This window comes from Chitinimonas viridis (assembly GCF_030409555.1).
Classification (GTDB): domain Bacteria; phylum Pseudomonadota; class Gammaproteobacteria; order Burkholderiales; family Chitinimonadaceae; genus Chitinimonas; species Chitinimonas viridis.
Genome location: NZ_JAUFPU010000008.1, coordinates 447,706 through 548,459, shown reverse-complemented (window position 1 = coordinate 548,459; position 100,754 = coordinate 447,706). Strand labels below are relative to the sequence as shown.

Sequence of the window (100,754 nt, the reverse complement as noted above, 5' to 3'; positions counted from 1 at the left end):
AAGGGCGGCACTCTACCCGAGGCGGGTGAATGGTGGCAAGTCATTGTTATTGATAGATTTGCTGCAAAGCAGCAGGAATGAGGCTGGGGGCGGGTTTCGGGGGATAGCGGCCTATAAGGCAAGGGCCACTTTTTTCCTCCCTACAACCCAGCCTTGATCTCGAACTCCACCGTCTCCAGCCGGTCTCGCAACAAGGACTGCTGATGCGTCAGGTGTACATGGTGCAGCGCCGGTTGGGCAGACAAGGCCTCCAGATAGCTGGCCAGCGCTTTGCGATCTCGGGCTTCGCCACTCAGGACCACACGGCGGTTTTGCTTGTCGGGCACAAACTCCAATAGCTCCACATCGGCCTTGGCTGCACGCTCTATCGCCACCAGTACGTCAGGCCACGGAAACTCGCGTTCAACCCGCAGGGCCTCCCAGTGCTTGGCTTCTGCTGCGGCTGGCCGCGATACCTGGGTAGGTGCTACGGCTTGTGCTGCGCGCAACGTCTGGTTACGCAGCGCCAGCTTGTCTGCTGCCTGCCGTTGCACCTGGGCTTGCCATACCACTATCCCCGCCACAATCAGCAGGGCACAGGCCAATAACCCTAGCTGGGTGCCATAACGGCTGCGCGGTTCAAGGTATCCGGAAGTCGATTTCATGATTCAACACCAAGCCATTCTGGCGAAGGTTCGTATTTCGGCCGTCGGCCAACTGGCTGCAATATACCTAGCGGGGATGTCGGCTTCTGGGCCAAGTGGCGACCAGGTGTCCACCCGCGCAAAATCGCCGTGCTGAACGCTCAAGCGCCGCAGCAGACGGGTGCCCGCCTCTTGCTCGCTCCGCGTCACCGGTTCGACATCACAGGCTTGCAGCTTGCCCAGTACATAGACCAAGGCGGTGATACGTGTCGGTTCGCGCAATAGCAATAACGACAGGGTCTGCTTGACCGGGCAGGCATGCAGCGAATAGGCCGCCGCTGACACTGGCAACACGCCCTGTAGCCGTAAGCCGCGACGTTGCAGGCTGGCACCAAGCTGCTCCAACCACCCAGCCGGCAAGGCATAAGCCAGGCCCTGGGCGCCATAATGGCGGAAATAGGTTGCCAAGACCCAATCCGCCCCCACCTCGATACCCGCATTTTCAAAGCAGATGCGCGCATAAGCTTCGAGCTCTGCCGTTTCGGTCAGCTCTGCCTGCCAAGGCAAGGCGATACTGGCAGCGAGGCCGTCCGATACCGTTAGTGCCACCCGGCTACCGGGTGGTAATGCTTTTGATGGCTTATCCAGCAAGGCATCCAGCGCAAGCAGGTAGTCATCCGGCTGCGGGCAGGCGATTGGCGCTTCTGTGCTGGCCTTGCCTTGCTGCAACCAGCAATGCCCGGAGAACAAGCCCACATGCACGCGATCAGGCCACAAAAGTGACACGATTGACCTCCTGCAAAGTGGTATGGCCATCACGCACCAGTTCCAGCGCAACATCACGCAGGAATCGGGTGCCCTCCTTGCGCGCCTGTTCTTTCAGGGCACGGATGGACGCACGACCAATGATCATTTCACGTATCTCATCTGTCAGCCGCAGCACCTCTGCCACAGCGCGCCGGCCCTTGTACCCAGTGCCACGGCATACCGTGCAGCCCTTCCCTGCCCGGAACCGGTAGGCTTCGGGATCGCGGATGCCGGAGTCCGACAAGAACAGCTCGTCCAACACCACATCCTCGGTGCAGTTCGGGCAATTCTGCCGCACCAGTCGCTGAGCTATTACCCCCGTCAGCGATGAGACAAAGTTATAGGGATCGACCCCCATGTGCATAAAGCGGCCGATCACATCAAAAGTGTTGTTGGCGTGGACTGAGGTAAAAACCAAATGCCCCGTCAAGGCAGATTGCACGGCAATTTGCGCCGTTTCTGGGTCACGTATCTCGCCCACCAGTATCTTGTCTGGGTCGTGGCGCAGGATGGAGCGCAGGCCGACCGCAAAGGTCAGGCCCTTCTTTTCATTCACCGGTATCTGCAGCACACCGGGTAGCTGATACTCCACCGGGTCTTCAATGGTGATGAATTTGTCCTCGCCATGGTTGATCTCGGTCATCGCGGCATATAGCGTGGTGGTCTTGCCGCTACCGGTGGGGCCGGTCACCAGCATCATGCCATAGGGCTCTGATGCAAGACGGCGCAGCAGGCGTATGGTTTCCCCATCGAAGCCCAACGAGTCCAGCGTCAGGCGCTGCACCTGGTCGATCAGGGCCTGCTTGTCCAGGATACGCAGCACGGCATCCTCGCCATGGATACTGGGCATGATGGAAACGCGGATATCAATGTCGCGGCCCTTGGCCGCCACACGGAAACGACCATCCTGTGGGATGCGTTTCTCTGCAATATCCAACTCTGCCAAGACTTTGATACGGGCAATCGCCTGTTCTGCGAGGGCAGTGTTATTGACCGTCGCAATTCGGTTCAATACGCCGTCAATACGGAACTTGATCACCAAACCCTGCGGTACCGACTCCAAGTGGATATCACTGGCCTCAAAACGCAGCGCATCAAAAACGGTGGAATTGATCAGCCTGACCGCAGGGCTGGCCTCGCCCTGGATAGAGGTCAGTGTCAGGTCGGCGCTGTCGTCACGTGCCAACTCGATGGATTGATCCAAGCCAACCGCCTCGGCCACTGCGCTGAAGGCCGACTCGTGCTTCTCCAGCTCGCCACGTAAGGCATGCGGGTCGGCCAGGTAGATCTCGTGCAAAGGCAGGCCCAGATTGGCCAGCCAGGCACCCACTTTACTATCCAGCGGCCGTCCCAGTACCGCGCATAGCTGCCCATGCGTGTCTCTACCGACTACCAGCAAACGCTCGACCATGTCGGTATAGGGCACCAGCTCGAAATCCGGCACCACAGGCCAATCGGCCTGCACAGTCAAAGCCGGGTAGCCCGCCAGCTCTGCTGCCACAAGCAACAGCTCGTCGCGTGGCAGCTCATGCTGATCGGCCAGCAGGCTAAGCCAATCTGTCGTCATACCGGCAGACTGCTGGGCCAGGTTCAGTTCTTGTAGCGTCAACATCACATAGGCCGCCGGTTACAGTGCATTTGCCAGATCAAATATCGGGGTGTAGAGCATCATGACGATGGCGCCGATGACCAAGCCGATGCCAACCATCAGGATAGGCTCGACCAGTCTGCCGGCCATATCTATCCAGCCTGCGACCTCCTGATCGTAGAAATCGGCAATGCGCTCCATCATTTCATCAAGATTGCCGGACGATTCACCTGCCAGCAGCAATCTATGCGCCACTTCGGTACTCAGTTTGTTTTCCAGCATGACCAGGGAAATCGACTTGCCTTCGCTGACACCCTGGGCAGCAAGACGTAAGTCGCTTTGCATGGCGAGGGGTAATGAGGCTTCTGTCATCTTCATGGCGGAGAGCACACTCACCCCGCTACGCAGCAACATGCCCAAGGTGCGATAGAGCCGCGCCAACTGCAGTATCCACACCTTCTCGCCCAGCCAAGGGGTGGACAACATCCTGCGCCCAAGCCAGCCACGCAAACCTGGGTGGACAAGCAGCACGACCAGCCCAACAAACAGGCCCAGCACACCCAGCCAGGCCAGCGCCGTGTGCTCCCGTACAAAGCTGCCCCATATCTGCACGAACCCGGCGGTCGCATTCTTCCTGGCGGCCACATCGTCAAATACCGCGCTGAAGCGCGGCACAACGTACAGCATCAGAAAAGCGATCACCAGAAAGCCCACGCTCACCAGGATGCCGGGGTAAATGGCCGCCGAGATCAGCTTGCCGCGTATCTCGTCCAACTGCTTCTGGTAGTGCATGAAACGTCGTATTGACGCCCTGACCGTGCCTGTCGTTTCGCTGGCACGCACCATGGCCACATACAGCGGCGGAAAAACCGACGGCAGGCTGGCCATGGCTTCAGAGAGCTGCTTACCTTGCTGCAAGCCCTGCAACAGCGTGTCGTAAATGGCGCGGTGGCGCCCTGCCCTGTCGTTGCGCCCCAGTATCTCGATGGCATCGACGATGGGCTGGCCTGCCTCCAGCAAGGAGTGCAATTGCTGGTTGAACACCGTCATGTTGAAGGCTCTTGGCCGTCGAGCCAGGCCTGCGCTGATGGTGTTCAATGCCAGCAGACGCTCACCGCTCGATTCAATGAATCGGCGTGCCTCTTCCTCGCTGGCGGCATCCAGCTCACGCAACTCCACCGCCATGCTGGCGTTCAACACCTTGGCCCGAAAACGCATCGCTGCTGGTCCTGGCTCAGTAGCTGGTCACATCGGCATTGTCATCGGTGCCACCCGCTACCCCGTCCTTGCCGTACGAGATGATCTCGAATTCGCGGTCATTGGAACCGGGCGAGTTGTAGACATAGGCCTTGCCCCATGGGTCCACCGGTACCGCCTTCTTCAGGTAAGGGCCACGCCATTTGGCAGCATCTGCCGGTTTGGCAAACAATGCGGCCAAGCCCTCCGCAGTGGTCGGGTAGTTACCGGTATCCACACGGTATTGATCCAAGGCCTTGTCGAAGGCATCGATCTGGGCTTTGACCAGTTGCTGCTCAGAGCGGCCAATCTGGCCAAAATACTTGGGGCCGACAAAACCGGCCAACAAGCCAATGATCAACAGTACAACCAGCAACTCCAGCAAGGTAAAGCCCTGCTGGCGATATTGCGACTTACTCATGGTGCTTCTTCCTCTCCAGAGGTAAGGGTGATTCATCGGACTGCTTCATGCTCAGCCCGGGGTCGGTTCAAACACAAACTTCCAGTCCTGATAGCGCTTGGCACCTTCCAGTGCCTGCAAGGCCTCAGGAAAGCCGCCAGTCTTGATCGGTTGCTCCGTCGAGAGCGAATACACGCCCTTCACCAGACCATCCGGCGTCTTGACCAGCCCCCAATCGGCACTCCCTGTCATGGGGTCACGATATAGCCGACGCAAGGGCCGGCGGGTACGGGTTGCGCGATTATCCAGCAGCAACGCCTGCAAGTCCGGCGGGTACTGCTTGCTGGTGCCAGGCGAGAACTGGTAGTAATCCTTGATCGCCTGCTGGTAGGCCTGGCCGACAAACAGCAGCTCCGCCTCGCGCTCCCGCCTGCCTGCCGTCTTGCTGTGTTCCAGCGCCCGCAGGCTGACCACCAACAGTACTGCCACAGCAAACAAAGCAATCAGGTAGCTGTATCCACGCTGCCGATGCATGCCACTACCACTCGGAATACTTGGTGCCGCTCTTGCTATTGGGCGCCGTACTACGTACATCGTAAACGCCCCCCAAGGTCGTATCCTCAGGGGCTACTGACTTCCAGCTCGCCGCACTCTCGGTGAGTGGATCGATGGGAATAGCCCGCAGGTAGCGCTCCTTGACGAGGTCATCCAGCTCTTTCGGGTACTTACCCTTGTCGGTGTAGTACTTGTCTATGGCGTCTCGCATCAGGTACAGGTTCTCCCGCAGTACCGCCTCTCTGGTGCGCTCCAGGTTGTTGAAGTACTTGGGCGCAGCCAAGGACAGCAAGGTGGCGATAATGGCCATGGCGACCAGTAGCTCGATCATGGTGAAGCCTTGTTTACGCATGCTCACCACTCCTTGTAGGGCACGCCATTCAAGCCCTTTTTTTCTGATAGCGAGTACACATCGAAAACATCATCTCCACTGCGCGGTGCTTCGGGGGGTGACTCAAAACTACGCAGGCCCCAGCTAGCCTCGTTCGGGGCCTCGTCATCCGCAAAGAATGGGTCGCGCGGCAGACGGCGCAAGAAGTAGAGCTTGGCACCATCGGGGTTCTTCTTGTCTGTCACCCCATTGACGAGATCCAGCAAGGTCGGCGGATAACCCGACCCATCCAGGCCCACCTCAATACGCCCTGCCGTCGCCGCTGCCTTGTAGGCGTCGATGGCCTGTCGCATATCACGCAGCGATCGCCGGAGTTCATGCTCCTTGCTGCGCTGTACCGTTTTTTCGGCCAGCGGCATGGCTACAGCAGCCATCAAGGCCAATATGGCCAGTGAAGCAAGTAGCTCGATAAAGCTGAAACCCGCCTGGCGAGTACGTCGACGCGGCTTGGACATGCTCAGGGCGCAATGCTCAGTCGATGAACCAAGGGCAAGGCTGGACGACCCACATTGCCGCCACTGGCTATGGGCGTCATGCCGATGACACTGATCTCGGCCTCCTGCGCTGCTTGCAGGGGCTTGAGCACCACCATCAATAGCGCACCCTCGCCCTTGGCGCCCGCGGCTTCCGCGCTGGCCGTACCGACTGATACACGGCCACTGGCCTTGTCTATCAACTGGCTGAAATTGGATTTCCCAGCCTTGCTGAAGTATTCGCCCTCCTTGACTGACACCACTTCAAACAGCGTCTTGTCGTAAGCCAGTTGCAGCGGCGCCGCACGTAAGGCCTCAGCGCTATCCAGGTGCAACATTAGCGTCATCGGCTCGCCCACCTTGGCAGTGGCAGGTCCCTTCCACTGCAGCTTGACGCCCGGTACAACAGCCGGTGCGGGTTCGGCGCTCGGCGGCGCACCGGGTGTGGCCGGGGCTACGGTCGTCGGTTTCACTTCCTCGGGAGGCTTAGCGGGCAAAGAATTCGTCGTGGCGGTCTCCAGACTGCGCAGTTGCAAGGGCTTCAGCCGCAGATTGGCCTCGGTGCCCGACCAGAACGACTCTGCAGCCGGCTCCTTGCGCTGGGCATTGCGTATCAGCCTGGGCGTGATCGAGAGAATGATTTCGGTCTTGTTACCGCTATCGGACTGCGACGAGAACAAGCGCCCCAACAGTGGCACATCCCCGAGCAGCGGGATACGGCTGGCCGAAGACCGATCTTCATCGCGTATCAGCCCTGCCAGCACCTGTGTTTCACCATCCTTCAGGCGCAACACGCTATTGGCGGTACGGGTACCTATCTCATAGGCCAAGGCCCCTCGGGCCGTCTTGATCGAGTTCACGACATTGCTGACTTCCAGACCGACCTTGATGCCGATCTCGTCACGCATATGCACATCCGGCTCGACTTCCAGTTTCAGCCCCACATCCAGGTACTGGATATTTTCGGAGATGAAACCATCCGACGTAGAAGTCGTCGTCACCACGGGCACCTTGGAGCCAATCATGATCTTGGCTTTTTCCCTATCCTTGACCCGGATACGTGGATTGGCCAGTAGATTGGCATCACCATCGTTCTTTTCGAAACGGGCCGTCACACTGGGCAAGGTCACGCCCAGATTGCTGGAGTTCAGGTTTTTCAGCTCGCTCAACTTGTAGAGTATGGGCGACGATTCGGAGCCATCGCCGGTCGAGTTGCCGCTATTGGCAAAGGGCCGCACTGTGAGCGACTTGGGTAGGTCGATGCCCAGTTCCAGCATGCGAGTGCGGTTGACCTCCAGCACCTCGACCTCCAGCATCACCTCCGGCTCGTCCAGATCATGCAGGGCAATCAGCTTCTCGGCCAAAGCGATGGTGTCGGGCGTTTCGCGCAACATCAGCATGTTGAGCTTATCGTCGACAAACACTTCCTTGATCTTGAGCATGGACTTCAGCAAGCCTGCGGTCTGCTTGGCCTCGGCGGTAGACAGATAGAACGCCCGCACCACCAGATCCTGATACTCCTTAGTCTTGGCCGAGGTATTGGGGTAGACCAGCACGCTGGTGCTGTTCAGTATCTTCTTGTCCAACTGGTTGGTGGTCAGGATCACATCGATAGCGTCCTCCAGCGTGGTCTGCTTGAGGAACACCGTGGTGCGCTGGTCGCTTTTGACCTCTCGATCAAAGATGAAATTGATCCCTGTCGTGCGCGACAGGGCCTCGAACACCATCTTCAGGCTGGCATCGCGAAACTCCAGGTTGATGGGCTTCTTGTACAGATTGCTCAAGCTGGGGGAGGTGATCAGATCCTTGGCCTGGGCCGCATCCAGCTCGCGCTTCAATGCCAGCGCATCCGCATGACCAGGATGATTCTCCAGCGCCCTGCCCAGCAATTGCGCTGCCTGGCTGCTGTCGCCTTTTTTGAGGGCTTCGCGCGCCTGCAGCGCTTGCTCATCGGCCTGCTTGAGCCGCAGCAAGTTCTCCAGCCCAGCCGTGGCACGGGCGTGGTCCCGTTCATACTTCAAGATCAACCGGTAGTGCTGGGCAGCATCATCCAAGCGCCCCTCCGCGGTCGCCACCTCGGCCTGCGCTAGCAAGCGGCGCGTTGCCACTTCGCGGTTGCGCAGCCAGTCCTTGCGGTAGATCACGTCCTCGGGGTCCAGTTCGGCAGCCTTGCCCAGCTCTGTCACCGCCTCATCGTACTGACCCTTGTCCATCGCCTCCAGCCCGGAGCGATGATGGTAGTCCGCCGCACAACTGCTCAGCAGCAGCAATACCCCGGCAGCAACGGCTGGTGCAGGGTTGATTTGCGTTGCCGTGGGCATCGCAGTACGTACAGCGCTCAAGAAATCAGATAACAGCATGGCAATCGACTATTCCGATGCAGGCAGGGCAAGCTGCTGCTTGTCGCCCGTCGGCAAGTATTCAAATTCGATACGCTGGGCATCCAGGCCCAGCACCTTATATGTCGCACCCAGGGTTTCCCCCACTCGGGCGATCAGGGTTTGTTCGCCCTGGCTCAGATACACCACTTGCTCACCACCATCATGCAAGCGCCCCATGAATTTGAACGGCAACGGTGGCGGCCCGGCCGGCTCAACCTGCAAGGCCGGCGCCACCACAACGGGCGCGGGGGTGACCACGGGTAACGGTGGTGCCTGCCAGTTGCGAGGCGCAAACGGATTGGCCGCCATGGCCGGCATGGCTACCTGGCTATGTTGGCCGGCAGGGGCCACCGCCGTGCGCAGCGGTGGCGTGGCCGGCTGGCTGCTCACAGGCGCAGCAACGACTTCTACCGTCGACGACGGTGTCGCCACTTCTGCCACGGCAACATCTTCTACCGGGTAAACCATGGCAACCACTGTCCCCGCAAGCAAGGTCAGCCAAAGCGCCCAGCGCTTTTGCTCTGCCTTAATCACGGCGAACCTGACGGTAAAATGCCGATAGCGATACGTCGCAGCTCAGTTCCGCCACGCCGATATCCTCTCTGCTGCAGTGAATACCATCCAGTGTCACGTTCGCCATGCCGATGCGCAGGCCATCCACAAACCGCCGTATTGCAGGATAGTCCGCCGATACCGACAGGCTGGCGCGATAGCGCAGATAAGGTAGTTTGCCCTTGTCATCAAGAGTAAAGGTCACTTCATCCAACGGTAGCTTGGCTGCATCGGCAGCCTGCTGCAGATCACCCATCAGTTGCGCGCTGTTGAATACCGGGAAAACCGGCACCGAATAACCAGGCAAGGCAACCACAGGCGCTGCCTTGGGGGCGGTACTCAGCGCGCGACGCTCGTGCTCGGCCTTGTCCAGCATGTGGCTGCTGCGAGCGTAAAACGCGGCAGCAGCCCCCAGGCTAACCAATGCCAGCAGCAAGACGGCAGTAGTCCAAGGCTGCAGACGTAGCTGGCGGCGCAGGTAAAAAAGCCACTGAGCAGGGAGGTTAGACAGGGTCAAGCCGACGATCCGGAGGGAAGACAAAGGGCTGTATTATATACACAAGAAACTCTAAGTGTCTATAAAATAAGGGATTTTACGAAAATCCACCTAGCATCAATCTCCTCCGGGCCAACCGAGCGGCCGAACCTAGAGACTCCTTGCCCATACGGGCTGGTTTGTGGAGACGGATGACCATGTGGCAGTCGCCTGAAGGGTAGCAATCAGTTTGGCCATTCCTTCGTGGGCAATGCCTAGTTTCCAGAAGCGTTGGCTTAGGTGATCATCCGGGATGCGACAATTTCAGATAGCCAATGCCGGGACGGCTAATTTGCAGATCCACTTGCGTGCTATTGGGATCTAGTCTCCGGCACGTCCCTTTTCTTTCTTCGATAGCATCAATGGCTCTGGCGCTAGTAACATGCCTACTCTGGCCGCTTTTGTAGCCTGTTCTTCCGCATTGGAAATGCCAGCCAGATCGTAAAAAACGCTAGGCCAGTCGCCGCTAACATCACAGAATCGGCACCAAGAAAGGAAATCTAGAGGCATAACTTGCTTGGGGGCCTGCTCCTCTTTGTCCTCCCAGTACTCTTCCCAGTCCATCCACAAGCTACGTGCCTCGCGGAATCTTGGACTGTTCACGTGTAAGGGCTTGTTGTCCAGACCCACACCGCCTTCTGGTATGGTTTCGCATCCCAGCGATGCCTTGATGCCGGAAACGAGGAGTACACCCATGGCAGGTGTCCATTCAGGAAGCTTCAGATAGCTTGCAAGCTGACGACTCTGCTGTACGCCGTCTAGTATCAAGTCACCCAGTTGGGCTGTGCTATTGGCACTACTGGCGACCGCCCTAACGGTATCTGCCTGCTTGCCGATGTTATTACGCCTTGTTTTCTTGGAAGCCTGCCTAGTCGCTTGGCCGACAGCGCGACTAGCATCCGCGCATTGACTGATCCAAGCACTTACCTCTTCTTCATACCAAGCGACAGCACTCCCGCCCAATGAGAACTGCTTCGGAAAACTGGGGTCATGGCGCGGTGACTTCTCGTCCAGCCGATCATAGATCGCGGAGCGTGAGAGGCCAGTACGCTGCATGAGCTCCGGTAGGCGTATCAAAGGTCTGGGCTTTGCTGGTTCTGCCATCGTGCTCCCCCTGTATTCTCAATCTGTGCGGTGGCTTCAGATACCTTAGATTAGACGATGGTGCCGATCAGCATGAACGCCAGCAGGTGACAAAAAAGAAACCGTGGTTAAGGGGCCTACAGACTGCTGTCTGTAGGCCAGGGCGACACCAAGGTATCAGAGTATTGAGTAGGTTTGCCGCTGCCAAGCCGCGCTACGCTTTCCCTGCTTCGGCCAAGTCATGCGGTGAAACAAACAGTAGTCGATTTGCATCCAGCCAGTCTGCCCACCATTGCACCATCCGCCTACGTTGCGTCAGAAACTCAGCCTTATGTATGTAGGCTGCCCGAACCCCATTTCGCTCTTTGTGGCTCATCTGACGTTCGATGGCATCTTCACTCCAGAGGCCTGATTCAAGCAATGCGCTGCAGGCCATGGCCCGGAAGCCGTGCCCGCATACATCTTTCTTGGTGTCGTATCCCATGCGGCGTAGTGCGGTGTTCACGGTATTCTCACTCATGGGTTTGAATACATCGTGATCTCCCGCAAACACCAGATCAAATCGCCCAGTCAGCCTATGTATCTCATCTAGGACTGCCAAGGTTTGGCGGGATAGCGGGACGATGTGGGGCTCTCGCATCTTGGCGCCGCGATGGGAGTGCTTGACACCTTTGATGACTTCACGGCTAGCGGGAATGATCCACGTAGCCCTTGCCAGGTCGATCTCATCCCAGCGCATAAAGCGGAATTCGCTCGATCGGACAAAGGTCAACAGCGCAAACCTGAGGGCTAGTTTGGTTAACGGGCGTCCTTGATCTGCCTCGACGCGCTGAAGCAACTCGGGGATACGCTCCAACGGTAGTGCCGGACGGTGGACTGTCTTACGGACGGCCAAGGCGCCGGTCATGTCTCTGGCTGGATTGGTATCAATCAGGTCCGTCTGGACGGCGTAGCGCATGATGCCGTCGATGTGCTGACGTACGCGTGATGCTAGGTCCAGCGCCCCTCTCTCTTCGATCTTGCGCAAGGGCGCCAATAGATCTCGCGTTTTCAGTTCAGCGACAGGTCGAGCACCAAGGTGCGGGAAGAGTTCAACCTCTAGGCGCTGCAGAATACGCGCAGCATGGTCTACAGACCACTTGCCGGAACTGCGTTGATGCCACTCCCGCGCTACGCTCTCAAAGCTGTACTCAGTGGCTTGAATCGCTGCTGCTTTGCGATCCTTACGATCCTGGCTGGGGTCAATACCTGTACCAATCAATTGGCGTGCTTCGTCCCGTCTCTTGCGTGCTTCGCTGAGTGAGGTCTCAGGATAAACTCCAAGGGAGAGAAGTTTCTCCTTGCCAGCAATTCGGTACTTCAATCGCCAGTAGCGTGAGCCGTTTGGGTTAAGGAGCAGAAATAGTCCCTGACCATCTGCCAGCTTGATGGGCTTCTCACCTGGTACGGCCGCCCGAATTTGTCTGTCTGACAGAGCCATTTGGGGGTATCTTCAAAATCGAATCAAGACCTACCCCTAAAGCTACCCCCCTCTTACCGTAGGATTCAATAGGAATCCGTCGGACGGCGTAGGAAACAAAAAAACCCGCAACGCCAAGAGCGGTGCGGGTTTTTTTGTCCCCTAAGACTAGTTAGGAAGAGTATTTGGTGCCCGGGGTCGGACTCGAACCGACACGCCTCGCGGCGGGGGATTTTGAGTCCCCTGCGTCTACCATTTCACCACCCGGGCAGGTCATGAAGGCGCGGATTATGGCCGAGCCGGGCGCTGCGGTCAATCACCCTTTAGCTGCAAGGCCCGCTCGTACAGCGCGTTGCGATTGCCGCCGGTAATCTCGGCTGCCAGCTTCACCGCCTGCTTCATGGGCAACTCCCGCACCAGGGGTGCCAGCACGCTATCAAAGCTGGCGGCATCGTCTGCAGCCTGCTCAGGTGCAGCCTCCACCAACACCACCAGCTCACCGCGCTGCTGGTTGCTGTCTGCCGCCACCCAGCTTGCCAGTTCCGCCAATGGGGCGCGACGCAGGGTCTCGAAGGTCTTGGTGAGCTCACGGCACACCACGGCTACCCTGTCTGGGCCAAATACCTCGGCCATGTCGACCAGGCTTTCGGCGATACGGTGCGGTGCCTCAAAAAAGGCGATGGTGTGCGGCAAGGCCTTGAGGGTCTCGAATTCCTTACGGCGCGCACCTGATTTGGGCTCGGGGAAACCATGGAACTGGAACCGAGGCGATTGCATGCCAGCACCGGCCAACGCAGCCAGCAGGGCCGATGCGCCAGGTATGGGCACAACCTTGTAGCCAGCGGCATGCACGGCAGCCACCAGGCGGGCGCCGGGGTCGCTGACGGCGGGCGTGCCGGCGTCCGATACCTGGGCCACGGCCTGGCCCTCTGCCAGCCGGGCGATCAATTTCTCGGCGGCTTCGCGTTCATTATGTTCACGCAGCGACATCATGCGGGTATCGATGCCAAAGTGTTTCAACAGTTGCCCGGTCACCCGGGTGTCCTCGGCGGCGATCAGATCGGCACTGGCCAAAATGGCCTGCGCGCGCGGCGTTAGATCACGCAAGTTCCCGATGGGCGTAGCCACCACATATAATGCGGGACGATCTATCGGATACGGCTCCTCATGCACGGTATTGCTCACCTTGAAGTGAATAGCGCCCCAGTGGCGCTGCCTGCCACCCTTGCTATGTTGCAAGAGACCAGGCGGGATGAAAAACGCCCGCTAGGCTCGGGCAGCCACGGGCACAGGCTGCCCAGCCTGTATAGGCTGATAATGGCGACAGCGGCACTACTCTACCTTGCCACCCCGGCCCCTGCCAGCGCCGAGGAGCCTGCGCCTGCCCCGCCGGTAGCCGAGGCCGATGCACCCGGCCCCCATATTGCGCTGATATTGCCAACAGATTCAAAGCAGTTGGCGGCACCTGCCGATATTGTCCGGCAGGGTGTGATGGCGGCAGAAGCCCGTCTGGGCGATGACAACACCCCCAAGGTCAGGCTCTATCCCACCGGCGCGGGTGACGAGGAAGGCATACTGGCCTACCGCCAGGCGGCCATTCGGGGGGCCGTGGGTGTCATCGGCCCGCTTACCCGTGGCGCCATTGCCAAGCTGGCAGCCTTTGGCAAGCTGGATGTGCCGGTACTGGCACTCAACACCCTGGACGAGACGATTACCCCGCCGACCAATCTGTTTGCGCTGGGCTTATCCATTGAGGCGGAAACCCGCCAGATCGCCCGCAATATGCAGCGCGACGGCCGCAAGATGCCGGTGCTGATCGAGACGGAAGGCCTGCTGGCCAAGCGCATGCGCGAGGCGTTTACCGCCGAATGGCAGCTGCTTACCGGCAAGGCGCCCGATGTGATTGCCCTGGGTACGGACAAGGATGCGGTCTGGAAGCTCAAGGAAACCGTGGCAGCCCTGCGGGCCGACGCCCTGTTCATGGCGGCAGACCAAAAGAAAGCTCGCCTGATTCGCCCCTATATCGGAACAGAGCGCCCCATCTATGCCACCTCGCAGGTATGGAGCGGCAAGTTTGGCAAGCAGGCCGGCGCCAATGTCGATCTGCTGGGCGTGAAATTTGTGGACATGCCCTGGCTGCTGGAACCCTACCAGCCCGATGTGCTGGCTTACAAGCAGGCCGACAAGCCACTGGGCCCCGATATGCAGCGCCTGTATGCGCTGGGGATAGATGCCTACCGGCTCAGCCTGCTGCTGCTGGTTTCGGCCCCGGGTGCCGCCATCGAGGTGCAGGGTGTCAGCGGTGTGCTCAAGCTCTCGGCCAACCGCCAGTTCAGCCGCGAGCTGATGAGTGGCGAAGTAGGCGGCCAGCCGCGCACCCCTGCCCCACCCAAGCTGGAAGTACCACCCGAACCAGCCCCTTCGGCTGAAGAGGGCATCACGGCCACGACCCAGCCAGCAGAATAATGGCCGCGCCCACGCCGGCCCAGCACAAAGGCGCCGCCGCCGAAGCGCTGGCGGCGAACTTCCTGGCCGCTCGGCGGGTCAGCATCGTGGCGCGCAACTGGCGCTGCCGCATGGGCGAGATCGATTTGATCTGCCACGACGGCAGTACCCTGGTGTTTGTCGAGGTGCGCAGCCGTGCCAGCGGCCGTTTCGGCTCGGCGGCCGACAGCATCACTGCCCGCAAGCAGGCCCGGCTGGTGGCTGCTGCCCAGCACTATCTCGCCACCCTCAAGCGCGTTCCGCCCTGCCGCTTCGACGCCATACTGATCGATGGCGAAGCTGAGCCCCAATGGCTCAAGCACATCATCGAGCTCTAACCCCCGCAATACCGTAGCGAAAGATTCCCCGATATGGATTTGATAGACCGCGTCAACCAGCACTTCCTCGACAGCATCGCCACGCTGGAAGACGCTCGTGAGCTGCTCTCGGCCCCTGTGGCTGTAGCCGCCGAGCGCATGGTGGCGGCACTGATGGCCGATCACAAGATTCTGGCCTGCGGCAACGGTGGCTCGGCTGCCGACGCCCAGCACTTTGCGGCCGAAATGGTGGGCCGCTTCGAGAAGGAGCGCCCCGGTCTGGCTGCTTTCTCGCTCACCACCGATACCTCGGCCATCACCGCCATCGCCAATGATTACGATTACGACCTGGTGTTCTCCAAGCAGGTGCGCGCACTGGGCCAACCGGGCGATGTGCTGCTGGCCATCACCACCTCGGGTAATTCGGTCAATGTGATAGAAGCAGTGCACGCCGCGCACGAGCGGCAAATGACGGTGATTGCGCTGACTGGCAAGGATGGTGGCAAGATGACCGAACTGATGACCGGCGACGATATCCAACTCAACGTCCCCAGCATGCGTACTGCACGCGTGCAGGAAGTCCACGCCCTGCTGATCCACAGCCTGTGCGATGCCATAGACTGCATACTGCTAGACGGAGAATAAGCCCCATGACCAAGCGACTGACCGCCCTGACGATAGCCCTGCTGGCCACCAGCCAGCTGACCGCATGTTTCCCGCTGGTGGTAGCGGGCGCCGCCACCGGCGTGGCTGTCTCGCAGGATCGCCGCCCCACCTCGGTCATCTGGAACGACCAGCAGATACAAGGCCGGATTGCTGATCGCATCGCGGCCAAGTTCGGCACGCTCAGTCACGTCAACATCACCAGCTACAACCGCAGCGTGCTGTTGACCGGCGAAGTACCCGACGACACCACCCGCGCCGAGGTGGAAAAAATGGCCCGCGAGACCCAGGACGTCAAACAGGTCTACAACGAGATCGCCGTGATGCTGCCATCCAGCATCACCTCCCGTGGCTCGGATACCGCGCTGACCACCAAGGTCAAGGCTCGCATGATGGATGCCAAGCGCTTCTCGCCCATGCACGTCAAGGTCATCAGCGAGCGCAAGCAGGTGTTCCTGATGGGTTCGGTCAAGCAGCAGGAAGCCCGCGACGCAGCCGACATCGCCAGCCAGACTGCCGGGGTGGAGAAGGTTGTCACCCTGTTCGAGTACATCGATTAAGCGCCGCTAACCAAGCCCTTCTTGGGCTGATGTGCAAGCTCGCAGTACCCGCATACGGCTTGCAGCGCGCGCCTAGGCTTACGCACCACCAGAAACGCTCGCTGGCTATTGTTGGCAGCGCCAAGGTAGGCACCCGGGCTCCCGGGTGCTGCCGCAGCACCGATTCAGCCTATGCCACCCAGCCCTCAGGCTACGCGCCGCCGCTGCGCCAGCACGCCAACCTCCACCGCGGCTATGGCCTTGGCCTGATTCATATCGTCGACATATCCTATGCCATAAAGGCAGCAGGCCAGTTGATTCACAATGGGTGTGGGCACTGGCACGTCGCCCGCCAGCACGGCCTGTATCCAGCGCGCCGTTGCAGCGGCATCCAGGCTGGCAGGCAGCATGCCGGTGGGGCTGAACGAGCCATTTTCAGCGCGGAACAGTACTTCCTGCTCACCATCGCGCAGCAGGTCTATCTCAGGTCGGTGACGCGGGTCGGCAAAGGGCTCACCCTCTGTGCCCATCAGCACCAGGGCACGACGCCGGCGGCCCAGGCAGATCAGCCGAAAGCGTTCCAGCCGGTCAGCATGGGTGGCGCCTATCACGGTCAGCGCCCGTGCATCGTCAAATGGTTGCAACAACTTGGCCGCCTGATGCCCCAGGTGCCTTACGCCCAGGCGGGCGCGAAGGGCCAGGAGACCAGCCAGCCCCGGCGCCAGCGCCCCAACAGGCAAGAACACCAGTCCTTCGCGGGCCAACACCTCATCAGCACGCGCCAGGTTCGCCACTGGCATGATGCCCAGCTCACGCAACACATAGGCAGTAGCTACCCGGCCGTGGCCATCCAGTTCGCCGTGCAGCAGCACCGGTATTTCAAACCGTCGCAGCAGCAAGGCCAGCAGCGGGGTCAGGTTGGGAAAGCCGCGTGCACCACCATAAGTGGGCAGTACCACGGCCGGCTTCTCTACCCCCGTCAGCTTAGCCGTACGCGCCGCCAGGGCTTCGGCTGCGCCATCCAGCTCATCGATATGCTCGCCCTTTAGGCGCAGGGCCATCAGCAAGGCACCCAGCTCAAAATCGGGTATGCCGCCATCCAGCATGGCCGCAAACAGGCTGCGTGCTTCATCCTGATTCAGATCGCGCGGGTCGCTGCTTGTCATGGCCTTCAGCAGCCGGGTGTAGCTCATGCCTTGTCTCCTTATTGTGGATGGCAGCAACTACACAGCAATGGCCGTGCCATCTGAATAAGGCGGTTTTTGGGGAATGCCAGGGAGATTTGGCGCTGCCAAGGTGCATGGCCAGCCCGCTTACGCACCAGTACCGCACAGCGAACAGGCGCTAAGGTAGATAATCGACCAGCAGGCCGCTGGTGCGCCGTAGGCGTTGAGACAGCAAGCGGCCCAGGCGGCGCAGTATCTTGAGCGCAATGACGGGCCGCTCAACACACAAGCGGTCAAATGCCTCGCGAGACAACAGGGCAATCTGGGTATCCACCGGCGCCATCACCGTGGCCGAGCGCGGCTCCCCATCCAGTATGGCCATCTCGCCAAACACCTTGCCGGCCGACATGCTGTACAGCGGTTTGCCCGAGGCCTCATCGTTGCGCTTGGTCACGATCAAGCGGCCATCCAGCACCATGCCCATATAGCCGGCGGCTTCGCCCTCTTTGAACAGCACCGTACCTGCCGGCAGGGCAAAGGCTTTGAGCTGGGTGGCAAGATGGCCGATTTCGGCGCCATCCAACTCAGTCAGCGCCTCGCTCACATCAAGCTTGGCGCGCAGGCTGGGGGTGTTGAGCAGGTCGAAAGCATCCAGTTTCAGGGCTTTCAGGCTGGTATCGGCTTGTGACATGGTCGTTAGGTAAAGCGCTATAAGGTCGTTTCATTCTAGGCCCGACCAAGCCTGCGCCGCCATCAATACCCGTGCCTACTTTCACCGTCCGCTGCCCAAGGCCAGCCAGCCGCGCTACAGTAGCGGCATGCTCGATCTTATCGATACCCATTGCCACCTGGATGCCCCCGAGTTCGACGCTGACCGCGACGCCGTGGTGGCGCGGGCGCGTGATGGTGGCGTGCATACGCTGGTAGTGCCCGCCATCTCGCTGGATACCATCCCCGCCACACTCGCCATGCGGCAGCGCTATGGCTGCCCGGTTGCACTGGGCTTTCATCCCATCTACGAGCGCAGCCACCGGGATGCTCATCTGCCTGCGCTACAAGCCTTGATCGAAGCCGAGCGTCCAGTCGCCGTGGGCGAGATAGGCCTGGACTTTTTTGTACCGGGCCTGGATGCTAACCGCCAGACCGAGCTGTTTGCCGCCCAGCTCAAGCTGGCCCGCGACTTCGACTTGCCGGTGCTGCTGCATATACGTAAATCGCAGGATCAGGTTCTGAAGCAGTTACGGCGCTTTGGCATACGGCGCGGCATAGCGCATGCCTTCAACGGCAGCCCGCAACAGGCTGATGCCTATATAGCGCAGGGCATGAAACTGGGCTTTGGCGGCAACCTTACCTTCGAGCGCGCCCTCAATATCCGCCGGCTGGCTACCTCCCTGCCATTGGACAGCATCGTGCTGGAGACCGACGCCCCCGATATCTCGCCCGAGTGGGCCTATCAGCAACGCAATGAACCCGCCTACTTGCCGCGCATAGCCGGCCTGTTGGCCGAACTGCGGGGCATGGACCCCGCCAGCCTGGCCCAGGCCACCAGCAAAAATGCACGAGCGGTACTCGACCTGCCAGCTATGAAAGATTAGGCTAATATATAAATTCAAACATCTTAGAGAACGCCATGCCACTCTCACGCCTGCTGCTGCCTATCGTGTGCTGCCTGACCCTGTCTGGCGCCTCGGCGGCCGAGGCGACCTGGCGTTTCTGCCACGAGGATAACGAAACCTACCCGTGGATCATGAAAGACCGTGAAGGCCTCTACGCCACCATGGCCAAACTGGCAGCCAAGCGTGCCGATGCCCGTATCGAACTGGTGTGGCTACCCTGGAAGCGCTGCCTGGCCGACGTCAAAAACGGCATCATGGATGGGGTGGTGGGCGCAGGTTTTCTACAGGAGCGTTGCGAGATCGGCGTGTACCCAGGCGAGCCTTGCAAGCCTGACACAGCCCAGAGACTGTATATCGACCGCTTTCCGCTCTACCGCAACCGCGCCAGCACGCTAGGCTGGGACGGCCAGAAGGTGATCGGCCAGCGCAAGCCTATTGCCGTGCAGCCGGGCTTTGTCGCAGCTCGCATGCTTAAGCAGATGGGTGCTCAGGTAGACGAGACCGACAAGGAACCCTACCAGATACTGCGCAAGGTATCTGCCGGCATGGTCGATGGCGCGATACTGCAGGCACCTGTAGCCGACCCCCTGCTCAAGGAGGTTGCTGATTTCGGCGCCACCATCGAGCGGCTGCCCATCTCATTCCAGGAATACCCCACGTATCTGGTGGTATCGCACCAGCGCTACAAGGCCGATCCCAAGCGCGTCAAAGCCATCTGGCAGGCCTTTGTGCAGGCGCGCGACTCCAACGAATACCAGGCCGCCAAGGCCAGCTTGAATTACAACGAGGCCGACTGACCATCGTGCCGGCTCGGGGCGCGCAGCCGGTACAACCGGTCGGCGAGTTTGTTTAGATTCGCCAGCGCCTCGTACCCATACCCCATTGCGCGACTACCGCCTGCGCTTGACGTTAAATCGTAGCGCGGCTTGGCTAACCGCACGAAACATTGCAGACCGGGCACGCACTATCGCGCTTGAAGCGTAAGGTACGCCAGTTGTGGTTGCGCAAATCCAGCGTCACCAGCTTGCCGAGCGGGATATCGGGCATGCCTATCAACAGCTTCAGCGCCTCGGCCGCCTGCATGGCGCCAATAATGCCGACCAAGGGAGCAAATACGCCGAATGTGGCACACGGACCATCGCTGGCCTCGCCTTCCTCAGGGAACAGGCAGCGGTAGCAGGGACTATCCGCCACGCGCGTATCAAACACCGCAAACTGCCCATCAAAACGCACCGCCGCCCCTGACACCAAGGGCTTGCCTTGCGCCACACAAGCCCGGTTGACCGCGTGGCGGGTAGGGAAGTTGTCAGAGCAATCCAGCACCACATCAGCCCTGGCCACGGCTTCCATCAGGGCCTCGCCAGCCAGCCGCTGGGCCATGGGCTCTACCCGTACCTGGGGGTTGATGCCGGCCAGCGTCTGGCGGGCAGAATCCACCTTGCTCAGGCCCAGGCTGTCCTGGCGATGCACGATCTGCCGCTGCAGATTGGTCAGTTCCACCGTGTCCGCATCGGCCAGCATCAAATGGCCTACCCCGGCAGAAGCCAGATAGAGCGCGGCAGGCGAGCCCAGCCCACCCACCCCGATAATCAAGGCGGTGGCATCCGCCAACTTGCGCTGGCCCTCGATACCCACCTCATCCAGCAGGATATGGCGGCTGTAGCGCAGCAGTTCGTCATCAGAAAAATCGTGAGGCATAGCGTGCTCTGGCCAGCGGATAGTCGATACCGCAATCATACGCCGCTAGCCTGCCACCTTGCGCATCAGCATCTCCATGGGTCCACGCTCAAACCAGCGCGACCATAGATTGGCATAGAGTACGGCGCCAGTGCAGAACAGCAAGGATGCCAGCAGCACCAACTGCGGCGACTGGCTACCCAGCATGCCCAGGGCCTCCAGAGCGCCCATGCCCAACAGGATATGTGCGATATACAGGGTCAGCGTTTGTCTGCCAGCACGCGTGAACACGGCCAGGCAGTGGCGCGACATACCCGGCCGCCGCGCCAACTGCTGCCCCAGCCACAGGCACGCCCCCAGCACCAAACAAGCTGCCCCGCCACCGGCCAGCATATACAGCGGCACAGGGGGTATTGGTGCCGTACCTAGTAAGCCATACAAGCCTGGATGCGCCGCCAGTAGGGTACGCAAACCGACTGATAGTCCATGGGCCAGCAACATGGCCAGCGCACCACAGATCATCAATCGACGTTGTGTGGCCGCGTCGCCCAGTTGCAGGCGCCCCAGCCGTATGCCCAGCACGAAGAAGGCCAGCCAAGGCAGCAAGGGATGCCAGCCATTGAACAGCAGGTTGCGGGCAAACCCAGGAAAGCTCCAGAAGTCGGCATAGCCCAAGGTAGTCCAATCCCAGCCCTTGCCATAATCCAGCAGGCAGACCAGCACCACAAACCCCGCTACCAGCAGGCCAATCAGGATATGCAGGCTACGGTTGCGCCAGCCCAGGCAGCATACGCCCAGGGCAAAGTAGCAGGCGTAGTAATGCAGGATATCGGCCACGAACACACTGTAGTTAAGCAGCCCTAGCACCAGCAGGAAGGCAGCCCGACGCCAGGTGGCCCGGCGCAGTGTGTCAAACGCACCGCGTGCGGCGGCAACGCTCAGGCCCACTCCGGCCAAGGTGACAAAGGTGGCCGATGCACGCCCTTCCAGCAGGTCAAACCAGTGACTCCAGCCCTGATCTGCTACCGGGCCCATCATGGCCAGCCTGAAATTCACCAGCAGCATGCCGGCAAATGCCAGGAAGCGCGCCAGATCCAAGCCTTCCAGGCGTACTGACTCAGATCTATCACGCATGCCGGCTCCTTACTCCCAACAGCGCCTGCACGGTGCGCAACACCGTTTCCACCGTGGCAGGCGCGGCTGTGGCTGGCAGCAGCACCGTACGAAAAGCCGCACCCTCTATGATATCCAGCACTGCCTCGGCAGCCTCCGCCGCCTGCCAGATACCAGGCGCACTGCCCGTATCGGCGGCACGCTGCAGCACATGCGCCAGGGCGGCGGCCAGATAGCGGCGGTTTTCGGCAAAGTGCTGCGCCACCGGAGGATTACGCACGGCCTCGGCCATGACCTCTATGGTCAGCACCACGGTCTCTTGCTGCATGCTATTGGCAAGGTAACGCCGTACAAATACGTCCAGTGCGGCAATAGCGTCGGGCTCTGTTCTCAAGCCTTCGATCAACAGTTGCAACTCGGCGGCTTCCAGCGCCGCAATCTCAATGATCAAGGCCTCCTTGCCGCTGAAGTGGTTATACAGATTGCCCAGGCTGACCCCGGCTGCCATGGCGATGTCGCGCATGCTGGTCTGGTGAAAGCCCTGCTGGATAAAGCAGGTCAGTGCAGCGTCCAATATGTGCAAACGCCGTAGTTCGGTCTTGTCCGAGCGCGGCAGTTTTTGTTTTGTACTCATGCTTGATGGCCCCCTCATCAAATTATGAACGAACATTCGTTCATTTATCAAGTACGCTTGCGTCGCTAAAAACGGGGCCGGTGCCCGCTCAAGTCAGCGCAGGTACCGGCCCAGGGTTGATTGTCAGTCCAGGCTTACATAGCGGGCACAGTGATCGGACGGCGCCACCACAGAAGGATCACGCACTGCCAGAGGCTTGCCATCCAGTGTAAAGCCCATAGGCCGAACAATGCGCTCGCCATCGCCCAGGTCGGCCGCCAGTGCGCCGCTGATGACCACATGGTCTATGCCCTTGGTGTAACCACAGTGCCAACTACCCGCCACCAGCCCGTCGCCACCTTCACCCTCTTTGCGCAGGTGATCCAGCACCACGACGGTGCTGCCCTCAGGCTGGTTGTCGTTCCACTCCGGCAGCATGGCCGAGACAACCGCATTTTCACGCGCGCCAAACTGCGCCAGCGGCTTGGTGCCGTAGCTATCCCGCTCCCGCAACAGGCTACGGTTGAAGTCGCCCATCACCACAAAGCGCTTGCCCGCACGCTGGTCTATCCACTGTTCCAGCAAGGTGGTCTGCTCTGCAAGGGCGCTGCACGCCTGGTTTGGCGTTTGCCCGCGGGTCTGATCCATGGGCTGCGACCGGCAACCGGCCTTGAGGTGCACCAGCAGGAAACCCGTAGCCTTACCATTGAGCTTGGCGCTAAAAGTCAGGCCTGGCCGCAGCGGCCGCTCACCTTCAAGGGTCAATTCCAGCAACGGCTTGATCGATGCCACATCCAGCTTGATGCCGGCCGGTTTCCATGCCACCCCTATCTGCTGCGGCATGGCAGGCACGCCGGGCATGTCCGCCGTGGTCCGAACCTTCCAGCCCTCAGGCAGGATGGCTTGCACGGCAGCATCGTTGCTGACTTCCTGCAGCGCTACCAAGGTCACGCCGGCCTTGTCCAGTGCCGCAAATCCCTCGCGCAGGCCTTGCAGCTTGCGCTCGTACTGCTTCCAGTCCGCCAGGTCGGGCGCTACCCGGCAGGAAGAGGCCTGCTGGTTGGGACGCTGGTAGTACACCTCGCCCAGTTCCGCCTTGCACTTGGCTTCGCGGCCATATTCCAGGCCATTGTGTACATCGCAGTACGGCAGCCCCTGCAAGGATGCGGGCATGGCTTTACCCTCCTGTTCCAGCTCTCTGGCTGTACGCCATTGCACGCTGTTGCAGGCGGCAACCCAGCGGCTATGGCTGGCCTGATCCAGCAACCAGGCCAGGTTCCAGGTGGCAATACCCGCAGCCTGTGCGGGAGACAACAACAAGGCAGCCAGCAGGCCACCACCAAGGCGAGTGAGATTCTTTTGCATTAGCGAGGAAAACAGCGAGGTTAAGCAAGGCCGGCAGCACCGGCAAAACAAACGCCGCCCAGAGGCGGCGTAGCCAACAACAGGGGCGGAGCCTATCAGCCCAGCTTTTTAAGCGCCAGACTCACCATGGCCACCACCTGCTTGAGATACTGCACATCGGTCTGTGTCCATTCCTTGATCTCCACCGTCTGCTCGCAGCAGACGATGCCGATCTGGCTGCCATCCATCTCAATACCTACATCCAGTAGCGAATAGATATTCAAGGGCTCAAAATAGCCCTCGTTGAAGCAACTGGTTGCAGCATGCTGGCGTGCATCGCCAGCGACTATCATGCGCATATCGCGCATGGTCTCAAAATATGGCGCATAGTCGTCCTCGCTCAGGACCATGCCGTTGCTCCACTGGTTGTCGCTGGCGTCATACAGGCTCTCGCAGATGATCTTGTCCTGCAAAGCGCCATCATAGAACCAGAAACTACCACGGCTGCAGCCCACCTCCTGCACCACCACGCGCGCCAGCATCTGGAAGAACTTAGCTCTATCCAGCTTGCCTTCATTCAGCAACGTGTACAGGTTCTTGAGCAGATTGGTATCGTGCATTGCCACCCCCGTGCATTAGCCTGCATTCTTTATAGCCCGCCCAGCGCAAAAATGCGAAAGGCCCGCGCCAGGCTGGCCTCGCGTATATCCACCCCCTCCTCGCCCAAGTCCGAGGCAGCCCCAGGCTGACGTGCTGCTTCATCAGGCGTAACCCCAGGCATCCGCACAGATACCGCTTGCGGGTGGAGGCAAGGCACTGCAGCAGACGGACAACTTCACAGAACAGCTATTTCTTTTTGATTCAATGCACTACAAAAGAGTATTGCAGCGCTTTAGCAACAATATGACAAGCAGCTTGCTGAGCAAGCGCTCGGCTTGAGACAATCGAGAGTAAATATTCAAACTACCCTCAGTCTACTCTGATGAATTACGTGGAGAACACCATGCAACGCAGTCTGCTTGCACTCGCCCTTGCCAGCGCTTTTGCCGCTTCGGCACAAGCGGCAGAACCCGTTACCGTCTATGGCAAGATGACGCTAGGCGTCGAAAGCATTGCGGCAACCGGCGCCACCCTGGCCAACCAGAATATCGAGCGCCGCATGCGGGTTACCGACGGTGCCTCCACCCTTGGCTTCCGTGGCAGTGAGGAGATCAATGACGATCTGACCGCCTACTTCCAGATCGAAACCCAGATCAAGCCCGATGACGGCTGCGGCTTCGGTGGCTGCTCCACCGTGGGCAAGATCACCGCCCTGGGACCACAAGACAACCGCTATGCCGCGATCACGTCACCGCATACCGGTACGTCGCGCTTTGCCAACCGCCCGTCCTTTGTCGGTTTGCGGGGCTCCTGGGGCCAAATCCAGATGGGCCGGATGGACATGTACTACGAAAAGCATGTGCCGAACGAACTGCACCTGCTGCGTACTGGCCTCAACACCACCGCCCTGGCCGTACTGGGTAGCAACCAGCTGTCGCTGGCCGTAGGCGCCAACGATACCGTGGTGGCCCAGCGTACTTTCAGCACCACCCTGGCCCCTATCGTCGATGCTGCCATCGGCAAAAGCACGCCGGTCAACGCCACCATTGCCGCAACACTGGGCAATGGCATAGGCGCAGCCTATGCACAGGGCCTGACCCCGGCGCAAATCCTGGCTCAGGCTGGCGGTGGTGTTCAAGCACTGCTGAGCAACCCGCAGATCGCCAGCGCCCTGATTGCTTCCGGCGTCAACCCAGTTCAAGCCGGCGCTTCGCTGCAGGCCGCACTGGGCACGGCCGCGACCCAGGTATTTACCCCAGGTAGCGCACTCAACACCCAGGTGTTGAATCAAGCCCGTGCCTACACCGTGCAGAACGGCTTTTACTTCGTCGGCCACCGCTACAACAACGTGGTGCAGTACCGCAGCCCAGCCATGAACGGCCTGACCGTGCTGGGTGCCGTCCACACGCGTGAAAACAAGGACGAACTGGGTGTCGAGTACGCACTGGACAAGACCCTGACCAATTCGGCCGCCCAGCGCAAGCTCAACTCCTGGGGCGCAGAGCTGACCTTCCACTACATGAACAAGGGCGTTTTCGCCAGCTTGTCCATGATGCGCGACAACGACCCGTACTCCATGGGTGGCGCTCTCGATAGTGCGTACGGCATCAAGGCCGCCTACGGCATGTACTTCAGCCCAGAAACGCGCGCCGGTTTGGTGTTCGAGCGCCAGGTCAACAAATACAACGGCGCGCTGGGTTATGGCGACAATGTACGCGACGCCTGGGTACTGTCCGGTAGCCATAAGGTCACCCCCAAGATCGAGCTGATCGCCACCTACGCCCAGGCCCTGGATGCCGAAATGCACGGTGCCAAGCAGGCCAACTCGGGTGCCCGCTACGCCCAGCTGACCGGTATCGTGACACTGAGCCCCCGCACCAATCTGTTCGCCACAGCAGCCAAGGTCGCCAACGAAAGCGAAGCGGCCTACAACTTCTATGTTAGCGGTGCGGCTCACCCCAATGGTGATATCCAGAGCGCGCAGTACACCTCCCGCGGTGCCGATCCGACCAGCTTCCAGGTCGGCATCAACCACAACTTCTAAAGAGCCTGTCATCAACTCAAGTCTTGGATAGTTGATGACGTACTGCGCTGGCGCCAGGGCAACCCTGGCGCTAGACGTCAATGCATCCTGAATCAGTAGGCTCTTCCCTGATTGATTCCACTCCCCCCGCCCTCGCCGCCGCGAGGGAGCCTCGAAGGTGCTCGTTGTCGAGCCTGTTATTGATTCAAGTCTTGGATAGTTGATGACGTACTGCGCTGGCGCCAGGGCAACCCTGGCGCTAGACGTCAATGCATCCTGAATCAGTAGGCTCTTCCCTGATTGATTCCACTCCCCCCGCCCTCGCCGCAGCGAGGGAGCCTCGAGGGTGCTCGTTGTCGAGCCTGTTATTGATTCAAGTCTTGGATAGTTGATGACGTACTGCGCTGGCGCCTGGGCAACCCTGGCGCTAGACGCCAATGCAGCCTGAATCAGTAGGCTCTTCCCTGATTGATTCCACTCCCCCGCCCTCGCCGCCGCGACGAAAGTCCACGTTGCACGGTGCGTGGAGGGAGCCTCGCGGGCACTTGTTAGTTGTCTTGAATTGGCTTCAGAGCCGATGAACCTCAGCTTTCAACGAAAACAGCAAACAGGGTGCCTCGGCACCCTGTTTTCATTGCCGTGCCACAGCACGCCCGCACCAATCTTGCGTGCCGGTTAGTGGCGCTTAAGTACCCTATAACCCGGCCAGTTGCGGTAAGCTCAAACCCCTGTCCAGAACGCGACTCGCCATGCGCCGCCTCCTTACTGTTTCCTGCCTGATAGCCTTGCTGGCTGGCTGTGCCACCCAAGCGCCCGCACCAACCGTCACCGCCACACCGACCAAGTCTGTCGACTGCCAGTGCCCCGAGGCTACCAGCAAGCCCGCGCCCATCATCGCCCGCTATCAGCCTGCAGATTGGTCCGTTTTGCCCGGCTGGCCTGGCGACAGATTGCTGGAGAACTGGCCCGCCTGGCTCAATTCCTGCAAGCGGCTGGCCAACCGTACCGGCTGGAAAGAAATCTGCAGCGAGGCACAGACCCTCAATCCGCGTGATGATGCAACGGTACGGAGTTTCTATGAGCGGCACTTCCAGCCGTGGCGAGTGGAAAGCAGTGACGGTAGCCAGAGCGGCCTGATCACCGGTTACTACGAACCCCTGCTGGCGGGTAGCAGGCAAGCCAAGCCGGGCAGCGCCCCCATCCATGGCGTACCCGATGATCTCCTGACCATAGACATGGGCGAACTCTATCCCGAGCTGAAGGGCATGCGCCTGCGTGGCCGGCTGGATGGCCGCAAGGTCGTACCCTATTGGAGCCGTAGTGATATCGATGCCGGCAAGGCACCGACAGCCGGCCTGGCATTGGCCTGGGCAGATGATCCCATTGAAGCCTTCTTCCTGCAGATACAAGGCTCCGGCCGTATCAAACTGGAGGATGGCAGCATCATACGGGTGGGCTATGCCGATCAGAACGGACATCCCTATAAGTCGATAGGCCGCTGGCTGATAGACCAGGGAGAACTGAAATCGCACGAGGCTTCCATGCAGGGCATTCAAGCCTGGGCAAGGGCCAACCCGCTACGATTGAAGGAATTGCTCGATACCAATCCCAGCTTCGTTTTCTTCCGCCTCCTGGCCAACGCAGATGGCGGCCCCATTGGTGCGCTGAACGTCCCACTGACGGACGGCGGCAGCGTGGCGGTAGACCCCAAGTTCGTCCCGCTGGGCAGCCCCATCTATCTCGCCACCACCTGGCCCAACGACAGCAAGCCGCTTGCCCGACTGATGCAAGCCCAGGACACCGGTGGCGCCATACGCGGCCCCATACGTGCAGACTTCTTCTGGGGTTATGGCCATGATGCCGGCCAACTGGCAGGACGCATGAAACAGCAGGGACAAGTGTGGCTGCTGTGGCCCAAGGCGCTGGCTTTACCCGCCGGGGGATAGAGCGCAAGGGGCTGAATGCCAGGCTCAAGCCCTCGCCTCAAACCAAGCCGCTAAGAGCGGCTACCCAAACCCAGCGTAGCGGTTCTGGCTAGGCATGCGAGCGATGGCGCGCGCAGCAGGCGCGCGCAGCTGACAGTACGTGGATACGGCAAGCTCGCACACCACGCCAGAAGGGTTTTGTTAGCCGCTCTACAGGGATCGTCCCGTACGCCACGCCTTGGCCACAGCACCTATCTGGTCCAGGCTGGCCACGATACGAATGCTGCTGGCCAGCCCGTCGTCTGGGCGCACACCACTGCCCCCTGCCCAAATCTGCATGCCATCAGGCAGCCGGCCAGCCAGGCTATTCAGCATCTGGCGTGCCGCCTGCTCACCATAGGCAGCACTGAAGGACAAGGCCACCACATCCACTTTGTGGGCAATGGCCGCAGCGGCTATATCTGCCAGCGGCAGTTCGGTGCCCATGGCCAGTATGGTGCACCCCTCCAGCCAGAGCATGACCTCCGCCATCAGCATACCAAGCTGATGCGGCTCATCCGGCATCGTGGTCACCAAGACGCGAGGTGCCTGCCCCATCGGATACAGTTGCAGCAGCGCCTGGCGCAGCATCATCTGTACTTGCTCGGTGTAGAGGTGTTCAGCATGGATGGCCAACTCTCCTCGCTGCCATGCCGCACCAACAGCCTGGTTGGCATGCTGCAGGCTGACCGTCACAAACCTGCGCAAGCCATGGTCTATCAGCTGCTGGCTCAACCAGCGCCGCATCCCGTTCACATCGTTCTGCTGCAGCAGGGCAACCAACTCATCCCCCGGCCCCACGGGCAGGGACGTAGCCACCGGCACCCCCTGCCGTGGCGAACCTGCCTGCAAGTCTCGCAAGGCCGCCAGCTGCATATTCATCAAGCGGCCGGGGCGGTATCCCCGGTCTATCAACAGGCGTATCAGCTTGAGCTTCTCCACCGTCTCGCGGCTGTAGACCCGATCACCACTCTCATCGCGGTCGGGCAAAGGGAAGCCATAGCGCCGCTCCCACATCCGCAGCAGCTCCTTGGATACCCTGGTTTCCTTTTCGACCGCCCCAATCGGCATCTGCAAGCCGCGCTCCTCTTGACCAGATGCACTCATGTTGCCAGCCTTCGCTTGATCATGCGCAACACCGCACCCAGCACCGGCACATGCTCATAGAGCTGCTCGGCGGCATCCCAATAGTCGTGGTGCAATACGATCAAGCCCTGGCTATCCAGCTCCAGCTGCGAGCCACCACGTATCACCATGGCACGCCCACGCAAGCCAAACTCGAAGCGCCAGACAACAAAGGCGCGTTCCGCTTCGACAATACTGCTCTCCACCACAAAGCGGGGTTGCGCAAGCGTGTCGAACATATGCTGGTAAATACGTTCGATGGCGGGCAGGCCCCGCACATCATTGAACGGATCCTTGAACCGAGCCAGGGGGGCGTAATAGTGAGCAATGCCGGTCAGGCTGGCTGGCGTCAGCGATTCAAACCAGCGGATGATCTCTTCAAAACGGGGCTTCATAGTCCGGTAACCTTGTGCAGCAAGGGAAAGCGCCAGCTATAGGGCAGCCTGCTAAGCCACCACAGCATGCTGGTGAAACGACGGGGAAAACGAATCTCGAAGCGTCCGGCCGCCATGCCCGCCAGCATGGCTTGGGCAGCCGCTTGTGGCGTCATCAACTCAGGCATGCTGAAATCGTTGGCACGGGTCATGGGGGTGGCGACAAAGCCAGGATTGACCAGGTAGATGGCCAAGCCACGGGGTGCCAGGTCAAAGTACAGCGTCTCGGCCAGATTGATCAGCGCCGCCTTGGTAGCGCCATAGACCGAAGCCTTGGGCAAACCGGTATAGCCCGACACACTGGCAACCAGCGCGACACCGCCACAGCCGTTGGCCAGCATGGCGGGCAGTACCAGCGTCAAGCCTCGATACACACTCAGCACATTGAGCTCAAAGCTACGCGTCGCGGCAGCGGCATCCAGCTCCCAGGCACGCTGCGGCTCATAGCGCGCCGCCAGGAACACCACTAGGTCCAGGCCACCAAAGGCTGCCTCCGCCTTGGCATGGGCTGCCGGCCACTCTGCCTCGGCGGCAGCGTCAAAAGCCACGACTGCCGCCAGCGCATGCGCACCCGCCACTCGCCGCAGTTCGCTCTCCCGCCTGGCAGACAAGACCACTTTGGCCCCTGCGGCCAGCAAGGCTTGGGCAAAGGCCTCCCCTATCCCGCTGGAGGCACCTACCAGCCACACCCGCTGCGTGCGCCAGTCCTGTATCGGTCGGTTCATGCTGGCCATAATCACGACCGCTTGCGAAAGAACAGCGAGACCTCACCGAGGTTCACGCCGAACTTGGACATGGTAGAGCGGTTGAACATGGTCTGCTCGTCCAGCAGCCACATCCAGTCGTCGAAAGCCACCTCATAAACCGTCCCATCCACCGGCAGCTTGATGGTGTAGCGCCAGTGCAGGGCATTGCCGGCCACACGGCCCACCGCTACGCCCAACACATCGTCAGCACGGCCCTGCCAACTGCCATCAGCCTGCCGGGTAAGGGTCCAGACGCGCCGCTGCGTCTCGCCATCGTCATAGACAAAACGTTCATCCAGGGTGCCAGTATCGCCCACCCAGCTACAGCGCATCTCCACCTTGAATCGGCGGGCCACCTCTCCATTTCGCTTCTGAAACACACCCCAGGCATCAATGGTGCCATTGAAATAACTGGGCAGATCTAGGGTCGGCCCTTGGCGTGCGTAGTGGTTGACATCCACCCCGGCGCAGCCCAACAAGAAACAGGCAATCAGCATGACCAGCAAGCGCTTCATGGGGTAGGCTCCGGCAGAGGTTGAGGATTGAATGCGGTGCTCGACCCCAAGAGCAGCAAGCCGTTGAACAGCTTGAGCACGCAGGGCACGCCGGCATAGATCATGGCCAGCGCCCCGGCAGCCGCAGGACTGCCCGGCACATAGCCAAGGCCATGCAACAGCGGTAGCGCCAGGCCGGCAGCCAGGGCCAATGCCAGCTTGCCCAGCATGGCCCAGATGCCGAAGTAAAGCCCGGTATCCTGGCGCATCCCAGACGGAATCAGATCGGCCAGCAAGGCGGGCGGCAATGCCAGATCAGCGCCCAGTGCCATGCCCGACAGCAGGCAGACGAGGCCAAACTGCCAGACATCGCCGCTCCCCAGGCTAGCCGCCCAGAAAAATGCGCAACTGCCAAGCACCATGCCCACCAACCAGGCCCTGGCCTTGCCTATGCGGTCGGCCAGCATTACCCAGCAGGGCAAGGTAAGGGCACCGGCCAGAAAATAAACCAGCAGCAGGCCGCCGGCAGCAGCAGGTGCTTGCAACACATCGGCGATATAGAACAGCACCAGCGTGGCGGGCAGTGCCACAGCCAGGGAGTTGATCAGGTAAATCAGCATCAACCGTCGTATGGCCGGCGGTTGCAGCAGCAGGCGCCAATTGGAGCCTGCCCGCTTCGGTGGCAGCAATGGCGGCGGGGAGCAGCGCAGGGTGTAGGCCAGGGCCAGCAACAGCACGACCGCAAACACCAGCGCGTAGAAGCTGTAACCCAGTCGCGCACCATATTGCTGTACCAGCCAAACCGGGAGTACCGAGGCCAGCAGCACCCCCGCCAGACCCGCTGCCTCACGCCATGCGGTCACCCGCGAGCGCGCATCCACGTCGTCGGTCAGCCTGGCACCCCAGGCCAGGTAGCAGATATTGACCAGACTGTGGGCGGTGTACACCACTACTAGGCAGACAGCCAGCCAGGCGTGAAGACCCCAGCTGGCCAGTTGCGGCGGCGTGAACAAGGCAAACAGACTGGCCGCCAGCGTAGCGCCGCCCAGCAGCATCAGTCGCCGCCAGCCAGCAGGTTTGTGCTGCCAGGCGTCCACCAAGCGGCCCAGCCAGGGGTCCTGAACCGTATCAACCAGGCGCGCCAGAAACAGCACCAAGCCTAGGCTGGCCAGATTGAGCCCCAGCTCTGCGCCATAGAACTGAGGCGCAGTCACATAGACCGGCAAGGCCGCCATGGCCAGCGGCCACCCCAACGCAGCGTAGGCGAGCAGGCCAGTGGTTTTCATGGCGCGCCGCCCAGTAACTGCTTGCGCAGACCGGGCTCACTGGTACGCGCATCCAGCCAGATGGCAAAGAACCAACGGGCAAACTCCGGGTCATCAATATCGGCCGTCAGCCGCTCGCCCGCATAAAAGCGTATGCCTTTGCCCGGCTGCAGCACGCCCACCAGGGCATCGCCCTCGCTGACATCGACAAAACCGCGTCGCATATGCGCGGTCCAATCATCAAAGCGTGCCTGGGGCGCACCCAGCCTAGCCATCTGCTCCAGGCTGGCATCAATGATGCGATCCGCCTTGAAGCTGCGCGCATAAGTCAGCACCAGGGCATGGCCCTGCTGGGGATCGTATTTGCCACTGTGACTAAGCAGTTCGGCACGATAGAGCTTGAGGCCAAACCAGCGCATCTCCCCCTGCCCTACCGTCCGCGCACCAGGCAAGGCATCGCGCCAGCTTGCCTGGGCGGCAACCGACAGCAAGAGCACCAGCAGCAGTCGCATCAACCCAGTGTCCATTGCCTCACCCCGGTTCTACCTTCACGAAAGCCCGCCTCGCAGTAGATGAAGTACATGCGCCAAAGCCGGATGAACGCCTCGTCGTAACCCTGGGCACGTACCGTCTCCAGCGCCTCTTCAAAGCGCATGCGCCAAAGGCGCAGGGTTGCCGCGTAATCCAGGCCAAACTCCAGCTGATCCAGGACCAAAAGACCCGCTGCGCGGGCTTGCGCCTCAAAGCGCTGCGGGCTGGGCAGCATGCCGCCAGGAAAGATGTACTGCTGGATGAAGTCTGTGCCGCTACGGTAGCTCTCGAAACGCTCGTCCACGATATCGATGGACTGTATGACCACGCGCCCACCGGGCTTGCGTAAACTGGCCAGCTTGCCAAAGTAGGTCGGCCACCAGCGCTCTCCAACCGCCTCCACCATCTCGATGGAGACGATGTGGTCGAATTGCCCCTCGATATCGCGATAGTCGGTCAACGTCAGGCTGACCTGCTCGCTCAGCCCCAGGCGTGCCATACGTGCCTGGGCCCAGGCCAATTGCTCGGTCGACAGGGTCACCCCATGCACCTTCAGGCCACGCTGGGCAGCACGTTCGGCGAAGCCTCCCCAGCCGCACCCAATCTCCAGCACCGTTTGCCCCGGCGCAGCATTCAGTTGATCCAGGATGCGGTCGTACTTGGCCCATTGAGCCGCTTCCAGCGTCTGCTCTGCGCCAGGCTGGAACAGCGCGGCCGAATAAGACATCGAGGGATCTAGCCACAGCTGGTAGAAGGGATTGCCCAGATCATAATGGGCCGAGATATTGCGGCGGCTACCGCGACGATTGTTGTCACGCAAGACCAGATGCGCCAGACGCTTGAGCAGCAGTGCCCACCAGCGACCGTTCACGGCCTGGCTCATGGCAGCCTCATTGCGCAGGGCTAGCGTAAACAAGGCCAGCATATCGCTGCTGTCCACCCAGCCCTGCTTGTAGCTCTCGGCAAAACCGATATCGCCTTGCCGCAGTATGGCGGTGGCAGCACGCCAGTCATGCACCTGTAGCTCGGCATGGGGGCAGGCGCCCAGCATGCCGAAATGGGCTACCTGGCCCTGGGGGTCCACCAGTGTCAGAGAGCCCGTTGACAGCTTTTGCAGCATGCCCACAAAAAGTCGGGCACCCAGTGGCAGCCCTTCAGTCCGGTATGGCAGTGCCAGATCATTGCGGTTCATCGTATTACCTCGATGTTATGGGTGACTTCTCGCTCAGGCGCAGCGGGTTTGCGGAAGAAAGGCACACCCTTCCCCCACAGGCGCAGCGCCTGCCAATGTATCCTTGCCACCACGCCCAGGGTCATGAAGGGCATGGCTAGCACGGCGGCCAGCACGCGGCCAGCGCGCAAGGGCTCGGCCCTGCCCCATAACGCCGTCTTGAGCAGGGGCCGTGCTTGATCCTGGCCGTCGTAGTAGTCGATGCCAGCGCTATGCAGATCGCCGTGCCGGCGAATCCGAAACCGATAACTGCCCTTGACCTCACAGAAGGGCGAGACATGGAACACCTTGCTGCAGCTCAGCGAAGTATCGTTATCGATCACCCCGCCATTGGGCGGGATAAGCACATACTGGTGTCGCTCGCCGAAGGTGTTGTTTACCTCGGCCAGCAGCAATGTCAGGGCACCGCTGCGGTCATGGCAAAACCAGAAGCTGACCGGCTTGAAGGCATAGCCCATCAGGCGGGGAAAAGTCTGCAGCCAGACGTCGCCATCAGGCCGCTGCATTCCCGCAGCCGCAAGACGGCCGTCCAGCCAGGCCAACAGATCGCCACCATCGCGCCCACCATGGTCGCGATCATGAAAGCTCAACAGACCTGCCCGCTGGTAGCCAAACCAGGGGCCACTGGCAGCCCGCAAACCTGCCGGGTCGGTCAGCCGCAAGCGCAGAAAGAACACCGGGTAGACAAAGCGATTGAGGCGCGGGCGGCTGCGTGCATGCAGTACCCTGCCCCGGCAAAACTGTACCGCCCCTTGTTCCGCCGGCTTAGTCATAGACCGCCTCCCAAGGCGGCGTAACACCCAGGTCGCGAGCAACCCGCAGAGCAGACTTCAAGCCATCTTCATGAAAGCCATAGCCAGCCCAGGCACCGCAGAACCAGGTACGGCGGCGCCCCTGTATCTGTGGCAATCGCGCCTGCGCCGCTACCGCAGCTTGATTCATGACGGGATGCTCATAGTCGAAGCTAGCAATCAAGGATTCCGGCGCAGGTTCGGTATGCGGGTTCAGCGTGACCACCACGGGGGTCTTGAACGGCAGGGGTTGCAGCTGGTTGAGCAGATAGCTCACAGCCACCGGCCGCGACTGTGCATCACCCGCTGCGGCCAGGTAGTTCCAGGCAGACCAGACCTTCTCCCGGCGGGGAAGCAAGCGACGATCGGTATGCAGCAAGGCGCGGTTGGGCTGGTAGCTGAAACCCGCCAGCACCTGACGCTCGGCGTCGTCTGCATCCAGCATGGCCAGGCTGGTCGGTGCATGGCATGCCAACACCACTGCATCGAACCGCTCCTTGCCAGCGGGCAAGGTGAGGCTTACGCCGGATTCGTCCCGCTGTATCTTGCTGACCGGGCTGGCCAGGCGTGCATCCTGTACGCCTTCCAGCAGCTTCTTTACATACTCCCGCGCCCCCCCCAGCACAGTACGCCACTGCGGCCGACCAGCCACTTGCAGCAGGCGATGGTTCAGGCAGAAGCGGAGGAAGGTTTCTGCAGGAAAACCCAGAATGTCCTGTACGGATGAAGACCAGATGGCCGCCGCCATAGGCAGCAGATACCAATCCCGCATGGGCTTGCCATAGCCGTGTGCGGCCAGTAGCTCACCCAGCGTCCAGCCTCTCTGGCTGGCTTCTTGCAGGTATGCCGGCGCGGCGCGATTGAAACGCATGATGTCGGCCAGCATGACCAGATAGGCAGGCCGCAACAGGTTGCGCTTCTGCGCAAACACTGTAGCCAGGCTGGTGCCAGCCCATTCGATATCAGGGTCGCTGATGGACACGCCAAAAGACATGTCACTGGGAAACACCGCTACATCCAGATGCTGGAACATGGCAATCAGATTGGGGTAGGTCAGCTCGTTGTGCACCAGAAAGCCGGTATCCACCGGGTAGGTCTGGCCTTCCAGGGTCACGTCCACCGTATTGGTATGGCCACCGAAATAATCGCCAGACTCAAGCAGCGTTACTCTATAGCGCCGGGCCAGCAGCCAGGCAGATGCAAGGCCGGCAATACCAGCGCCGACAACGGCAATGCTGGCGCCTTCAGGCAAGGGGTGGGGAGTGGTTTCCATGCCTTCACTCTAGGCTGGCATCAAATTTATGTCAATGCTTTGTACAGTACGCACGCAAAGCAGGCCTACCACTACCCCGAGCAAGGTAAAATCGACCCATGCGACTCTCCTGGGATATCTTCTGTACCGTCATAGACAACTATGGGGACATAGGCATCTGCTGGCGCCTGGCACGCCAACTGGCGCAGGAGCGCAAGGAGCCGGTACGCTTGTGGGTGGACGACCTGGCCGCATTCGCCCGCCTCAATCCGGCGATAGATGGCTCGGCAACCCAGCAGCACTGCGATGGCGTGGAAATACGGCACTGGTGCAGCCCCTGGGTGGCGGTGGCGCCACACGCGGTGGTGATCGAGGCGTTTGCCTGCAACCCGCCGGAGGCTTTTCTCGCTGCCATGGCAGCAAGCCAGCCCAAGCCCGTCTGGATCAATCTCGACTACCTCTCAGCCGAAGACTGGGTCGAGGGCTGCCACAGGCTGGGCTCCCGCCACCCCAGGTTGCCGTTGACCCATTACTTCTTCTTCCCTGGCTTTACCCCGGCCACCGGTGGCTTGCTACGCGAGGCCGGCCTGCTCACCCAGCGGGCGGCATTCGACCAGGTTGAGTTCCTGCAAGGACTGGGCATCAGCCCACCCCAGCCGGCACAGCCGCTGGTTTCCCTGTTCTGCTACGACAACCCTGCCCTGCCCGCAATGCTGCAGCACTGGCGCCTGAACCAGGAACTCACCTTGCTGGTGGCTGATGGCAAACCCAGGCAGCAGGTGGAAGCCTGGCTGGAACGGCCCTTTACCGTGGGTAGTAGCATCCGCCAGGGTCGGTTGCTACTGCATGCCCTGCCATTTCTGCCACAGCCCGACTACGACAAGCTGCTCTGGGCCTGCGACTGGAATTTCGTGCGGGGGGAGGATTCGTTTGTACGGGCACAGTGGGCTGGCCAGCCCCTGGTCTGGCATATCTACCCGCAGGACGATGCCGCCCACATGGTCAAGCTGGAAGCCTTCATGCACCGTTACAGCGAGACACTGGCAGCCCCTGCCGCCGATAGCCTGAGGGCATTCTGGCGCGCCTGGAACCATGGCGACGGCAAGGCCTGCAGCGCCGCCTGGCCGGCCCTTGCCGCACACGGCCCGGCCTTGCGGCAGCAGGCGCTACGCTGGTGCGCGCAACAGACCGAACGGCCCGACCTGATGCAACAACTGGCCGCATTTGCTACAGAAAAAAGTACCCTGCCGCAATAAGCCTTCCGGCGAGGTGGCGCTAACAGCCCGTGGGCGGCTATAATGCTGCGTTTTATCAAACGCTTATCTTTTTCGCAGGATCTACCAGCATGAAAACCGCACAAGAACTCCGCGCCGGCAATGTGGCCATGGTCGATGGTCAGCCCATGGTCGTGTTGAAGGCTGAATACAGCAAGTCCGGCCGGAATGCCTCGGTCGTGAAGATGAAGATGAAGAACCTGCTGACCGGTTCGGGCTCCGAATCCGTTTACAAGGCAGATGAAAAGTTCGACGTGGTCGTGCTGGAAAAGAAGGAATGCACCTACTCCTACTTCGCCGATCCCATGTATGTCTTCATGGATACCGAGTTCAACCAGTATGAAGTCGAAGCCGAAAACCTCGGCGACACCATGAATTTCCTGGTCGACGGCATGGATGACGTCTGCGAAGTGGTGTTCTACGATGGCCGCGCCATCTCGGTCGAACTGCCCACCACCATCGTGCGCGAAGTGGAATACACCGAACCTGCCGTGCGTGGCGACACCTCGGGCAAGGTCATGAAGCCTGCCAAGCTCAAGGGCACCACCTTCGAGCTGCCAGTTGCCGCCTTCATCGAAATCGGCGACAGGATCGAAATCGACACCCGCACCAACGAGTTCAAGAAGCGCGCCTAAGCCTTCCGAGCCGTTAGCAAAGGGCAGCCCCAGGGCTGCCCTTTTGTATTTGCAACAGGCCCAGGCCGCCCAACCTGAATATCTGCACACAGGTGCTTTACAGCATCGGCACATGTGCTATATTCCGCCCATTCTTATCGGTGAACGAACGTTCTCCACGCAAAGGGAAAACACCATGGACGACAACAAGAGCAAGGCCCTCGCGGCCGCGCTGGCTCAGATCGAAAAGCAGTTCGGCAAGGGTTCCATCATGAAGATGGGCGAAGCACAGATCGAAAACGATCTGCAGGTGGTTTCCACCGGCTCGCTGGGCCTGGATCTGGCACTTGGCGTTGGCGGCCTGCCCCGTGGCCGTGTAGTGGAGATCTACGGCCCAGAGTCCTCGGGCAAGACCACCCTCTGCCTGCAGGTTGTTGCCGAGATTCAAAAGCTGGGTGGCGTTGCCGCCTATATCGATGCTGAAAACGCACTCGACCCCGTCTACGCCGGCAAGCTTGGCGTCAACGTGGCCGACATGCTGATCTCGCAGCCCGATACCGGTGAACAGGCCCTTGAAATCGCCGATATGCTGGTGCGCTCCGGTGGCGTGGACATCATCGTGGTCGACTCCGTCGCCGCCCTGGTACCCAAGGCCGAAATCGAAGGCGAAATGGGCGACAGCCATGTCGGCCTGCAGGCCCGCCTGATGTCGCAGGCACTGCGCAAGCTGACCGGCAATATCAAACGCACCAATACCCTGGTTATCTTCATCAACCAGATCCGCATGAAGATAGGCGTGATGTTCGGCAACCCCGAAACCACCACCGGCGGTAACGCGCTCAAGTTCTATGCCTCGGTCCGGCTCGATATCCGCCGTACCGGCGCCATCAAGAAAGGCGAAGAAGTCGCCGGCAACGAAACCCGCGTCAAGGTCGTCAAGAACAAGGTCTCGCCCCCGTTCCGCGAAGCCAACTTCGATATCCTTTACGGCCAGGGCATCAGCCGCGAAGGCGAGATCATCGAGCTGGGCGTGCTGCACAAGATCGTGGACAAGTCCGGTGCCTGGTACGCCTACCAGGGCAACAAGATAGGCCAGGGCAAGGACAATGCCCGTGAGTACCTGAAGGAAAACCAGGCCATCGCCCGCGAAATCGAGGGCAAGATCCGCGCGGCAGTAGGCATCAGCGCACCGCTGCCAGTCGAACAGCAGGAAGAAGACGAGGCCGATCTGGATCTTGCCTGATCCTGCCTCCTCCTCAACCAGTACAGCAAAAGCCCACGCTCAGTGGGCTTTTGCTTGTCTGCCCATATTGCACAGCGGCGCACGGGGAGGCCTCGTACAATTCATCTCCAACAACAGTCTCAGCAACCAAGCTTTAGGTGATATCCGATTGCAGAGAGAACCCGAATGCCAGTGACCGGAGATGAACTCGAGTCCCTACAGCGCAATCATCCTGAGACAAACTGTATAAAGCCAAAACCCACCTCGCGGTGGGTTCTGGCTGACCCGCGCCAAGCGCAGGCATTCCGTCAGGCAGGCTGTACCGGTGCTAGATCAGATTCTGCTCTGCAACACCGACATTCATGTCCAGCACGCGGCTACCACCGTCATTGTCCTTGGACAAAGGGCTGGCCCGACGGTTTTCCATCTCATCCAAATAGGCGGCATCCACATCGCCGGTAATGTATTCGCCAGAGAAACAGGAAGTCTCGAACACCGTGATGCTGCCCTGGCTGGCATCGCTGACTGCCTGCACCAGCGCGTCGAGATCCTGGTAGAACACCGCATCAGCGCTGATCTCCTTGGCGATCTGGGCATCATTACGGCCGGTCGCAATCAGTTCGGCACGGGTGGGCATATCAATGCCGTACACATGCGGAAAGCGTACCGGTGGCGCCGCCGAGGCGAAGTAGACCTTGTTGGCGCCCGCTTCGCGCGCCATCATCACGATCTCCTTGGAGGTCGTGCCGCGCACAATGGAGTCGTCCACCAGCAGCACATTGCGCCCCTTAAACTCCACGCCTATGGCATTGAGCTTCTGGCGCACCGACTTCTTGCGGGTAGCCTGGCCCGGCATGATGAATGTCCGGCCGATATAGCGATTCTTCTGAAAGCCCTCGCGATAAGGCAGGCCCAGGTGATTGGCCAACTGCAGGGCGCTGGCGCGGCTGGTATCGGGGATGGGGATCACCACATCGATATCCATCTCAGGCAGTTCGCGGCGTATCTTCTCCGCCAGGTTGTCGCCCATATTGAGGCGTGCCTGGTACACCGAGATACCGTCCATGACCGAATCGGGGCGGGCAAAGTAGACGTGCTCGAAAATGCACGGGATCAACGTCGCCTTGTCGGCACACTGCCGGCTGTGGAACTGGCCATCCATGGTGATGAACAGGGCTTCACCGGGGGCCACGTCGCGCACCATCTTGAAGCCTATGGTATCGAGCGCCACCGACTCGCTGGCCACCAGGTATTCCGTACCTTCGGCCGTCTCATGCTCACCCAGCACCAATGGTCGGATACCGTGCGGATCACGGAAAGCCACCAGGCCGTAACCGGCGATGATGGCTACCACGGCATAGGCACCCTTGACCCGGCGATGCACGGCGGCAATGGCGTCGAATATGGTGTCGGGCTTGAGCGCGAAACCAATGGCTCGCTTCTGCAGTTCGTAGGCAAAGACATTCAGCAGGGCTTCGGAATCCGAATTGGTGTTGATGTGACGCAAATCATTGCGGTACATCGCCTCCTTCAGTTCCTTGTGGTTAGTCAGATTGCCGTTGTGTGCCAGGACAATGCCGAAAGGGCTGTTGACGTAAAACGGCTGTGCTTCCGCCAGGCTGGATGCCGAACCTGCCGTGGGATAGCGGACATGGCCTATGCCGATATTGCCCATCAGGGAGCGCATATTGCGGGTGCGGAACACGTCCGCTACCAGGCCCTGTCCCTTATGCATATGCATCACGCCGCTCTGTTCCGCCGTAACGATACCTGCGGCATCCTGGCCGCGATGCTGCAGGACGAGCAGACCGTCATAGAGCAGTTGGTTAACAGGCGTCTTTGCCACCACACCGAGAATGCCGCACATGATGCTTCCTTGCTTTACAAACCAGTACGGCCTGCCCCGGGTACTCCCGACCAGACAGACCCTGTAGAGGATCGCCAGACACCGCTGTTTGCGGGTGAAGGCGGCGTATATTGGAACCATTCCGGCCTAGCCCCATGAGGCTAGGCGAACGGGGGCTCTCCTGTTGACACCGCATCACGACGAAAAGTGGTCCCTGATGTCCCTCTATTCAAACTTAATATAGGCCGCCAACTGCGGCGGCAACCAGGGTTTGATCGTGACCGCCAAGGCCTCGAAAGGCGGGCTGAACATGGCATCGCGCCAGATGTTCTCGCGCGGCAGGCTAGTCAGGCCAGCCACGATCACCATAGCAAGCACGATCAACACCCCCCGGGCCAAGCCGAACAAGGCCCCGATAAACCGGTCCAGCGGCGCCATGCCGCTGGCTTTCAGAAACTGGGCCACCGTAATGCGTACGATAGCCGAGACAAACCATACACCCAGCAATATGCCGACAAAGCCCGCAATCAGGCGCAGTTCGGTCGTGGGCACATCCGCCGGCAGCAAGGCGCCAACGGTAGCGGCATACCGCTGCGCCAGCCAGAAACCCAGTATCCAGGCGGCCAGCGACAGTATCTCGGATACCCCGCCGCGCAACACCGCCAGCAGGACTGACATCCCGACTATCACCAGAACCGCGTAGTCAAACCCTGTCATTTGCCAACAATGCTGCTGGATATGCCGGCGCCAGCCAGCTTGGCATGGGCTTTCTCGGCAGCATCCCGGTTGTCATACGGCCCTGCCCGCAAGCGCGTCAGCGCCCCCTTGTCGGTCTTGATAGCCTCGGTCTGTACTGTCACCCCGGTACCTCTGGCCTTGGCGACCAGCCCCAACGCTTTGTCCTTGTCGGCAAAGGCACCCAGTTGCAAGAAGAACCGTGTATCGGTGGCCGGCTTGGGCTTGGCTGCAGTATCGGCCTCTTCCTCCATGCCAGCCAGGATCCTGGCAGGGTCTTTGTGCACCTCGGCAGGCTTGCTCTCGGGCTTTTTCTCTACTGGCTTGGCTTCTGGTTTGGCCTCTGGCTTAGCCACCGGCTTGACCTGTGGCTCGGGCTTGGTAACAGGCGTGGTTTCGACCACCGGAGGCGTCATCGGCTGCTGTGCCGGCTTGGTTGCCTCGACTTGCGGCAACGGCGGAAACGGTGCTGGCGCTGGCGTCGGTGTCACCGTCCCAGCCAGCCCCGGCGTCGTGCTGACGATGGCCACGGGCTCGCTCGCCAGGCTTTGTGGCGGTTTGTCATCCATTACCGTCCACAACACCACCAGCGCCACCAGCACCAGGGCAACGGCCCCCACCAGGCGGCGGCGCGCACGTTTCTTGAGGGTAGTGAGTTCTTCGCTGATCGGGGCGTCGGCCATATCTGTCTTCAGCGTGGCTTCAGTGCAAGTACATCGGCCACGACCTTGAAACATCCAAAGGCCGCGATTCTATCATTTTCCCCGGCTGCCAGCCTCGCCGCAGCATAAGCCTCTGCAACATCGGGATAAATATGTACGCGGCCACGTGCGCCAGAGGCTGCAATCAGCCCGGCGATGACCTCGGGCGACTCCGCCCTCGGTACGTCCAGAGCAGGCACATGCCAGACGTCGATCTTGTCGTGCAACAGCGCCAGCACACCTGCAATATCCTTGTCTGCCAGCCCACTGAAGATGGCATGGGTGGTCTCGAAGAAACCCTGGTTCAACAGATTCTGCGCCAGCGCCCCGGCAGCATGGGGATTATGAGCCACATCCAGCACAATCGAGGGACGCCCCGGCAACACCTGGTAACGCCCCGCCAGCGTCACTTCCAGCAGGCCGCGCTTGATATCACCTATGCCTACCGGTACAAGATCATGCAAGGCATCCAGTATGGCAATCACCAGGCTGGCATTACCCAGCTGGAAAGCGCCGCGCAGGGCCGGAAAAGGCAGTCCTGGCTTCTGCCCATGGCGGCCGCGCCAACGCCACTGCGTGGTTTCGTTGACGTAGCTGAAGTCGCGTCCTATCACCTGCAGGTCAGCGCCGATGGCGGCTGCATGGTCCAGCAGGCTTTGCGGCGGCCTGGGGTCGGCACAGAACGCCGGCTTGCCTGCTCGGAAGATACCCGCCTTCTCAAATCCGATGGCCTCGCGGGTATCACCCAGAAATCCCTGGTGATCCAGATCCACGCTGACCACCGCCGCCACATCGGGCTCGAAGGCATTCACTGCATCCAGGCGCCCACCCAGGCCTACCTCCAGCACAGCGACATCCACATTCGCCGCCATGAAGTGGTGCATGGCCGCCAAGGTGCCAAACTCGAAATAGGTAAGCGACGTGTCGCCCCGCGCCGTCTCTACCGCGCGCAGGCCCGCCACAATATCTTCGTCGCTGGCCGGCACTAGGTTGATGGCAACACGTTCGTTGTAATGCAGCAGGTGCGGGCTGGCATAGGTGCCCACCTTGAAGCCCGCCGCCCGGTAGGCGGCCGACAGCATGGCGCAGGTCGATCCCTTGCCATTGGTGCCACCCACAATGATGACGGGAAACGCAGGTCGCAGCCCCATGGAATCGCGTACCTGGGCCACGCGGGCCAGCCCCATGTCGATAGCACTGGGATGCAGCTGCTCCAGATGTTGCAGCCATTCCGGCAGGGTTTTCGCATCAAAGCGCATGCTTATCCATTCCGATAACAGACACGGCCGCATCGCGCGGCCGTGTCTGGTTAAGCCTTAGTCTTGCAATCAAACCGCCACTGCGGGCTGTTTGCTCAATAGCGTAATCAGGGCCGCCAAGCGCTGACGCAGCTCGCGGCGGTCCACGATCATATCAATGGCGCCTTTTTCCAGCAGGAATTCCGCCCGCTGGAAGCCCTCTGGCAGGGTCTCCCGCACCGTCTGCTCGATCACGCGTGGGCCGGCAAAGCCGATCAGCGCGCCCGGTTCAGCTATCACCACATCGCCGAGGAAGGCAAACGAGGCAGACACCCCACCCATGGTGGGGTCGGTCAGCAGCGAAATAAAGGGCAGCCCCTTATCCGCAAGGCGAGTCAGGATGGCGCTGGTCTTGGCCATCTGCATCAACGACATCAGGCCCTCCTGCATGCGTGCACCGCCCGAGGCCGATACGCAGATGAAGGGACAGCCATTGTCGATGGCTGCCTGCGCACCACGCACAAAGCGCTCGCCCACCACCGAACCCATGGAGCCACCGATGAACTTGAACTCGAACGCGGCTATCACTACCGGCAAGGTATGGATAGCGCCCTGCATCACCACCATGGCGTCTTCTTCGCCACTGTTTTCACGGGCCGCTTCCAACCGTTCTGGATAGCGTTTTGAATCCTTGAACTTGAGGAAATCGGTAGGACGCACCTCGGCGCCTATTTCTACCCTGCCCTCCACGTCCAGCATCAAATCCAGCCGGCGGCGCGCTGTTACGGCATTGTGATGGCCGCACTTCGGGCACACTTCCAGATTGTTCTCAAGATCAGTACGGTACAGCACGGCCTCACAGGCCGAACACTTGCTCCACAAACCTTCCGGCACCGACTTGCTGGGGCCGGTAGGTTTGGCCTTGATCTTGGGGGGCAGCAGTTTCTGCAACCAGCTCATGCATATCTCCTACGCTGTTTGGTCGTCTCAACCAAGCGCTTGAAAAATCAAAGGGCCGCATGGGCGGCCCTGTTTGGGATTATTGTCGGGCCGCATCCATGGCGCTACGCACCTCGCGCAGGAAGGCTGTCAGCCTCACCGCCGCATCAGCGCCGTGCTCCTCGACCTCCTGCACCAGGCGGCTGCCTATGATCACCGAATCGGCAATCCTTGCCACAGCCTGTGCCGATGCAGCATCGCGTATGCCAAAACCTACGCCTATGGGCAGGCTCAACTGGCCACGCAGGTGCGCCAGCTTGCTGGCAACACTGTCGATATCCAGCGTTGCGGCGCCTGTCACGCCCTTGAGCGAGACATAGTAGACATAGCCGGCTGCATGCTTGGCCACTTCCGCCACACGCCAATCGGGGGTCGTGGGCGCCAGCAGGAAAATCGGGTCCAGCCCATGTGCCTTGAGGATGTCGGACAGCGCTGCTGCCTCTTCGGGCGGCAAATCAACAGTGAGCACACCATCGACACCAGCCTCGCTGGCGGCCTTGGCGAACACTTCATACCCCATCGCTTCCACCGGGTTGGCATAGCCCATCAGTACGACGGGAGTCTCTGCATCGCGGCGGCGGAAGTCACGCACCATGTCCAGTACACTGGTCAGGCTGACACCATGCGCCAAAGCCCGTTCGGACGCCTTCTGGATCACCGGACCATCGGCCATGGGGTCAGAGAAAGGTACGCCCAGTTCAACAATATCAGCACCGCCGGCCACCAGGGCATGCATCAGGCCCACGGTGGCAGCAGGGTGCGGGTCACCAGCGGTGATATAAGGTATCAACGCCTGCTTTTGCTGGGATTTCAGGCGAGAGAAAACAGTCTGTATACGGGCCATAAGGTCAGAAGACTCGCACCGGCCGCAATCGCGGCCGGCTTAGGTAAAGGCTTACAGTTCGATACCGGACAGCTTGGCGACAGTCGGAATATCCTTGTCGCCACGGCCGGACAAATTGACCAAGATGATCTGATCGCGAGGCAGAGTCGGCGCCAGGCGCTTGGCATAGGCCAAGGCATGGCTGGACTCCAGCGCCGGGATAATCCCCTCGGTACGGCATAGCTCATGAAAGGCGGCCAGCGCCTCATCATCATTGGCAGCCGTATATTCTACCCTGCCCATGTCCTTAAGGTAGCTATGTTCTGGTCCCACACCAGGATAGTCCAGCCCAGCCGAGATGGAATGGGTCTCAATGATCTGGCCATGCGCATCCTGCATCAGGTAGGTACGGTTGCCGTGCAAGACGCCCGGACGCCCTGCAGACAGCGGCGCTGCGTGGCGGCCGGTCTCCACGCCATCGCCACCCGCTTCCACGCCTATCATGCGCACACCAGGAACCTGGATATAGGGATAGAACATGCCGATGGCGTTGGAGCCACCACCCACGCACGCCACCACCACATCGGGCTGGCGCCCCGCCATCTCCACCATCTGTACCTTGGATTCCTCGCCGATCACCGCCTGGAAGTCGCGCACCAGCATGGGATAGGGGTGCGGGCCTGCTGCCGTACCCAGTATGTAGAAGGTATGGTCGACATTGGTCACCCAGTCGCGCATGGCCTCATTCAGCGCATCCTTGAGGGTACGTGAGCCCGATGTCACCGGCACGACGGTAGCGCCCATCAGCTTCATGCGATAGACATTGGCCGCCTGGCGCTGCACATCCTCGGCGCCCATATAGACCACGCACTCCATACCATAACGGGCAGCCACCGTAGCGGAGGCAACGCCATGCTGGCCCGCCCCGGTCTCGGCAATCACCCGCTTCTTGCCCATGCGGCGCGCCAGCAGTGCCTGGCCTATGGTGTTGTTGATCTTGTGCGCACCTGTGTGGTTCAGGTCTTCCCGCTTGAGATAGACCTGTGCGCCACCCAGCATTTCGGACCAGCGCTTGGCATGGTAGATCGGGCTGGGACGGCCCACATAGTGCTTGAGCTCATAGCGATACTCGTCCATGAAGGCCTTGTCGGCCTTGGCACGGGCGTACTCCTGCTTGAGCTCGTCCAGCGCGGCCATCAGGGTTTCGGCTACATAGATACCGCCATACTCGCCAAACCGGCCACGGGCATCGGGCAGATCGTAAACATCAGGAACAGGTAGATCGTTGATATGCATCGGTTTTCCGGTTGAAACTGGCTTTAATGATGTTGCCGGACGGCTGCAATGAACTGCGCCACACGGTCGAGATCCTTGATGCCACGCTGAGACTCAACGCCACTAGAGACATCCACAGCCCACGGGCGCACCGCCCTGATCGCGTCAGCCACATTGGCGGAATCCAGGCCGCCAGACAGTATCAATGGCAAGGGCAGCGACGCTGGCAACAAGTTCCAGTCAAAGCGCTCACCCGTGCCACCATGCGCCAATGGCGAGTAGGCATCGCACAGCAATCCTCTGGCATCCGCATAGCGGTCTGCCAATTCTAACAAATCAAGGCCGGGTTTTACCCGCACCGCCTTGATATAGGGCCGCCCAAATGCCCGGCAATATTCCGGTGGCTCATCGCCATGGAACTGCAGCAGGTCCAGCGGCAGGGTGCGCAGCACCCCTTCCACCAGGCTGGGGTCGGCATCCACGAACAAGCCCACGGTGCTGACGAAGGGTGGCAAGGCCGCCACAATCTCGTGCGCCGTATTGATGGACACATGGCGCGGGCTGGCCTCGTGGAACACCAGGCCTATGGCATCGGCACCCAGAGCGGCAGTGGCCCTGGCGGTCGCGACATCACGCAGGCCGCAGATCTTGATTCTTGCTGTCATGGGGGAGCAATGGCGAAATCAGACTAAACCAGATAGTGGCGGAAGGCGGGCTCGCTGGCAATGCCGAAGTCAGCCGGATAGCTGACACCGGCAAAATACAAGCCATCCGGCATAAAGGTCGGTGGCGCGACGGTGCGATCACGCGCCGCCAGCAACTCCGCCATCCAGGCCGGGTGTGCCGCACCCCTGCCGATATGGATCAGCGCCCCTGTCAGGTTGCGCACCATATGGTGAAGAAAGCCCCCAGCCGAGACATCCAGGCGCAGCAGGTCGCCCTCGCGCACAATCTCAAAACGGGTCATGCGCTTGACCGGGCTGGCTGCCTGGCACTCCGATGAACGGAAGCTGGAAAAATCATGCTCGCCCAGCAAGTAGCCACCCGCCTCGCGCATAGCCTCCACGTCCAGCGGCGCATGGTGCCAACCCACCCGCCCTGCCAGAATGGCCGACCGGACCGGGTGATTCAGCAACAGATAGCGATAGTGCCGCGCTGTGGCAGAGAAACGGGCATGAAATCGCTCATCCATTTCGCGCGCCCACAACACGGCCACACCTTCAGGCAGAAAACTGTTCACGCCGCGTACCCAAGCTGTTACGGGTCGCCTGGCTCCAGTATCGAAATGGGCTACCTGCTGGCAGGCATGCACCCCCGCATCGGTACGGCCTGCTGCGTGCAAGCGTACCTTCTCACCGGCCATACGCCCTATCGCCGCCTCCAGCGCATCCTGCACGCTCCTGCCGCTGGGCTGTGCCTGCCAGCCACAGAAGGCACGGCCATCATATTCAATACCCAGAGCAATACGCATGACACCAACCCATCTCAAATCCCAGTACAAAACAAAACGTGGGTCGCTAAGCGACCCACGTTCCATTTTGCCTCAAGCGGGGCCAGGCCCCTAGCAATTACAGCTGTGCCAGCAAAGACTCCGCAGTGGACTTTTGCTCGGAATTACCCTCGCTCATGGCCTCCTGCAGTATTTCACGCGCACCTTCCTTGTCGCCCATGTCGATATAGGCCCTGGCCAGATCAATCTTGGTGGTAACCGGATCATCCAGTTCCGCGCCAAAATCCATCACGTCCGTGCCGTTAGCCGCTTCGGGCGCAATATCCAAGTCCAAACCCATACCATCCATATCCAGCGTATCTGCCGAGGCAGCATCAGGCGATGCCACAGGGGCCTCACCCATGTCGAAGTTGAAGTCGAGGCCTGCGGCCAAATCTGGTGTATCCAGTTCAGCCAGCGGCTCATCCGAAACAGGCAGGGCAAAGTCCGGCATGTCCGAACCCAGATCCAGCGGCGCCGCAGCCTTTGCTGCAGGTTCATTGGGCAGGTCTAGCGGAATATCCAGCGAGAGGATGCCATCATCGGCAGCCGCCTCGGGTGCAGCAGCCGCAGCCGGCGCATCGAGGTTGAACTCACCGATGTCGAAGTCCATCTCGGCCTCAGCCGCTACCGGCGGAGGCGTCATGTCCGGCATGCCGGCCGACAGATCCAGCGGTGCCTCGGCAGGCGCAGCAGGCTCGGCGCCCAAACCCAGATCAAAATCCAGCGAATCGCCAGCGACCGGCTGCGCAGCCGCCTCGCCCGCATCCAGCTGGAAGTCCAGGTCCAGACCAGCAGCCGGTGCTTCGGTCGCAGGCTGGGCAAACCTTGCAGTTTCCTGCGCCATCTCACCCAGCGTACCCGCCGAGAGAATCATGGTCTTGTCCAGCGCACCGGTATCAACTGGCGCCTGCTGCTGATACAACGAGTTTTGCGGATCCAGGGCACGGCCCATTTCAGCCGCCTGCGCCCACAGCGGACCTTGCCCCTGCGTACCGGAATACAGTTCCCGTGCGGTGCCCTCAAACGCCGCAGCATTCTTGCGGGCACTGTAGATTTCCAGCAGCTTCAGGCGTACTTCCTGCCGGGTGCCATCACGGGTCAAGGCATCCTTGAGTATCTCCTCGGCCTGGGCATCACGGCCATAGGCCATGTACACCTCGGCTTCGGCAATCGGATCCACTTCATCGGTATCGATGGTGCCGAGGCCAGCACGGCTGAAGTCGGTGAGGAAGGAGTTCTCCGTCACACCCGTGCTGATGACCGCACCACCGGTGTTGCCCACCATGGTGTTGGATTTCAGGTCAGAGCCGGTAATCACGCTGTCTTCAAAGCTGCCCTTCTTGCGGCGGCGCGCAAACCAGAAGCCACCACCGGCCAACAGTGCCAGTGCCAGACCACCCGCACCCAGCACCATCGGGTCTTCCAGCAAGGACGGCTCCGGTTCCGGCTCCGGCATCACGATAGGCGGACGCTTCTTCTTGGGCTTGGGCGGCTCAACAGGTGCCACTACCGGCGGTGCCGGTTCAGCCACAACGGGTGCGCCAGTCTCCGGATTCAGCGGGGCCTCCACCGCAGGTGCGGCAGTCACGGCACCTGGTGCCGGTGTCGGCTCGGCTGGTACGGGGGTGGGCAAAGGCGGGGCTGTTACGACGGGCTTGGCCGGCTCCACTGCAGTGGGCTTCGCAGCCTTGGCAGCTTCAGCCTGCTTTTGCAGATCGGCACCTTGCTTGCTCTTCAGGGCCAACAATTCTTCCAGCTTCTTGTTGGTTTTCTCCAGCTCGCTGACGCGCTGGCTGGCCTCAGCCAAGGCCTTCTGCCGTGCAGTCGATTCTTCTTCCAGCGTCTGCACGCGCTCCTTGAGCTTGCCATCCTCGCCCTTGGAAAGCTTCAGCGTGTCCTTGCCGGCAGACTCTGGCGCCTTGACCTTGTCTTCGACCTTGGCCGTAATCTTGCCGGCACCAGGAGTGGCTTCCGCCTGCGAGGCACCAGCGCTATCGGCCAGCTTGGCGCGGTATGCACGCCAATCCTGGGCCTGCACCCGTATCTCCTGGGCAGCTTCCGATGGCGAGATGTTGCTCAGGGCATCCCTGTCGGGGATGTTGAGTATCTTGCCTTTGCGCAGGCGGTTCATGTTCTTGCCATCAAAAGCACCCTGGTTGGCACGATAGATACCAACCAGCATCTGCTCCAGGCTCACACCCTCAACCATGTTCATGCGCGCTACGCCCACCAGCGTATCGCCCGTCCGCACCGTGTAGGCAGCGGCATCGCCGGATGCTTCTTCGGCTGCAGGCTGAGGTTGAGGCTGCTTGGCGGGCTCAGGCTTTGGGGCGACAGGCTTGGGTGCGGTTGCCTGCACCGGCTGCGCTGCAGGCTGCGGCACGGGCGTCGCCGGCCGGCTGGCGGCCACGGGTGCCGTGGCAGTAGCCGCGTTGTAACCCACCGGATCCAGCAGCGCGGTGTATTCACGTAATACGCGGCCACCTTCCCACTTCAGCTCGATCAGGAAGTTCAGTGCAGGCTCATTGACGCTCTGCGAAGAATTGACCGAGATATAGTACTGCCCGTTTGAGCGCTTATCCAGGCTGAAGCGCAAGCCCAGCGAGGATGAAGGGTATTCGATTTGGGCCTCCCGATAGGAATCGGGGGCGGCCAACCCGGCACGCAAGGACTCGATCTCGGCTGCCTGTACGGCAACGAGGTCTATTTCAGCACGTAGCGGCTGGCCCAGGCCCGACAGCACATTCAAGCGCCCGAGGCCTGCTGAATGAACGGCAACGGGTAACGTCGCCAAGGCAACAGCCGCGACAGTGGCCTTAAGTTTTGATCTGATTCGCACGGCTCCCACCTTTTTTGCGGAGTCAAAATTCCGACAAATAAATTAACATCATGGGGTTATGCACGCAAGCTCGCGTGCCACCTGAGTTTAGACAGCGATTGCGGCAAATAAAAAGAAAAAAGTTTGCCGCTTACATTTCAATGGGATACATGACATTGGCGTTAAACCGGTTCGTCGCTGCCGCACAACGGTTCCACCAAGTCCCTGCACGTAGGCACTTTGTCAAGTCGCCAATTCGTGAAGGCCCAAGACCAGATATCGGTCAGACTAGCCGAAAATAAAGCACCGGGTGGCATCTGTCCCAATTTATCCAGCGTCTGGCACAACAATAGCGACCTGCGCGACATATCCAGGGGCGCAGCGCGGGTCTGTTTACTGAGTTTCTCACCTGCGGAATTGATCAATACCGGCAGGTGCGCGTATTGAGGTTGCGGATATCCCAGCACCTGCTGCAAATAGATTTGCCTCGGGGCTGAGTCCAGCAAGTCCGCCCCCCTGACTATATGGCTAATTGCCTGATCGGCATCATCCACCACCACAGCCAGCTGATAGGCAAAATAGCCGTCCGCGCGCAAAAGTACAAAATCGCCCAAGTCGCGGGCCAGATTCTGCCGCTGCAAACCCTGTAGCGCATCGGTAAATGTTACGGTGACATTATCGGCCAACTTTATACGCCATGCCCTACCGGTTTTACCGGCCGGCAGCCCGGCACGGCAGGTGCCGGGATAAACCGGCCCGTCGATGCCACGCACACTGGAATCCGCAATCTCGCGTCGGGTGCAGGCGCAGGCATAGGACTGCCCATCACGCTGCAGGCCAGCCAACACCTCGCGGTAGCGCTCAAGCCGGCGGCTCTGATACATCACCTCGCCATCCCACTCGAAACCAAAGCCCGCCAAGGTGCGCAAAATGTCATCTGCCGCCCCCGGCATCTCACGCGGCGGATCCAGGTCTTCCATCCGCACCAGCCAGCGTCCGCCACGGGCGCGCGCCTCCAGATAGCTCCCTACCGCCGACAGTAGCGAGCCGGCATGTAGCGGACCAGTGGGGCTGGGCGCAAAGCGCCCGGTGTAGGGGGGGCTTATGATAGGGGCGTCTTTGGAAATAACCATGCTGTGCGGGGAGTCTTGAGCGCTTCTGTTACAATCGTCAAAAATTTCAGCGTCGCAAGAATTAAAGGACTGAGCGATATGACGTACGTGGTGACCGATGCCTGCGTGAAGTGCAAATATACCGACTGCGTGGATGTCTGTCCGGTGGACTGCTTCCGCGAAGGCCCCAATTTCCTGGTGATCGACCCGGACGAGTGCATAGATTGCACCCTGTGCGTGGCCGAGTGCCCGGTCGAGGCCATCTACGCCGAGGATGATGTGCCCGCCGATCAGCAAGCCTATATCCAGATCAACGCAGAATTGTCCCGGAACCCGGCCTGGACACCCATCGTTGAGAAGAAAGACCCGCTGCCCGATCACGACCAGTGGTCCACAGTGAAGAACAAGCTACCGCATCTGGATCGCAACGGCGCCTGAATCTGACAGCACCAAGGGTAAGCAAACACTTGCCTGCCAACGCCCACCCCTCCCAGGTGGGCGTTTTTCATTGCCTACCAGTCCGCCTGCCACCCCTCCGCAGGCATTACTCGGCCTCGCGCAGTATCCGCCACAGCGTGGTGCGGCTAATACCCAGTCGCGCCGCCGCCAACGCCCTGTCGCCACCGCACTCCGCCAGGACGGCCTGCAGGCGCTGGCGCCTCGCGGTATCGGCAGTCCTGGCCAGAGATGCATCCGCCGCATCTGCCGCGGTCAGCTCCGGTGCCAAGCGCCGTATATCACTATCGCGCAAACTACCATGCGCGCACAGAAACACCGCCAGTCGCTCCACCAGGTTTTGCAGTTCGCGCACATTGCCAGGCCAGCCATAGCCCAGGCTCGCCCTGACCAGGGGTACGACCAAGGCATCGGCGGGCTGCTTTGCGCCTAGCCGCTGCAGTGCATCAGCAGCCAGCCGCGTCGCCAGCAACACCACGTCCTGACCGCGCTGCGCCAAGGCGGGCAAGGTCAGGCTGAGGATATTGAGACGGTAATATAGGTCCATGCGGAATCGACCTGCCGCCATCACCTCCTTCAACTCGGCATGGGTGGCCGCAATCACCCGCACATCCACCGGTATTGGCTCCGATGCCCCCAGCCGCAAGACCTCCCGCTCCTGCAGCACTCGTAACAGACGCGTCTGCAAGGGCAGGGGCATATCGCCTATCTCATCCAGGAACAAGGTTCCGCGATGCGCCAGTTCAATCAGACCAGGCTTGCCACCGCGACGCGAGCCGGTAAACGCCCCTTCCTCGTGGCCAAATAATTCCGATTCCAGCAAGTTCTCGGGAAAGGCCGCGCAATTGAGCGCAACAAAAGGGCCATCCACCCGCGTTGAGGCCTGATGTATGCCCTGGGCAAACAACTCCTTGCCAGTGCCCGAAGCACCACCAATCAGCACCGAAGAATCCGTACCCGCATACAGCAGGGCCAACTCGCGTGCTTCCTTGATCAACGGTGCATCACCCAACACATCGGCCAGGCTGTATTTCGCACGAAATGGGCTGCGGCGCGCTTCAGCCCGCAACTTGCGGTCCGCCCGCTCAATGGCAGTCGATTCCTGCAAGGTCAGTACCGCCCCCACCTGCAGCCCAGCCTCCATCAAGGGCAGGCGCTGGCTTACCAGCCTGCGACCGGCCACCGTTACCACCTCGTCGCGCCGCCCTTCACCGCTTTTCAGCACACTGGCCAGCGATAGCTCAGGGGCCAGCTCTGACAGCCGCCTGCCTTCGGCCCACTCCCCAGCCACCCCAACCAAGGCGGCCAGCGCCGGATTGATGGTCTGTACCCGCTCATCCATATCAACCGCAGCGACCCCCTCGGCCAGGCTCTCCAGTATGCGGTCGAGCCGCTCCCGCTTGGCCTCCTCCACCCTGGCCACCCGTGTCAGCTCCAGCGCGGCTTCAATCGCCGCCACGATGGAATCCATCGAGTAGATCAAAACCGCAGGCAAGCCATGCAAGCCCGCCAGATGCACGATCTGGCTAGAGCCCACCACGACCGGCCGCGCAGCCCGTGACAAGGTATCGAGGTGTCGACGTGCCTCATCGTCGCCCTCATAGATCAGCGGCACCAACTCCAGATTCAGTATCGGCTTCAACGACTCAAACTCATCCGCCAGGCGTCGGCGCGTCAGCAAGACCGCTCGCGGATTAAGCCGGCGCGCCGCAACCAGCGCATGCAATATGTCGTAACCGGTCACCTTGATCTGCGCCACCGGTATATCAAGCGCTCCACGCAGCAGCTCTGCACCGCGGCCCGCAGCAATCACCGCGTCCAGCCGCCCCGCCTGGACCAGCTCACGCACGCTGGCCACCGCCTCGTCGGCAGGCATCTCTATCAGCTGCAGTTCATAGCGCTGCCCTGCTCCAGCCAGCACGCCGCGCGCCATTTCTGCCAAGGCGCGCGTTGCCACCACCCCCAGGCGGGGTATCGATTGCCTTGCCATATTCTCACTATCCCTGCAGATTGACCCGGCCCGGCGGCCGAGGGGCAGAGCGCGGTACACTCTGCGCAGCTATTTCACCTGCGCAACAATATCAGCCAAAGTTGAAACCTGTCTGCCGCAAAAGGGCAACGGCCCACCAGTGGCCTGCCAGCAAACCAGGGCATAGCGGGTTTGCCTAACTACATCCGGCGGCTTTGTCTGCAACAACACTTAGAAAGGAAAACTGCAATGGCCTTCTCCCTCCACGGCGAACGCGTCATCGTCCGCGACTGGCGCGATAGCGATTTGGAAGCCTACGCCGCCCTCAACGCCGACCCCGAAGTCCGACGCTTTTTCCCTACCGTGCTCAACCGTGAACAGAGTGATGCAGAGATAGGCCGCATGCGTGAACACGCCGAGCGTGAGGGTTTTACCTTCTGGGCAGTGGAAGTGCCCGGCGTAGCCGAGCTGATCGGCTTTACCGGCCTGCTGCGCCCCCCCCTACCCCACCCATTTCACTCCCTGTGTCGAAATAGGCTGGCGCCTGGCTCGTGCCCATTGGGGCAAGGGCTACGCAACTGAAGCTGCCAAGCTTTGCCTGGACTGGGGCTTTCAACAGCCCGGTATCGAAGAAATCGTCGCCCTGGCGGCCATGGGCAATCTCCCCTCGCATGCGGTAATGGAACGTCTGGGCATGCAGCGCAATCCGGCCGATGACTTCGACCACCCCAGGCTGGAGGCAGGCCACCCCCTGCGACCCCACCTGCTTTACCGAATCAAGCGGCAAGACAGACTGCAGATGCAGGCCTGATCTGCTGGCACACCCATGTTTGGCTAGCCTATTATTAGTTGGCCTAACCATGAACCTGGGCCTGCCCTGCCGGGACAATCCCAGGTGGTGTAAGACAGTGGTGCAGTAGGCGTGTCCGATCCTGCGATATAGCCATACCCGATATCGATATACCCTGCACGGCTGATAGAACGTAAGTAAATGCTGAAATTCATCTAAAACACAGAGCTTGTACTCTTGTGCTAACTTTGCCCCGCTGCAGGCGATGCGGCGAGACATGACACGAGGGAAACACTGTAATGATGGCGATTATGCGCAAGACCGAAGCCGGCCAGCAGGCGCTGCAGGCACGCGAAGGTGGTACCAAGTTGCCGGTACGCCTGCGCACCCTGCTGCTGCAGGTGGACGGTCAAAAGAACAGCGAGCAACTGGTACAACTGGCCGTGTCGCTGGGTAGCCCGGCCGAAACAGTCGACAAACTGCTGGAGTTAGGTCTGATCGAGCCTTTGCCCGGCAGCGTGGTCGAGCCACCAGCACCCCCAGCCCCCAGTCAACGCGAGATAGCCGCAGCCGCCATGGCCACCGTGGCCGTCACCATCAAGCCGGCGGCACCAACGCCCCCCCTTGCCGCACCCCCTGTCGTATCTACAGCACCCGTTGTTGCACAAACCACAGCGCCGGTAGCGCCCCCTGCAACAGCCGCTGTCGACGATACCCAGCTTGAAGACATCCCGGTTTCCAGCAAGCTGCCCGAACACCTGCGCCCGGTGGCAGCACTGATGCGCCAGCTGGTAGAGAAACACCTGGGACTCAAGGCCATGCTGCTCAAGCGCCGCATCAGCCACTGCGATGACGAGAAGGAACTGCGTCTGGCGCTGGTAGCCCTGCGTGAAGCGCTGGCAAAAGCCAGCAACAATGCCCAGGCCGATGCGATTCTGCAGGAGGTCTACACTCATCTGCCCATGATAGGCCTCAATCGGGCCAAGACATTCTAAGAGTTGCTAACAAGACCCTTCTGGCGTTGTTGTGCGAGCTTGCCGTACCCACGTACTGTCTGCTGCGAGCGCCAGCGCTCGCACGCCTAGCCAGAACCGCTACGCTAGTTTTTGTTCGCCGCTCTAAGAACCTGTTCAGGAGCGTCCATGTAGCTTGTCCATATCTGTCCTATTCTGGTCGGGTTTCGGCACTGTGGCTTGAGTGGATGTTGCTTAAAGTAGCGACATCCCAACCCGCTGGAGTCCTGATATGTCCGCCGCCCTGCTAGTCATCGATGTCCAAGAATCGTTCCGCCATACCACCTACTGGCAAGCCGACGACCTGGATGCGTATCTGCTCCAACAGAACAAACTGATCGCCGGCTGCCGCGAAGCCGGTCTACCCATTGTCCGTGTCTTTCATGTCGATATCGACGGCAATCCCGCCTTTGCTCAGGATTCCGGCCATATCACGCCATTGGCAGGAAGCGATCCGCAGGCGGACCACACCGTCGTCAAGCATGTCCACAGTGCCATGGTCGGCACCGACCTCGACGCATGGCTCAAGGCGCAGGGCATACACCACCTGATCATCTCCGGCATACGCACCGAGCAATGCTGTGAAACCACCACACGCAACGCCTCAGACATGGGCTACACCGTGGATTATGTGACCGAAGCGACGATGACCTTCCCCATGCGCCATGCCAATGACCGCCTCTATAGTCCTGCCGAAATCAAGGAACGCACCGAACTGGTACTGGCAGGCCGCTTTGCCACCGTGCGCAGCGTTGCTGCTGTCCTGGATCAGTTGCCGCTGACAGCCTGAGCGAAGGATCACACCATGCTTGCCCTGCGCCCCAGCTGTGAATGCTGCGACAAGGATCTGCCACCCGACAGCCCTGACGCCTTTATCTGTTCCTTTGAATGCACCTACTGCCGCGACTGTGCCCAGGCAAGGCTGGCTGGTGTCTGTCCCAACTGTGGCGGAGAATTGTTGCAACGTCCGCGCCGGCCAGCTGAAAAGCTGATCAAGTATCCCGCCAGCACGGAACGTATCCATAAACCCCGTAACTAGCATGAGCAGATGACCCAGCCCCCCACCATCCCGGTTCATTTCATCCTGCTGCCCGGCTTTCTGTTGTTGGACTTCGCCGGACCAGCCGAAGCGCTACGCATTGCCAATCAACATGGTGGTCGGTTCGAGCTGCACTATTGCGGGCCAGATGCCATGCCGCAAAGCTCGCTGGGGATGGCGCTGGATGGTGTCGAGGCGCTGCCCGGCCAGCTGCCACCCCAGGGCTGGGTCATCATCCCCGGCCTGGCAGGTGCCATGGCAGCACAATCGGCCGCTGCAGCCCGGCAAACCGTGGCCTGGCTGCAGCAGCTATGCCCCGCCGGGCAGCCCTGGCCACATGGTCAACTGATCACCATCTGTTCGGCAGCCCTGCTGGCGGGTGCCGCCGGTTTGCTGGATCATCGCCGCTGTACCACCCACCATACCCTGGTGGAGAAACTGCAGCAGATCGCGCCCAACGCCCGCGTGGAGAATGACCGGGTGTTTGTGCTAGACGGCGAAGTCGCCAGCTCGGCCGGCATCACTACCGGCATAGACCTGGCACTGGAGTTGATCGCGCGGCAATGCGGCCCGCAACTGGCGCTGGCAGTGGCCCGCGAGATGGTCGTCTGGCTACGACGCGACAGCGCCACGCCGCAGCATTCGCCGTTCCTGGCTTACCGCAACCACCTGCATCCGGCAGTCCACCGCGTACAAGACGCCATCAGCGCCGAGCCAGCCAGGCACTGGCCGCTGGAGGCCATGGCCAGCGTCGCCTGCGTCAGCCCGCGCCACCTGGCACGGCTGTTCCGGCAGCATGCGGGCGTCAGCCCGCTGGATTATTACCAGCAGATACAGCTTGCACAGATCGAACCCCTGTTGACGCTACGTGACTGGTCGCTGGAGCGTATCGCCGAAGCCGGCGGCTTTGGCTCGGCCCGCGATCTGCGGCGGGTATGGCAAAAACAGCGGACTACCCCGCTGCGGCGCCCCGCCGAGACGCACTAGTCCATCTTGGCCGGTACCAGCCAGCGCGGTGACCACAGGCCCAATGCCAGCGCAATGCCCAGCAGGATGATGCCGCCGCCCGCCGCCATAGCTGCAGTCAGTGTTTCGCCCAGGAATATCCCGCCCCAGACAATGGCAAACAGCGGAATCAGGAAGGTCACTGCAATCGCCTTGCCCGGCCCAACCTTTGCAATAAGCCGGAAGAACAGCAGAAAAGCCAATGCAGTGCAGACCACCGCCAAGGCGATGGCAGCAAGCCAGGCATTCAGGCTGATAGGGTGCTCAGGCCATAGCGGTACAGCCAGCGGCAAGAGCATCAAGGTCGCAGCAAGCTGGCTACCAGTAGCCACCACCAGGGGCGAGGCCATGGCCAGTTTTTGCTTGGTGTAGTTGGCGGCGATCCCATAGGCGACAGGTGCCAGCATGGCCGCCAGCACCGCCCAGCCATCACCGCCAGGCTTGAAGCTGATCTTGCCCCAGACCAGCACCACTACCCCAAGAAAACCCAATGCCAGGCCCAGTACCTTGCCACGCGGCAGTTGCGTCGCCAGCCACAGCCACGCCACTACCGCACCCCATAAAGGAGTGGTGGCATTGAGCACCGCAGTAAACCCAGCCGAAAGCGAGAGCGCCGCCCAGGCAAACAGGCTGAAAGGCAGGGCAGAATTGAGTAATCCCACCACTGCCAAGGGGCGCCAATGAGTTATCAGGGCACGCAACTCGCCGCGCCAACATACCAGGGGCAGCAGGCATAGCGTGGCCAGCCCCACACGAACCAGGACCAGTACCAAAGGCCCAAACACAGGTGCCGCCACCCGCATGAACAGGAAGGACGCACCCCAGAGTGCGGCCAGCAATACCAGCTCAGCCAGATCCCGCCTACCCACGCACTACCTCGACGCTGGCTAGGTCCTGCCGATGTTGAAGCTCCAGGCCGATGAGGGCCCGCTTGCGGGTTTCGCCCCAGTGATAGCCACCCAGGCCACCATCGCCCCGTATGACCCTGTGGCAGGGTATCAGCAAAGCAATGGGATTGGCCCCCACCGCGCTGCCCACGGCCCTGGCCGCCCCAGGCTGGTCTATCCGCCGCGCCAGCTCGCCATAAGTGGTCAACCGCCCCTCGGGTACCTGCAGCAGCGCCTGCCAGACCTTGAGCTGAAACTGCGTACCTTTGACAAAAAGGTGCACCGGCTCCAATCGCTGAAAACCGCCAAACACGCGCTCAGCCAGCAACTGCATCATCTGGTCATCGCGCTGCAGGCGTGCCGCCGGCCAATCGCGTTGCAACTCAGCCCATGCCTGCGCATGGCCATCGTCCACAAAGGCCAGCTTGACCACCCCACGCGGTCCCTGCGCCAGCAGGGCCAAACCAAAGGGCGTCGCTGCCAGCCCCCAGGTCAACACCCAGCCCGCGCCACCCAGTTTGATCTCACCGGGTGTCGCCGCCTGAAAACTCAGCATCAGATCATGCAAACGCCCAGGGCCGGAGAGCCCCGCCGAGAGGCTGGCGCCCATCACATCCTCACCCGCCAGCAACGCCGCCCGGGCCTTTTCGCCCGTCAGGTGCTGCAGAAAACGCTTGGGGCTGAGACCAGCCCAACGTGCAAACAGGCGCTGCAGATGCGATTCGGACAAGCCCACATGGCGGGCCAGCTCTGCCAGCTCGGGTTGTTCGTCGGCATGGGTGCGCAGCCAGTCCAAGGCCGCAGCCACTGTCACATAGGCCTCGGCGCGTGCTGGCAGATCATCGTGGGAGTAGGTAGCGGTATCCATGGCGGCATCCTAGGCAGGGGAACCCTCACCCGCCCACCCGATTCTTGCTGTCAGCCCAGCAGGCGATACACCGGCCGGCTACCGAACAGGTACCCATGGTCGGCATAGGCCGCCTCGGGCTGTGCCAGCCGGAAGCCATCGGTCGCTAGTATCTCGCCTCCTTTGGCCATTTCCTCGCCTAGCTTGGAAGCCGCATTGACCTCCGCGCCCCAGACCTCTTTGTCATCGATCAGCAACACCGGGCCGTAGCCCAGGCCTATGCAAACCTCTATCCGCTCCTCGGCCACCCGTCCGGCATTGGCGGCCGTGCAGGCGGCCTGCAGGTCAAGGGCACAATGCAGGGCGTCTGCTGCCTGCTCAAACAGCACCAGCAGCGAATCCCCCTCACGCTTCAGGCACACCCCCTGATGCTGCTGCAGCAAGGGCAGGAACAAAGCCTCCGACTCCTGTATCACCTGCAGGAAGTGGACAATCCCGAACGCCTCCACCATGCGCGAGAACCCCACCAGGTCGGTGAACATTACCGCCCGCTGGCAACCAAAGCGCTGAAAGATGGCCTGCTCTATTGCCGCCTTGTCAGCGCCGGGCTGCCGTCGCTGCGCCAGCATGCTGCTGAGTGCGTCGGCATCAGTCACCTGCTACCTCCCGCACCACCTCGCCCGCCGCACGCATGGCATCAACACATAGCGGCACGCCCGCATAGATGGCCGAATGCAACAGCACTTCGCGTATTTCCTCAACCGTGGCGCCATTATTCAGCGCACCCCGCACATGGCCTTTCAACTCTTGGCTACGGCCCAGCGCAGCCAACATGGCCAGGGTAATAAAGCTGCGGGTCTTGCGATCCAGCCCCGCGCGATTCCATACCGTACCCCAGGCATGCTCGGTCACAAACTCCTGCAATGGCAGGGTAAAGGCATCTGCATCGGCAAAGGCCTTATCGACAAAAGCATCCCCCATTACCTCGCGCCTCACCTTCAGGCCACGGTCAAACTGTTCACTCATTGGATCTCCCGATTTGTCGGCAACGGAAAGGCTTCCCATAATAGCGCCAGCCCTCCCAACATCGAAGCCCATGCGCGCCCTACTCCTGCTTGTCCTCAGCCCCCTGGCCCTGGCGTTTGATACCGGCCTCCACCCAGTCTGGCTGAGCACCGTCTACACCGCACTCACCTTGTTTGGCGCCGTCATCCTGGGTGTCGTACTCAACCGGCTATGGCGCAGGCTGCAAGCCTGGATAGTGAAACGCAGCCGGCTCAGCGCCCGACAACTGGAACGGCGTACCCACCGGGTACTCAAGGCCAAGCCACTTCTGCGGCTGGAAGTCTTCCTACTGCGTTTCTGCAAGCTCCTGCTGTGGCTGAGCCTGTTCTATCTGACGCTGGAACTGACGCTCAGCTATTTCGAAGCCACCCGCCCCTTGGCGGGCAAGCTGCTGGGCTGGATGCTCGATCCGCTAAAAGCAGCGGGCCAGACACTGGCCGAGCAGTTGCCCAAGCTGCTCTTCCTGCTGGTACTGGTCATCGCCACACGCTATCTGTTGCGTGTCATCCGCTATGTATTCCTGGAGATAGAACGTGGACGCCTGCGCATTGAGGGCTTCTATCCGGACTGGGCCGATCCCAGCCGCAAGATCGCCAGCTTCCTGCTGATCGTCTTTGCCTTGATGGTGGCCTACCCCTATATCCCCGGTTCCAGCTCAGACGCCTTCAAGGGGGTATCGCTGTTTCTGGGCGTCCTGTTCTCCCTGGGCTCCACTGGCGCAATCTCCAATATCGTGGCCGGCGTCATCCTTACCTATATGCGTGCCTACCGGGCTGGCGACCTGGTACGCATAGGCGAGGTGCAAGGTGTCGTCGTCAGCCACTCCCTCCTGGTCACCAAACTCTACACCATACGGAATCAGGAGATCACCCTGCCCAATTCCGTGATACTGCAAGGCCATGTCACCAATCTCTCATCCGGTGGCGCAGATCGTGGTGCGCTGGTGACCACGGCGGTAACGATAGGCTATGACACCCCCTGGCGACAGGTGCACGCCATTCTGCTGGAGGCCGCAGCGCAAACGCCTGAGGTTCTGCAGAACCCCGCCCCCTTTGTGCTGCAGACCGAGCTGCACGATTTCTATGTGCGCTACGAGTTGAACGTCTATACCGATAAGCCAGAGCGCCTGCCGTTTGTGCTGTCAGCCCTGAATGCCAACGTGCAGGATAGTTTCAATCGCCATGGGGTACAGATCATGTCACCTCACTACTTTGACCGGGCGCGCCAGCCAGTGCTGACACCGCCCGAGCAGTGGTACACAGAGCCCGCCAAGCCGCCACGCCGGTAAGTTGCCGCAGCGGCCATGCAGGAACAGCATCGCCAGCCCCGAATGCAACAGCTGAGACCACGTCAGTGGATTTCTTATCAACTTCAATATATTAAATAATCATGAAGCTACAACAACTTACCCTCCTGCTGATACTGCTCTCACCCGCCCATGCCAAGGAAGTCACCATGGCCTTCGGCGAGAAGATCCCGCCGTTTTGCTTTCCACAGACCAATTCAGGCATAGAGTTGGAGGTCATTGGCGAGGCATTGGCTTATCGCGGCCATGTGCTCAAACCAGTCTACTTCCCCTTTGCACGCATTCCGGTGGCCTTCAAGAATCGCCACGTCAACGCCGCCATGACCGATCTGGGTGAAGACCTGACTCCCTACGGTGCAAAGTATGGCGATCCGGCAGTGATCTACGACAACGTGCTGATCACGCTCAAGTCACGCAATCTGCATCTACGCCAGCCCAGCGACCTCAAGGGTCTGTCGGTCATTTCCTTCCAGGGGGCCATCAATCGCTATCCCGACTGGCTCAATCCAGTCAAGCAGGAAGGCAACTACTACGAGCAGAACGACCAGAAAGTCCAGGTACTGACGCTGGACAAAGGGCGCTACGACGTCGTGCTGAGTGACCGGAGCATCTTCCGCTACTTCACCCTGCAGATGAAGAAAACCGAAGGCTTTCTGCCCAAGCCCGTACAAGAGCATCGCTTCACCACAGTCAATCCACAGGACTACCGTCCGGTATTCCGCGATGCCGTGGTACGTGACGATTTCAACGCCGGACTCAAGCAGTTGAAGGAGAGTGGCCGCTTCCAGGCCATCTACGACAAATACCTGAAGGAGTAAGGCTGCCCACAATGATCCTCGCAGCAATCCTGGCTAGGGGCAGCAATGCCCTAGCTGGGCAGTACAGGCAGCACCAAGGTCTCCTTGACCTCTTCCATCACGACATAGCTACGTGATTCCACTGCGCCGGGCAGATTGAGCAAGATATCGCCCAGCAAGGTACGGTATTGCGACATATCGGAAATACGTGCCTTGACCAGATAGTCGAAGTCGCCGGATACCAGGTGGCATTCCACGATATTGGGCAGTTTCATCACCTCGCGCCGAAACTGGTCGAATATCTCGGCCGACTTGGCCGCCAGCCGCAATTCCACAAATACCAGTTGGGCGCAGGCCACGGCGCGCGGATTGACCCGAGCGTAATAGCCCTCTATCACGCCATCACGCTCCAGCCGCTTCACCCGCTCCGACGTCGGCGTGGTGGACAAGCCCACCTTCTCGGCCAGCTCCGTCAGCGCCATACGCCCATCCTGCTGCAGCAGGGTCAATATCTTGCGGTCCACACGGTCCAATTCGCGCATAAGGGCAATTCCAGATTAAATCTGGCAAACATCATATCAAACCAGATTTTTTCCTGCTGAACGCCGACAACTTGGCGGCACTTTTTGGTATTTGATCAATACACTGCGCGAATTCTCTTCTTGCATATTCAGACAGGTAAACCATGAAGGTAATCGTACTCGGTGGCGGTGTGATTGGTGTGTCCACGGCCTACTATCTGGCCCGCGCCGGCGCCGATGTCACGGTACTGGAACGACAGTCCGATGTCGCCCTGGAAACCAGCTTTGCCAATGCCGGTCAGATTTCCCCCGGTTACTCCACGCCGTGGGCTGCCCCTGCCATTCCCACCAAGGCCATTAAATGGCTGTTCCAGCGGCATGCCCCATTGGCCGTGCGGCCAGACGGCAGCCTGTTCCAGTTGCAGTGGATGGCCCAGATGCTGGCCAACTGCAATGACGCTGCTTATGCAGTGAACAAGGAACGCATGATGCGTCTGTCCGAGTACAGCCGCGACTGCCTGCGTAGCCTGCGCCAGGAGATAGGCTTGCAATACGAAGCACGCACCGGAGGCACCCTGCAGCTGTTCCGTAGCCAGAAGCAGCTGGATGGCGCTGCCCGCGACATCCCGGTGCTGGAAGCCTGTAACGTACCGTTCGAACTGCTGGACGAAGCAGGCTGTGCGCGCGCCGAACCCGCCCTGGCCAAGGTGCCCGGCCGTGTTGTCGGCGGCCTGCGCCTGCCCAACGACGAAACCGGCGACTGCCAGCGCTTCACCACCGAACTGGCTCGCCATGCACAGCAGATGGGCGTGAAGTTCCGCTTCAACACCGAAATCGACACGCTGGAAGTCGAACGAGGCCGCATCGCTGCCGTGAGCCTGGCTGGCGGTGAGCGGCTGGTGGCCGACCACTATGTGGTGGCCCTGGGCAGCTTCAGCCGCCAGTTGGTCAAGCACCTGGGCCTGAGCCTGCCGGTCTACCCCACCAAGGGCTATTCGCTCACGGTGCCCATCACCAATCCCGATGGCGCACCGGTCTCCACCGTGCTGGATGAAACCTACAAGATCGCCATCACCCGCTTTGACGACCGTATCCGCGTCGGCGGCATGGCGGAGCTGGGCGGCTATGATCTGAGCCTGAACCCACGCCGTCGCGAAACACTGGAAATGGTGGTCACCGACCTCTTCCCTGAAGGTGGCGACGTCAAGGCCGCCAATTTCTGGACCGGCCTGCGCCCCATGACGCCGGACGGCACCCCCATCGTCGGCCGCACCCCCTATGCCAACCTGTCGCTCAACACCGGTCACGGCACCCTGGGTTGGACCATGGCCTGTGGTTCGGGCAAATTGCTGGCTGACATCGTGATCGGCCAGCGCCCTGAAATCAGCACTGATGGCTTGGCCATAGACCGCTACGGTCGCCGCGCCGTAGCCAGCCACCTGCAAGGCCTGCACCCCGCCACGGCCTAGTCCCGCAGCCCATACGCACAGCACTGCCTGCCGCCCATCCGGCTGTACCGGGCCGGCAGGCAGGCTTTGCGCCATAATTCCCTACGCTTTCCACACGCCTGCCCGCCATGAGCCGCCCGCTAACCGCCACCATTTCGCTATCCGCCCTGCGCCACAACTATCTGCTGGCCAATCGCCTGCATGGCGGCCGAGTGCTCGCCATCGTCAAGGCCAATGCCTACGGCCATGGCGCCGTACGCTGCGCACAGGCGCTGGAAGATCTAGCCGATGGCTTTGGCGTGGCAGCGATCGAAGAAGCCCTGCAGTTACGTGAGGCAGGCATCAAGAAGCCCATACTGCTGCTGGAAGGCTGGTTTGAAGCCAGCGAGCTGGCATTGATAGACCAGTACGATCTCTGGACTGCCCTGCATAGCGAGGCACAGATCGCCGATATCGAAGCTGCCGAGCTGAGCCGGCCACTCACCATCTGGGCCAAGATCGACACCGGCATGCACCGCCTGGGACTGCAGCCTGCCGCCTTCAAGGCAGCCTATGACCGCATGCAAGCCAGCGGCAAGGTCGGCAAGGTCATCGCCATGACACACTTTGCCCGTGCCGACGAACTGGACGTAGAGGCCACCTCGCAAGCCGCCAGCCTCTTTCAGGCGGCCATCGATGGACTGGGGCTGGAAACCAGCCTCTGCAACTCCGGCGCCATCCTCGGCTGGCCCACCACCCATGGCGGCTGGGGTCGCGCCGGCATCATGCTGTATGGCGGCGTCGGCACCGATCGCGTGCTGCCCGACTGGCCACTGCCCGTCATGGCGCTGGATAGCCAGCTGATTGCCATACGCGAGCTGAGCCGCGGTGAAGCCATCGGTTACGGCGCCCGTTTTGTAACCGAGCAAGCCACGCGTATGGGCGTGGTGGCCTGCGGCTATGCCGATGGCTACCCTCGCATCGTGCCCACCGGCACCCCCGTGCTGATCAACGGCCGCCGCAGCCGCATCCTGGGCAGGGTCTCGATGGACATGCTGGTAGTGGACCTGAGCGAGCATCCCGAAGCGGTCGTCGGCACCGCTGTCCGCCTATGGGGTGAGGGCCTGCCGGCCAGCGAGATAGCCGCAGCGGCCGGCACCATAGACTACGAGCTGTTCTGCAACGTCAAGCGCGCCCGCCTGATCTATCAGGCATAAGAGCCTGTTCAACGTCTTTTCGCCGTGCGCCGGCCCGCTGGGCTGAGCTGGAAAATGGCCAGGCACAAGGCGTGGTGCGCAGGCAATAACAAGTTATTGCCAAGCGCCACAACGCAGTGAGTGGCCGTTTTCCAGTTCAGCCCTTCGGGTTCGCAGCCTTGCCGGCGAGTGGCGGCGTTGCAAGCTGCTTACGGTACCCGTACCGCTGCGCGTCTTGCGCCTTGCCCTTCATCCGGCAAGGCTGCGAGCCCAACGGGCCGCGACGCGGTGAAAAGACGTTGAACAGGCTCTAAGAGATACCGGCAGGTACAACTACCCCTGCCGCCTCAGCCCAACAAGGCATACTCGCCGCCCCGCTCCAGCGCCCGCTGGTAAGCCGGGCGTGCATGGATGCGCTGCAGAAAATCCATCAGCCTGGGCCGGCGTTGGTCGAGGCCCGCGCGCGCTGCTGCCGCTTCCAGCGGAAAACTCATCTGTATGTCGGCCGCACTGAATGCCTCGCCGGCAAACCAGTCTGCCTGGGCCAGCTCGGCCTCCAGATAATCCAGGTGCTGGGTAATCTGCGGCAGCACATAGCTTTGCTTGACCTTGCTGGCGATGGCACGCGCGATGGGCTTGACGAAGAAGGGCATGGGGCCGCTCTCCACCCGATCAAACACCAGCTTCAGCAACAAGGGCGTCATGGCCGACCCCTCGGCATAGTGCAGCCAATAGGTGTAACGCAGCCGCGTCGGCGTACCCGCTGGCGGCACCAGGCGGCCGCCACCGTACTTGTCCACCAGATACTCGATGATGGCGCCAGACTCGGCCAGCACCAGTTCGCCATCGCTGATCACTGGCGATTTGCCCAGCGGATGCACCTCGCGTAGCGCAGGTGGCGCAAGCATAGTCTTGGGGTCACGCTCATAGCGCTTGATCTCATAGGGCAGGCCCAGTTCCTCCAGCAGCCAGAGCAAACGTTGCGAACGCGAATTATTCAGGTGATGCACAATGATCATGGGGCTCTTTCCGGTAAGGGGCAGTGCAAGCCAGGGTCTGGCGCCGCTAACAATACCCTGCTGGCGGGGTGGTGGGAACCTGCAGCCCGCTGCACGCCATGGCATGTGGAAAGCAGGGTTCAGCCGCTCAGCGATAGGGGGCAATAGACCGGCATCCAAGGGACAGTATGCAGGTCAGAGTTTTAGTATGCCTCCGGTCTCTACACCAAGCGCTGGGCATCACGACCAAATACCTCGACCAAAAAATCGATAAACACCCTGACAGCAGGCAGCAGCCCCCGGCGGTGAGGGTAGACCGCCTGCAGGAAGCCGCCCGGTATTTCCCAGTCCGGCAGCACCTGTACCAGTTCGCCGCTGGCAAGCTCTGCCGTGCAATAGGGGTGGGGCAGCGTGCCCACCCCCAGCCCACGCAAGGTTGCCGCTTTGCGCAGCTCGAAATCCTCTACGCTCAGCCTGGGCTCAAATGCCAGCTCCTTGACCACCCCAGCGGCGCCCTCCAGCCGCAAGCGTACCCGTCTGTCTGCCTCCACAGCACCCAGGATAGGCACGCCATGCAGGTCTTCCGGCACCGTGATCGCATGCTGCTGCAACAAGCTGGGTGATGCCACCAGGATGGCGGCTGCCGGCCGCAGCCGCCGCGATATCAGCGACGGGTCTTCATCATCCGGCGAGCGCACCCGCAGCGCCACATCCAGCCCCTCTTCCACCAGGTCTACCCGCCTGTTGGTCAATACCAGCTCCAGCATGACCTCCGGGTAGGCAGCCAGGAAGTCCACCACGATGGCAGAAAGATCCGACTGTGCCAGCGCGACCGGACAAGACACCCGCAACCGGCCCCGGGGGATGGCGCTAACGGCAGCCACCACTTCATCAGCCGCCTCAGCCTCCACCAGCATCGCCTGGCAGTGCCGGTAGTAACGCTCCCCCACCTCGGTCAAGGCCAGCTTGCGGGTGGTTCGCTGCAGTAACCGGACTGCCAGCCGCGCTTCCAGCTCGGCTATCCGCCGAGACAGACGCGACTTCGGTATCCCCAGCAGCCTGCCAGCCGCCGCAAAGCCGCCGGCCTCCACCACCTTGGCAAAGTAATGCAGGTCATTCAGATCTTGCATAGCACTGTCCTACCAATGAGACGATGAGTCATATTCTAGCTATCTAGTCCAAAATTAGCGCCATCCATAATATGCAATCCAAGACAGCCGCCAACGTGACGGCCACATTGATTGGAGATAGCCATGAAACTGTTGCATCTGGATTCCAGCGTCCTCGGCGATGTATCCGCCTCCCGCCAACTGAGCCGCGAAGTCGTTACCGCCTGGCAGACGAGCCAACCCGGTATCGAAATCAGCTACCGCGATCTGGCGGCCGATAATGTGCAGCAGCTCAGCGGCGGCACCCTGGCGGCCAGCGGCACACCGGCCGAACTGCGCGATGCAGCGCAACAGTTCGAGGCCGCCTTGTCCGAGAACATCCTCAACGAATTCCTGGCTGCCGACGCACTGGTCATAGGTGCCCCCATGTATAACTTCGCCATACCCAGCCAGCTCAAGGCCTGGATAGACCGGGTGGTGGTAGCGGGCAAGACCTTCCGCTATGGCGCTAATGGCCCAGAGGGACTGGCAGGCGACAAGCGCGTCATCATCATCTCCACGGCAGGTGGCATGCACGCAGGCCAAGCCACGGCTGCCGCGCATGAGGACTATCTCAAGTTCGTACTGGGATTTGTCGGCATCAGCAACGTCACCGTCATCCACGCCCACGGTCTGAGCATGGGCCCAGATGCCCGCGAGGCTGCGTTCACCCACGCGCGCCGCCAGATTGCAGGGCAGTTCGAGGCCATTGCAGCCTAAGAGCCTGCTCACGATCTTTTCGCCCCGGCGCCGGCCCGGAAAAGGGTCAGGTACAAGGCGGACGACGCAGGCAATAACGGGTTAGCACCAAGGAGTCTAACTCAGTACATGACCCTTTTCCGGTCCGGCCCTTCGGGTTCCGGGCATTGCCGGTAGCGACCGCCGCGGCAGCCGCCGGCGTTACAAGCCGCTTACGGTGCCCGTACCGCGGCGCGGCTTGTGCCTTGTCCGCTATCCGGCAATGCCCAGAACGCCGGGGCGAAAAATTGTGAACAGGCTCTAACAGCCACCATTTCGGTCACCCCACCAACCCCTGTCGCCAGACAGGGGTTTTGGCCGTCCAGCTACCAGGAAACGCTTTGGTGGACCGGCTTTGTCGCCTAAAGTGACAGATGTGGAGCTTTCGCTCGAAATGCCGTGACCATTTCGGTGCATTTCAATAAAATTACCACCTCAAGCGCTTGATCGAATTCATGAAATCGATGCCGAGACAAGGCTAACCTGGAGACTTCCCCGCATGCGCACCACCCTACGTCATCTACTCCCTCTTATCGCGGCCCTGCTACTGGTGCCCGGCAAGGCCGAGACCGTCACGGTCGGCCACGTCGGCCCTGTGTCCAGCCTGCTCAGGGAGCTGGCGGTCAGCGCGGAAGACACTCTCAATGCCTATTTCCAGGAGATCAACGCCAAGGGCGGCGTCAATGGCATCAAGGTCAAGATGGCCTATGGCGACGATGCCTTCAATCCGCAGAAGCATGCCGACGAGACCCGCCGCATCATCAAGGAAACCAGCCCGATCGCCATGCTGGGTGCTGGCGGTTCTGCCGGCCCGCTGGAGTTGCTCAAGCAGAATATCCTGTCCGACGCCAAGATACCCTTGATTGCACCAATATCGGGCGCCCCTGCCCTGCGCAACAACCCCTGGATGTACCATCTGCGCGCCAGTTGGGTAGAAGAAATGAACAAACTGGGCCAGCAGATGGCCTCACTGGGACACCAGCGCATAGGGGTGTTCTACCAGAATGATCCGGACGGCAAGTTCGGCCTGTTTGCCTCCCGCCAGGAAGCCAAGAAGAGCAATCTGGAAGTCGTTGCCACGGGCAGCTACGAGAAGAACAGCATGAATGTCGAGGCAGCGGCCAAGGCCATCCTCGAGCAGAACCCCACAGCCGTATTGATGCTGGGTACCGATGACGCCTGCGGTGCCTTTCTCAAAGCCTACCGCAAGGCTGGTGGCACAGCGCAGATGTACACAGTCTCGGTGGTGGGCGCCAAAGAGCTGATCGCCTCGGCCGGTGTGGAGGCCGCCCGTGGCACCGGCATCAGCCAGGTCATGCCCTTCATCTATACCGATTCATCCCAGTTGGTGAAGGACTACCGCGCCTTCGTCAAACGCAACAAGCTCAAGCTCGGCTATATCGAGTTCGAGTACTACATCGCGGCACGGGTGCTGACCGAAGGCCTGAAGAAGATAGACAAGGGCAATATCACTGGCGAGGGCCTGATGACGGCCATAGACTCGTTGGGTAGCCTTAATCTTGGCGGCTTCCGCCTCACCTTCGGGCCCAACCAGCGCGTAGCCTCCAGGTTCGTCGAAGTCACCGTCATTGGCCCCACTGGCGAACTGATACGCTGAGCGCTGTTTCAAGTCCCAACAACACAGCATGTCACCCTAAACAACAAAGCCACCTTACGGTGGCTTTGTTGTTGGCTGCAGGGATGCTTATACCCGCATCTCCGGCACATGCGCTGGCACCACCATGGCGCCGGCCGTCTTGGCCTGGATTTCCTCGACACTTACACCTGGTGCGCGCTCCAGCAGATGGAAGCTGCCATCACGTATCTCGACCACGGCAAGGTCGGTTACCACCTTGCGTATGCAACTCACGCCCGTCAAAGGCAGGGTGCAGGCTGGCAACAGCTTGGAGTTGCCGGCCTTGTCGGTGTGCTGCATGGTCACCACGATATTCTGTGCGCCTGCCACCAGATCCATGGCGCCGCCCATGCCCTTGACCAGCTTGCCTGGTACCATCCAGCTGGCGATGCTGCCATTGACATCCACTTCGAAGGCGCCCAGCACGGTCAGGTCTACATGGCCCCCCCGTATCATGGCAAAGCTCTCTGCCGAGCTGAAAAAGGCTGCACCTGCGATGGTGGTCACCGTTTGCTTGCCGGCATTGATCAGGTCGGCATCCACCTCATCCTCGGTAGGAAACGGGCCCATGCCCAGCAGGCCGTTTTCCGACTGCAGCATGACCTGCATGCCCTCGGGGATGTAGTTGGCCACCAGGGTAGGTATGCCTATGCCCAAGTTGACGTAATAACCATCACGTAGCTCCTGCGCCACGCGCATGGCGATCTGTTCGCGGGATAGTGCCATCTGTCTCTCCTCAGCCCTTGCGCACGGTGCGTTGTTCTATGCGCTTCTCAAAAGCGCCCTTGATCACCCGGTGCACATAGATGCCCGGCGTATGTATCTGCTCCGGATCCAGGCTGCCGGCAGGTACGATCTCTTCCACCTCGGCCACCGTGATCCGCCCCGCCGTTGCCATCATGGGGTTGAAGTTCATGGCGGTCTTACGGAACACCAGGTTGCCATACTCATCGGCCTTCCAGGCACGTACCAGGGCAAAGTCAGCGGTCAGGGAACGTTCCTGCACATACTGGCGGCCATCAAACTCCGCCGTGGGCTTGCCTTCAGCCACCTTGGTGCCGAAGCCGGTAGCCGTATAGAAAGCCGGTATCCCGGCGCCACCCGCCCGTATCTTTTCAGCCAGCGTGCCTTGCGGGGTCAGGATCACCTCCATCTCGCCCGACAGCAGCAACTGTTCGAACAAGGCATTCTCACCCACATAGGAAGCAATCATGGTCTTGATCTGGCGCTTCTCCAGCCATAGACCCAGGCCAAAGCCGTCTACCCCGGCATTATTGGAAATCACCGTCAGGCCCTTGTGACCGGACTCATAGACCGTGCGTATCAGGCCTTCTGGTATGCCGCAAAGGCCAAAGCCGCCCACCATGACGGTCATACCGTCCTGGAAGCCGGCCAGCGCATTTTCATAGCTGTGTACGACTTTGTTGAACCCGGACATGGGTGTTGTCTCCTGGTATTAGGAAGGCGAGTCAGGCCCGCCATTGTAAGGCGTTGCAGCAATCAGCCGACTGCAGCAGGCTCCAGCAGGTGCAATACCGGGCCAGTGCAATTGACGTTAACGTCAACTGCTGATTCTAGCACGAGGCGCGGCCACTGCGCTGGGCATCAGCCCCGCTGTGATAGACTGCCAGCTATCTGGTTCAACCCGGCCTCCCAGCGAGGCCGTTTGCTTGCCCCCCGCACGACGCAAGAGGATGCATCCATGTCTGGTAGTACGCTCGGCCTGCTGTTTACTGTCACCTCCTTTGGCGAGAGCCATGGGCCAGCCATAGGTTGCATTGTTGATGGCTGCCCTCCGGGCCTCGCCATCACCGAAGCAGATATCCAGCTAGAACTGGACCGGCGCAAGCCCGGCACCAGCCGCCACGTTACCCAGCGCAAGGAGCCCGATACGGTAGAGATACTGTCAGGCACCTTCGAGGGTCTGACCACCGGCCACCCCATCGCCCTGCTGATACGCAATACCGATCAGCGCAGCCAGGATTACGGCAAGATCGTTGAGACCTTCCGCCCTGGTCATGCCGACTACACCTACTGGCACAAGTATGGTATCCGCGATCACCGGGGTGGTGGCCGCAGTTCGGCCCGCGAAACCGCCGTACGGGTTGCGGCAGGCGCCATCGCCAAGAAGTGGCTGCAGCAGCATTTCGGCATCGTCATTCGGGGCTATATGAGCCAGCTGGGTGAAATCCCCATCCCCTTCAAGGGCTGGCAACACATCAGCGAGAACGCCTTCTTCGCCCCCAATGACGAGATCGTGCCGCAGCTCGAAAACTATATGGATCAGATCAGGGCGGAGCGCGACTCCATCGGCGCCCGTATCGACGTCGTGGCCGAGAATGTCCCCGTAGGCTGGGGCGAGCCGGTTTACGACAGGCTGGATGCCGATATCGCCCATGCCATGATGAGCATCAACGCCGTCAAGGGCGTGGAAATCGGTGATGGCTTCGGTGTGGTTGCCCAGCGTGGCAGCGTGCATGGCGACGAACTGACCCCCAAGGGCTTTGCCAGCAACCATGCCGGCGGTGTGCTGGGTGGCATCTCCACCGGGCAGGACATCCGCGTCAGCATGGCCATCAAGCCTACCTCCAGTATTCCGCAGGAGCGCGCCTCCATCGACAAGCAAGGCGAGCCGGTCATGATGCAAACCACCGGGCGGCATGACCCCTGTGTGGGCATACGCGCCACCCCTATTGCAGAGGCCATGCTGGCCCTGGTATTGATGGATCACGCCCTGCGCCACCGTGCCCAGAACGCCGATGTACACGTCAGTACGCCGCGCATACCAGGGCATATCGGGTAATTGCGGCGGGAAGACAGCACTGCAGCCGCCATGGCGAGCTGCTGCAGTAAAAACGCAAAAAGGACGCCCAGGCGTCCTCTCTTATTGCCCCGCCCCGATCAGAGAGACAATCGGGGGAAAACGACAGGCAATGAAAAAGCCGACCCGGAGGTCGGCTTTCTTCGCTAGCAAAAGCTAACCGAGCAATTACTGCTTCGGAGCTTCGGCAGGAGCGGCAGCGGGAGCAGCAGCAGCGTCAGCAGCAGGAGCGGCAGCAGCGTCAGCAGCAGGAGCAGCGGCAGCGTCAGCAGCAGGAGCGGCAGCAGCGTCAGCAGCAGGAGCGGCTTCAGCAGGAGCAGCAGCAGGAGCGGCTTCAGCAGCAGGAGCGGCTTCAGCAGCAGGAGCTTCAGCAGGCTTTTCGCCGCAAGCAGCCAGACCCAGGGCGAACAGAGCAGCAACGAGCAGATTCTTGATCATGGTTTTTTACCTTTAGTAGTGTGAGTTCAACACGAGTTTAAGCACAATCGATCGTTGATCGAGGGCTTTGAAAAACCTTTGACGTATCAAAAGCGACCGACCGGAAAATTCTAGCAGCTTTTAAGGAAAAAACTAGGGGTAATTTGCATTGCAACATGCAGTATTTGCATGCGCTATTCGAGCCTGCCGGCACAAGTTCCCGCTCTCGCGCCGACACGTAAATAATGCCGCCTCATCGGCAGCCACAATACAGGGCGCCACACATGCCACCACCGCAAGCACAATCGCAGTAAATCAGCGATCTGCCGGGGTTTCAGGTACGGCTTGCAAGCAGGTCAATGCGGAAGAACTCGTGTCGAAGTCGCAAGCCTAAAACCCCTTGCACAGACCCGCCTACCCACCAACCACTTGTGCCTGCTGCCGCTCAGAGCCTGTTCACGATCTTTTCGCCCCGGGTGAGACAATCGTGAACAAGCTCTCAGATATACAGCCTACGTCCGCTGGCAGCCGGCTGCGCTCTTGGCCACATGCTGTCGAACTGCTGCTGGCAAAGGATACGGCTACGAGCATCATCGCTGGCCACGCCCCTGAGCGCATCAGGGTGGAAACGCCGCACCACCACCTGATCGGTCAGCAGGAATTGCTCACCCGGCAAACGGTCGCACTCGTCCGCCACTCTCAGCTCCATGACATGGCCGTAGGTCGTCATCAAGGCGGCCACCCCGGCACCATGTCGCCAGAACCAGTCATCCTCGAACACCAGTAAACGCACCCTGGCCAAGGCAGAGCCAGCCAGCATTTGGCGCAAGCCTTCTGCCCTATCGGCCAGCTCCAGCCCCACCTCGGCCATGGTCATATCAAACCAGTCCACCCGGCGTGTCGCGCCTGCCAAGGCTAGGCCCAGCTGCTGCTGATAGTCACCCAGTGTCTCGAATCGTATATCGCTCATTGCCCCATCCTCCTCTCCATGGCTCAGCGAGCCATCAGCCACATCCCCAGCGCCACCAGGCCATAGGCCACCAGGCCGCCGCCGGCCAGCCGGCGCACCCAAGCCTTATCCCGCAGGCGCTGCAGCCGGCCTGCAGCCGCGCCCATCAATAGCAGGTTAGGCAAGGTACCCAGGCCAAACGCCAGCAAGATGGCCCCGCCCCGCACACTGCTACCACTGGTCAGGGCGCCCGTAGCCGCGGTATAGACCAAACCGCACGGCAGCCATCCCCATAAGCCACCAGCCAGCAGGGCAGCACCTGTCGAGCGCAAAGGCAGCAATGCCGCAAATCGGGGCTGCAAGCATTGCCACAAGGGGCCGCCCAGGCGCTCCAGCCGTAGCAGCCAGCCAGACCAGCCGGCCAGATAGCAGCCCAGCAGCACAATCAATAGCAAGGAGACCAGGTAAAGCCCTGTCTGCAGCAGGGCAGCTCGTGGCAGCCACGCCACCACCCCAGACACCCCGCCCAACAAACCGCCTATCAAGGTATAGCTGAGCAGGCGCCCCAGGTTGGCTGCCAGCAGCATTACCGCCTGTTGCTTACCGGCAAGGTTCAAGCCCAGCGCAGTTGTCAATCCGCCACACATGCCCAGGCAATGTATGCCGCCCACAAAGCCTGCCAGCCACCAGGCAGCCAGCGTCAGATAGAAAGTCTGTTCAAACATGCCCGCAGTTTAGCATCGCCGTCCATGCCACCGATTGATACGGGGCGCTCATGAACGGGGCGCTTAGAGCCTGTTCACGTTTTTTTCACCCCGTCGCCGGACCGGAAAAGGGTCAAGTACAAGGCGGACGACGCAGGCAATAACGGGTTATTACCAAGGAGTCCAACGCAGTACATGACCCTTTTCCGGTCCGGCCCTTCGGGTTCCGGACGTGGCCCGGAACGCCGGGGCGAAAAGATCGTGAACAGGCTCTAAAGCAAAGGCGACCCCTTGGGGTCGCCTGTTTCCATCAAGGCCTGGCCACAACTCAATGTGCCAGCGTACCGCCATCCCGCTCGCCTTCCGGCTTGCTGAAATCCACAGGGCAATACCGGTTTACCTGCTCACGATCACGCTCAAAGAACAAAGTCAGGCCGCTGGACAGACCGGCAAACAGCCAGCACACAAAGAACCCAACCGAGTAAGCCAGCACACGACTGTCGAACAGGGGCTCCCCGGCCATGGTCATCTCAAGGGGATCAAACAACGTAAAAAACAAGCTATTGACGATACCGGCCACCAGAAAGGACGGCCAAAGCACCAGGATGGACTTCAGTTTCATGCGTTATGTCTCCATTTGCCGGTCTAACGCCGGACATACAACGCATCCTACTCCAGCCCCAGAGCAGCGAAAACCCCCTATTGATCAATACCCTAGGTGGGTCCCGCTTGGTGCAACGCAGCATACTTTCGTCCACTACTTCAGAGAAATAGAGCGAATATGTCGGCATCCCCCCTCGCTTGCACCATAATTCGCTAACCAAGCCCGCCATAGGGCCGCTCACCCACCTTCGGATTCCTTGACATGCGCCTTTCGCTGGATGCCCTGATCGTGCTCGATGCCATTGAGCGCAAAGGTAGCTTTGCCGCCGCTGCAGCCGAATTGCATCGCGTCCCCTCAGCCATCACCTACACCATACAAAAGCTGGAACAGGATCTGGATGTGCTGATCTTCGACCGCAGCGGCCATCGCGCCCGCCTCACGCCAGCTGGCCAGGAGCTGCTACGCGAAGGCCGCCCCCTGCTAGACGCGGCGGCGGCACTGGAAGCGCGGGTCAAACGGGTTGCCACCGGCTGGGAACCAGAGCTGCGCATTGCCGTGGGCGATCTGGTCGATTTTGATGTGCTGCTGGAATCCGTCTGCGCCTTTGACCGGGTAGGCGGCGCAACCCGGCTACGCTTCTCGCACGAGGCCTATGGCGGCGCCTGGGATGCGCTCTATACAGGCCGTGCGGATCTTGCCATCGGCGCGCCGGACGACGCACCACCGGGTGGGGGATACAAGAGCCAGTTGCTGGGCGATGTGGAGTTCATGCTGGTGGTCGCCCCGCATCATCCGCTGGCCCAAGAGCCACAGCCCATACCCATGCAGACCATCAGGGCACACCGCGCAGTCAGCGTGGCAGACAGCTCACGCAGCCTGGCGCCTCGCACCTCCGGCCTGCTCACCGGCCAGCCCACCCTGACCGTCTCCACCCAACGCGACAAGCTGGCCGCCCAACTGGCAGGCTTGGGCGTCGGTTTCATGCCCCGCCGCCTGGCGCAACCCCACCTCAACAGCGGGGCCCTGGTGCAACTGCAGGTAGAGGAAGACAAGCCCTTGGCCAGGCTTTACGTCGCCTGGCCCTCCAAATCGCGTGGCAATGCCTTGCGCTGGTTTCTTGATCACCTGGCAAGCGAAGAAGTCAGGCAGCGCCTATGTCAGGGCAGCCTGTGCAGCTGATATTGCTGGGCACCCCTCCCAGCCTGGCACAGCGGCTGCAACGCCAAGGCTGGTTTGGCCACGTCGTGGCGGCACCGCCCCCACCGGGCTGGGCCGGTCTGGCCGATCCCGCAGCCGCAGCCAGCCTGCCAGGGCCGCGCTGCTGGCTTAGCAATGGCGTCACTCCAGTGCAGCTGGGCAAGCATGATCTCCTGCTCACTACCGAGGCAGCCCCCGCCTGTGCGGCGGATTGCTGGGTAGGCATCCACTGGCAGGACAGCCCCTATGCTGGGGAACACGGTTTTCTGCTGGCGGCTGGCGGCTCACCCACCGGCCTGCAGCGCGCGCAACCCGTGCTGGACGCCCTATCCCCCGCACCTGGCGGCTGGCTGCATGCCGGCGGTCACGGCGCGCCGGCCTATCTGGCCAGCCTGATGCAGCAACTAGGTAGTGGCATGGCCGGCCTTGCCAGCCTGATGGCGACCACGGCCACCACCGGCTTCAACCCCATCTGGCTAGGCCAGCAGGCATTGCTGGCGCAGCTTGCCGAGCAAGCAGGTCACTATCTGGCAGCCAGCGAGGGCGAACACTATCAACCCCACCTCCCCCTACCTCCCCTGTTTGGGCTGACGCCACCCAATGGCGCAGAGACCGACTCCCCTGCCCGCAAGCTTGCCTGCTTGCTGGTATGGCTGCATGAGAACGCCAGTCCACCAAAGTAAGCGGGGCCTATCGACACTGGCGGCAGCACCGGCCGGCGCTGTTTGCACACAAAGCGCCGTCCCCCACTTCCCGCTCGCAGTTTCATCACTGCCGCCAAAAGCAAAAAACCACGCCGAGGCGTGGTTTTTTCTTGCTACGGTTCCAGCAACAGCAGATCAAGCAGCAGCAGAGGCAGTCTTGCGGGCGGTGCTTTTGGCCACACCTGCGGCAGCCTTCGCCGAGGTCTCGGCAGCAGCCACGCCAGCTTCAGCGAAATCACTGGTGACCTTCTTGGCTGTCTTGGCCACGGTATCGTAGGCCGAAGCAGCGGTCGCCACAGCCGTCTTGACAGCCGACACCACGATTTCCGAACCGGCAGGCGCTTGCTTCACGGCCTTATCCAGGGTGGAAACCAAGCCCTTGTTGAACTCGACAACCTGCTCTTCAACGAAGGCACCCAGTTCAGCCTGAGTGGAGCTGGTGACTTCATACACATTCTTGGCAACCGACAAAGCCTTGTCGATCACGGGCTGCGACAGTTGCTGCTGCAGGGCGATAAAGCCTTGCACATCCTTCACGTCAGCAAACGCCTTGGCGGTCGCCGTGTTGTCGGACAGCAGGTCACGTGTCAGATCCAGCTGCAGGTTAACAAAGCGTTCCACGCCAGACAGCGCAATGGACGACAGACGAATCGACTTTTCGAGCTGGGCCTGGCCCAGTGCGGCGAAATCCGAAGTAGCGAACATATGGTCTTCTCCTGGCTAACTATTCATTCGGTGTATGCGCCGCAGTCAACAGAATTTTGCGCTGCAGCATGAACCCATTATGGTGAGCCACAAACGCCAAGTCAAGCACTTTTTGTGCGCTGCACAAATGTTTAACAACAGTGTTTTATTTAATTGAAACAACACCTTAAAAAATAGAGCAAAAAAACTAATGCGGCGGCGCACTGCATCGTGCAAACAACAGCGTCAAAACCAGCCAAACCGCGTCCTGCGCGTCTGCCCAAAGCCCGCCAGTGGTACAACCGTTCTAACTGGGTGTCTTCTGCCTGATGGCCAGTATCGCCTGGTTGCGCAGAGTCTTGCACAAGGCCAGTTCCTTCTGGCCCAGCCTCAGGCTGCCGGGCTTGGCCCTATCAGCGTAAAAAAGCCCAACTATCTTCTTGTCTATTACCACCGGCATCAGCAAAAAGGTCTTGCCCGCCCCCGCTTGGCGAAACCAGGCGGGGATACGCTCCCGTATGCTGCTGCTGTCCACATCCTCAATCAGCACATCGGCATTTTTCGACAGCGTCACCCTGAACACATCGGCCGTTTCATCCAGGGGCAAGGCAAAACGGGCCAGGAAATCCTCTATGTTCTCGCCAAAGCCGAAACGCCCGACGATGGCATTGCGCTGCACGCTGCGCGTTGCGATCAACACCCTGTCCACTGCCAGGCTGCGGAACAATGTCTCCAATATCATGCGCAGCAGATCGTTCAGGCGGAAATCAGCCACCAACGTCTCCGTCACGTCCTGCACACAACTGGCCAGCGCTTCCAGCACTTCGGGGCGGTCTGGCGCAGGGGGTGGTGACGCTGCCGCCTCCGCGGCCGTGGCAACCGCCGCAGCTGGCTGCCCCGACCCGGCAGCAGCGCCCGCCGCACCAGCGACCGGCAATCCTGCCAACTGACGCAAGCGGGCCAGCGCGCCCGAACCCTGTGCCTCCAGGCCAAAAATCGACGCCTCGCGCAATGCCTCGCGCGCTGCATCATCCACAGCAACACGTAGTTCACGCTCGCTTAGGCGCATGGGTTCGCCAAACTGATCACGCACCTGCAAGAAACCCTTGAAGCGCTCAGGCTCGCTCTCGGCCAGTGTTGCCCGCATCAGGCTGCTGCCGGCATTGGCAAACAGGCGCAGCCAATCGGCATCATGGCGGGGTGGCTTGGGCTTGGGGTCTTCGGCCGCCATACTGCTGATCAGCTTGCCGGGCAGATTCCAGCCTTTGGCCACCCCCATGCCGAGCTCTTCATAGCTGATACCCAGAATACGCTGGGCGGCAATATCATCACGCTCACCTTCACGCACCAACTGCTGTATCTCCAGCGCCTCGGCGTGGAAGTAAAACAGGGTCAGCAAACGGCCCAGCAGATGAAACATGCCCGATACGCGGGCCTCTTCCACATCACGGTAGCCACTTTTCTCGGCCAGCTTGCGCGCCAGCAGGCTGGCAAAGAAGGCCTTGGCCACCTCATCCTTGAGCTCAATGGCATGGGTATGGTTGCTCAACTGCTCTATCAGCACCAGCGACATGGCCAGCGACTTCACCGTACCAAAGCCCAGCACCATCACCGCCCGCGAGATCGTGCTGATGGCACCGCCAAACTGGCCGTAGCTGGCCGAATTGGCCAGACGCAGCACTTTGTTGGTCAGCGAAAAGTCACGCAGTATCACCGTGGCCAAAGACTGCAGCCGCTCGGTATCGCCATCTGCAATCCGTCCTATCGCCCCTATCGCCCGCGACAGCGCCGGAAAATCCTCCGTCCGCTCGATACGGCGCAATAGCAGGCCGGCCGGGCCCTCGTCCTCCTCCGGCACACCGTCCAGCGCGGCCAGTTCGGTTTGATAGTCGGTCAGGGCCGCTCGCAGCGCCAGCAGGTGCTCGAAGGGTGGCACACCCGGCTCACCCAGCGCACGCTGGACTATCAATTCCAACCGTGGATCCAGGTCGACAATCAGATCAGCCAGTGCTGGCAGCTCACCTCGCTCATTCGGCACAGCTAACTGCCCGGTCAGCATATGGAACAGCAGCTCGCCCATGCCCCGCAGCGCATCCTCGCTGACCTCGCCCTTGGGCAGGAGCGCCGCAAGCTTGGGCCGGCCATCCCTATCCAGCAGCACACGCTCGGCGGTTATCCAGCCCAGTGAATAGCCCATCAGGCGGGCATGCGCCGCCCCATCAAGCAGACGTAGTGCCAGCTGCACCGCCTCCCCTCGCTCCAGCGGCATCGATTGCAAGCGGGACGCCAGGCTTTGGCCTTCGCCCCAGCGGTATGCCAGCCAGGGCTCGCCATCAATCTCGGCAGCCCCATCCAATGGCAGCATGACCGCATGGCCTGCATCCTGCGGGGACAACTCGGCATCCAGGCCAGGATCCGGCACCAGCAAGGCAGGACGTCCGTCCTCGCCTTGCGCATGCCAAACACCGCCCTCGTCGGCAATCAGGGTATAAACGGTCTCGTCCATGCCACGCCCAGTGGTGACCATGCCAATCTCAGGATCGGTCATGGGTATTCGAATTAAATTATATTCCGAGCGTAGCAGAGGCAGCCAAGAAAGCCACCAACGGTCAATTATTCGGGCGTTTCCACCGTCTCAGGCAACACCAGCCGTCCCAACTCAGCCAACGGCGGCAGTTCAGTGCGGCTCTTCAGTCCCATATCATCCAGGAAGGCACGCGTGGTCGAGTACAGACCGGGCCGCCCAGGTGTCTCGCGGTGCCCCACCACCTCTATCCAACCCCGCTCCTCCAGGGTCTTGACGATATTGCTGGAGACGGCAACCCCACGTATTTCTTCTATTTCACCGCGTGTCAGTGGGCCCTTGTAGGCAATAATGGCCAGTGTCTCCATCACTGCACGGGAATACCTTGGAGGTTTTTCCGGGCTCAGCCGGTCCAGATAGGGCTGGAACTCCAGCCGGGCCCGAAAACGCCAGCCGCTGGCCAGCTTTACCAGTTCCACGCCACGCCCCACCCAGGCGGACTGTATCGCCTCCAGCACCTCGTTCAGCAGTTCGGCGCGCAGCTCTTCGGCGAACAGCTTCTTGATATCGTGCAGGCTGAGCGGCTCCTGTGCGACCAGCAAGGCGGTCTCCATCACCAGTTGCAGGTGCTGCCTGTCATGCAGGGCCGATTCCTGTGATTCAGCCATGCGCCGGCTCCAAGGCCTCACTGCCTGCCAACCGCACATAGATGGGCTGGTAGGGCTCTGCCTGGGTAACGGCAATCAGGCCTTCCTTGGTCAACTCCAGCATGGCAATAAAACTCACAACCAGCAGCGGGATACCCCGGCTGGTATCGAATAATTGGGAGAACTCCAGATAGCGGCCACCGGCCAGCAATTTCAGTATCTCGCCCATCTGTTCGCGCACACTCAATTCGTCCGGCTTTACCATATGACTGCGAGTGTGTTTGGCACGCGCCAGCAGCGATAACCAGGCCGTCTTGAGGTCTACCGGGGTGACCTCGGGCAGGCGCACCACCATCTCGCGGTCAAACCATACGGCAGCCCAGCTGAAATCACGCCCCGCCTGGGGCAACTGGTCTATCTCGAAGGCCGCCAGCTTCATCTGCTCATATTCCAGCAGGCGGCGGACCAATTCGGCGCGTGGGTCATGCTCCTCACCCTCCTGCGCAGCAGGCCGGGGTAGCAACATCCGCGATTTGATCTCTATCAGCAGGGCCGCCATCAGCAGGTACTCTGCAGCCAGCTCCAATTGCTGCGCATGCATCACCTCGACATAGTCCATGTACTGGCGGGTCACCACCGCCATGGGAATATCAAGTATGTCCAGATTCTGCTTGCGTATCAGGTAGAGCAATAGATCCAGTGGCCCCTCGAAACGCTCCAGCATTACCCGCAGCGCATCCGGGGGGATATACAGATCCTGCGGCAGCTCGGTAACCGGCTGGCCGAACAGCAAGGCCAGCGGTTCGGCCATGCCATTCATCAGTCTGTCCCAGGTTCCACTGGCGCAGAGTCATCGGCGCTGGGGTCGCGGGTGGCCAGCACTTTGTCGATGCGCTTGCCATCCATGTCCACTACTTCAAAAATCCAGCCACCCCAATCGAGCTTGTCCGCCGTCTGCGGCAGGCGCCCCAGCAACAGCATCAACATGCCAGCCAGGGTGTGGTAGCGGCCCTTGTCCTCTTCCGGCACATCACGCAGGGAAAGTCGGTCCTTCAGCTCGGGCACCGGTATCAAACCATCCAGCAGCCAGCTGCCATCCTCGCGCTGAACAGCCCAGGCATCTTCTATATCGTGCGGCTTGAACTCACCGGTAATGGCCTCCAGCAAGTCCTGCAAGGTCACCAGGCCCTGAATCTCGCCATATTCATCCACCACCAGTGCCATCTGCACCGAGGTAGTCCGGAAATTCTCCAGCAGTTCCATGCCGGTCAGCGTTTCCGGCACATAAGCCACTTGCTGCAGATGGGTAGCAAAGTCGGCCTGCTGGCCACGCAAAGTCTGCCCCAATATCTGCTTGGCAGTGGCGATGCCCAGCACCTCATCCAGGCCACCCTTGCAGACCGGGTAGCGCGAGTGATCGGTCTCGGCAATCTTCTCCAGGTTGACGGCGCGCTCATCCTCCACGTCCAGGAACACGATTTCCGAGCGTGGCGTCATCAGCGAGCCAATCTGCCGATCATCGAGTCGGAACACATTGCGCACCATCTCGTGTTCATGCTGCTCGATGGCGCCTGATTCCGAACCTTCGGCCAGCAGAGCGTGAATTTCTTCCTGGGTCACGGTATTGGTCTGATCGGTGCGCACACTCAAGGCGCGCAATACCACCTCGGTCGAGACCGTCAACAAACGTACAAAGGGTTTGGTCAGGGCCGCCAGCCAGTTCATGGGGCGGGCAACCAGGCGAGCAATCGGCTCGGGGTTCAACTGGCCTATGCGCTTGGGCACCAATTCACCCAGCACGATGGACACATAGGTGATGCTGACCACCACCAGGATCAGCGCCAGCAGGTCGGCGGCCTCCGCCCCCAGCCCAAAGCCTTCCAGCCAGGTAGAGAACGGGCCAGCCAGTGCGCTTTCACCAACGATACCGTTCAGCACACCGATGGAGGTGATGCCGATCTGCACGGTAGACAGGAAGCGGGTGGGATTTTCGCCCAGCTTGATGGCTGCAATCGCCCCGGTATCACCGGTTTCCGCCAGTACCTGCAAACGGGCACGGCGAGCTGCGACAAGGGCAATCTCGGACATGGCGAATAGGCCATTGAGTATGATCAGTCCGAGTAAAAGGGCAATCTCCATTATGGAATAACTGGTTGTGGCGAAGCCGCTAGTTTACCTGCCAGCAGGCCATTCGGGCAGATTACGCAAAAATCCCCCAAAAAATCGGGTTTTTTCAGCACCCACCCCAAGCTCATGACTTGCCACCACCCCCAGCATTTGCGCCACAGCTGGCCAGTTTGCACAAATTAAAGGCAAGCCAGCACCAACCCTGCCCTTTCAAGCGCTTGATGCAATTATCCACAAGCCGCCCACAAGCTTTTCCAGTGCCGCTGTGGGTGATTCCACTCAAACCAGCAAGCCACGCAGCAGCTCCGACGCGCCATTCCAGAAAATCTGCACGCCGATGCAAAGCAGGATAAACGCCGATAGGCGCAGGAACACGGTAATGCCGGTTTCACCCAGCCTTGCCAGCAAGCGGTTAGCATAGCGATAGCTGAAATACACCACGGCCGTCAGCAACACGATGCCGATCACCCCGCCCGCCAGGTTCAACTCATCGATACCACTGCGCGTGCGCAGTGCCGCTCCCAAGGTAATCGCCACCGAAATCGAACCCGGCCCGATGGTGAACGGGAAAGTCAGGGGGAAAAACGCCCGTCGTATGATGGCCGGCCCGGTAGGCTTGGTGGCAGCCGCCTCGCTACTATGGTCGTCTGCCTCCAGCAGTTTCCAGCCTGCCGCCGCCACCACCAGGCCGCCACCTATCTTGACTACCGCCAGCGAGATGCCGAAGAACTTGAGCACATAGTTGCCGACAAACATGGCCCCTAGCAGCAGGAAGAAACCATTGATGGCGATGCGCTTGGCAATCAGCCGTCGCTCCTGGTCGCTGGCGCCATGGGTATAGGTCAGAAAGATGGGCGCCACACCCGGTGGGTTGATGATGGGCAGCAGGGCCGTCAACACCAGCAGGATGCTTTTGATGAATTCAATCAGATCGGTTGTCATGGCAACTTGTTATATAGGTCAGATCAGCCAATGATGGCAGCATGACTTGCCGCTGTGAACTGGGGGTATTCCGGCACCGCTCTGCACAAAAAACAGGCAGCCACCAAAAACCGGCTGCTTTCAGCAGCTTGTTGCAGCTGTCCACAGGACACCCACAGGCTTGTCCCACTCAGGCTGTGGATGCGATTACCGGAAACACCAAACTGACACAGAGGCCGCCACGATTGCTGAAATCAAGTTCAGCCCCGTGCAAGGCCACTACCCGCCGGACGATGGACAGACCCAGCCCACTCCCCGGCAATACGCTATCCAGCCTGTAGAAGCGCTCACCCAAGCGCGCCAAGGCGGCATCGGGTACACCAGGGCCATTATCCTGCACCGACAGACTCAGCCGTCCCGCCATTGTCTCCAGCGACACAGCCACATGTCCGCCAGACGGCGCATGGTTGATGGCATTGTCCAGCAGATTGCGCACTGCCAAGCGCAGCAGGCTGGCCGAGCCAAACAGCATTGAAGGCTCACCGTCCAGCGATAGCTCAATACCCCGACCCATGGCCTGGCAGGCGCAATCAGCCAGTTCTTCCCGCGCCAGCAGCAGTAAATCGAACACACCAGCATCCGGCACAGCGGCAAGGTGATCCAACCGCGCCAGCAACAGCAACTGCTCGGTCAGCCGCGTTGCACGGCTCACGCCGGCCAGAGCCTGTGCCAGCGCATGCTGCCGCGCAGCAGCAACCGGTTCTGCCATTGCCACCTCCAGCTGGGCGCTGATAGCCGCCAATGGCGTACGTAGCTCATGCGAGGCATCCGCCGTAAAGCGCCGCTCGTTTTCCAGCGCGGCTTCCAGTCGCGTCATCAGCAGATTGATTTCCGCCATCAAGGGCTGCGCTTCATCCGGGATGGCGCTTGCCAGTACCGGAGACAAGTCATCCGGTCGCCTGGCGGCAATCTGGCGCGACAGGTCTTCCAGCGGGGCCAGACCACGGCCCACCGCCATCCAGATCAGCACCACCATTACCATCAGGGACAGCAACCACGGCGACCCCAGCCCGACAGCCAGCCCTGCAGCCAACTCATCCCGCTCGTACCAGGGCCGGGCCACAGCCAGCCAGCGATCACGCAAGGGCTCTTTCACCCACAGCACGCGCCAACGCTGCCCGCCTATCTCCAATGTTTGCAGCCGCTCACCCGATTGCCGGAACGCCAGTGCCGGTGCAGCCTGGCTGCGAAACACCGGCCTGCCCTGCAGATCCCAGGCCCAGGCGGCAAAGGCGTCATCATCATTGAAGGCATGCAAGCCAGGCGCATCGACCGCCGCCTGTATCTGCCCCATGTCCAGCGAAAACAAGGTAGCAGCCACCTGCTCTAGTTGGTGATCGAACAGCTCGTCCACCTCTTGCAGCATATAGAGATAGGACGCCGCGGCCAGCAGCAACCAGACGGGCGCCAACACCCCCAGCAACAGCCGTATCAGCCGTCCACGCAACGATCTGCCCATCATGGGGCTGCCTCCGCTTTGGCAGGGTTCAGCATATAACCCACACCACGCAGGGTCTTGATCCAGTCGCTCCCCAGCTTCTTACGCAAATGATGGACATGGACTTCCACAGCATTGCTCTCCAGTTCCTCCCCCCAGCCATACAACGCAGCTTCAATCTGCTCGCGCGACATGGGCCTGCCCGGCTGGCTGATCAACAGCGCCAGCAGGTCAAACTCGCGCCCGGCACAGGCCAGCGGCTGGCCAGCCAGCGTCACCGTGTGGGTAGCCGGATTCAACACCAGCTCGCCATGCTGATAAAGCGGGTCACTGCGCCCGGCCGCACGGCGCAGCAAAGCCCGCAAACGGGCAGCCAACTCCCCCAGGGCGATAGGCTTGACCAGATAGTCATCCGCGCCCGCATCCAGGCCTGTAATACGGTCCTCCAGCGCATCGCGGGCGGTCAGCATGAGTACTGGCGTAGACAGACGCCTTTCCCGCAAGCGCTTCAGCAGCGAAAGGCCATCACCACGTGGCAAATTCCAGTCCAGCACCACCGCCGCGAACGGTTCTGCAGCCAGCGCTGCATCCGCCGACATCGCATCGCAAACCCAATCCACGGCAAAGCCTGCCTGGCTCAATCCCGCCTTCAGGCCATCTCCCAGCAGGGCATCATCTTCCACCAGCAATATGCGCATTCAGCAAGCTACCTCGATAGTTATGAGCGGCTAACAAAACCCAGCGTAGCCGGTGCTGGGTTGACCTGCTTGTCGCCATGGAGCATTGCTGCATCCAGGTTATCGCGTTCCCAGCTGCTTTCAGGCACGGCCACCATAGCATGCAAGGGCACCATGGCCGGCCGGCTGCCTGCAAGCGCCTTGTGCCTATCCCAACTTGAACTACTTGACCTGATACCCCTCGGCCTGCCGCTGTTCCTGCCCCTCAGAACAAACAGAGAGCCTCATGGCAAGTTCCCAGAAGTAATGATCCCGGAGCCCGCATTAGACACAGGCTTGCTTAAACCAAACTTAAGCGCAGGTTTGGCCCACTTGCCCGAAAAACAGGCAGCACTGAGAAAGCGCCATGCTTCAAGCAGTTGCCATACTTATCAACATGCCGCCCACAGGCTTACCCCAGGCTGACGTGGACAAACAGGCCATTGCAGATAAGCCTGCAAAACTTGCTTGCGCTCTATAAGCTACCTTTTGAATAATTGATACAAGCCCCCCGCAGAGGGCATACCGCTCGGCCCAACCGCATCACCGACCCTGTGCGAACAGCACCCCAGGAACTGCCATGCGCCTACCCCCAGACCTGATTGCCGACCTGCGTCTCTCAGACCTTGCGGCCGAGCCACTCTGGCCCTCTGCCCTGGTCGCCGGTGCAGCCCACTATGCCGATAGTGCACCACGTGACATGCGTTCCCCCATCGACCACGCCCTGCTCGGCAGCTATGCCCCCGCCTCGGCCGGGTTGGTCAACCACGCAGTGGAAGCAGCACATGGTGCCTTTCTCAAATGGCGTACCGTACCTGCACCCTTGCGCGGCGAGCTGGTACGGCGCATAGGCGAGCAGATACGCCAGCGCAAACAGGCCCTGGCCAGCCTAATTACTTTGGAGGCCGGCAAGATCAGCAGCGAGGCCGAAGGCGAGGTACAGGAATGCATTGATATCTGTGACTTTGCCGTGGGCCTGTCGCGGCAGTTGCATGGGCTTACCATCGCCAGCGAGCGCCCCAGCCACCGCATGATGGAGCAATGGCAGCCGCTGGGCGCGGTAGGCGTCATTACAGCCTTCAATTTTCCCATGGCAGTCTGGGCCTGGAATGCCATGCTGGCCCTGGTATGCGGCAATGCAGTTGTCTGGAAACCCTCGGAGAAGACGCCCCTGTGCGCCATCGCCTTGCAGCGGCTGGTCGAATCGACCATAGACGAGATGACCGAGAGCGTACCCGCCCACCTCTGCCAACTGGTATTGGGCGAGCGCGAGGCGGGTGAGCGGCTGGCAGCCCATCCGCTATTGCCCTTGCTGTCCGCCACCGGCTCCACCCGCATGGGCCGCACTGTCGCCCAAGCGGTAGCGGCACGCCTGGGGCGTTCCCTGCTTGAACTGGGCGGTAACAACGCGTTGATCGTCGCCCCGACCGCCGACCTGGAAATGGCCTTGCGCGCCATTGTCTTCTCGGCCGCCGGCACCGCTGGCCAGCGCTGCACCAGCCTGCGTCGGCTGATCGTGCATGAGAGCTTGGTGGATACCCTGTGCCAACGCCTCGCCCAGGCCTTCGAGAGCCTGCCCATAGGTCATCCCGGCGCGGAAGGCACGCTGGTAGGGCCGTTGGTGGATGCCGAGGCCTACTGGGCCATGCAGCAAGCCCTGCAGGCTGCCGAACAGCAAGGTGGTCAGCGTCTGGCTGGCGGCAATCGGCTGGAACAAGGTGTACCGGACCATGGCTACTATGTGCGGCCCGCCCTGGTGAAGGTGCCCGGCAACCTCCCCATCGTGATGGAGGAAACCTTTGCTCCCATCCTCTACCTGATGCCCTATAGCGAGCTGCAGGATGCCATCGACCTCAACAACGCGGTGTCGCAGGGACTCAGTTCCGCCATCTTCACCGACAGTGTGCGTGAGGCCGAGACTTTTCTAGGGCCAGCCGGGTCCGACTGCGGCATCGCCAACGTCAATATCGGTACCAGTGGTGCCGAGATAGGCGGCGCCTTTGGCGGCGACAAGGATACCGGCGGCGGCCGCGAATCCGGTTCTGATGCCTGGCGCAACTATATGCGTCGCACGACCAACACCGTCAACTACGGCACAGCCTTGCCACTGGCCCAGGGTGTAAAATTCGAGGTTTAGCCTCAGGCACAAGGCTGCCAATGCAAGCTCCCCATCCCCAACACACCCTGGCGCAGCTTTGGACGCTGACCGGCCTGCCGCAGCAGGCACTCGAATATATCCACCTCGAGGGCGAAGACCCCATACTCCCCTCCACCTTTGCCGTAGGCAGCGCCGCCCAGGCCAGCCTGGCAGCCAGTGCGCTGGCCGCAGCCACGCTATGGCAACAACGCAAGGGCAACTGGCCCGACGTTCGCATCAATATGCGCCACGCTGCCATTGAATGCCGCAGCGAACGCTACCTGCTGGTGGATGGCGCGCCGCCGCCCGACCCCTGGGACAAGCTGGCTGGCGCCTATCGCTGTGGCGATGGCCGCTGGGTAAGGTTGCATACCAATTTTCCACATCATCGCGACGGCTTGCTGGCGCTGCTGGGTTGTGCCAACGAGCGCACCTCGGTGGCAGAAGCGCTGCTGAACTGGCAGGCCGAAGCCTTTGAAACCGCAGCCAGCGAACGCGGCATGGTAGTGGCGGCCATGCGCAGCTTTGCCGAATGGGATGCGCACCCGCAGGCCGCTGCCATTGCTGCCCTACCCACCTTTACCCTGGAACAGATAGGCGACGCACCTGTGCAAGCCCTGCCCGCTGGCGACAGGCCGCTATCTGGCATCAAGGTGCTCGATCTAAGCCGTGTGATAGCAGGCCCGGTGTGCGGCCGTACCCTGGCTGCCCATGGCGCTGACGTGCTGATGATCACCTCGCCGCGCCTGCCGGCCATTCCCTTGCTGGTGATGGACACCGGCCGGGGCAAACGCAGTGCCGCGCTAGATCTGACCCAAGCCGCCGAGCACGCACAATTGCTACAGCTATTGGCCCATACCGACATCTTCATGCAGGGCTATCGCCCCGGCGGCATGAACGATATGGGGCTGGGGCCGGAAGCCTTGGCCGCCTTGCGACCTGGCCTGGTCTATGTTTCGCTCAGCGCCTATGGTCACCAAGGTCCCTGGGCGCACAAGCGGGGTTTCGATTCGCTGGTGCAAACCGCCATGGGCTTCAATCATGCCGAGTCCTCAGCTGCTGGTGAGGCAGCCCCCAAGCCCCTGCCCATGCAGGTATTGGACCATGCCAGCGGCTACCTGATGGCACTGGGCGCCATGGCTGCACTGCATCGCCGCGCTACGGTCGGTGGTAGCTGGCATGTACGGGTATCACTGGCACAAACTGCCCACTGGCTGCGACAGCTGGGCCGCCTGCCTGGTGGTTTGCAGGCGCCTGACATCTCGGCTGCCGAAGCGCAGCCCTATTGCGAGACCGCGCCATCAGGCTTCGGCCAACTGACCACAGTACGCCATGCGGCCGTGCTGAGTGGGTTGCTGCCACATTGGTCACTGCCGGCCGTACCGCTGGGACATGATCCGGCCGCCTGGTGGTAGGCAGCATACGCTCCGAAGGGCGATAGGGGGCTCTCCGAAGCTTCGACTTCCAGGCAAGGCGCGCGTGTAAACCTCAGAGCAGCATATACTTGATATGCAAGGAGAAGTCCCTCTCGCGCAACGCAGTATTGCGACGATATCAAGGTGGCTGGCAGCCCCCTACCGTGAGCCCCCCCCGACAAGGAGTGCACCATGCCCACAGGTCACACCACACTGTCGCCGCAGGCGATAAGCGCCATCCAGAACGGCAATCTGCTTGAAGCCATCAAGATCGTTCGGGGGGATACCGGTTTGGGTTTGAAGGAAGCCAAGGAACTGGTCGAGCAGTATCGGTCTGGCAAACCGTTAGTGGGCAGCCTACAGCCTGGCTCGCCCACACCCCAGTTCGGCGACCAGTTGTCCCCCGCTGCCCTGGCCGCACTCAGCCAGGGCAACATCATCGAAGCCATCAAGCAGGTACGGGCCGAAACAGGCCTGGGCCTGAAAGACGCCAAGGATCTGGTAGAGCGCCATCAATCGGGCAAGGCGCCGGCCAGCAGCAAGCCCCGCTTAGGTTCGGGCCAGGTGGCCGAAAGCCGCTTTGGGGCAGGATTCTGGCTGGCCGTCATCCTGGGTGGGGCACTGCTCTATCTGTGGTTCAGCGGCAGCTTGTCTGGCTAGCCCTGGCGATACGGCAGGTGGTGGCTCATAGCATTTCAAAACTGAATAGGCGGGTCAGCCTACCGTTGTCGAAACCCTCCCCAAACACATTGTCCACCGCATGAAAGTGATTGCCCTTGTACAGCACCAACCGGTTGTAGCGCATGGGCACGGTAAACAGTTGCTGCCAGCGGTCGCGCTGAGCCGTAAAACCGGCAAAGGCACGCGGCTCACCCAAGGGGGTTTCGCGTCGTAGAAAGGTCTTGAAATCCGCATAGCCAGCCGCCTGCAGCAGCGTATCGGCCGGCCGGCGCAGCCAGCCCGTGGCGGCATGGCGCCAAAAACTGGTGCCACCCTGGCAGTGCTCAGGCCGCGTCAGGTAGAGCACGGCAGCATAATGGCGAGTCTCCGTCGCCAGCTCATCATCCACATGGATATCGGTACGTGCCGTGGCATCTGCCAACGTCAGGCGCATCACGCCGTTGTCGGGCGACAACCATTTGAGCCGGCGCCCCAATCGGTCAGCCAGTGCCTGCATGATGGCCTCGCAAGGCAGCAGGCTGGTTTGTGACCCAGGATAATTGCCTCTGGCTACGCCATATTGCAGCCCAGCAGCCCAGGCTCTGGCCGCATCAGGATCAGGCAGAAAATCATCGAGCACATGCAGATCCGCATCACGCAACACCGTGCGCACCTGCTTCTCCTCCGCCGTCTCGCCCAACTGCAGCAATGGAAAGGGATCACCCACCGCCACCGTCGCGGAGGGCGAGGCAAAACCCATATAGGTTTGCTCAGGCAGGCAAGGGTCGGCCACACATGCCACCCTGTAGTAATCCATGGCCTCGGCGGCATCGTCCCGGTCGTAAGCCGCCAGGGCTAGCGCCATCAGTGTCGGTACATGTCCCGGGTGCTGCTGCAGCAACTGCAGTCTGGCTTGCCGTTCACCGCCCAGATCGCCCATGCGTTGGTACAGGGCGGCCAATGCCTGCCCATAGGCCAGATCCCCGGGGGCCAGGGCGCTTGCACGCTGCCGATGCACCAATGCCTCCTGCAGCTTGCCTAACCCTTGCAGCAACTGCGCCAGATGGTCATGCAAGGCTGCCGTGTCCTCGCCAGCCGCCAACGCCTTCTGCAGCATCACCCTGGCCATATCGGCCATACCCTGCTGGGCCATGCACAGGCCCAGGTAGTGCAGCGCCAAGCCACAGCCAGGCTCCAGGGCCAGCGCCTGCTGGTACAAGGCGGTCGCTTCGCGCAGGCGTCCCTGCTGGTGCAGGCCCATACCCTGCTCGGCCATCTGGCGCGCTTTATTCATGCAGTCCTCACGTAACAACGGCCCGCAATGCAGCGAGCCGTTATCTGAGAGCCTAGGCCGTTACCCAGCCCAGACTTATTCCCACTCGATGGTTGCCGGCGGCTTGCCCGAAACGTCATACACCACCCGGTTGATGCCACGCACCTCGTTGATGATACGGTTGGATACCCGTCCCAACAGGCTATACGGCAGCTCAGCCCAATGGGCCGTCATGAAATCGCTGGTCACCACCGCGCGCAGGGCCACCACCCATTCATAGGTGCGGCCATCGCCCATCACGCCTACCGACTTCACCGGTAGGAACACCGCAAACGCCTGGCTGGTCAGCTCATACCAGGTCTTGCCGCTGTGCTCGTCGCGGGTATTGCGCAGTTCTTCGATAAAGATGGCATCAGCGCGCTTGAGCAGTTCAGCGTAATCGCGCTTCACCTCGCCCAGTATCCGCACCCCCAGGCCGGGGCCGGGGAAAGGATGGCGATACACCATGTCGTGTGGCAGCCCCAGCGCCACGCCAAGTTCGCGCACCTCGTCCTTGAACAGTTCGCGCAAAGGTTCCAGCAGCTTGAGGTTCAGGGTCTCAGGCAGGCCTCCCACATTGTGGTGGCTCTTGATGGTATGGGCCTTCTTGGTCTTGGAGCCCGCCGATTCGATCACGTCCGGGTAGATGGTGCCCTGGGCCAGCCACTTGGCATTCGGCAGCTTCACCGACTCGCGCTGGAACACTTCCACAAACTCGCGGCCGATGATCTTGCGCTTCTGCTCGGGGTCGGTCACCCCTTCCAGGAAGCCCATGAACTCGGTGCTGGCGTCCACGCGTATTACCTTCACGCCCAGGCCGCGGGCAAACATCTCCATCACCATATCGCCTTCGTTCAGGCGCAGCAGACCGTGGTCAACGAATACGCAGGTCAATTGATCGCCGATGGCGCGGTGTATCAACGCCGCCGCAACCGAGCTATCCACGCCGCCCGACAGACCCAGAATCACTTCCTCGCTGCCAACCTGCTCGCGTATCTTCTTGACCGCCTCGTCAATATAGTTAGGCATGGTCCAGCTAGGCTGGGCGCCGGCAATGCCCAGCACAAAGCGATGCAGCATATCGGTGCCGCGCTTGGTGTGGGTTACCTCCGGGTGGAACTGCACAGCGTAGAACTTGCGTGCCTCGTCGGCCATGGCCGCGATGGGGCACGAGGCCGTCTCGGCAATCAGGCCAAAGCCGGCGGGCATGGCCGTCACCTTGTCGCCATGGCTCATCCATACATCCAGCAGACCATCGCCTGCTTCGTTGGTGCGGTCTTGCAGGCCGTTGAACAGCTGCGAGTGGCTACGCGCACGAATTTCGGCATAGCCAAACTCACGGCTGGCGCCTGCCTCTACCTTGCCGCCCAATACTTGCGCCATCCATTGCATGCCGTAGCAGATACCCAGCACGGGCACACCCAACTGCAGCAGGCCGGCATCGGCCTGGTAGTCGCTCTCATACACCGAGTTGGGGCCGCCAGACAGGATAATGGCCTTGGGATTGAAAGCCTGGATATCGGCCAAGGGCATGTCATAGGGATGCAGTTCGCAGTAGACATGCGCCTCGCGGACGCGGCGGGCAATCAGCTGAGCGACTTGCGAGCCGAAGTCGAGGATAAGGATTTTGTCCATGGCGGCCTTCCGTGCAAAAACCGGATTTTACAGGAGCACGGCGAGCAAGCGAAGGGCGGATTGCACAGGGCATAGGCAGGCAAGCGCCCGGATGACGCTGAGAACATGGGCCATCCCCCTGCCAAGACCCGCCGGCATGCCGCCTCGCAACCAGCCGGCTCAGACCGACATCGCCAATATCTGCACCCTGTTCTGCCCTGTCGATTGGGCAGCCTCCAGCGCCTTCTCTGCCGTCACCAACAACAGGTCCACATCGTTCTGCCCTTCTGCCAGGCTGGTCACACCAATGCTCACGGTAAACCAGAGGGGGCCATTCGGGGTGTAGATCACCAGGTCCTCCACCCGTCGCCGCAATCGCTCCGCCACCTTCTGGGCACCATCGCTGGGCGCATTGAGCAACAGAATGGCAAAGGCATCGCTGCCCAGGCGAGCAAAGCTGTCCACATCGCGCAATTCCTCGCGCACCACCCGGACAAACTGCAGCAAGGCCTCGTCACCCGCATTCATGCCATAGCGCTGGATAAGATGCTTGAAGTTGTCGATATCCACTCGCAGCATGGATGTCGGCGACCAGGCGCGCTCTATGCGCCGGGCCTCCGCCTGCACGATCTCGCCAAAGCCTCGCCGATTGAAGCAGTTGGTCAGGGGGTCCTGCTTGGTGGCATACATCAGCTCGGCCGCTATGCGCTCATGTATCAGCAGCATGCAACCCAGCGCCAGCCAGATGCCGAAGAACAGCACCAGCACATAGAACACCAACTCCCGCAAGGCATGCAGATCCCCGGTCTCGGTCGGGTAGATCACCCCTAGTACCAGCCGCAGCAGATTGACCAGGCACCAGCCGTAGATAATGCCGCGGAACAGCGTATGCCCCAACCGGCGCTGCGGTTGCACCGGCTGCCTGAGAGCGCGTACACCAGCGATGCCAAACACGACCTGGGTAATCGAGAACAGGGTCAGGCGGGCGTGGTAATCGGGCCAGACCACACCCAGCAGCAACAGCGCCAGGGTATTGCCCGCCAACAGCGCCAGCACGAATCGCCAACGCCTGGGTCGTTCGAAGAAATCATCGATACCCAGCAAAATACCGGCACAACCCAGGCTGGCCAGAAAATCCGGCAGCGCCCCCCAACGCGGCAGGCTGGTCAGCACCAGGGAAAACGTGAACAGCGAAGCGGCATAGGCCAACAGCCCAAACGCCCAGATACGCGGCCCGCTCATGATGCTGCGTACCCGTATACCGCTTACATAGACCAACGCTGCCAGCTGCAGCAGCATCAACGATTCGGCCAGCAGCAAGGTGGGGATGCTGAGAAAACTCATGGACGGCAGGTACCGGCAAGCGGCTTGATCAAGGGGTGTAATACAAGGTTCATGCCGGTGTTATAGCCAAAATCAGCCCGTCACCGGTATGAACAATTACACCAATCTAACGGCCCACACACACGCCAAGGCGTGCTAGCCCGCCTGCGGGGATCGTAGAGGTGTGGCCAGAGCTGGGAGAGCCGCTACTTGAAAGGCGGCCAACGCCAAGCACCCGGGTTGCCCGGTTGCACGAGCTGCATGTAACTACCCTATGACGCTTGTATGCTCACATCAGGCTCTCAACGCTTGTGCACCTTCATCGCCCGCTGTATCTCGCGCTGGGCATCCTTGGTCCTCTCGCTATCACGCTTGTCATGCAGTTTCTTGCCCTTGGCAAGACCCACAGACAGCTTGATGCGGCCACCCTTGAAATGCATGTCCAGTGGCGCCAGGGTATAACCCGAGCGCTCCACCCGACCTATGAGCTTATTGATCTCGGCCTGGTTCAGCAGCAGCTTACGGCTGCGGGTCGGGTCCGGCACGATATGGGTGGAGGCGCTGGTCAGCGGCGAGATATGGGCGCCTACCAGATAAAAGGCGCCGTTACGCAAGATGACGTAGCCTTCCTTGATCTGCACCTTGCCGGCGCGAATGGACTTGACCTCCCAGCCCTCGAGCACAAGGCCGGCCTCATACTTCTCTTCAATGAAGTAATCGTGAAACGCTTTACGGTTATCAACTATGGACATGGCTGGATGCGTTCTGCAGAGCGCGGTAAAGTCCCGCCGTCGCCACCGTGGACGACTGCGCACTTCCGCGCATAACAATTCAAAGCGCCGATATTAACTGAATCGACAACGCCATGCCCCACAAGCGCCTATTTGTCATCTATGCCGGCGGCACCATCGGCATGCAATCCACCGCCAGCGGCTATGCCCCGGTCGCCGGCTATCTGCCGCAGGAGCTGGCCCGCATTGCCGGGCGCACCCCAGGCTTCCCCGCCTATACGCTGAAGGAATACGCCCCGCTGATAGACAGCAGCAACCTTCAGCCGGCCCACTGGAACACCATGGCAGCCGATATCGCTGCCAACTATGACAGCCACGACGGCTTTGTCATCATCCACGGTACCGACACGCTGGCCTACACCGCCTCGGGACTCAGCTTCATGCTGGAGAACCTGGCCAAGCCGGTCATCGTCACCGGCGCCATGGTGCCGCTGGCCGAGCAGCCCAACGATGCCGAGCAGAACCTGGTGGATGCCTTCCACTGGGCTACCGAATCCAAGCTCTATGAAGTCTGCGTGGCCTTCAATCGCCAGCTGCTACGCGGCAACCGCGCACGCAAGCTATGGGGAGCCGAGATCGGCGCCTTTGGTTCGCCCAACTACCCCATCTTGGGCCGGGTGCAGGGGCACCATGAATTCAACCCGGCACTATGCCTGCCCAAGCCTGCCGCGCCATTCAAGGCACATCAGATTAACCCGGACCTCGCCATCGTTGGTCTCAAGCTCTACCCGGGCAATACGGCGAGAATGATGGAGCACCTGTTACAGGCCGAACCCGCCCTCGCTGCCGTGGTGCTCGAAAGCTTTGGCGCAGGCAACGCGCCCGACGCCGATACGGCGCTGCTGGCAGCCTTCGCCAGCGCAGCCCGGCGTGGCACCGTGCTGCTCAATGTCACCCAGTGCATCTCGGGCAAGGTCAGCGATAGCTATGCCGCCGGCACGGCCCTCAGCCGCGCTGGCCTGATCTCAGGTCAGGATCTCACACCCGAAGCCGCACTAGCCAAGCTGTACTTCCTGCTATCGCAGCCACGCGGCGTGCTAGGCTGGGAGGACACCCTACCAGTCAATCTACGTGGTGAACTGTCAGCAAGCTGATTGGGATAGAACCGTCATTGTCCATGCCACCCATCCATGCACCTTACCAGCTCGATACCTTGCTCGACCTTTGCCAGGTCGAGGGCGAGCAGCATATTGCCCGCCATGCCAGCTTCGTGCTGCATAGCCACTTCCAGCCCATTTACAGCTTCGCCCACCGCCGGGTAGTCGGCCATGAGGGCCTGATGCGAGCCTGGTCCGATGCAGGCAAGGTGCTGTCGCCCTACACCGTGTTTGCCTCCGCCCGTTCCGAATCCGAGCTGGTGACACTGGATCGGCTTTCCCGCCTGCTGCATACCCGCAACTTTGTCACCCAGATGCAGGCCTGCCAGGAGCCAGCGCACTGGCTGTTCCTGAATGCCGAACCCAATGCCTTTGCCCATGCAGGCCAATACGGCCGCTTCTTCCCGGAGATGCTGGACAAGCTGCAGCTGCCGCCACAGCAGGTGGTAGTGGAGGTGCTGGAAACCGCGATAGAAAACAACCGCGCCCTCAGTCGTGCCGTAGATTACTTCCGCGACATGGGCTGCCTTATCGCCATCGATGACTTTGGCGCCGGCCACTCCAATGTGGATCGCGTCTGGCGCCTGCGCCCCGATATCGTCAAGCTCGACCGCACCCTGATTGCCGATGCCTCGGAAAACCGCGAAGCGCGGCTGATACTGCCAGGCTTGGTCAGCCTGCTGCATGAGGCCGGCTCCCTGGTCCTGGCCGAGGGCATTGAAACCGAAGAGGAAGCCCTGCTGGCACTGGAGGCCGACTGTGATCTGGTTCAGGGCTACTATTTCGCTCGCCCCAGCCCCAGCATTCTCTCCGCCGAGCCTGCCAACCCAGTGTTCGATACCCTCTGGCAACACTTCAACACCCATGTGCGTGAGGAAATAGACCAGACGCAACGGCAGTTGGCCCCCTATCGGACCGCCCTGCTGAAAGGCGCGGCCCGTTTGGCCGATGGCGATGCATTTGGCCTAGCCGCCCAACCGTTCATGGATGAGCCCGCCGCCATACGCTGTTTTCTGCTCGATGCAGAGGGCCGACAGGTGGGCGCCAACCTGACTCCCACCGCACCAACCAGCGAGAAAGCCCCGCGCTTTTCGCCACTGGACGATGCCCGCGGCGCCATCTGGTCACGCCGGCACTATTTTCGTCAAGCCATGAAGCGCTTTGGCGAGCTACAGATTTCACGCCCTTATCTATCGATCGTGGGCGAAGAACAGTGCGTAACGCTATCGCTGGGCATTACGCTGCACGGCCAGCAGCATGTGCTTTGCGGCGATTTGCTATGGCAGGGCCCTTCCGAATTCGACGTACGGCCCGGCAGTGTGTAGAATGCTGTCTGTTCGTCGCGCTGGCGCCGAATGTTGTCTCAATGGCGGGTCTCCCCGCATTGCCAAGTCGTGAATCTGGTCAGGTCCGGAAGGAAGCAGCCACAGCGGTGCAGGCAAGTGCCGGGGGTCGGGCTCGCCACCTCCCCTTCTCAAGTTTTAACAGCCATCCTCACGCAGCCATTGCGTCGCCCGATGCCTGTTTGTGCAGCTTTTTCTAGAGCTGCAGCTCAAACCTAGTAAGATTACGTCATCCTTACGCCACCACCTATCGTGATGAAGACCTACGACCGCATCGTCCAGGAAAGCCTCATGCTCTTCAACGAGCATGGTGAGCGCCCGATTACCACCAACCATATCGCGGCCCACCTGGGTATCAGCCCTGGCAATCTCTACTATCACTTCCGCAACAAGGAAGAGATCGTCTACCAGATTTTCCAGCTCTATATCGACTACATGCGCAAGCACCTGCAGGTGCCGGAACACCGGGTACTGGAGCCTGAGGATCTGGGCCGCTACCTGGATGCCGCCTTTGCCGCCATGTGGCAGTATCGCTTCATGTTCTACGACCTGCCCGGCCTGCTCAGCCGCAGCCCGCAGCTCCAGACCGACTACCACAGCTACGTCAAGAACGAGCTTGCTCCCATCCTGGCCAAGGCCTTTGGCGAATTTGCCGCCATCGGCTTCATTAACATCAAGCCGGATGAGATCATGCCGCTGGCGACCAATACCTGGATGGTGGTGAAGTTCTGGTTTGCCTTCCAGCAAACCATCCATCCCGACCGCCCCATCAGCGAAGAAACCGGCAAGCAAGGTGCCCGCCACGTACTGGCCCTGTTCAAGCCCTACGTACAGCCGAGCTTCATGCCGGTGTTCGAGCAAATCGAAGCTCGCTACAAACCCGCCTGACCAGGACCCCCAGCATGCGCCTGATTATCGCCATCTTTCTGCCGTTTCTGCTGTTCTTCACCATAGGCCGCCCCATTGCCGGCCTTATCTGCCTGATCCTGCAACTGACGGTGCTGGGCTGGATACCGGCAGCCATCTGGGCCGCCTATGCCTTGTCGCAATACAAGACCGACAAGAAGATCGAGGCTGCGCTGGGCAAGCGCTGACAAAACCCGGCATAGTGACTCTGGCTGACACAAGTAGGCGCTTGTGACCAAGTAGTAGGTGGGTAGTGCAAGCCAGGGCAACAACACCCGTTAGGTTTTAAAAGCTGCTCTAAATCCAGGTGGCCCAACAAACCCTAGTCCTCAACATGCCTTAGAATAGCGCCACTTCCCACGCCCGATCGTCCGCCTCATGACCAAGCCCTACAAGCGCCCTGAATCTGTCCTGGTGGTGGTTTACACCCCTGAACTGCAATCGCTCATCATTGAACGCACCGATTACAAGGATGCCTGGCAGAACGTGACGGGCAGCCTGGAAGACGATGAGACGCCTCGCCAGACTGCGATACGGGAGCTGCAGGAGGAGCTTGGCATTGATGCCAGCCAGCACGAACTGCAG

At 60.8% G+C, this 100,754-nt stretch carries 102 protein-coding genes, 1 tRNA gene, 1 other RNA gene and 1 pseudogene (1 of these 105 running past the window's edge); 37 read left to right on the top strand and 68 right to left on the bottom strand.

What is annotated here, in order from left to right; genetic code table 11:
• Positions 1-140: 140 nt before the first annotated feature.
• From QWZ03_RS11280 to rsmI, 15 genes are all read right to left on the bottom strand, one after another.
• Positions 141-644 (bottom strand): PilN domain-containing protein, encoded by a 504-nt coding sequence (locus QWZ03_RS11280; RefSeq protein WP_290332798.1) that lies wholly within the window; start codon positions 642-644, stop codon positions 141-143.
• A 3-nt stretch (positions 645-647) separates the two neighbouring features.
• Complete coding sequence (locus QWZ03_RS11275; protein ID WP_290332797.1) at positions 648-1,409, bottom strand: hypothetical protein; 762 nt, start codon at positions 1,407-1,409, stop codon at positions 648-650.
• A complete protein-coding gene (locus tag QWZ03_RS11270) occupies positions 1,390-3,042 on the bottom strand; it encodes a GspE/PulE family protein (protein WP_290332796.1) in 1,653 nt (550 codons plus the stop codon). The genes QWZ03_RS11275 and QWZ03_RS11270 overlap by 20 nt, the downstream gene beginning before the upstream one ends.
• A gap of 15 nt (positions 3,043-3,057) precedes the next feature.
• Positions 3,058-4,236 (bottom strand): type II secretion system F family protein, encoded by a 1,179-nt coding sequence (locus QWZ03_RS11265; RefSeq protein ID WP_290332795.1) that lies wholly within the window; start codon positions 4,234-4,236, stop codon positions 3,058-3,060.
• Between the two features lie 16 nt (positions 4,237-4,252).
• Positions 4,253-4,675 carry a type II secretion system major pseudopilin GspG gene (gene gspG, locus QWZ03_RS11260; protein WP_290332794.1) on the bottom strand — a complete coding sequence of 141 codons (423 nt, stop codon included), beginning with the start codon at positions 4,673-4,675 and terminating at the stop codon, positions 4,253-4,255.
• Between the two features lie 51 nt (positions 4,676-4,726).
• Entirely contained in the window at positions 4,727-5,188 is a 462-nt protein-coding gene (locus QWZ03_RS11255) for a type II secretion system protein (RefSeq protein ID WP_284196765.1), read from the bottom strand.
• 4 nt (positions 5,189-5,192) lie between these two features.
• Entirely contained in the window at positions 5,193-5,561 is a 369-nt protein-coding gene (locus QWZ03_RS11250; RefSeq protein WP_290332793.1) for a type II secretion system protein, read from the bottom strand.
• A 2-nt stretch (positions 5,562-5,563) separates the two neighbouring features.
• A complete protein-coding gene (locus tag QWZ03_RS11245; protein ID WP_290332792.1) occupies positions 5,564-6,055 on the bottom strand; it encodes a type II secretion system protein in 492 nt (163 codons plus the stop codon).
• A 2-nt stretch (positions 6,056-6,057) separates the two neighbouring features.
• The gene (locus tag QWZ03_RS11240) at positions 6,058-8,433 is read right to left on the bottom strand and encodes a secretin GspD/PilQ domain-containing protein (RefSeq protein ID WP_290332791.1); all 2,376 of its coding nucleotides are present in this window, start codon (positions 8,431-8,433) and stop codon (positions 6,058-6,060) included.
• Positions 8,434-8,442: 9 nt separating this feature from the next.
• On the bottom strand, positions 8,443-8,922 hold the full coding sequence (locus QWZ03_RS11235) for a hypothetical protein (RefSeq protein ID WP_290332790.1): 480 nt from the start codon (positions 8,920-8,922) through the stop codon (positions 8,443-8,445).
• 58 nt (positions 8,923-8,980) lie between these two features.
• A complete protein-coding gene (locus QWZ03_RS11230) occupies positions 8,981-9,523 on the bottom strand; it encodes a hypothetical protein (RefSeq protein WP_290332789.1) in 543 nt (180 codons plus the stop codon).
• 339 nt (positions 9,524-9,862) lie between these two features.
• Positions 9,863-10,645: a helix-turn-helix transcriptional regulator gene (locus QWZ03_RS11225; RefSeq protein ID WP_290332788.1), complete on the bottom strand. Its 783-nt coding sequence runs from the start codon at positions 10,643-10,645 to the stop codon at positions 9,863-9,865.
• Between the two features lie 193 nt (positions 10,646-10,838).
• Positions 10,839-12,104, bottom strand: coding sequence for a tyrosine-type recombinase/integrase (locus QWZ03_RS11220; protein WP_290332787.1), 1,266 nt, complete (start codon positions 12,102-12,104; stop codon positions 10,839-10,841).
• Positions 12,105-12,269: 165 nt separating this feature from the next.
• A tRNA-Leu gene (locus QWZ03_RS11215) sits at positions 12,270-12,353 on the bottom strand.
• Between the two features lie 42 nt (positions 12,354-12,395).
• Complete coding sequence (gene rsmI, locus QWZ03_RS11210; protein ID WP_308447551.1) at positions 12,396-13,322, bottom strand: 16S rRNA (cytidine(1402)-2'-O)-methyltransferase; 927 nt, start codon at positions 13,320-13,322, stop codon at positions 12,396-12,398.
• Between the two features lie 78 nt (positions 13,323-13,400).
• Here rsmI and QWZ03_RS11205 point away from each other — a divergent pair, with 78 nt between their 5' ends.
• From QWZ03_RS11205 to QWZ03_RS11190, 4 genes are read left to right on the top strand one after another with little or no spacing between them, the layout of a single operon-like run.
• The gene (locus tag QWZ03_RS11205; protein ID WP_290332786.1) at positions 13,401-14,549 is read left to right on the top strand and encodes a penicillin-binding protein activator; all 1,149 of its coding nucleotides are present in this window, start codon (positions 13,401-13,403) and stop codon (positions 14,547-14,549) included.
• Entirely contained in the window at positions 14,549-14,905 is a 357-nt protein-coding gene (locus QWZ03_RS11200; protein ID WP_290332785.1) for a YraN family protein, read from the top strand. The genes QWZ03_RS11205 and QWZ03_RS11200 overlap by 1 nt, the downstream gene beginning before the upstream one ends.
• Before the next feature lie 33 nt (positions 14,906-14,938).
• Positions 14,939-15,529, top strand: coding sequence for a phosphoheptose isomerase (locus QWZ03_RS11195; protein WP_284196409.1), 591 nt, complete (start codon positions 14,939-14,941; stop codon positions 15,527-15,529).
• Positions 15,530-15,534: 5 nt separating this feature from the next.
• Positions 15,535-16,107, top strand: coding sequence for a BON domain-containing protein (locus QWZ03_RS11190; protein ID WP_284196410.1), 573 nt, complete (start codon positions 15,535-15,537; stop codon positions 16,105-16,107).
• A 185-nt stretch (positions 16,108-16,292) separates the two neighbouring features.
• Here QWZ03_RS11190 and ybiB read toward each other — a convergent pair whose 3' ends face one another.
• Together ybiB and QWZ03_RS11180 are read right to left on the bottom strand one after the other, a co-directional pair.
• Positions 16,293-17,279: a DNA-binding protein YbiB gene (gene ybiB, locus QWZ03_RS11185; RefSeq protein ID WP_290332784.1), complete on the bottom strand. Its 987-nt coding sequence runs from the start codon at positions 17,277-17,279 to the stop codon at positions 16,293-16,295.
• Between the two features lie 151 nt (positions 17,280-17,430).
• A complete protein-coding gene (locus tag QWZ03_RS11180; RefSeq protein WP_290332783.1) occupies positions 17,431-17,943 on the bottom strand; it encodes a Crp/Fnr family transcriptional regulator in 513 nt (170 codons plus the stop codon).
• A 127-nt stretch (positions 17,944-18,070) separates the two neighbouring features.
• Between QWZ03_RS11180 and QWZ03_RS11175 the strand changes: the two genes are divergently transcribed.
• Both QWZ03_RS11175 and QWZ03_RS11170 read left to right on the top strand, forming a co-directional pair.
• Positions 18,071-18,847 carry a TatD family hydrolase gene (locus QWZ03_RS11175; protein ID WP_290332782.1) on the top strand — a complete coding sequence of 259 codons (777 nt, stop codon included), beginning with the start codon at positions 18,071-18,073 and terminating at the stop codon, positions 18,845-18,847.
• Between the two features lie 35 nt (positions 18,848-18,882).
• Positions 18,883-19,665, top strand: coding sequence for a substrate-binding periplasmic protein (locus QWZ03_RS11170; protein WP_290332781.1), 783 nt, complete (start codon positions 18,883-18,885; stop codon positions 19,663-19,665).
• Between the two features lie 133 nt (positions 19,666-19,798).
• On the opposite strand, the gene QWZ03_RS11165 is transcribed toward QWZ03_RS11170, so the two are convergent.
• The 5 genes from QWZ03_RS11165 to QWZ03_RS11145 all read right to left on the bottom strand — a co-directional run bounded on the left by QWZ03_RS11165 (position 19,799) and on the right by QWZ03_RS11145 (position 24,235).
• Complete coding sequence (locus QWZ03_RS11165) at positions 19,799-20,566, bottom strand: HesA/MoeB/ThiF family protein (RefSeq protein ID WP_290332780.1); 768 nt, start codon at positions 20,564-20,566, stop codon at positions 19,799-19,801.
• Between the two features lie 45 nt (positions 20,567-20,611).
• A complete protein-coding gene (locus tag QWZ03_RS11160; protein ID WP_290332779.1) occupies positions 20,612-21,679 on the bottom strand; it encodes a DUF418 domain-containing protein in 1,068 nt (355 codons plus the stop codon).
• Positions 21,672-22,292, bottom strand: a complete 621-nt coding sequence (locus QWZ03_RS11155) for a TetR/AcrR family transcriptional regulator (RefSeq protein ID WP_290332777.1) — start codon at positions 22,290-22,292, stop codon at positions 21,672-21,674. The genes QWZ03_RS11160 and QWZ03_RS11155 overlap by 8 nt, the downstream gene beginning before the upstream one ends.
• Positions 22,293-22,415: 123 nt before the next feature.
• Positions 22,416-23,636 (bottom strand): exonuclease/endonuclease/phosphatase family protein, encoded by a 1,221-nt coding sequence (locus tag QWZ03_RS11150; protein WP_290332776.1) that lies wholly within the window; start codon positions 23,634-23,636, stop codon positions 22,416-22,418.
• Between the two features lie 95 nt (positions 23,637-23,731).
• The gene (locus QWZ03_RS11145; protein WP_290332775.1) at positions 23,732-24,235 is read right to left on the bottom strand and encodes a GAF domain-containing protein; all 504 of its coding nucleotides are present in this window, start codon (positions 24,233-24,235) and stop codon (positions 23,732-23,734) included.
• 383 nt (positions 24,236-24,618) lie between these two features.
• Between QWZ03_RS11145 and QWZ03_RS11140 the strand changes: the two genes are divergently transcribed.
• Positions 24,619-26,259: a porin gene (locus QWZ03_RS11140; protein ID WP_290332774.1), complete on the top strand. Its 1,641-nt coding sequence runs from the start codon at positions 24,619-24,621 to the stop codon at positions 26,257-26,259.
• 728 nt (positions 26,260-26,987) lie between these two features.
• On the top strand, positions 26,988-28,184 hold the full coding sequence (gene mltA, locus QWZ03_RS11135) for a murein transglycosylase A (protein WP_290332773.1): 1,197 nt from the start codon (positions 26,988-26,990) through the stop codon (positions 28,182-28,184).
• A 189-nt stretch (positions 28,185-28,373) separates the two neighbouring features.
• Here mltA and QWZ03_RS11130 read toward each other — a convergent pair whose 3' ends face one another.
• The 9 genes from QWZ03_RS11130 to QWZ03_RS11090 are packed head-to-tail and all read right to left on the bottom strand — an operon-like array spanning position 28,374 to position 36,092.
• Positions 28,374-29,309: a MerR family transcriptional regulator gene (locus QWZ03_RS11130; protein ID WP_290332772.1), complete on the bottom strand. Its 936-nt coding sequence runs from the start codon at positions 29,307-29,309 to the stop codon at positions 28,374-28,376.
• Complete coding sequence (locus QWZ03_RS11125; RefSeq protein ID WP_290332771.1) at positions 29,306-29,722, bottom strand: nuclear transport factor 2 family protein; 417 nt, start codon at positions 29,720-29,722, stop codon at positions 29,306-29,308. The genes QWZ03_RS11130 and QWZ03_RS11125 overlap by 4 nt, the downstream gene beginning before the upstream one ends.
• On the bottom strand, positions 29,719-30,486 hold the full coding sequence (locus QWZ03_RS11120; protein ID WP_290332770.1) for an SDR family NAD(P)-dependent oxidoreductase: 768 nt from the start codon (positions 30,484-30,486) through the stop codon (positions 29,719-29,721). Before QWZ03_RS11120 ends, QWZ03_RS11125 begins: the two co-directional genes overlap by 4 nt.
• 11 nt (positions 30,487-30,497) lie before the next feature.
• Positions 30,498-31,022: a DUF3833 domain-containing protein gene (locus tag QWZ03_RS11115; RefSeq protein ID WP_290332769.1), complete on the bottom strand. Its 525-nt coding sequence runs from the start codon at positions 31,020-31,022 to the stop codon at positions 30,498-30,500.
• Positions 31,019-32,287: an MFS transporter gene (locus QWZ03_RS11110; protein ID WP_290332768.1), complete on the bottom strand. Its 1,269-nt coding sequence runs from the start codon at positions 32,285-32,287 to the stop codon at positions 31,019-31,021. The genes QWZ03_RS11115 and QWZ03_RS11110 overlap by 4 nt, the downstream gene beginning before the upstream one ends.
• Positions 32,284-32,778 carry a chalcone isomerase family protein gene (locus QWZ03_RS11105; RefSeq protein WP_290332767.1) on the bottom strand — a complete coding sequence of 165 codons (495 nt, stop codon included), beginning with the start codon at positions 32,776-32,778 and terminating at the stop codon, positions 32,284-32,286. The genes QWZ03_RS11110 and QWZ03_RS11105 overlap by 4 nt, the downstream gene beginning before the upstream one ends.
• Positions 32,778-33,989, bottom strand: coding sequence for an SAM-dependent methyltransferase (locus QWZ03_RS11100; RefSeq protein WP_290332766.1), 1,212 nt, complete (start codon positions 33,987-33,989; stop codon positions 32,778-32,780). Before QWZ03_RS11100 ends, QWZ03_RS11105 begins: the two co-directional genes overlap by 1 nt.
• Entirely contained in the window at positions 33,986-34,801 is an 816-nt protein-coding gene (locus QWZ03_RS11095) for a DUF1365 domain-containing protein (RefSeq protein WP_290332765.1), read from the bottom strand. The genes QWZ03_RS11100 and QWZ03_RS11095 overlap by 4 nt, the downstream gene beginning before the upstream one ends.
• Positions 34,794-36,092 carry an NAD(P)/FAD-dependent oxidoreductase gene (locus QWZ03_RS11090; RefSeq protein ID WP_290332764.1) on the bottom strand — a complete coding sequence of 433 codons (1,299 nt, stop codon included), beginning with the start codon at positions 36,090-36,092 and terminating at the stop codon, positions 34,794-34,796. Before QWZ03_RS11090 ends, QWZ03_RS11095 begins: the two co-directional genes overlap by 8 nt.
• A 98-nt stretch (positions 36,093-36,190) precedes the next feature.
• Between QWZ03_RS11090 and earP the strand changes: the two genes are divergently transcribed.
• The 3 genes from earP (at position 36,191) to recA (ending at position 39,202) form a co-directional block, all read left to right on the top strand.
• Complete coding sequence (gene earP, locus QWZ03_RS11085; RefSeq protein WP_290332763.1) at positions 36,191-37,327, top strand: elongation factor P maturation arginine rhamnosyltransferase EarP; 1,137 nt, start codon at positions 36,191-36,193, stop codon at positions 37,325-37,327.
• Positions 37,328-37,416: 89 nt separating this feature from the next.
• Complete coding sequence (gene efp, locus QWZ03_RS11080) at positions 37,417-37,980, top strand: elongation factor P (protein WP_290332762.1); 564 nt, start codon at positions 37,417-37,419, stop codon at positions 37,978-37,980.
• A gap of 175 nt (positions 37,981-38,155) precedes the next feature.
• A complete protein-coding gene (gene recA / locus QWZ03_RS11075) occupies positions 38,156-39,202 on the top strand; it encodes a recombinase RecA (RefSeq protein WP_284196433.1) in 1,047 nt (348 codons plus the stop codon).
• Between the two features lie 307 nt (positions 39,203-39,509).
• Here recA and purF read toward each other — a convergent pair whose 3' ends face one another.
• From purF to gluQRS, 11 genes are all read right to left on the bottom strand, one after another.
• The gene (gene purF / locus QWZ03_RS11070; RefSeq protein ID WP_290332761.1) at positions 39,510-41,048 is read right to left on the bottom strand and encodes an amidophosphoribosyltransferase; all 1,539 of its coding nucleotides are present in this window, start codon (positions 41,046-41,048) and stop codon (positions 39,510-39,512) included.
• Positions 41,049-41,252: 204 nt separating this feature from the next.
• Positions 41,253-41,744 carry a CvpA family protein gene (locus tag QWZ03_RS11065; RefSeq protein ID WP_284196436.1) on the bottom strand — a complete coding sequence of 164 codons (492 nt, stop codon included), beginning with the start codon at positions 41,742-41,744 and terminating at the stop codon, positions 41,253-41,255.
• The gene (locus QWZ03_RS11060) at positions 41,741-42,445 is read right to left on the bottom strand and encodes an SPOR domain-containing protein (protein ID WP_290332760.1); all 705 of its coding nucleotides are present in this window, start codon (positions 42,443-42,445) and stop codon (positions 41,741-41,743) included. The genes QWZ03_RS11065 and QWZ03_RS11060 overlap by 4 nt, the downstream gene beginning before the upstream one ends.
• Before the next feature lie 8 nt (positions 42,446-42,453).
• The gene (gene folC, locus QWZ03_RS11055; RefSeq protein ID WP_290332759.1) at positions 42,454-43,722 is read right to left on the bottom strand and encodes a bifunctional tetrahydrofolate synthase/dihydrofolate synthase; all 1,269 of its coding nucleotides are present in this window, start codon (positions 43,720-43,722) and stop codon (positions 42,454-42,456) included.
• 69 nt (positions 43,723-43,791) lie between these two features.
• Positions 43,792-44,661 (bottom strand): acetyl-CoA carboxylase, carboxyltransferase subunit beta, encoded by an 870-nt coding sequence (accD, locus tag QWZ03_RS11050; RefSeq protein ID WP_284196439.1) that lies wholly within the window; start codon positions 44,659-44,661, stop codon positions 43,792-43,794.
• A 79-nt stretch (positions 44,662-44,740) separates the two neighbouring features.
• Positions 44,741-45,544 carry a tryptophan synthase subunit alpha gene (gene trpA / locus QWZ03_RS11045; protein WP_290332758.1) on the bottom strand — a complete coding sequence of 268 codons (804 nt, stop codon included), beginning with the start codon at positions 45,542-45,544 and terminating at the stop codon, positions 44,741-44,743.
• A gap of 51 nt (positions 45,545-45,595) precedes the next feature.
• Entirely contained in the window at positions 45,596-46,819 is a 1,224-nt protein-coding gene (gene trpB / locus QWZ03_RS11040) for a tryptophan synthase subunit beta (RefSeq protein ID WP_290332757.1), read from the bottom strand.
• Positions 46,820-46,842: 23 nt separating this feature from the next.
• Positions 46,843-47,463, bottom strand: a complete 621-nt coding sequence (locus QWZ03_RS11035) for a phosphoribosylanthranilate isomerase (protein WP_290332756.1) — start codon at positions 47,461-47,463, stop codon at positions 46,843-46,845.
• Between the two features lie 23 nt (positions 47,464-47,486).
• Positions 47,487-48,269 (bottom strand): tRNA pseudouridine(38-40) synthase TruA, encoded by a 783-nt coding sequence (truA, locus tag QWZ03_RS11030; RefSeq protein WP_308447549.1) that lies wholly within the window; start codon positions 48,267-48,269, stop codon positions 47,487-47,489.
• A gap of 97 nt (positions 48,270-48,366) precedes the next feature.
• Positions 48,367-51,129, bottom strand: coding sequence for a motility hub landmark protein FimV (locus QWZ03_RS11025; protein ID WP_441302637.1), 2,763 nt, complete (start codon positions 51,127-51,129; stop codon positions 48,367-48,369).
• 161 nt (positions 51,130-51,290) lie between these two features.
• The gene (gene gluQRS / locus QWZ03_RS11020) at positions 51,291-52,241 is read right to left on the bottom strand and encodes a tRNA glutamyl-Q(34) synthetase GluQRS (RefSeq protein WP_290332755.1); all 951 of its coding nucleotides are present in this window, start codon (positions 52,239-52,241) and stop codon (positions 51,291-51,293) included.
• Positions 52,242-52,319: 78 nt separating this feature from the next.
• Between gluQRS and fdxA the strand changes: the two genes are divergently transcribed.
• On the top strand, positions 52,320-52,658 hold the full coding sequence (gene fdxA, locus QWZ03_RS11015) for a ferredoxin FdxA (RefSeq protein ID WP_284196445.1): 339 nt from the start codon (positions 52,320-52,322) through the stop codon (positions 52,656-52,658).
• A gap of 106 nt (positions 52,659-52,764) precedes the next feature.
• Here fdxA and prpR read toward each other — a convergent pair whose 3' ends face one another.
• Entirely contained in the window at positions 52,765-54,666 is a 1,902-nt protein-coding gene (prpR, locus tag QWZ03_RS11010) for a propionate catabolism operon regulatory protein PrpR (RefSeq protein WP_290332754.1), read from the bottom strand.
• Between the two features lie 228 nt (positions 54,667-54,894).
• Between prpR and QWZ03_RS20905 the strand changes: the two genes are divergently transcribed.
• From QWZ03_RS20905 to QWZ03_RS10985, 7 genes and pseudogenes are all read left to right on the top strand, one after another.
• Positions 54,895-55,227, top strand: coding sequence for a GNAT family N-acetyltransferase (locus QWZ03_RS20905; RefSeq protein WP_308447548.1), 333 nt, complete (start codon positions 54,895-54,897; stop codon positions 55,225-55,227).
• Positions 55,178-55,285: pseudogene (locus QWZ03_RS21000) on the top strand (GNAT family N-acetyltransferase); the annotation flags it as partial. The gene QWZ03_RS20905 and the pseudogene QWZ03_RS21000, both read left to right, overlap by 50 nt.
• 39 nt (positions 55,286-55,324) lie before the next feature.
• Positions 55,325-55,456 carry a hypothetical protein gene (locus QWZ03_RS20900; RefSeq protein ID WP_308447547.1) on the top strand — a complete coding sequence of 44 codons (132 nt, stop codon included), beginning with the start codon at positions 55,325-55,327 and terminating at the stop codon, positions 55,454-55,456.
• A 278-nt stretch (positions 55,457-55,734) separates the two neighbouring features.
• Positions 55,735-56,430 (top strand): hypothetical protein, encoded by a 696-nt coding sequence (locus tag QWZ03_RS11000; RefSeq protein ID WP_290332753.1) that lies wholly within the window; start codon positions 55,735-55,737, stop codon positions 56,428-56,430.
• A 250-nt stretch (positions 56,431-56,680) separates the two neighbouring features.
• The gene (locus QWZ03_RS10995) at positions 56,681-57,238 is read left to right on the top strand and encodes an isochorismatase family protein (RefSeq protein WP_290332752.1); all 558 of its coding nucleotides are present in this window, start codon (positions 56,681-56,683) and stop codon (positions 57,236-57,238) included.
• Between the two features lie 15 nt (positions 57,239-57,253).
• Positions 57,254-57,487 (top strand): DUF1272 domain-containing protein, encoded by a 234-nt coding sequence (locus QWZ03_RS10990; RefSeq protein ID WP_290332751.1) that lies wholly within the window; start codon positions 57,254-57,256, stop codon positions 57,485-57,487.
• Positions 57,488-57,496: 9 nt separating this feature from the next.
• The gene (locus QWZ03_RS10985) at positions 57,497-58,474 is read left to right on the top strand and encodes a GlxA family transcriptional regulator (protein WP_290332750.1); all 978 of its coding nucleotides are present in this window, start codon (positions 57,497-57,499) and stop codon (positions 58,472-58,474) included.
• Here the strand turns inward: QWZ03_RS10985 and QWZ03_RS10980 are convergent.
• The 4 genes from QWZ03_RS10980 to pcaC are packed head-to-tail and all read right to left on the bottom strand — an operon-like array spanning position 58,471 to position 61,252.
• Positions 58,471-59,361, bottom strand: a complete 891-nt coding sequence (locus QWZ03_RS10980; protein ID WP_290332749.1) for a DMT family transporter — start codon at positions 59,359-59,361, stop codon at positions 58,471-58,473. The two genes, QWZ03_RS10985 and QWZ03_RS10980, sit on opposite strands and share 4 nt — an antisense overlap.
• Positions 59,354-60,247 (bottom strand): methylated-DNA--[protein]-cysteine S-methyltransferase, encoded by an 894-nt coding sequence (locus tag QWZ03_RS10975; RefSeq protein ID WP_290332748.1) that lies wholly within the window; start codon positions 60,245-60,247, stop codon positions 59,354-59,356. The genes QWZ03_RS10980 and QWZ03_RS10975 overlap by 8 nt, the downstream gene beginning before the upstream one ends.
• Positions 60,248-60,297: 50 nt before the next feature.
• Complete coding sequence (locus QWZ03_RS10970; RefSeq protein WP_284196454.1) at positions 60,298-60,882, bottom strand: adenylate/guanylate cyclase domain-containing protein; 585 nt, start codon at positions 60,880-60,882, stop codon at positions 60,298-60,300.
• The gene (gene pcaC, locus QWZ03_RS10965; protein WP_290332747.1) at positions 60,875-61,252 is read right to left on the bottom strand and encodes a 4-carboxymuconolactone decarboxylase; all 378 of its coding nucleotides are present in this window, start codon (positions 61,250-61,252) and stop codon (positions 60,875-60,877) included. The genes QWZ03_RS10970 and pcaC overlap by 8 nt, the downstream gene beginning before the upstream one ends.
• 70 nt (positions 61,253-61,322) lie before the next feature.
• Here pcaC and QWZ03_RS10960 point away from each other — a divergent pair, with 70 nt between their 5' ends.
• Positions 61,323-62,579 carry a mechanosensitive ion channel family protein gene (locus QWZ03_RS10960; RefSeq protein ID WP_290332746.1) on the top strand — a complete coding sequence of 419 codons (1,257 nt, stop codon included), beginning with the start codon at positions 61,323-61,325 and terminating at the stop codon, positions 62,577-62,579.
• A gap of 101 nt (positions 62,580-62,680) precedes the next feature.
• The gene (locus QWZ03_RS10955) at positions 62,681-63,415 is read left to right on the top strand and encodes a substrate-binding periplasmic protein (RefSeq protein ID WP_290332745.1); all 735 of its coding nucleotides are present in this window, start codon (positions 62,681-62,683) and stop codon (positions 63,413-63,415) included.
• Positions 63,416-63,465: 50 nt separating this feature from the next.
• On the opposite strand, the gene QWZ03_RS10950 is transcribed toward QWZ03_RS10955, so the two are convergent.
• Complete coding sequence (locus tag QWZ03_RS10950) at positions 63,466-63,936, bottom strand: Lrp/AsnC ligand binding domain-containing protein (RefSeq protein ID WP_284196458.1); 471 nt, start codon at positions 63,934-63,936, stop codon at positions 63,466-63,468.
• Positions 63,937-64,079: 143 nt separating this feature from the next.
• Here QWZ03_RS10950 and QWZ03_RS10945 point away from each other — a divergent pair, with 143 nt between their 5' ends.
• Together QWZ03_RS10945 and alr are read left to right on the top strand one after the other, a co-directional pair.
• The gene (locus QWZ03_RS10945) at positions 64,080-65,384 is read left to right on the top strand and encodes a D-amino acid dehydrogenase (protein WP_290332744.1); all 1,305 of its coding nucleotides are present in this window, start codon (positions 64,080-64,082) and stop codon (positions 65,382-65,384) included.
• Between the two features lie 107 nt (positions 65,385-65,491).
• Positions 65,492-66,559 (top strand): alanine racemase, encoded by a 1,068-nt coding sequence (alr, locus tag QWZ03_RS10940; protein WP_290332743.1) that lies wholly within the window; start codon positions 65,492-65,494, stop codon positions 66,557-66,559.
• Between the two features lie 326 nt (positions 66,560-66,885).
• Here alr and QWZ03_RS10935 read toward each other — a convergent pair whose 3' ends face one another.
• Both QWZ03_RS10935 and QWZ03_RS10930 read right to left on the bottom strand, forming a co-directional pair.
• Complete coding sequence (locus tag QWZ03_RS10935; protein ID WP_290332742.1) at positions 66,886-67,557, bottom strand: glutathione S-transferase; 672 nt, start codon at positions 67,555-67,557, stop codon at positions 66,886-66,888.
• Between the two features lie 200 nt (positions 67,558-67,757).
• Complete coding sequence (locus QWZ03_RS10930) at positions 67,758-68,666, bottom strand: LysR substrate-binding domain-containing protein (protein WP_290332741.1); 909 nt, start codon at positions 68,664-68,666, stop codon at positions 67,758-67,760.
• A 123-nt stretch (positions 68,667-68,789) separates the two neighbouring features.
• Here QWZ03_RS10930 and QWZ03_RS10925 point away from each other — a divergent pair, with 123 nt between their 5' ends.
• The gene (locus QWZ03_RS10925; protein ID WP_290332740.1) at positions 68,790-69,404 is read left to right on the top strand and encodes an FMN-dependent NADH-azoreductase; all 615 of its coding nucleotides are present in this window, start codon (positions 68,790-68,792) and stop codon (positions 69,402-69,404) included.
• A gap of 517 nt (positions 69,405-69,921) precedes the next feature.
• The gene (locus tag QWZ03_RS10920; protein WP_290332739.1) at positions 69,922-71,040 is read left to right on the top strand and encodes an ABC transporter substrate-binding protein; all 1,119 of its coding nucleotides are present in this window, start codon (positions 69,922-69,924) and stop codon (positions 71,038-71,040) included.
• 87 nt (positions 71,041-71,127) lie between these two features.
• Here the strand turns inward: QWZ03_RS10920 and QWZ03_RS10915 are convergent, their stop codons facing one another.
• Both QWZ03_RS10915 and QWZ03_RS10910 read right to left on the bottom strand, forming a co-directional pair.
• Positions 71,128-71,784, bottom strand: coding sequence for a CoA transferase subunit B (locus QWZ03_RS10915; protein WP_284196465.1), 657 nt, complete (start codon positions 71,782-71,784; stop codon positions 71,128-71,130).
• 10 nt (positions 71,785-71,794) lie between these two features.
• Positions 71,795-72,496: a CoA transferase subunit A gene (locus QWZ03_RS10910; protein WP_290332738.1), complete on the bottom strand. Its 702-nt coding sequence runs from the start codon at positions 72,494-72,496 to the stop codon at positions 71,795-71,797.
• 264 nt (positions 72,497-72,760) lie between these two features.
• Between QWZ03_RS10910 and aroC the strand changes: the two genes are divergently transcribed.
• Complete coding sequence (aroC, locus tag QWZ03_RS10905; protein ID WP_290332737.1) at positions 72,761-73,861, top strand: chorismate synthase; 1,101 nt, start codon at positions 72,761-72,763, stop codon at positions 73,859-73,861.
• Positions 73,862-74,025: 164 nt separating this feature from the next.
• Here aroC and QWZ03_RS10900 read toward each other — a convergent pair whose 3' ends face one another.
• The 4 genes from QWZ03_RS10900 to QWZ03_RS10885 all read right to left on the bottom strand — a co-directional run bounded on the left by QWZ03_RS10900 (position 74,026) and on the right by QWZ03_RS10885 (position 76,571).
• Positions 74,026-74,298, bottom strand: coding sequence for a hypothetical protein (locus QWZ03_RS10900; protein ID WP_290332736.1), 273 nt, complete (start codon positions 74,296-74,298; stop codon positions 74,026-74,028).
• 497 nt (positions 74,299-74,795) lie between these two features.
• Positions 74,796-75,266, bottom strand: coding sequence for a DUF7931 domain-containing protein (locus QWZ03_RS10895; RefSeq protein ID WP_284196469.1), 471 nt, complete (start codon positions 75,264-75,266; stop codon positions 74,796-74,798).
• Between the two features lie 23 nt (positions 75,267-75,289).
• Positions 75,290-75,970, bottom strand: coding sequence for a sulfite exporter TauE/SafE family protein (locus tag QWZ03_RS10890; RefSeq protein ID WP_290332735.1), 681 nt, complete (start codon positions 75,968-75,970; stop codon positions 75,290-75,292).
• A gap of 307 nt (positions 75,971-76,277) precedes the next feature.
• Positions 76,278-76,571: a hypothetical protein gene (locus QWZ03_RS10885; protein ID WP_284196471.1), complete on the bottom strand. Its 294-nt coding sequence runs from the start codon at positions 76,569-76,571 to the stop codon at positions 76,278-76,280.
• Between the two features lie 243 nt (positions 76,572-76,814).
• Between QWZ03_RS10885 and QWZ03_RS10880 the strand changes: the two genes are divergently transcribed.
• A complete protein-coding gene (locus QWZ03_RS10880; protein ID WP_290332734.1) occupies positions 76,815-77,732 on the top strand; it encodes a LysR family transcriptional regulator in 918 nt (305 codons plus the stop codon).
• The gene (locus QWZ03_RS10875; protein ID WP_290332733.1) at positions 77,708-78,433 is read left to right on the top strand and encodes a hypothetical protein; all 726 of its coding nucleotides are present in this window, start codon (positions 77,708-77,710) and stop codon (positions 78,431-78,433) included. The genes QWZ03_RS10880 and QWZ03_RS10875 overlap by 25 nt, the downstream gene beginning before the upstream one ends.
• Before the next feature lie 156 nt (positions 78,434-78,589).
• On the opposite strand, the gene QWZ03_RS10870 is transcribed toward QWZ03_RS10875, so the two are convergent.
• The 8 genes from QWZ03_RS10870 to QWZ03_RS10835 form a co-directional block, all read right to left on the bottom strand.
• Positions 78,590-79,159 carry a phasin family protein gene (locus QWZ03_RS10870; protein WP_290332732.1) on the bottom strand — a complete coding sequence of 190 codons (570 nt, stop codon included), beginning with the start codon at positions 79,157-79,159 and terminating at the stop codon, positions 78,590-78,592.
• Positions 79,160-79,445: 286 nt separating this feature from the next.
• Positions 79,446-81,686, bottom strand: a complete 2,241-nt coding sequence (locus QWZ03_RS10865) for an HDOD domain-containing protein (RefSeq protein ID WP_290332731.1) — start codon at positions 81,684-81,686, stop codon at positions 79,446-79,448.
• 65 nt (positions 81,687-81,751) lie between these two features.
• Complete coding sequence (scpB, locus tag QWZ03_RS10860; RefSeq protein WP_308447546.1) at positions 81,752-82,330, bottom strand: SMC-Scp complex subunit ScpB; 579 nt, start codon at positions 82,328-82,330, stop codon at positions 81,752-81,754.
• Positions 82,323-83,120, bottom strand: coding sequence for a segregation and condensation protein A (locus tag QWZ03_RS10855; RefSeq protein WP_308447545.1), 798 nt, complete (start codon positions 83,118-83,120; stop codon positions 82,323-82,325). The genes scpB and QWZ03_RS10855 overlap by 8 nt, the downstream gene beginning before the upstream one ends.
• An 8-nt stretch (positions 83,121-83,128) precedes the next feature.
• The gene (locus tag QWZ03_RS10850; protein WP_284196477.1) at positions 83,129-84,448 is read right to left on the bottom strand and encodes a hemolysin family protein; all 1,320 of its coding nucleotides are present in this window, start codon (positions 84,446-84,448) and stop codon (positions 83,129-83,131) included.
• Between the two features lie 267 nt (positions 84,449-84,715).
• Positions 84,716-85,378, bottom strand: a complete 663-nt coding sequence (locus QWZ03_RS10845; RefSeq protein WP_284196478.1) for a MarC family protein — start codon at positions 85,376-85,378, stop codon at positions 84,716-84,718.
• A gap of 169 nt (positions 85,379-85,547) precedes the next feature.
• On the bottom strand, positions 85,548-86,879 hold the full coding sequence (locus tag QWZ03_RS10840) for an ATP-binding protein (protein WP_290332728.1): 1,332 nt from the start codon (positions 86,877-86,879) through the stop codon (positions 85,548-85,550).
• A complete protein-coding gene (locus tag QWZ03_RS10835) occupies positions 86,876-87,553 on the bottom strand; it encodes a response regulator transcription factor (RefSeq protein WP_290332727.1) in 678 nt (225 codons plus the stop codon). Before QWZ03_RS10835 ends, QWZ03_RS10840 begins: the two co-directional genes overlap by 4 nt.
• 598 nt (positions 87,554-88,151) lie before the next feature.
• Here QWZ03_RS10835 and amaB point away from each other — a divergent pair.
• From amaB to QWZ03_RS10820, 3 genes are all read left to right on the top strand, one after another.
• On the top strand, positions 88,152-89,708 hold the full coding sequence (amaB, locus tag QWZ03_RS10830) for an L-piperidine-6-carboxylate dehydrogenase (RefSeq protein ID WP_290332726.1): 1,557 nt from the start codon (positions 88,152-88,154) through the stop codon (positions 89,706-89,708).
• A 20-nt stretch (positions 89,709-89,728) separates the two neighbouring features.
• Entirely contained in the window at positions 89,729-91,123 is a 1,395-nt protein-coding gene (locus tag QWZ03_RS10825) for a CoA transferase (RefSeq protein WP_290332725.1), read from the top strand.
• Positions 91,124-91,315: 192 nt separating this feature from the next.
• Positions 91,316-91,783, top strand: coding sequence for a ribosomal protein L7/L12 (locus QWZ03_RS10820; protein WP_290332724.1), 468 nt, complete (start codon positions 91,316-91,318; stop codon positions 91,781-91,783).
• A gap of 25 nt (positions 91,784-91,808) precedes the next feature.
• Here QWZ03_RS10820 and QWZ03_RS10815 read toward each other — a convergent pair whose 3' ends face one another.
• The 4 genes from QWZ03_RS10815 to smpB form a co-directional block, all read right to left on the bottom strand.
• Positions 91,809-93,077: a DUF6445 family protein gene (locus tag QWZ03_RS10815; protein WP_290332723.1), complete on the bottom strand. Its 1,269-nt coding sequence runs from the start codon at positions 93,075-93,077 to the stop codon at positions 91,809-91,811.
• A 75-nt stretch (positions 93,078-93,152) separates the two neighbouring features.
• Positions 93,153-94,730, bottom strand: a complete 1,578-nt coding sequence (gene guaA, locus QWZ03_RS10810) for a glutamine-hydrolyzing GMP synthase (RefSeq protein WP_284196485.1) — start codon at positions 94,728-94,730, stop codon at positions 93,153-93,155.
• Between the two features lie 159 nt (positions 94,731-94,889).
• Entirely contained in the window at positions 94,890-96,053 is a 1,164-nt protein-coding gene (locus QWZ03_RS10805) for a GGDEF domain-containing protein (protein WP_290332722.1), read from the bottom strand.
• Positions 96,054-96,334: 281 nt separating this feature from the next.
• Positions 96,335-96,784 (bottom strand): SsrA-binding protein SmpB, encoded by a 450-nt coding sequence (smpB, locus tag QWZ03_RS10800; protein WP_284196487.1) that lies wholly within the window; start codon positions 96,782-96,784, stop codon positions 96,335-96,337.
• Positions 96,785-96,897: 113 nt separating this feature from the next.
• On the opposite strand from smpB, the gene QWZ03_RS10795 reads away from it, so the two are divergent.
• From QWZ03_RS10795 to nudB, 6 genes are all read left to right on the top strand, one after another.
• Complete coding sequence (locus tag QWZ03_RS10795; protein WP_290332721.1) at positions 96,898-97,917, top strand: asparaginase domain-containing protein; 1,020 nt, start codon at positions 96,898-96,900, stop codon at positions 97,915-97,917.
• A 23-nt stretch (positions 97,918-97,940) separates the two neighbouring features.
• Positions 97,941-99,245 (top strand): sensor domain-containing phosphodiesterase, encoded by a 1,305-nt coding sequence (locus tag QWZ03_RS10790; protein ID WP_290332720.1) that lies wholly within the window; start codon positions 97,941-97,943, stop codon positions 99,243-99,245.
• A gap of 43 nt (positions 99,246-99,288) precedes the next feature.
• Positions 99,289-99,386: signal recognition particle sRNA small type (ffs, locus tag QWZ03_RS10785), an RNA gene on the top strand.
• Between the two features lie 168 nt (positions 99,387-99,554).
• The gene (locus QWZ03_RS10780; protein WP_373322401.1) at positions 99,555-100,151 is read left to right on the top strand and encodes a TetR/AcrR family transcriptional regulator; all 597 of its coding nucleotides are present in this window, start codon (positions 99,555-99,557) and stop codon (positions 100,149-100,151) included.
• A gap of 14 nt (positions 100,152-100,165) precedes the next feature.
• Entirely contained in the window at positions 100,166-100,357 is a 192-nt protein-coding gene (locus QWZ03_RS10775) for a YqaE/Pmp3 family membrane protein (RefSeq protein WP_290332717.1), read from the top strand.
• A gap of 190 nt (positions 100,358-100,547) precedes the next feature.
• A protein-coding gene (gene nudB, locus QWZ03_RS10770) for a dihydroneopterin triphosphate diphosphatase (protein ID WP_290332716.1) crosses the window boundary here: on the top strand, positions 100,548-100,754 show its 5' portion. It continues 276 nt past the right edge of the window; the window shows 207 of its 483 coding nt (coding positions 1-207); it begins with the start codon at positions 100,548-100,550; its stop codon lies off the right edge, out of view.

Bases quoted from the DNA above. Each gene is read 5' to 3' on its own strand.
- alr (WP_290332743.1), top strand. From the start codon at position 65,492: ATGAGCCGCCCGCTAACCGCCACCATTTCGCTATCCGCCCTGCGCCAC.
- QWZ03_RS11090 (WP_290332764.1), bottom strand. From the start codon at position 36,092: ATGGAAACCACTCCCCACCCCTTGCCTGAAGGCGCCAGCATTGCCGTT.
- pcaC (WP_290332747.1), bottom strand. From the start codon at position 61,252: ATGAGTGAACAGTTTGACCGTGGCCTGAAGGTGAGGCGCGAGGTAATG.
- mltA (WP_290332773.1), top strand. From the start codon at position 26,988: ATGCGCCGCCTCCTTACTGTTTCCTGCCTGATAGCCTTGCTGGCTGGC.
- QWZ03_RS10935 (WP_290332742.1), bottom strand. From the start codon at position 67,557: ATGATCATTGTGCATCACCTGAATAATTCGCGTTCGCAACGTTTGCTC.
- QWZ03_RS11255 (WP_284196765.1), bottom strand. From the start codon at position 5,188: ATGCATCGGCAGCGTGGATACAGCTACCTGATTGCTTTGTTTGCTGTG.
- QWZ03_RS10790 (WP_290332720.1), top strand. From the start codon at position 97,941: ATGCCACCCATCCATGCACCTTACCAGCTCGATACCTTGCTCGACCTT.
- QWZ03_RS11280 (WP_290332798.1), bottom strand. From the start codon at position 644: ATGAAATCGACTTCCGGATACCTTGAACCGCGCAGCCGTTATGGCACC.
- trpA (WP_290332758.1), bottom strand. From the start codon at position 45,544: ATGGCCCGTATACAGACTGTTTTCTCTCGCCTGAAATCCCAGCAAAAG.
- QWZ03_RS10870 (WP_290332732.1), bottom strand. From the start codon at position 79,159: ATGTTCGCTACTTCGGATTTCGCCGCACTGGGCCAGGCCCAGCTCGAA.
- QWZ03_RS10885 (WP_284196471.1), bottom strand. From the start codon at position 76,571: ATGAAACTGAAGTCCATCCTGGTGCTTTGGCCGTCCTTTCTGGTGGCC.
- QWZ03_RS10890 (WP_290332735.1), bottom strand. From the start codon at position 75,970: ATGTTTGAACAGACTTTCTATCTGACGCTGGCTGCCTGGTGGCTGGCA.
- QWZ03_RS10825 (WP_290332725.1), top strand. From the start codon at position 89,729: ATGCAAGCTCCCCATCCCCAACACACCCTGGCGCAGCTTTGGACGCTG.
- QWZ03_RS10910 (WP_290332738.1), bottom strand. From the start codon at position 72,496: ATGTCCGGGTTCAACAAAGTCGTACACAGCTATGAAAATGCGCTGGCC.
- QWZ03_RS11200 (WP_290332785.1), top strand. From the start codon at position 14,549: ATGGCCGCGCCCACGCCGGCCCAGCACAAAGGCGCCGCCGCCGAAGCG.
- QWZ03_RS20900 (WP_308447547.1), top strand. From the start codon at position 55,325: ATGGAACGTCTGGGCATGCAGCGCAATCCGGCCGATGACTTCGACCAC.
- QWZ03_RS11115 (WP_290332769.1), bottom strand. From the start codon at position 31,022: ATGAAGCGCTTGCTGGTCATGCTGATTGCCTGTTTCTTGTTGGGCTGC.
- QWZ03_RS11265 (WP_290332795.1), bottom strand. From the start codon at position 4,236: ATGCGTTTTCGGGCCAAGGTGTTGAACGCCAGCATGGCGGTGGAGTTG.
- accD (WP_284196439.1), bottom strand. From the start codon at position 44,661: ATGAGCTGGTTGCAGAAACTGCTGCCCCCCAAGATCAAGGCCAAACCT.
- QWZ03_RS11105 (WP_290332767.1), bottom strand. From the start codon at position 32,778: ATGCGACTGCTGCTGGTGCTCTTGCTGTCGGTTGCCGCCCAGGCAAGC.
- QWZ03_RS10975 (WP_290332748.1), bottom strand. From the start codon at position 60,247: ATGGATACCGCTACCTACTCCCACGATGATCTGCCAGCACGCGCCGAG.
- QWZ03_RS11145 (WP_290332775.1), bottom strand. From the start codon at position 24,235: ATGCACGATACCAATCTGCTCAAGAACCTGTACACGTTGCTGAATGAA.
- QWZ03_RS10840 (WP_290332728.1), bottom strand. From the start codon at position 86,879: ATGATGGGCAGATCGTTGCGTGGACGGCTGATACGGCTGTTGCTGGGG.
- QWZ03_RS11160 (WP_290332779.1), bottom strand. From the start codon at position 21,679: ATGCGTGATAGATCTGAGTCAGTACGCCTGGAAGGCTTGGATCTGGCG.
- QWZ03_RS10895 (WP_284196469.1), bottom strand. From the start codon at position 75,266: ATGAGCGATATACGATTCGAGACACTGGGTGACTATCAGCAGCAGCTG.
- earP (WP_290332763.1), top strand. From the start codon at position 36,191: ATGCGACTCTCCTGGGATATCTTCTGTACCGTCATAGACAACTATGGG.
- prpR (WP_290332754.1), bottom strand. From the start codon at position 54,666: ATGGCAAGGCAATCGATACCCCGCCTGGGGGTGGTGGCAACGCGCGCC.
- smpB (WP_284196487.1), bottom strand. From the start codon at position 96,784: ATGTCCATAGTTGATAACCGTAAAGCGTTTCACGATTACTTCATTGAA.
- QWZ03_RS10815 (WP_290332723.1), bottom strand. From the start codon at position 93,077: ATGAATAAAGCGCGCCAGATGGCCGAGCAGGGTATGGGCCTGCACCAG.
- QWZ03_RS11140 (WP_290332774.1), top strand. From the start codon at position 24,619: ATGCAACGCAGTCTGCTTGCACTCGCCCTTGCCAGCGCTTTTGCCGCT.
- gluQRS (WP_290332755.1), bottom strand. From the start codon at position 52,241: ATGGTTATTTCCAAAGACGCCCCTATCATAAGCCCCCCCTACACCGGG.
- fdxA (WP_284196445.1), top strand. From the start codon at position 52,320: ATGACGTACGTGGTGACCGATGCCTGCGTGAAGTGCAAATATACCGAC.
- QWZ03_RS11220 (WP_290332787.1), bottom strand. From the start codon at position 12,104: ATGGCTCTGTCAGACAGACAAATTCGGGCGGCCGTACCAGGTGAGAAG.
- QWZ03_RS11060 (WP_290332760.1), bottom strand. From the start codon at position 42,445: ATGGCCGACGCCCCGATCAGCGAAGAACTCACTACCCTCAAGAAACGT.
- QWZ03_RS10795 (WP_290332721.1), top strand. From the start codon at position 96,898: ATGCCCCACAAGCGCCTATTTGTCATCTATGCCGGCGGCACCATCGGC.
- QWZ03_RS10805 (WP_290332722.1), bottom strand. From the start codon at position 96,053: ATGAGTTTTCTCAGCATCCCCACCTTGCTGCTGGCCGAATCGTTGATG.
- QWZ03_RS10835 (WP_290332727.1), bottom strand. From the start codon at position 87,553: ATGCGCATATTGCTGGTGGAAGATGATGCCCTGCTGGGAGATGGCCTG.
- QWZ03_RS11195 (WP_284196409.1), top strand. From the start codon at position 14,939: ATGGATTTGATAGACCGCGTCAACCAGCACTTCCTCGACAGCATCGCC.
- ybiB (WP_290332784.1), bottom strand. From the start codon at position 17,279: ATGAGCTACACCCGGCTGCTGAAGGCCATGACAAGCAGCGACCCGCGC.
- QWZ03_RS10775 (WP_290332717.1), top strand. From the start codon at position 100,166: ATGCGCCTGATTATCGCCATCTTTCTGCCGTTTCTGCTGTTCTTCACC.
- QWZ03_RS10990 (WP_290332751.1), top strand. From the start codon at position 57,254: ATGCTTGCCCTGCGCCCCAGCTGTGAATGCTGCGACAAGGATCTGCCA.
- aroC (WP_290332737.1), top strand. From the start codon at position 72,761: ATGTCTGGTAGTACGCTCGGCCTGCTGTTTACTGTCACCTCCTTTGGC.
- truA (WP_308447549.1), bottom strand. From the start codon at position 48,269: ATGCGTATTGCTCTGGGTATTGAATATGATGGCCGTGCCTTCTGTGGC.
- QWZ03_RS11250 (WP_290332793.1), bottom strand. From the start codon at position 5,561: ATGCGTAAACAAGGCTTCACCATGATCGAGCTACTGGTCGCCATGGCC.
- QWZ03_RS11235 (WP_290332790.1), bottom strand. From the start codon at position 8,922: ATGGTTTACCCGGTAGAAGATGTTGCCGTGGCAGAAGTGGCGACACCG.
- QWZ03_RS10945 (WP_290332744.1), top strand. From the start codon at position 64,080: ATGAAGGTAATCGTACTCGGTGGCGGTGTGATTGGTGTGTCCACGGCC.
- QWZ03_RS11065 (WP_284196436.1), bottom strand. From the start codon at position 41,744: ATGACAGGGTTTGACTACGCGGTTCTGGTGATAGTCGGGATGTCAGTC.
- QWZ03_RS10950 (WP_284196458.1), bottom strand. From the start codon at position 63,936: ATGCGCGAATTGGACCGTGTGGACCGCAAGATATTGACCCTGCTGCAG.
- QWZ03_RS10845 (WP_284196478.1), bottom strand. From the start codon at position 85,378: ATGACAACCGATCTGATTGAATTCATCAAAAGCATCCTGCTGGTGTTG.
- QWZ03_RS10855 (WP_308447545.1), bottom strand. From the start codon at position 83,120: ATGGCCGAACCGCTGGCCTTGCTGTTCGGCCAGCCGGTTACCGAGCTG.
- QWZ03_RS10985 (WP_290332750.1), top strand. From the start codon at position 57,497: ATGACCCAGCCCCCCACCATCCCGGTTCATTTCATCCTGCTGCCCGGC.
- QWZ03_RS11225 (WP_290332788.1), bottom strand. From the start codon at position 10,645: ATGGCAGAACCAGCAAAGCCCAGACCTTTGATACGCCTACCGGAGCTC.
- QWZ03_RS10920 (WP_290332739.1), top strand. From the start codon at position 69,922: ATGCGCACCACCCTACGTCATCTACTCCCTCTTATCGCGGCCCTGCTA.
- QWZ03_RS11180 (WP_290332783.1), bottom strand. From the start codon at position 17,943: ATGTCACAAGCCGATACCAGCCTGAAAGCCCTGAAACTGGATGCTTTC.
- folC (WP_290332759.1), bottom strand. From the start codon at position 43,722: ATGCGCTTTGATGCGAAAACCCTGCCGGAATGGCTGCAACATCTGGAG.
- QWZ03_RS11100 (WP_290332766.1), bottom strand. From the start codon at position 33,989: ATGAACCGCAATGATCTGGCACTGCCATACCGGACTGAAGGGCTGCCA.
- efp (WP_290332762.1), top strand. From the start codon at position 37,417: ATGAAAACCGCACAAGAACTCCGCGCCGGCAATGTGGCCATGGTCGAT.
- recA (WP_284196433.1), top strand. From the start codon at position 38,156: ATGGACGACAACAAGAGCAAGGCCCTCGCGGCCGCGCTGGCTCAGATC.
- gspG (WP_290332794.1), bottom strand. From the start codon at position 4,675: ATGAGTAAGTCGCAATATCGCCAGCAGGGCTTTACCTTGCTGGAGTTG.
- QWZ03_RS11165 (WP_290332780.1), bottom strand. From the start codon at position 20,566: ATGCCTCACGATTTTTCTGATGACGAACTGCTGCGCTACAGCCGCCAT.
- QWZ03_RS10995 (WP_290332752.1), top strand. From the start codon at position 56,681: ATGTCCGCCGCCCTGCTAGTCATCGATGTCCAAGAATCGTTCCGCCAT.
- scpB (WP_308447546.1), bottom strand. From the start codon at position 82,330: ATGGCTGAATCACAGGAATCGGCCCTGCATGACAGGCAGCACCTGCAA.
- QWZ03_RS10925 (WP_290332740.1), top strand. From the start codon at position 68,790: ATGAAACTGTTGCATCTGGATTCCAGCGTCCTCGGCGATGTATCCGCC.
- guaA (WP_284196485.1), bottom strand. From the start codon at position 94,730: ATGGACAAAATCCTTATCCTCGACTTCGGCTCGCAAGTCGCTCAGCTG.
- QWZ03_RS11270 (WP_290332796.1), bottom strand. From the start codon at position 3,042: ATGTTGACGCTACAAGAACTGAACCTGGCCCAGCAGTCTGCCGGTATG.
- QWZ03_RS10875 (WP_290332733.1), top strand. From the start codon at position 77,708: ATGTCAGGGCAGCCTGTGCAGCTGATATTGCTGGGCACCCCTCCCAGC.
- QWZ03_RS10820 (WP_290332724.1), top strand. From the start codon at position 91,316: ATGCCCACAGGTCACACCACACTGTCGCCGCAGGCGATAAGCGCCATC.
- QWZ03_RS10960 (WP_290332746.1), top strand. From the start codon at position 61,323: ATGCGCGCCCTACTCCTGCTTGTCCTCAGCCCCCTGGCCCTGGCGTTT.
- QWZ03_RS11110 (WP_290332768.1), bottom strand. From the start codon at position 32,287: ATGAAAACCACTGGCCTGCTCGCCTACGCTGCGTTGGGGTGGCCGCTG.
- QWZ03_RS11170 (WP_290332781.1), top strand. From the start codon at position 18,883: ATGCCACTCTCACGCCTGCTGCTGCCTATCGTGTGCTGCCTGACCCTG.
- QWZ03_RS10955 (WP_290332745.1), top strand. From the start codon at position 62,681: ATGAAGCTACAACAACTTACCCTCCTGCTGATACTGCTCTCACCCGCC.
- purF (WP_290332761.1), bottom strand. From the start codon at position 41,048: ATGTGCGGCATTCTCGGTGTGGTGGCAAAGACGCCTGTTAACCAACTG.
- QWZ03_RS11155 (WP_290332777.1), bottom strand. From the start codon at position 22,292: ATGAGTACAAAACAAAAACTGCCGCGCTCGGACAAGACCGAACTACGG.
- QWZ03_RS10780 (WP_373322401.1), top strand. From the start codon at position 99,555: ATGCTCTTCAACGAGCATGGTGAGCGCCCGATTACCACCAACCATATC.
- QWZ03_RS11125 (WP_290332771.1), bottom strand. From the start codon at position 29,722: ATGAAGCCCCGTTTTGAAGAGATCATCCGCTGGTTTGAATCGCTGACG.
- QWZ03_RS11035 (WP_290332756.1), bottom strand. From the start codon at position 47,463: ATGACAGCAAGAATCAAGATCTGCGGCCTGCGTGATGTCGCGACCGCC.
- QWZ03_RS11095 (WP_290332765.1), bottom strand. From the start codon at position 34,801: ATGACTAAGCCGGCGGAACAAGGGGCGGTACAGTTTTGCCGGGGCAGG.
- trpB (WP_290332757.1), bottom strand. From the start codon at position 46,819: ATGCATATCAACGATCTACCTGTTCCTGATGTTTACGATCTGCCCGAT.
- QWZ03_RS20905 (WP_308447548.1), top strand. From the start codon at position 54,895: ATGGCCTTCTCCCTCCACGGCGAACGCGTCATCGTCCGCGACTGGCGC.
- QWZ03_RS11245 (WP_290332792.1), bottom strand. From the start codon at position 6,055: ATGTCCAAGCCGCGTCGACGTACTCGCCAGGCGGGTTTCAGCTTTATC.
- QWZ03_RS11175 (WP_290332782.1), top strand. From the start codon at position 18,071: ATGCTCGATCTTATCGATACCCATTGCCACCTGGATGCCCCCGAGTTC.
- QWZ03_RS10930 (WP_290332741.1), bottom strand. From the start codon at position 68,666: ATGCAAGATCTGAATGACCTGCATTACTTTGCCAAGGTGGTGGAGGCC.
- QWZ03_RS10865 (WP_290332731.1), bottom strand. From the start codon at position 81,686: ATGACCGATCCTGAGATTGGCATGGTCACCACTGGGCGTGGCATGGAC.
- QWZ03_RS11150 (WP_290332776.1), bottom strand. From the start codon at position 23,636: ATGCAAAAGAATCTCACTCGCCTTGGTGGTGGCCTGCTGGCTGCCTTG.
- QWZ03_RS11205 (WP_290332786.1), top strand. From the start codon at position 13,401: ATGGCGACAGCGGCACTACTCTACCTTGCCACCCCGGCCCCTGCCAGC.
- QWZ03_RS10915 (WP_284196465.1), bottom strand. From the start codon at position 71,784: ATGGCACTATCCCGCGAACAGATCGCCATGCGCGTGGCGCAGGAGCTA.
- QWZ03_RS11190 (WP_284196410.1), top strand. From the start codon at position 15,535: ATGACCAAGCGACTGACCGCCCTGACGATAGCCCTGCTGGCCACCAGC.
- QWZ03_RS11130 (WP_290332772.1), bottom strand. From the start codon at position 29,309: ATGAGTGCATCTGGTCAAGAGGAGCGCGGCTTGCAGATGCCGATTGGG.
- amaB (WP_290332726.1), top strand. From the start codon at position 88,152: ATGCGCCTACCCCCAGACCTGATTGCCGACCTGCGTCTCTCAGACCTT.
- QWZ03_RS11240 (WP_290332791.1), bottom strand. From the start codon at position 8,433: ATGCTGTTATCTGATTTCTTGAGCGCTGTACGTACTGCGATGCCCACG.
- QWZ03_RS11120 (WP_290332770.1), bottom strand. From the start codon at position 30,486: ATGAACCGACCGATACAGGACTGGCGCACGCAGCGGGTGTGGCTGGTA.
- QWZ03_RS11000 (WP_290332753.1), top strand. From the start codon at position 55,735: ATGATGGCGATTATGCGCAAGACCGAAGCCGGCCAGCAGGCGCTGCAG.
- QWZ03_RS10850 (WP_284196477.1), bottom strand. From the start codon at position 84,448: ATGGAGATTGCCCTTTTACTCGGACTGATCATACTCAATGGCCTATTC.
- QWZ03_RS10880 (WP_290332734.1), top strand. From the start codon at position 76,815: ATGCGCCTTTCGCTGGATGCCCTGATCGTGCTCGATGCCATTGAGCGC.